The sequence below is a fragment of the Ancylobacter pratisalsi genome (genome assembly GCF_010669125.1).
Taxonomy (GTDB): Bacteria; Pseudomonadota; Alphaproteobacteria; order Rhizobiales; family Xanthobacteraceae; genus Ancylobacter; species Ancylobacter pratisalsi.
Window position 1 is genome coordinate 2,923,215 of sequence record NZ_CP048630.1, and the last position, 113,745, is coordinate 3,036,959.

At 63.7% G+C, this 113,745-nt stretch carries 106 protein-coding genes and 6 pseudogenes (2 of these 112 running past the window's edge); 65 read left to right on the forward strand and 47 right to left on the reverse strand.

Annotated features, from left to right (window positions below; all coding sequences use genetic code 11):
- From G3A50_RS13635 to G3A50_RS13660, 6 genes are all read left to right on the forward strand, one after another.
- Positions 1-913 carry the 3' portion of a sensor histidine kinase gene (locus G3A50_RS13635; protein WP_210255139.1) on the forward strand. 68 nt of this gene lie to the left of the window's left edge, so 913 of the gene's 981 nt are visible here — the last part of the coding sequence; its start codon lies off the left edge, out of view; the stop codon is at positions 911-913.
- A 750-nt stretch (positions 914-1,663) separates the two neighbouring features.
- A complete protein-coding gene (locus G3A50_RS13640; protein ID WP_163075781.1) occupies positions 1,664-2,437 on the forward strand; it encodes a COX aromatic rich motif-containing protein in 774 nt (257 codons plus the stop codon).
- Positions 2,434-4,563: a cbb3-type cytochrome c oxidase subunit I gene (locus G3A50_RS13645; RefSeq protein WP_163075782.1), complete on the forward strand. Its 2,130-nt coding sequence runs from the start codon at positions 2,434-2,436 to the stop codon at positions 4,561-4,563. The genes G3A50_RS13640 and G3A50_RS13645 overlap by 4 nt, the downstream gene beginning before the upstream one ends.
- Positions 4,560-5,192 carry a cytochrome c oxidase subunit 3 gene (locus G3A50_RS13650; protein WP_163075783.1) on the forward strand — a complete coding sequence of 211 codons (633 nt, stop codon included), beginning with the start codon at positions 4,560-4,562 and terminating at the stop codon, positions 5,190-5,192. Before G3A50_RS13645 ends, G3A50_RS13650 begins: the two co-directional genes overlap by 4 nt.
- Positions 5,189-5,533 (forward strand): cytochrome o ubiquinol oxidase subunit IV, encoded by a 345-nt coding sequence (gene cyoD, locus G3A50_RS13655; protein ID WP_163075784.1) that lies wholly within the window; start codon positions 5,189-5,191, stop codon positions 5,531-5,533. Before G3A50_RS13650 ends, cyoD begins: the two co-directional genes overlap by 4 nt.
- Before the next feature lie 342 nt (positions 5,534-5,875).
- The gene (locus G3A50_RS13660; RefSeq protein ID WP_163075785.1) at positions 5,876-6,586 is read left to right on the forward strand and encodes a L,D-transpeptidase; all 711 of its coding nucleotides are present in this window, start codon (positions 5,876-5,878) and stop codon (positions 6,584-6,586) included.
- A 43-nt stretch (positions 6,587-6,629) separates the two neighbouring features.
- On the opposite strand, the gene G3A50_RS13665 is transcribed toward G3A50_RS13660, so the two are convergent.
- The 5 genes from G3A50_RS13665 to solA form a co-directional block, all read right to left on the reverse strand.
- Positions 6,630-7,397: an amino acid ABC transporter ATP-binding protein gene (locus tag G3A50_RS13665; RefSeq protein ID WP_163075786.1), complete on the reverse strand. Its 768-nt coding sequence runs from the start codon at positions 7,395-7,397 to the stop codon at positions 6,630-6,632.
- A gap of 14 nt (positions 7,398-7,411) precedes the next feature.
- Positions 7,412-8,269 (reverse strand): amino acid ABC transporter permease, encoded by an 858-nt coding sequence (locus tag G3A50_RS13670; protein ID WP_163075787.1) that lies wholly within the window; start codon positions 8,267-8,269, stop codon positions 7,412-7,414.
- On the reverse strand, positions 8,266-9,012 hold the full coding sequence (locus tag G3A50_RS13675) for an amino acid ABC transporter permease (protein ID WP_163075788.1): 747 nt from the start codon (positions 9,010-9,012) through the stop codon (positions 8,266-8,268). The genes G3A50_RS13670 and G3A50_RS13675 overlap by 4 nt, the downstream gene beginning before the upstream one ends.
- A 94-nt stretch (positions 9,013-9,106) precedes the next feature.
- The gene (locus G3A50_RS13680; RefSeq protein ID WP_163075789.1) at positions 9,107-9,919 is read right to left on the reverse strand and encodes a transporter substrate-binding domain-containing protein; all 813 of its coding nucleotides are present in this window, start codon (positions 9,917-9,919) and stop codon (positions 9,107-9,109) included.
- Positions 9,920-10,012: 93 nt separating this feature from the next.
- On the reverse strand, positions 10,013-11,188 hold the full coding sequence (solA, locus tag G3A50_RS13685; RefSeq protein WP_163077647.1) for an N-methyl-L-tryptophan oxidase: 1,176 nt from the start codon (positions 11,186-11,188) through the stop codon (positions 10,013-10,015).
- 131 nt (positions 11,189-11,319) lie between these two features.
- Between solA and G3A50_RS13690 the strand changes: the two genes are divergently transcribed.
- Entirely contained in the window at positions 11,320-12,285 is a 966-nt protein-coding gene (locus G3A50_RS13690) for a LysR family transcriptional regulator (protein WP_163075790.1), read from the forward strand.
- A gap of 456 nt (positions 12,286-12,741) precedes the next feature.
- On the opposite strand, the gene G3A50_RS13695 is transcribed toward G3A50_RS13690, so the two are convergent.
- Complete coding sequence (locus G3A50_RS13695) at positions 12,742-13,647, reverse strand: LysR family transcriptional regulator (RefSeq protein ID WP_163075791.1); 906 nt, start codon at positions 13,645-13,647, stop codon at positions 12,742-12,744.
- 93 nt (positions 13,648-13,740) lie between these two features.
- Here G3A50_RS13695 and G3A50_RS13700 point away from each other — a divergent pair, with 93 nt between their 5' ends.
- Positions 13,741-14,607 carry an aldo/keto reductase family oxidoreductase gene (locus G3A50_RS13700; protein WP_163075792.1) on the forward strand — a complete coding sequence of 289 codons (867 nt, stop codon included), beginning with the start codon at positions 13,741-13,743 and terminating at the stop codon, positions 14,605-14,607.
- A gap of 424 nt (positions 14,608-15,031) precedes the next feature.
- On the opposite strand, the gene G3A50_RS13705 is transcribed toward G3A50_RS13700, so the two are convergent.
- Positions 15,032-15,748 (reverse strand): SDR family oxidoreductase, encoded by a 717-nt coding sequence (locus G3A50_RS13705; RefSeq protein ID WP_163075793.1) that lies wholly within the window; start codon positions 15,746-15,748, stop codon positions 15,032-15,034.
- A 132-nt stretch (positions 15,749-15,880) separates the two neighbouring features.
- Here G3A50_RS13705 and G3A50_RS13710 point away from each other — a divergent pair, with 132 nt between their 5' ends.
- From G3A50_RS13710 to G3A50_RS22990, 3 genes are all read left to right on the forward strand, one after another.
- On the forward strand, positions 15,881-16,786 hold the full coding sequence (locus tag G3A50_RS13710; RefSeq protein WP_163075794.1) for a LysR family transcriptional regulator: 906 nt from the start codon (positions 15,881-15,883) through the stop codon (positions 16,784-16,786).
- 272 nt (positions 16,787-17,058) lie between these two features.
- Entirely contained in the window at positions 17,059-17,454 is a 396-nt protein-coding gene (locus tag G3A50_RS13715) for a tyrosine-type recombinase/integrase (protein ID WP_246251682.1), read from the forward strand.
- 354 nt (positions 17,455-17,808) lie between these two features.
- Entirely contained in the window at positions 17,809-18,096 is a 288-nt protein-coding gene (locus G3A50_RS22990) for a helix-turn-helix domain-containing protein (RefSeq protein ID WP_163075796.1), read from the forward strand.
- A gap of 25 nt (positions 18,097-18,121) precedes the next feature.
- Here G3A50_RS22990 and G3A50_RS13725 read toward each other — a convergent pair whose 3' ends face one another.
- Positions 18,122-19,063, reverse strand: a complete 942-nt coding sequence (locus G3A50_RS13725) for a LysR substrate-binding domain-containing protein (protein WP_163075797.1) — start codon at positions 19,061-19,063, stop codon at positions 18,122-18,124.
- Between the two features lie 91 nt (positions 19,064-19,154).
- Here G3A50_RS13725 and G3A50_RS13730 point away from each other — a divergent pair, with 91 nt between their 5' ends.
- Entirely contained in the window at positions 19,155-20,342 is a 1,188-nt protein-coding gene (locus G3A50_RS13730; RefSeq protein ID WP_210255314.1) for an MFS transporter, read from the forward strand.
- A gap of 51 nt (positions 20,343-20,393) precedes the next feature.
- Positions 20,394-20,819: a GFA family protein gene (locus G3A50_RS13735; protein WP_163075798.1), complete on the forward strand. Its 426-nt coding sequence runs from the start codon at positions 20,394-20,396 to the stop codon at positions 20,817-20,819.
- A 95-nt stretch (positions 20,820-20,914) separates the two neighbouring features.
- Here the strand turns inward: G3A50_RS13735 and G3A50_RS13740 are convergent, their stop codons facing one another.
- Entirely contained in the window at positions 20,915-21,811 is an 897-nt protein-coding gene (locus G3A50_RS13740; protein WP_163075799.1) for a LysR family transcriptional regulator, read from the reverse strand.
- Between the two features lie 166 nt (positions 21,812-21,977).
- On the opposite strand from G3A50_RS13740, the gene G3A50_RS13745 reads away from it, so the two are divergent.
- Positions 21,978-22,733, forward strand: a complete 756-nt coding sequence (locus G3A50_RS13745; protein ID WP_163075800.1) for a YoaK family protein — start codon at positions 21,978-21,980, stop codon at positions 22,731-22,733.
- 265 nt (positions 22,734-22,998) lie between these two features.
- On the opposite strand, the gene G3A50_RS13750 is transcribed toward G3A50_RS13745, so the two are convergent.
- The 3 genes from G3A50_RS13750 to G3A50_RS13760 all read right to left on the reverse strand — a co-directional run bounded on the left by G3A50_RS13750 (position 22,999) and on the right by G3A50_RS13760 (position 28,998).
- On the reverse strand, positions 22,999-24,540 hold the full coding sequence (locus tag G3A50_RS13750; RefSeq protein WP_163075801.1) for an efflux transporter outer membrane subunit: 1,542 nt from the start codon (positions 24,538-24,540) through the stop codon (positions 22,999-23,001).
- A 70-nt stretch (positions 24,541-24,610) separates the two neighbouring features.
- On the reverse strand, positions 24,611-27,766 hold the full coding sequence (locus G3A50_RS13755; RefSeq protein WP_163075802.1) for an efflux RND transporter permease subunit: 3,156 nt from the start codon (positions 27,764-27,766) through the stop codon (positions 24,611-24,613).
- A gap of 8 nt (positions 27,767-27,774) precedes the next feature.
- Positions 27,775-28,998, reverse strand: coding sequence for an efflux RND transporter periplasmic adaptor subunit (locus G3A50_RS13760; RefSeq protein ID WP_425483408.1), 1,224 nt, complete (start codon positions 28,996-28,998; stop codon positions 27,775-27,777).
- A 146-nt stretch (positions 28,999-29,144) separates the two neighbouring features.
- On the opposite strand from G3A50_RS13760, the gene G3A50_RS13765 reads away from it, so the two are divergent.
- A complete protein-coding gene (locus G3A50_RS13765; protein ID WP_246251684.1) occupies positions 29,145-29,798 on the forward strand; it encodes a TetR/AcrR family transcriptional regulator in 654 nt (217 codons plus the stop codon).
- Between the two features lie 177 nt (positions 29,799-29,975).
- Here the strand turns inward: G3A50_RS13765 and G3A50_RS13770 are convergent, their stop codons facing one another.
- Entirely contained in the window at positions 29,976-31,352 is a 1,377-nt protein-coding gene (locus tag G3A50_RS13770; protein WP_163075804.1) for a hypothetical protein, read from the reverse strand.
- Positions 31,353-31,371: 19 nt separating this feature from the next.
- The gene (locus tag G3A50_RS13775; protein ID WP_163075805.1) at positions 31,372-32,862 is read right to left on the reverse strand and encodes an ankyrin repeat domain-containing protein; all 1,491 of its coding nucleotides are present in this window, start codon (positions 32,860-32,862) and stop codon (positions 31,372-31,374) included.
- A 184-nt stretch (positions 32,863-33,046) separates the two neighbouring features.
- Between G3A50_RS13775 and G3A50_RS13780 the strand changes: the two genes are divergently transcribed.
- From G3A50_RS13780 to G3A50_RS23000, 3 genes and pseudogenes are all read left to right on the forward strand, one after another.
- Positions 33,047-33,196 carry a hypothetical protein gene (locus tag G3A50_RS13780; protein WP_163075806.1) on the forward strand — a complete coding sequence of 50 codons (150 nt, stop codon included), beginning with the start codon at positions 33,047-33,049 and terminating at the stop codon, positions 33,194-33,196.
- Between the two features lie 266 nt (positions 33,197-33,462).
- Complete coding sequence (locus G3A50_RS22995) at positions 33,463-33,600, forward strand: transposase (RefSeq protein ID WP_425483409.1); 138 nt, start codon at positions 33,463-33,465, stop codon at positions 33,598-33,600.
- A 214-nt stretch (positions 33,601-33,814) separates the two neighbouring features.
- A pseudogene (locus tag G3A50_RS23000) lies at positions 33,815-34,030 on the forward strand (IS3 family transposase); the annotation flags it as partial.
- Positions 34,031-34,063: 33 nt separating this feature from the next.
- On the opposite strand, the gene G3A50_RS13790 reads toward G3A50_RS23000, so the two are convergent.
- Complete coding sequence (locus tag G3A50_RS13790) at positions 34,064-34,813, reverse strand: TrmB family transcriptional regulator (RefSeq protein ID WP_246251687.1); 750 nt, start codon at positions 34,811-34,813, stop codon at positions 34,064-34,066.
- Positions 34,814-35,080: 267 nt separating this feature from the next.
- Between G3A50_RS13790 and G3A50_RS13795 the strand changes: the two genes are divergently transcribed.
- The 5 genes from G3A50_RS13795 to G3A50_RS13815 all read left to right on the forward strand — a co-directional run bounded on the left by G3A50_RS13795 (position 35,081) and on the right by G3A50_RS13815 (position 39,686).
- Positions 35,081-35,914 carry an ABC transporter permease gene (locus G3A50_RS13795; RefSeq protein ID WP_163075808.1) on the forward strand — a complete coding sequence of 278 codons (834 nt, stop codon included), beginning with the start codon at positions 35,081-35,083 and terminating at the stop codon, positions 35,912-35,914.
- Between the two features lie 10 nt (positions 35,915-35,924).
- Complete coding sequence (locus tag G3A50_RS13800; protein ID WP_163075809.1) at positions 35,925-36,773, forward strand: ABC transporter ATP-binding protein; 849 nt, start codon at positions 35,925-35,927, stop codon at positions 36,771-36,773.
- Between the two features lie 2 nt (positions 36,774-36,775).
- Positions 36,776-37,828: an ABC transporter substrate-binding protein gene (locus tag G3A50_RS13805; protein WP_163075810.1), complete on the forward strand. Its 1,053-nt coding sequence runs from the start codon at positions 36,776-36,778 to the stop codon at positions 37,826-37,828.
- A gap of 242 nt (positions 37,829-38,070) precedes the next feature.
- Positions 38,071-38,703: a flavin reductase family protein gene (locus G3A50_RS13810; RefSeq protein ID WP_246252464.1), complete on the forward strand. Its 633-nt coding sequence runs from the start codon at positions 38,071-38,073 to the stop codon at positions 38,701-38,703.
- 5 nt (positions 38,704-38,708) lie between these two features.
- Positions 38,709-39,686 (forward strand): carbon-nitrogen hydrolase family protein, encoded by a 978-nt coding sequence (locus G3A50_RS13815; RefSeq protein WP_163075811.1) that lies wholly within the window; start codon positions 38,709-38,711, stop codon positions 39,684-39,686.
- A gap of 1,005 nt (positions 39,687-40,691) precedes the next feature.
- Here the strand turns inward: G3A50_RS13815 and G3A50_RS13820 are convergent.
- Complete coding sequence (locus G3A50_RS13820) at positions 40,692-41,090, reverse strand: VOC family protein (RefSeq protein WP_163075812.1); 399 nt, start codon at positions 41,088-41,090, stop codon at positions 40,692-40,694.
- An 86-nt stretch (positions 41,091-41,176) separates the two neighbouring features.
- Here G3A50_RS13820 and G3A50_RS13825 point away from each other — a divergent pair, with 86 nt between their 5' ends.
- Positions 41,177-41,875: a helix-turn-helix transcriptional regulator gene (locus tag G3A50_RS13825; protein ID WP_163075813.1), complete on the forward strand. Its 699-nt coding sequence runs from the start codon at positions 41,177-41,179 to the stop codon at positions 41,873-41,875.
- Between the two features lie 330 nt (positions 41,876-42,205).
- On the opposite strand, the gene G3A50_RS13830 is transcribed toward G3A50_RS13825, so the two are convergent.
- The 3 genes from G3A50_RS13830 to G3A50_RS13840 form a co-directional block, all read right to left on the reverse strand.
- The gene (locus G3A50_RS13830) at positions 42,206-42,694 is read right to left on the reverse strand and encodes a flavin reductase family protein (protein WP_246251690.1); all 489 of its coding nucleotides are present in this window, start codon (positions 42,692-42,694) and stop codon (positions 42,206-42,208) included.
- A gap of 38 nt (positions 42,695-42,732) precedes the next feature.
- On the reverse strand, positions 42,733-44,097 hold the full coding sequence (locus G3A50_RS13835) for an LLM class flavin-dependent oxidoreductase (RefSeq protein WP_163075815.1): 1,365 nt from the start codon (positions 44,095-44,097) through the stop codon (positions 42,733-42,735).
- 149 nt (positions 44,098-44,246) lie between these two features.
- The gene (locus G3A50_RS13840) at positions 44,247-45,167 is read right to left on the reverse strand and encodes a LysR substrate-binding domain-containing protein (RefSeq protein ID WP_163075816.1); all 921 of its coding nucleotides are present in this window, start codon (positions 45,165-45,167) and stop codon (positions 44,247-44,249) included.
- 4 nt (positions 45,168-45,171) lie between these two features.
- Here G3A50_RS13840 and G3A50_RS13845 point away from each other — a divergent pair.
- The 5 genes and pseudogenes from G3A50_RS13845 to G3A50_RS22840 form a co-directional block, all read left to right on the forward strand.
- A pseudogene (locus G3A50_RS13845) lies at positions 45,172-45,510 on the forward strand (ATP-binding cassette domain-containing protein); the annotation flags it as partial.
- 275 nt (positions 45,511-45,785) lie between these two features.
- Positions 45,786-46,745, forward strand: a pseudogene (locus tag G3A50_RS13850) (efflux RND transporter permease subunit); the annotation flags it as partial.
- Positions 46,746-47,474: 729 nt separating this feature from the next.
- Positions 47,475-49,859 (forward strand): outer membrane protein assembly factor BamA, encoded by a 2,385-nt coding sequence (bamA, locus tag G3A50_RS13855; protein WP_163075817.1) that lies wholly within the window; start codon positions 47,475-47,477, stop codon positions 49,857-49,859.
- Between the two features lie 116 nt (positions 49,860-49,975).
- On the forward strand, positions 49,976-51,058 hold the full coding sequence (locus G3A50_RS13860) for an MFS transporter (protein ID WP_163075818.1): 1,083 nt from the start codon (positions 49,976-49,978) through the stop codon (positions 51,056-51,058).
- A gap of 74 nt (positions 51,059-51,132) precedes the next feature.
- Positions 51,133-51,255, forward strand: coding sequence for a hypothetical protein (locus G3A50_RS22840; RefSeq protein ID WP_281355812.1), 123 nt, complete (start codon positions 51,133-51,135; stop codon positions 51,253-51,255).
- Between the two features lie 475 nt (positions 51,256-51,730).
- Here the strand turns inward: G3A50_RS22840 and G3A50_RS13865 are convergent, their stop codons facing one another.
- The gene (locus G3A50_RS13865) at positions 51,731-52,630 is read right to left on the reverse strand and encodes a GntR family transcriptional regulator (RefSeq protein ID WP_163075819.1); all 900 of its coding nucleotides are present in this window, start codon (positions 52,628-52,630) and stop codon (positions 51,731-51,733) included.
- Between G3A50_RS13865 and G3A50_RS13870 the strand changes: the two genes are divergently transcribed.
- The 10 genes from G3A50_RS13870 (at position 52,574) to G3A50_RS13915 (ending at position 63,073) form a co-directional block, all read left to right on the forward strand.
- A complete protein-coding gene (locus tag G3A50_RS13870) occupies positions 52,574-53,875 on the forward strand; it encodes an isocitrate/isopropylmalate dehydrogenase family protein (RefSeq protein WP_246251693.1) in 1,302 nt (433 codons plus the stop codon). The two genes, G3A50_RS13865 and G3A50_RS13870, sit on opposite strands and share 57 nt — an antisense overlap.
- 29 nt (positions 53,876-53,904) lie before the next feature.
- Positions 53,905-55,281, forward strand: a complete 1,377-nt coding sequence (locus tag G3A50_RS13875) for an NAD-dependent succinate-semialdehyde dehydrogenase (RefSeq protein WP_163075820.1) — start codon at positions 53,905-53,907, stop codon at positions 55,279-55,281.
- A 1-nt stretch (position 55,282) separates the two neighbouring features.
- On the forward strand, positions 55,283-55,699 hold the full coding sequence (locus G3A50_RS13880; RefSeq protein ID WP_163075821.1) for a cupin domain-containing protein: 417 nt from the start codon (positions 55,283-55,285) through the stop codon (positions 55,697-55,699).
- A gap of 89 nt (positions 55,700-55,788) precedes the next feature.
- On the forward strand, positions 55,789-56,766 hold the full coding sequence (locus tag G3A50_RS13885) for a Bug family tripartite tricarboxylate transporter substrate binding protein (protein WP_163075822.1): 978 nt from the start codon (positions 55,789-55,791) through the stop codon (positions 56,764-56,766).
- A gap of 19 nt (positions 56,767-56,785) precedes the next feature.
- Positions 56,786-57,277 (forward strand): tripartite tricarboxylate transporter TctB family protein, encoded by a 492-nt coding sequence (locus G3A50_RS13890; protein ID WP_163075823.1) that lies wholly within the window; start codon positions 56,786-56,788, stop codon positions 57,275-57,277.
- Between the two features lie 6 nt (positions 57,278-57,283).
- On the forward strand, positions 57,284-58,804 hold the full coding sequence (locus tag G3A50_RS13895) for a tripartite tricarboxylate transporter permease (protein ID WP_163075824.1): 1,521 nt from the start codon (positions 57,284-57,286) through the stop codon (positions 58,802-58,804).
- Positions 58,801-59,856: an Ldh family oxidoreductase gene (locus tag G3A50_RS13900; RefSeq protein ID WP_163075825.1), complete on the forward strand. Its 1,056-nt coding sequence runs from the start codon at positions 58,801-58,803 to the stop codon at positions 59,854-59,856. The genes G3A50_RS13895 and G3A50_RS13900 overlap by 4 nt, the downstream gene beginning before the upstream one ends.
- 46 nt (positions 59,857-59,902) lie before the next feature.
- Positions 59,903-60,646 (forward strand): hydroxypyruvate isomerase family protein, encoded by a 744-nt coding sequence (locus G3A50_RS13905; RefSeq protein ID WP_163075826.1) that lies wholly within the window; start codon positions 59,903-59,905, stop codon positions 60,644-60,646.
- A 73-nt stretch (positions 60,647-60,719) separates the two neighbouring features.
- Positions 60,720-61,820, forward strand: coding sequence for a hypothetical protein (locus G3A50_RS13910; RefSeq protein ID WP_163075827.1), 1,101 nt, complete (start codon positions 60,720-60,722; stop codon positions 61,818-61,820).
- Positions 61,821-61,909: 89 nt separating this feature from the next.
- Positions 61,910-63,073: a lactonase family protein gene (locus G3A50_RS13915; RefSeq protein WP_246251695.1), complete on the forward strand. Its 1,164-nt coding sequence runs from the start codon at positions 61,910-61,912 to the stop codon at positions 63,071-63,073.
- Positions 63,074-63,435: 362 nt separating this feature from the next.
- Here the strand turns inward: G3A50_RS13915 and G3A50_RS22940 are convergent, their stop codons facing one another.
- Entirely contained in the window at positions 63,436-63,846 is a 411-nt protein-coding gene (locus G3A50_RS22940) for an FCD domain-containing protein (RefSeq protein ID WP_343037813.1), read from the reverse strand.
- On the opposite strand from G3A50_RS22940, the gene G3A50_RS23005 reads away from it, so the two are divergent.
- Both G3A50_RS23005 and G3A50_RS23010 read left to right on the forward strand, forming a co-directional pair.
- Complete coding sequence (locus tag G3A50_RS23005) at positions 63,763-64,323, forward strand: DUF3363 domain-containing protein (protein WP_425483410.1); 561 nt, start codon at positions 63,763-63,765, stop codon at positions 64,321-64,323. The genes G3A50_RS22940 and G3A50_RS23005 overlap by 84 nt on opposite strands.
- Before the next feature lie 218 nt (positions 64,324-64,541).
- Complete coding sequence (locus G3A50_RS23010) at positions 64,542-64,703, forward strand: DUF3363 domain-containing protein (RefSeq protein WP_425483475.1); 162 nt, start codon at positions 64,542-64,544, stop codon at positions 64,701-64,703.
- Here G3A50_RS23010 and G3A50_RS13925 read toward each other — a convergent pair.
- From G3A50_RS13925 to G3A50_RS13955, 7 genes are all read right to left on the reverse strand, one after another.
- Entirely contained in the window at positions 64,700-65,950 is a 1,251-nt protein-coding gene (locus tag G3A50_RS13925) for a hypothetical protein (RefSeq protein WP_246251699.1), read from the reverse strand. The two genes, G3A50_RS23010 and G3A50_RS13925, sit on opposite strands and share 4 nt — an antisense overlap.
- 216 nt (positions 65,951-66,166) lie before the next feature.
- Entirely contained in the window at positions 66,167-66,898 is a 732-nt protein-coding gene (locus G3A50_RS13930) for a sulfite exporter TauE/SafE family protein (protein WP_163075828.1), read from the reverse strand.
- Positions 66,899-66,940: 42 nt separating this feature from the next.
- Positions 66,941-67,495 (reverse strand): carboxymuconolactone decarboxylase family protein, encoded by a 555-nt coding sequence (locus G3A50_RS13935; RefSeq protein ID WP_163075829.1) that lies wholly within the window; start codon positions 67,493-67,495, stop codon positions 66,941-66,943.
- Positions 67,496-67,520: 25 nt separating this feature from the next.
- Complete coding sequence (locus G3A50_RS13940) at positions 67,521-68,516, reverse strand: VOC family protein (protein WP_163075830.1); 996 nt, start codon at positions 68,514-68,516, stop codon at positions 67,521-67,523.
- A gap of 52 nt (positions 68,517-68,568) precedes the next feature.
- Positions 68,569-69,348, reverse strand: a complete 780-nt coding sequence (locus G3A50_RS13945) for an ABC transporter ATP-binding protein (protein WP_163075831.1) — start codon at positions 69,346-69,348, stop codon at positions 68,569-68,571.
- 5 nt (positions 69,349-69,353) lie between these two features.
- Positions 69,354-70,205 carry an ABC transporter permease gene (locus G3A50_RS13950; RefSeq protein WP_163075832.1) on the reverse strand — a complete coding sequence of 284 codons (852 nt, stop codon included), beginning with the start codon at positions 70,203-70,205 and terminating at the stop codon, positions 69,354-69,356.
- 26 nt (positions 70,206-70,231) lie between these two features.
- On the reverse strand, positions 70,232-71,218 hold the full coding sequence (locus G3A50_RS13955; RefSeq protein WP_163075833.1) for an ABC transporter substrate-binding protein: 987 nt from the start codon (positions 71,216-71,218) through the stop codon (positions 70,232-70,234).
- 223 nt (positions 71,219-71,441) lie between these two features.
- On the opposite strand from G3A50_RS13955, the gene G3A50_RS13960 reads away from it, so the two are divergent.
- The 4 genes from G3A50_RS13960 to G3A50_RS13975 are packed head-to-tail and all read left to right on the forward strand — an operon-like array spanning position 71,442 to position 74,341.
- Complete coding sequence (locus tag G3A50_RS13960) at positions 71,442-72,326, forward strand: fumarylacetoacetate hydrolase family protein (RefSeq protein ID WP_163075834.1); 885 nt, start codon at positions 71,442-71,444, stop codon at positions 72,324-72,326.
- Positions 72,323-73,030 carry a GntR family transcriptional regulator gene (locus G3A50_RS13965; protein ID WP_163075835.1) on the forward strand — a complete coding sequence of 236 codons (708 nt, stop codon included), beginning with the start codon at positions 72,323-72,325 and terminating at the stop codon, positions 73,028-73,030. Before G3A50_RS13960 ends, G3A50_RS13965 begins: the two co-directional genes overlap by 4 nt.
- A gap of 34 nt (positions 73,031-73,064) precedes the next feature.
- Complete coding sequence (locus G3A50_RS13970) at positions 73,065-73,742, forward strand: polysaccharide deacetylase family protein (RefSeq protein ID WP_163075836.1); 678 nt, start codon at positions 73,065-73,067, stop codon at positions 73,740-73,742.
- Positions 73,739-74,341, forward strand: a complete 603-nt coding sequence (locus G3A50_RS13975) for an NADPH-dependent FMN reductase (protein ID WP_163075837.1) — start codon at positions 73,739-73,741, stop codon at positions 74,339-74,341. The genes G3A50_RS13970 and G3A50_RS13975 overlap by 4 nt, the downstream gene beginning before the upstream one ends.
- A gap of 640 nt (positions 74,342-74,981) precedes the next feature.
- Here the strand turns inward: G3A50_RS13975 and G3A50_RS22660 are convergent.
- Positions 74,982-75,356: pseudogene (locus G3A50_RS22660) on the reverse strand (siderophore-interacting protein); the annotation flags it as partial.
- 3 nt (positions 75,357-75,359) lie between these two features.
- The gene (locus G3A50_RS13985; protein ID WP_163075838.1) at positions 75,360-76,250 is read right to left on the reverse strand and encodes an SDR family oxidoreductase; all 891 of its coding nucleotides are present in this window, start codon (positions 76,248-76,250) and stop codon (positions 75,360-75,362) included.
- A gap of 97 nt (positions 76,251-76,347) precedes the next feature.
- Between G3A50_RS13985 and G3A50_RS22845 the strand changes: the two are divergent.
- The 7 genes and pseudogenes from G3A50_RS22845 (at position 76,348) to G3A50_RS14020 (ending at position 82,150) form a co-directional block, all read left to right on the forward strand.
- A pseudogene (locus G3A50_RS22845) lies at positions 76,348-77,101 on the forward strand (helix-turn-helix transcriptional regulator).
- Between the two features lie 739 nt (positions 77,102-77,840).
- On the forward strand, positions 77,841-78,857 hold the full coding sequence (locus G3A50_RS13995) for an alpha/beta hydrolase (protein ID WP_163075839.1): 1,017 nt from the start codon (positions 77,841-77,843) through the stop codon (positions 78,855-78,857).
- Between the two features lie 59 nt (positions 78,858-78,916).
- Positions 78,917-79,996: an alpha/beta hydrolase gene (locus G3A50_RS14000; protein WP_163075840.1), complete on the forward strand. Its 1,080-nt coding sequence runs from the start codon at positions 78,917-78,919 to the stop codon at positions 79,994-79,996.
- Positions 79,997-80,001: 5 nt separating this feature from the next.
- Positions 80,002-80,424 carry a carboxymuconolactone decarboxylase family protein gene (locus G3A50_RS14005; RefSeq protein WP_210255142.1) on the forward strand — a complete coding sequence of 141 codons (423 nt, stop codon included), beginning with the start codon at positions 80,002-80,004 and terminating at the stop codon, positions 80,422-80,424.
- Entirely contained in the window at positions 80,421-80,921 is a 501-nt protein-coding gene (locus G3A50_RS14010; RefSeq protein ID WP_163075842.1) for a (R)-mandelonitrile lyase, read from the forward strand. The genes G3A50_RS14005 and G3A50_RS14010 overlap by 4 nt, the downstream gene beginning before the upstream one ends.
- 12 nt (positions 80,922-80,933) lie before the next feature.
- Entirely contained in the window at positions 80,934-81,416 is a 483-nt protein-coding gene (locus G3A50_RS14015; RefSeq protein WP_163075843.1) for a cytochrome P460 family protein, read from the forward strand.
- Between the two features lie 17 nt (positions 81,417-81,433).
- Positions 81,434-82,150 (forward strand): DUF4405 domain-containing protein, encoded by a 717-nt coding sequence (locus tag G3A50_RS14020; protein ID WP_163075844.1) that lies wholly within the window; start codon positions 81,434-81,436, stop codon positions 82,148-82,150.
- A gap of 7 nt (positions 82,151-82,157) precedes the next feature.
- Here G3A50_RS14020 and G3A50_RS14025 read toward each other — a convergent pair whose 3' ends face one another.
- Complete coding sequence (locus G3A50_RS14025) at positions 82,158-83,051, reverse strand: LysR family transcriptional regulator (RefSeq protein WP_163075845.1); 894 nt, start codon at positions 83,049-83,051, stop codon at positions 82,158-82,160.
- A 123-nt stretch (positions 83,052-83,174) separates the two neighbouring features.
- Between G3A50_RS14025 and G3A50_RS14030 the strand changes: the two genes are divergently transcribed.
- Positions 83,175-83,771, forward strand: a complete 597-nt coding sequence (locus G3A50_RS14030) for a flavodoxin (protein ID WP_163075846.1) — start codon at positions 83,175-83,177, stop codon at positions 83,769-83,771.
- A 14-nt stretch (positions 83,772-83,785) separates the two neighbouring features.
- The gene (locus G3A50_RS14035; RefSeq protein ID WP_163075847.1) at positions 83,786-84,784 is read left to right on the forward strand and encodes an aldo/keto reductase; all 999 of its coding nucleotides are present in this window, start codon (positions 83,786-83,788) and stop codon (positions 84,782-84,784) included.
- A gap of 344 nt (positions 84,785-85,128) precedes the next feature.
- On the opposite strand, the gene G3A50_RS14040 is transcribed toward G3A50_RS14035, so the two are convergent.
- The 8 genes from G3A50_RS14040 to G3A50_RS14075 all read right to left on the reverse strand — a co-directional run bounded on the left by G3A50_RS14040 (position 85,129) and on the right by G3A50_RS14075 (position 93,957).
- Positions 85,129-85,965, reverse strand: coding sequence for an ABC transporter ATP-binding protein (locus G3A50_RS14040; protein ID WP_246251711.1), 837 nt, complete (start codon positions 85,963-85,965; stop codon positions 85,129-85,131).
- Between the two features lie 13 nt (positions 85,966-85,978).
- Complete coding sequence (locus tag G3A50_RS14045; protein ID WP_163075849.1) at positions 85,979-86,932, reverse strand: FecCD family ABC transporter permease; 954 nt, start codon at positions 86,930-86,932, stop codon at positions 85,979-85,981.
- Positions 86,929-87,951 carry a FecCD family ABC transporter permease gene (locus tag G3A50_RS14050; RefSeq protein ID WP_163075850.1) on the reverse strand — a complete coding sequence of 341 codons (1,023 nt, stop codon included), beginning with the start codon at positions 87,949-87,951 and terminating at the stop codon, positions 86,929-86,931. The genes G3A50_RS14045 and G3A50_RS14050 overlap by 4 nt, the downstream gene beginning before the upstream one ends.
- Positions 87,938-88,870 carry an iron-siderophore ABC transporter substrate-binding protein gene (locus tag G3A50_RS14055; RefSeq protein ID WP_163075851.1) on the reverse strand — a complete coding sequence of 311 codons (933 nt, stop codon included), beginning with the start codon at positions 88,868-88,870 and terminating at the stop codon, positions 87,938-87,940. The genes G3A50_RS14050 and G3A50_RS14055 overlap by 14 nt, the downstream gene beginning before the upstream one ends.
- Positions 88,870-89,808, reverse strand: coding sequence for a (2Fe-2S)-binding protein (locus G3A50_RS14060; protein ID WP_163075852.1), 939 nt, complete (start codon positions 89,806-89,808; stop codon positions 88,870-88,872). Before G3A50_RS14060 ends, G3A50_RS14055 begins: the two co-directional genes overlap by 1 nt.
- Before the next feature lie 26 nt (positions 89,809-89,834).
- Complete coding sequence (locus tag G3A50_RS14065) at positions 89,835-92,312, reverse strand: TonB-dependent receptor (protein WP_246251713.1); 2,478 nt, start codon at positions 92,310-92,312, stop codon at positions 89,835-89,837.
- A gap of 104 nt (positions 92,313-92,416) precedes the next feature.
- Positions 92,417-93,463 carry a FecR family protein gene (locus G3A50_RS14070; protein WP_246251715.1) on the reverse strand — a complete coding sequence of 349 codons (1,047 nt, stop codon included), beginning with the start codon at positions 93,461-93,463 and terminating at the stop codon, positions 92,417-92,419.
- Positions 93,460-93,957, reverse strand: a complete 498-nt coding sequence (locus G3A50_RS14075) for an RNA polymerase sigma factor (protein WP_163075853.1) — start codon at positions 93,955-93,957, stop codon at positions 93,460-93,462. The genes G3A50_RS14070 and G3A50_RS14075 overlap by 4 nt, the downstream gene beginning before the upstream one ends.
- Before the next feature lie 521 nt (positions 93,958-94,478).
- Here G3A50_RS14075 and G3A50_RS14080 point away from each other — a divergent pair.
- Positions 94,479-95,132: pseudogene (locus G3A50_RS14080) on the forward strand (IS3 family transposase); the annotation flags it as partial.
- Positions 95,133-95,166: 34 nt separating this feature from the next.
- On the opposite strand, the gene G3A50_RS14085 reads toward G3A50_RS14080, so the two are convergent.
- The 3 genes from G3A50_RS14085 to G3A50_RS14095 all read right to left on the reverse strand — a co-directional run bounded on the left by G3A50_RS14085 (position 95,167) and on the right by G3A50_RS14095 (position 98,230).
- Positions 95,167-95,574 carry a cyclophilin-like fold protein gene (locus G3A50_RS14085; RefSeq protein WP_246251717.1) on the reverse strand — a complete coding sequence of 136 codons (408 nt, stop codon included), beginning with the start codon at positions 95,572-95,574 and terminating at the stop codon, positions 95,167-95,169.
- Between the two features lie 480 nt (positions 95,575-96,054).
- On the reverse strand, positions 96,055-97,173 hold the full coding sequence (locus G3A50_RS14090) for an alpha/beta hydrolase (RefSeq protein ID WP_170308641.1): 1,119 nt from the start codon (positions 97,171-97,173) through the stop codon (positions 96,055-96,057).
- Positions 97,174-97,336: 163 nt separating this feature from the next.
- Complete coding sequence (locus tag G3A50_RS14095) at positions 97,337-98,230, reverse strand: LysR family transcriptional regulator (RefSeq protein ID WP_163075855.1); 894 nt, start codon at positions 98,228-98,230, stop codon at positions 97,337-97,339.
- Positions 98,231-98,655: 425 nt separating this feature from the next.
- Here G3A50_RS14095 and G3A50_RS22675 point away from each other — a divergent pair, with 425 nt between their 5' ends.
- The 4 genes from G3A50_RS22675 (at position 98,656) to G3A50_RS14115 (ending at position 102,337) form a co-directional block, all read left to right on the forward strand.
- Positions 98,656-98,877 carry a cyclophilin-like fold protein gene (locus G3A50_RS22675; RefSeq protein WP_246252466.1) on the forward strand — a complete coding sequence of 74 codons (222 nt, stop codon included), beginning with the start codon at positions 98,656-98,658 and terminating at the stop codon, positions 98,875-98,877.
- 228 nt (positions 98,878-99,105) lie between these two features.
- Complete coding sequence (locus G3A50_RS14105; protein WP_163075856.1) at positions 99,106-99,438, forward strand: hypothetical protein; 333 nt, start codon at positions 99,106-99,108, stop codon at positions 99,436-99,438.
- A 191-nt stretch (positions 99,439-99,629) separates the two neighbouring features.
- A complete protein-coding gene (locus G3A50_RS14110; protein ID WP_281355813.1) occupies positions 99,630-100,076 on the forward strand; it encodes a (2Fe-2S)-binding protein in 447 nt (148 codons plus the stop codon).
- A gap of 11 nt (positions 100,077-100,087) precedes the next feature.
- Complete coding sequence (locus G3A50_RS14115) at positions 100,088-102,337, forward strand: xanthine dehydrogenase family protein molybdopterin-binding subunit (protein ID WP_163075858.1); 2,250 nt, start codon at positions 100,088-100,090, stop codon at positions 102,335-102,337.
- A 204-nt stretch (positions 102,338-102,541) separates the two neighbouring features.
- Here G3A50_RS14115 and G3A50_RS14120 read toward each other — a convergent pair whose 3' ends face one another.
- The gene (locus G3A50_RS14120; RefSeq protein ID WP_163075859.1) at positions 102,542-103,738 is read right to left on the reverse strand and encodes an MFS transporter; all 1,197 of its coding nucleotides are present in this window, start codon (positions 103,736-103,738) and stop codon (positions 102,542-102,544) included.
- Between the two features lie 426 nt (positions 103,739-104,164).
- On the opposite strand from G3A50_RS14120, the gene G3A50_RS14125 reads away from it, so the two are divergent.
- The 5 genes from G3A50_RS14125 (at position 104,165) to G3A50_RS14145 (ending at position 109,181) form a co-directional block, all read left to right on the forward strand.
- Positions 104,165-105,232 (forward strand): NAD(P)-dependent alcohol dehydrogenase, encoded by a 1,068-nt coding sequence (locus tag G3A50_RS14125; RefSeq protein ID WP_163075860.1) that lies wholly within the window; start codon positions 104,165-104,167, stop codon positions 105,230-105,232.
- Between the two features lie 57 nt (positions 105,233-105,289).
- Positions 105,290-105,985 carry a dihydrofolate reductase family protein gene (locus G3A50_RS14130; RefSeq protein ID WP_163075861.1) on the forward strand — a complete coding sequence of 232 codons (696 nt, stop codon included), beginning with the start codon at positions 105,290-105,292 and terminating at the stop codon, positions 105,983-105,985.
- Between the two features lie 21 nt (positions 105,986-106,006).
- Positions 106,007-107,251, forward strand: coding sequence for a flavin monoamine oxidase family protein (locus tag G3A50_RS14135; protein ID WP_163075864.1), 1,245 nt, complete (start codon positions 106,007-106,009; stop codon positions 107,249-107,251).
- A gap of 230 nt (positions 107,252-107,481) precedes the next feature.
- Positions 107,482-107,865, forward strand: coding sequence for a c-type cytochrome (locus G3A50_RS14140; protein WP_163075865.1), 384 nt, complete (start codon positions 107,482-107,484; stop codon positions 107,863-107,865).
- 107 nt (positions 107,866-107,972) lie between these two features.
- Positions 107,973-109,181, forward strand: a complete 1,209-nt coding sequence (locus G3A50_RS14145) for a (R)-mandelonitrile lyase (protein ID WP_163075866.1) — start codon at positions 107,973-107,975, stop codon at positions 109,179-109,181.
- A gap of 198 nt (positions 109,182-109,379) precedes the next feature.
- On the opposite strand, the gene G3A50_RS14150 is transcribed toward G3A50_RS14145, so the two are convergent.
- The 3 genes from G3A50_RS14150 to G3A50_RS14160 all read right to left on the reverse strand — a co-directional run bounded on the left by G3A50_RS14150 (position 109,380) and on the right by G3A50_RS14160 (position 111,951).
- Positions 109,380-109,865 carry a hypothetical protein gene (locus G3A50_RS14150; RefSeq protein WP_246251719.1) on the reverse strand — a complete coding sequence of 162 codons (486 nt, stop codon included), beginning with the start codon at positions 109,863-109,865 and terminating at the stop codon, positions 109,380-109,382.
- 155 nt (positions 109,866-110,020) lie between these two features.
- A complete protein-coding gene (locus G3A50_RS14155; protein ID WP_246251721.1) occupies positions 110,021-110,569 on the reverse strand; it encodes a hypothetical protein in 549 nt (182 codons plus the stop codon).
- 530 nt (positions 110,570-111,099) lie between these two features.
- A complete protein-coding gene (locus tag G3A50_RS14160) occupies positions 111,100-111,951 on the reverse strand; it encodes a LysR family transcriptional regulator (protein ID WP_163075867.1) in 852 nt (283 codons plus the stop codon).
- Between the two features lie 87 nt (positions 111,952-112,038).
- Between G3A50_RS14160 and G3A50_RS14165 the strand changes: the two genes are divergently transcribed.
- Entirely contained in the window at positions 112,039-113,025 is a 987-nt protein-coding gene (locus G3A50_RS14165; protein ID WP_425483411.1) for an aldo/keto reductase, read from the forward strand.
- A gap of 66 nt (positions 113,026-113,091) precedes the next feature.
- Here the strand turns inward: G3A50_RS14165 and G3A50_RS14170 are convergent, their stop codons facing one another.
- A protein-coding gene (locus G3A50_RS14170) for a hypothetical protein (protein WP_246251722.1) crosses the window boundary here: on the reverse strand, positions 113,092-113,745 show its 3' portion. It continues 45 nt past the right edge of the window; only the last 654 of its 699 coding nucleotides appear in the window; the start codon falls outside the window, past its right edge; the stop codon is at positions 113,092-113,094.

Genomic DNA, 113,745 nt, shown 5'->3' on the forward strand with positions numbered 1-113,745 from the left:
AGATCTTATTACCATCTACAATGACGCTTTCATTCCGATCCTCGGCCAAAAGCACAACTGTCTGGGCCGCCCGTTCAACGACATCTGGGCCGAGGCGTGGGACGAAATTGCTCCAATGCAACAACTGGCCTACGCAGGGCAATCGACGTTCATCGAAGATTTTCCGTTGATCGTTGATCGCAACGGGCATCCGGTGCAGGCCTATTTTACGTTTTCCTACAGCCCGATCAGAGATGGGACGGGACAGGTCATCGGTATGATGGACACTGTCATTGAAACAACTTCCAGAGTTGTAGCCGAACGCGACATCAAACTGATCAATGCCGAGCTGCAGCACCGAATAAAGAACACGTTCGCCATGGTGTTGGGCATTGCGCGCCAGACATTTCAGGCCGCTGACTCTGTCAGCGGTGCAGAAGAGGCGCTTACCAGGCGGCTGCTTGCCCTCAGCGCGGCCCATGCCTCTCTTGGTCATTTGAGCGGGACGCAGGCGGTCATCGGGCGGGTGATCGAGGATGCACTTGCGCCCTACGCCGTCGAGGCGGGACGCATCAAGCTGGAGGGACCGCCCATCGCGTTGTCGGCCCGGCAGTGCCTTTCGCTGGCGCTTGTGACCAATGAATTGGCCTCCAACGCCTTGAAATATGGGGCCTTGTCGGCAGGTGAGGGGTGTATTTCCGTCCGCTGGACGGCGGGGCGGCCGGGAACGGACGACGCGTTTCAAATTGTCTGGGATGAAACGGGTGGTCCTGATGTCCAGCCATCCGGGCGGGTAGGGTTTGGAACACGCCTCATCCGCGCGCTCGGGCGGGAATTCGGCGGGTCGAGCGACCTGAAGATGCGCCCTGAGGGCATTGTGTTCGAGGTCGCAACGACGATGAAGCATATCGACATCACGGATCAAGGTGAATGACGATGGCTCGGGTCTTCCGAGAATGTAGAAGCGAAGAGTGTGATCGAAACGGACGGAAGAGCCGGTAACGAGCCGCCTCTTCGTGCTTTGACGGCAAGGTTAGGGTCGGCAGAGGCGCGTTGCGACTGTCGCGAGGAGCGCGGTCTCGCACAGCCCGCATTTAACCCTCTTGTGTCCGTCGTCAGATAGATAATTCGAGACAGTTTCCCCATGCGAGGCCCGGATCCAAGGCCAAAAAGGGGCGGCGTCGAGCGGTGGGCGGCCGGCACGGCCGATCGCGGGCCCAAATGGGGCGGCACCGTGATGGCGGTCCTTCTCCGAGGAGCAAGAGGGAAGGGCGTGTGAAGGATTATGCACCCTTACAACACGTGAAATACCAGAGGTTTGGACTGTCTCCGGATGAGGAGGGAGGACGACGGATGTGAAACCCAGCGGACGATATGGTATCTAACGTCGCCCTAGGACGGCCATTCCTCCGCCGTTAAGTTTCCGCAATCCTATTCGGATCACAATGAAATCGGTTCATATTCGTGTTGTTCTACGGGAGGGTGTCGGGCTGATGCCATCATATGGGATGTGCCATGCGGTTCGGCGTGGATCCGTCGTAAGGGGGACAGCGTGAAGTCGAGGGGAATTGTCGGGTTGCTCGCCGCAGCTGTCCCGGGAGCCGCTTCCGCCGGGAGTTTCCTTGAGCCTGCCGGGCCTATCGCATCGGCGCAGCTCTCGCATTTTGGCGTTATCAGCTCTTTGATGCTCATCGTCATCGTGCCGATGTTCGTTGCGTTGCCGATCGTGCTGTTCCGCTACCGCCGGGGCGGCAAAGGTACCTATCGGCCGAACTGGGAGTTCAGCTGGGGTCTTGAGATGCTCATCTGGGGCATCCCGGTGGCTCTCATGGTCATCCTCGGCACGGCGCTTTGGAAGCACACGCTGAAATTCGACCCGTATCGGGCTCTCGGTCCCGAGCCGCTGGTGGTCGAGGTCGTCGCCCTGGATTGGAAATTCCTGTTCCTCTACCCCGAACAGGGGGTGGCAACGCTTGATCTGCTCGCTCTGCCCGAAGGGCGGCCGGTGACGCTGAAATTGACCAGCGGCACGGTGATGCAGTCCTTCATGATTCCCCGCCTTGCCGGTCAGATCTACGCGATGGGAGGGATGCAGACGCAGCTCAACCTTCTGGCCGACGCGAGTGGCGACTTCACCGGGCGCAACACCCAGTACAACGGTCTCGGCTTCGCGACCCAATCCTTCACCACCCGCGTGATGAGCCAGGACGCTTTCAATGGCTGGGTCGAGGCGACGAAGACGCAGGGCGCGGCGCTCGATGCCGCAGGATACGCGAAACTGCTCGAGCCCTCCGTGGTGGACAAGCCGGTACTCTATGGCCAGTTCACTCCGGGCCTTTTTGGCCAGGTGATCGCGAGCTTCGCGCCGGGCATGCCCAAAGGGCCTGCCCATGCGGGAATGGCTATGCCGACAGGCCCCCAACAGAAACATGATCGCATGCCGGAGGCCGGACAATGAGCTGGGAGCTGATATTCGGCCAGCTGAAGTGGAGCTCCCTCGTTTTCACCGGGGCGATCGAAAATCCTTCGCTGAGCGAGTTCATCGCCTCGGGGGCGGGAACCGTCGCCGTGCTGGGCGCTGTCGCCAGCGTCATACTGCTCACGGTCAAGGGGTGGTGGGTCCCGCTGTGGCGGGACTGGCTGACCAGCGTCGACCACAAGAAGGTCGGTATCATGTACATCGTGATCGCGCTGGTGATGTTCGCCCGCGCGGTCATCGAGGCGGCGCTGATGCGCGCCCAGCAGTTGTCCGCCTATGACAGCACCGGCTTCCTGTCCGCGGACCATTTCGGGCAGCTCTTCAGCACCCACGGCACGATCATGATCTTCTTCGTGGCGATGCCCTTCATCACCGGCTTGATGAACTACGTCATGCCGCTGCAGATCGGCGCGCGCGATGTGTCATTTCCTCTGCTCAACGCGATCTCGCTGATGCTGACCCTTGCCGGCGCGATACTGATGATGGTTTCGCTGGTCGTCGGCCAGTTCTCCACCGGCGGCTGGACCGCCTATCCGCCCTTCACCGGCATCCAGTTCAATCCGGGCGAGGGGGTCGACTACTGGATATGGGCGGTGTCGCTGGGCTCGATCGGCTCGACCCTGACGGGCCTCAACTTCGCCGTGACCATCTACAAGAAGCGCTGCCCCGGCATGACGCTGTTCCGCATGCCGCTGTTTACGTGGACGACGCTGTGCACCTCGATCCTGATGATCTTCGCCATGGCGCCGCTTACCGCCGCGACAGCCATGCTTGCCCTCGACCGTTATGCCGGCTTCCACTTCTTCACGAACGGGCAGGGAGGCAACATGATGAACTACGCCAACCTGTTCTGGCTGTTCGGTCATCCTGAGGTCTATATCCTGATCCTGCCGGCCTTCGGCGTCTGGTCCGAGGTGGTCGCCACGTTCTCCAGCAAGCGCATCTATGGCTACACATCGCTGGTCTACGCCACCATGTGCATCGCCGTGCTCTCCTTCGCGGTGTGGCTGCACCACTTCTTCACGATGGGCCAGAGCGCGAATGTGAACGCCTTCTTCGGCATCGCCACGATGGTGATCGGCGTACCAACGGGCGTGAAGGTCTATGATTGGCTGCTGACCATGGTCGGCGGGCGCATCCGCTTCAGCACGCCGATGCTGTTCCACATCAACTTCCTGCTCACCTTCATTCTCGGCGGCATGACGGGCGTGCTGCTCGCCAATCCCAGTGTCGATTTCCAGGTCCACAACACGCTGTTCCTGGTGGCGCACTTCCACAACATGATCATTCCGGGCGTGCTGTTCGGCATGTTCGCGGCAGTGCAGTTCTGGTTTCCAAAAGTATTCGGGTTCCGGCTGCACGAAGGCCTGGGCAGGGCGTCGTTCTGGTGCTTCGCGCCGGGCTTCCTGCTGGCCTTCTTCCCGCTCTACTGGCTGGGCATGATGGGAGCAACACGGCGCACCTATATGTGGGCCGATCCCGACTACCTGCCCTGGTTCGCCCTGGCCATGGCGGGCGCCGCGCTGATCTTGGCGGGCTTCACCCTGATGGTCGTGCAGATCGTCGTATCGGTTCGCCGGCGCGCGCAACTGGCCGCGCCGCTGGGCGATCCCTGGGACGGCCGCACGCTGGAATGGGCAATTCCCTCACCGACGCCGGAATGGAACTTCGCCGTGATCCCGCAGGTGGTATCGCGCGATGCCTTCTACGAGGCGAAGAAAGCCGGCCACGCCTACCGTTCGCCGGTGGCCTATGAGGATATCGAGGTTCCACGCAACACGGCGACGGCGCCACTCATCGGCCTGTTCGCCTGTGCATGGGCATTCGGTCTGGTCTGGCACATCTGGTGGCTGGTTGCGGTCTCGTTCCTGATGATGTGGGCGGTGGTCATCGTCCGTTCCTTCGAGACCGACACCACCGAGACCATACCCGCCGAAGCGGTGAAGGCCGCAAACGAAGCGTTCCTCGCCGCCGCGCGCGCCGCGCCGGGTGTGTCGCGCGAACGGGAAATGACATCCGACAACCGGGGCAAGGCCCTCCCGGAAGGATTGGAAAGCCTCTCCGGCCCCGTCTCTTCCGGCGCTGCCGTGGAGGTCCTGTCATGAGCGTATCCGAGCGCCTGCATCCCGGACTGAATCTCGCTGGCACCGATCCAGAAGCCCATGAAGCGGCCGAAGAGGTCATGTTCGGCTTCTGGATCTTCCTGATGAGCGATCTGGTGCTGTTCGCAGTGCTGTTCGCGACCTATGCGGCGATGAGCGTCCAGGGCATCGCCGATGGTCCCAGGCCCGCGGAGGTCTTCGACCTGACCGCGGCATTCGTGGAAACGCTGCTGTTGCTGCTTTCCAGCTTCGCCTTCGGTTTCGCCATGCTGGCGATGAAGTATCGCGAAAGCGGGCGCGGCGTACTGGCATGGCTCCTCGTCACCGGCGTGCTCGGTGCCGCCTTCGTCGGCATGGAGCTGCACGACTATTACGTCATGGTCACCGCGCATGGCGCGCCTCCGCAGGCGAGCGGCTTCCTGTCGGCCTATTATCTGCTGACCGGCACCCACGCGCTGCACGTGTCGTCCGGGCTGGTGTGGATGGCGGTCATGGCCGTTCAGATCTCGGTGATGGGCCTGAACACGACGGTGAAGCTCCGGCTGATGCGCCTGGCGCTATTCTGGCACATGCTCGACGTGGTCTGGATCGCCATATTCACCTTTGTCTACCTGTTCGGGGTCGTGTCATGAGCAACCAGGTTCCCGCTGACATGCCAGCGAGCGAGTATGAGGATGAGGGGCGAGAGCGGCTCAGCTATATGGTCGGGCTTGGCCTTGCCTTGCTTCTGACGGGCGCGGCGTTCGCTCTGGTGTGGTTCGAACTTCTCAAGGGCGGCGCCGCCCTCGCCGCGCTGGGGCTGCTCGCCTTCATTCAGGCGCTGGTGCACCTGCGCTACTTCCTGCACATAGACCTTGCCAGATCGCATCGCGACGATCTGAAGCTGATCCTGTTCACGGTACTGATCCTGCTGCTGATGGTGTCAGGCACCATCTGGATTCTCTACGATCAGCACATCCGCATGATGCCTTGACGAACGGAGCCGTCGTCGCGCACGTGACGACCGAGGCCTGTGCCGACAACCGCCGCGGCTCTTGAACGCGCGCGCCGTCGCGTCCGGTGCGCGCAGTCTGGGCGAGGACGTGTCTGTCATCCCGCACGTCTTAGTCCGTCCTTACAGGAGCTGGAGATCGCGGCGGACCCGGGGTGGTCCCGTTGCAACGCCGTTTCGTACCCCGGCGGCCTTACGCTGAGGCAGATGTTGAAGGCGCTACCCAGGAGCCGACATCAGGGGTAATGAGTTTGTCAGTGGGACCATAGGCCAGCAAACTCGTGTCAGCAGGTTCGCCTGCGGGCAGCAAGGAAATCCATAATCATGTTCATGGACGGTGCAGATGCCGATGCCGCCAGGGTGAACGATATCGCTCTGTCCGGGCGACGGACGGGGCTGCTCAATCGGCGGTCGTTTCTGGTCGGTTCGGCCGTCGGTCTCGGCGCGCTGGGACTGACCGGTTGCGCGACGCTCGACGGCATGAGCCTCGCGGACGCGAAGAAACTGTACGGGCCAATGCCCGATGAAAAATTCCCGATCCCGGCTGTCGATGTCGCCAAGGTCGACCGGAAATATTATCGCCGCACCGTCCGGTACGACACCACGGAAGAGCCCGGCACGATAATCGTCGATCCCAGTAACTACTACGTCTACCGCGTCGAGGACGACGGAGCCGCCACTCGCTATGGCGCCAATGTCGGCCGCGAGGGGTTCCTGTGGAGCGGAGACGCCTATGTCGGGCGCAAAAGCGAGTGGGCGACCTGGACACCGCCCAAGGAGATGATCAAGCGCCAGCCGGAGGCTGCACAATACGCCGGCGGCATGCCGGGCGGCCTCGACAATCCGCTCGGTGCCCGAACGCTCCATCTCTATCAGAATGGCGTTTACACGCTCTATACGATCTACGCGACCAGCGATCCTGAATCGATCGGCTCAGGCGTTACCAGCGGTTGTGTTGGCCTGCTCAGCCAGGACATGATCGACCTTTATGATCGCACCCCGGTCAAGACCAAGGTGATAGTCCTGCCAGCATAGCCGCGGTCCGCCGCCGACCCGGCGACGCTGCGCCCGTCAGTCATCACAACACCTGGGACAGGAATTCTCGGGTGCGCGGATCGCTTGGTGCGCTGAAGAAGGTGTCGGGCGGCCCGTGCTCCACGATGACGCCGCGGTCGGTGAAGTAGATGTGGTCAGCAATGTCGCGGGCGAAATTCATCTCGTGGGTCACGAGCAGGCAGGTCATGCCGTCCTCGGCAAGCTCGCGGATGGCGAGAAGCACCTCCTTCACCGTCTCCGGATCGAGCGCGGCGGTGACCTCATCGAACAGCATCACGTCGGGCAGCATGGCGAGCGAGCGGGCGATGGCGACGCGCTGCTGCTGGCCGCCGGACAGCTCGCCCGGATAGCTGTGCTCCTTGCCGACGAGCCGGACCTTCTTCAGCAGGGCGCGGGCGCGCTCCTCGACCTCGCGCTTGTCCTGATGAAGCACGTGGATCGGGGCCATCATCACATTCTGCAGGGCGGTCTTGTGGGGAAACAGATTGTACTGTTGGAAAACCATGCCGACCTTGCGGCGTAGCGCGAGTTTGTCGAGCTGCGGGTCCGACACTTCGATATTCTCGACGCGGATCGTTCCCGAGGTCAGGGGCACCAGAGCGTTGATGCAGCGGATCAGCGTCGACTTGCCCGAGCCTGACGGGCCGATGATGCAGACCACTTCGCCCTTTTTCACGTCGAAACTGACGCCCTTCAGCACCTCGAACGTGCCGAAGGATTTATGGACGTCGATCAGCTGAATGATGGGCTGGTCGGGGGTCCAGGGGCGGGTATCTGTCGCAACGGCCATACGCGAATGGTCTCTCACCGGATGTGGAATCGACGTTCGAGCCGGGCAGTGAACCGGTCGATCGGGTAGCAGTATAGGAAGAAACAGAGCAGGGCGAAGCCATAGAGCGGCGCGAAAAGTTCCGGCCGGCCGCCCTCGGCGGTGTGGACCTGGGCCGTGAGCGTCAGCATCTCGGAGACGCCGACGATCGAGGCCTGGACGGTCGCCATGGTGACGAGCGAATAGAGGTTCATCCACGGCGGCAGCATGCGCTGCACGCATTGGGGAAGAATGATCCGCCACATGGTCTGGCGCGGCGTGAAGGCGAGCGATTCCGCGGCTTCCCATTGCGTCGAGGGCACGGAGCGTACGGCGCCACGGACGATCTCAGCGACGTTCGCCATCACCGGCAGGGAAAAGCCAACGGTTGCCTTGGCCCAGTCCGGCAAAGGGATCTTGATGCCGAAAACCGTGATCTGGAACGGCACGAGGAACATCACGAAGAACAGCAGGACAAGCCATGGCGCATTGCGGAAGAACTGTGTGAGCGCCCAGGCGCTGCGGGCGATGAGCGGCTTCTCGGACAGCATGCTGAGGCCAACCCCAAGGCCGGCGGCAGTGCCGAGTGCCATCGCAACCATTGAGATCACGATGTTGAACGCGAAACCGGACAGCAGCAGCGGCGCCCATTTGATGATGACCTCAAGCGGAGACAACTGAGCCGCATCCGCCTGAGCCCAGGCCGTCCCCGCAAGCAGGGCGAGGCCCGCACCGAACAGCAGGGCATGGACCGGTGCCAGACGAGGCACGGACAACCGGGTGGGCTCGATCCGGAACGGTAACAGCACTGGCAGCGGCGAGTTTGCGCCCGTTTCCGTTGTCTTCGTGCTCATCGGCCATACCCCGGGATGCGCAGGGCTTTCTCCCAGCGGTGCATGATCCAGACCAGCAGGCCCACGAGGACGCCGTAGGTGACGAACAGCACCAGCATCATCTCGAACACGTTCTGCGACTCCGACCAGATTTGCTTCACGGCGTAGAGTGTCTCCGGCACGGCGATCGCATAGGCGAGGGTCGTGGTTTTGAGCAGGTTGACGAGGTTGTTGTTGAGAGCCGGCAGACACACCCGCAAAGCCAGTGGCAGGATCACATAGACGTAGGCCCTGAGCCGCGTATAGCCGAGCGCTTCCGCAGCCTCCACGGTGGTCTTGGGCACGGCTTCGACGCCGGACCGGAAGATCTCGATATTGAAAGCGCCCGCGAAGAGCGAGAGCGCGATGATGGCCCACTCCACATTGTCGATGAAAGGCTGGCGTAGCCCGAACTGGTCCTGGCCCGCGGGAAGCATGGCCCCCACGCCGAAATAGAAGAAGAAGATCTGGACCAGCGGCGGGGTGTTGCGGAATACGACGACGTAGACGTTGACCACACTGCGGACGATGCGCGAGGGGGCGGTTTGCAGGAGCGCGCCCACCGCGCCGATCAACAGGCTGACCAGGATGGTCGTCACCGCGAGCAGACAGGTCATCCTCAGACCGTCAACATAGCGGTGCCAGTCGTAAGGGTCGTAGAAGACCGTGAAGTTGAGGCCCGTCGTTTCGTAGAGTTCTTGGAACCAGGCGGGTATGACGTCCATCGCGCTATCCGGTTGGCGATCCGTGTAAGGCGCGCCGTCTCAAAACGTCAAAAGAACGCGGCCGATCCGATAAAGGATCGGCCGCGCTATGCGATCAGTTCGTCGAGTTCTTCATCTTCTCATACATGGCCTTCGAGTACTCCGTCGGCTCGATACCGAACTTCTTCTCCTCGGAGACGATGAAGCCGGTCTTCATCCAATCCTTGGTGACGTCCTCGAGGTATTTCATGAGGCTTTCGTTGCCGGTGGCAACGGCCATGATCCACGGGGCATCCAGAATGCCCTTCAGCGGCATCTCGTAGTCGGCGCTCCACGCGTCATCGAGCAGCTTGCCCTGAATGAACGTCTGATCATAGACGTAACCGACGCAGTTGCCCTGCTTGAGTGCGAACAGCGGCTTCTCGGAACCGTCGAACGCGACGATCTCGGTTCCGTAGGTCTGGGCGACCTCCTTGTTGTACCAGGCGCCCGAAGTGGCGCAGAGCGGCTTGCCCTTGAGCTCGGCCCAGGTCTTCACGCCAGCCTTCTTCGGCAGCAGCACGTTGACGAAGTCGGAATAGTAGGGCGGGTCGATCGCCTGCACGACCTTCCGGCGCTCGGGCTTGTCCGACATGGTCGCAATCAGCATGTCGACCTTGCCCTGCTGCAGGAACTCGATGCGGTTCGACGAGACGACCGGCACCAGTTCGAGCTTCACTCCGAGTCGTTTGGCGACATCTGCCGCAAGATCCGGCTCAATGCCGACCACGGCACCCGACGGGTCGCGGAAGCCGAAGGGCTTGTAGTCAGCCTTCACGCCGACAACCAGCGTGCCCCGCTGCTTGATGGCGTCGACGCCATCCGCCGCCTGTGCGGCGAATGGCACAAGCACGCCGGCCAGGAAAAGGGCGATCATCGATTTGCGCATGCGGAGAAACCTTTCATACAGGTCGGGATCGCTGGTCCCGTTTTCAGGTGATCGCAACCGGCGAAAGCGAGCCGCCGGACGCCTATTAGTGGGTCATGTAGAGCTCACTTGGAAGCGGGTAAGCGAAAAGGGGGCCAAGTCGAAGGTGCTGGGTAGGCCCAACACCGCTTCCGCCACGGCCTGGCCGATGCCGGCGGAGTGCTTGAAACCGTGGCCGGAGCAGGCGGAGACCACCATCACACGGTCCTGCTGTGGATGGCGGTCGATGATGAAGCCGTTGTCGGGGGTGACGGTGTAGAGGCACGCTGCCGCCTGGGCGACCTCAGCCGTCACACCGGCGACGCGGCCGGCGACGTGCGCCTGCCACATCTCGGCGGATTCGGCGGGAGATACCTCCCGATCAAGAGTCTCGGCCGTCGTCGTAGCTCGATACTGTTCGCTCGCCACCTTGAACCGGTCGTCGCCGGGCAGCGGGGGGAAGCCGTAGAAGTAATCCTCGTCGCCCGCGCCGTGCATCCAGATGAACACCGGGGCTCCGGTGTGCGGTACAGGATCTTCCAGCCGGAACCAGTGCAGCACCTGCCGGCTCACCGTGAGCAGCCGGTCGAACGGCGGGCCGAGCAGCGGCGCCGTCCAGGCGCCGGCCGCTACCACGACCTGATCCGCGACGATCTCGTCCCCGCCGACGCTGATGTGGACCCCATCACCCTCCTGCCGGATCGATGTGACTTCCGCGCCGAGCCGGAGGCGGGCACCCAGGGCTTGCGCCTGGTCCCGCTGGACCGCGATGCAGCGCTCTGGCCGCACATAGCCGCCACCCGGCTCGTAATAGATCTTGTCGTCGCTCGAAATGCCTTCCAGTTGCGGAAACCGTCGACGCGCTTCGGCCCCGTCGAGGACCTCATGGGCAATGCCGAACGCCCGTGCCATTTCGATCGAGCGTGCCGCGAAATCCGGCTTGCCGTGATGGGAAGACACGCCTGAGCCCGGAGCGATGACAAGCGCGCCGCATTCCTCCAACAGGGTTTCGCCGGACGCCGCCTCAAGTTCCCGCCAGATCGAATGCGAAGCAAGAACGAAAGGCACATAGTCGCGGCCTTCGCCGACCGCCTGACGGGTGATTCGCGTTTCGCCGTGGCTGGAGCCGAGTTCATGCGGCGGCTCGAAGCGATCGATTCCGATCACGTCGATGCCGCGCCGCGCCAGCTGGTAGAGCGTTGCCATGCCCATGGCACCAAGACCGACGACGGCAAGCTGCGTCCGCTCCACGGCTCTAATGCCCTTTATCTGCACAAAACGAGGTCATGTCTCAAAAGCGATCACGCCACGGTGCCGGGGTCAACCAAAATGCGGTATATTCAGCGTATCTGCAAAGAATCATTAGTTATGGTGATAATGTTGTGGGCGAGCTCGATTTGCAGACATTCCGCCTTGTCGCCGCGGTCGCGGAGACGGGCAGTGTGACCGCCGCGGCCGAGCGCGCCGGCGTCACCCAGTCGGCTGTCTCGCAGGCTCTGAGGCGTGCGGAAGCGCTCATCGGAGCGCCATTGTTCGACCGCAGCCGGCGGCCGCTCACGCCAACCCATGTCGGGCGAATGGTTGCCAGTCGAGCGGATGAACTCGCACGCGCGGCCGAGCGACTGCTGGCGGATGCGCGGGCTGCCGCCGAACGGCCGGGGCGCATTGATTTGCGCATCGGCCTTGTCGATTCACTGGCCGGCACCATCGGCGCGCGTATCGTGAGGGAACTCGCCGACGGGGCCCTTGCCCTGACCGTGACCGCGTGGTCGGGCCTCGCCTTTTCCCATACACGGGCCCTGATGCGTCACGACATCGATGCCGCACTGACCTGCGATCCGATGGAGGGGCTGGGCAGTGTCGAGCGGATCGTGATTTTTCGAGAGCCCTATGTGCTCATCATCCCGCGCACCGAGATCGATGCGGTGCGCGGCAACGATCTGCAGGCCGTCCTCGAACGCTATCGGCTGGTGCGCCACAGCGCTCGCTCCTATGCCGGCCAGCATATTGAACGGCATCTCGGCCGGATGGGGCTTCGGCCGCCACGGGCGTTCGAATTCGACACCTCGGACGCTCTTGTCGCCATGGTCGCTACCGGGATGGGCGTCGCCATCACCACGCCGCTCTGCATATTACAGGGGGCGGCGCATGCCGCAGGCGTCGCGGCACTGCCGCTGCCGGGCACCGCCTTCTCGCGCGAACTGCTGCTGACGACGCGACGCGGCGACTTTGACGATCTGGCACCGCGTATCGCGGAAGTCGCGCGCAGCATGGCGCTGCTCCACGCCCTCCCGCCGATGCTCGCAATAGCGCCCTGGCTGACGCCTGAAGCGCTGGCGCTCGGCTGAGGCGTTGGCGGCATCCCGCGAGCAGGCCCCGGTCCCTTCACACCGGAAATCGAACAGGCGGCTGTTATGAGCCTGCGCCCGGCGTGGTGTTCCGCGAACGGCCAGGGCCGAGTAGCCCACGGCGGAATGGGATCGGTACTGCTTGCAGATTGTATCGATAGATCGCGGAAGGAGCGTGGCACCCTCCTCGAAGCCGCGAAGCGCCTGCCGATAGACGGGCGGACCGAGATGTGAATGCCCGCTCAGCCGCCGCCGCCCGCGAGAAATGGCTGCTTGTTCACGGCACGGATCAGAATAGGGGGCGGGGTCGGCGAGACGATCGATGCCATTGTCCGCCCCATCCTTGCAAGGCGCGCGCTGTTTGCTCCGATGCAAGATGCCCGATGGCGGACAGCACTGGCGGCGGACGCTAGGTTCTGGCGCGAAATCATGCACACGCCGTTGCTTCGTTTCGCCTCATGAGGACGGCCGCGCGCGAATGAAGTCGATGAACGCGCGAAGCGGCGGAGGTACCAGCCGCCGCCCTGAATAGTAGAGGAAAGGCCCGGGGAAGCTTGGCCACCAGTCGGGGAGAACCGGCTCCAGCGCGCCGCTTTTCAGGAGCGGCGCGAGCCAGGCTTCGAAGAGATAGATGATGCCCGTACCCGCGATCGCCGCTTCGACCGCAAGGTCGATCGCAGGCCCTAAATTGACGATCAGCGGGCCATCCCCCTCGATCATCACGGTCTCCCGCTCGCGCTCGAACTCCCAGGCGGGGGACGCGCCGCTCGAGAAGCGTCCGCGAAGGCAGGCGTGGTCCAGCAGGTCACGCGGATGGCCGGGGCGCCCTCGGGCGTCCAGATAGGCGGGCGCGGCGGCGCAGGCAAAACGCTGGATACGCGGACCGATCGGGACGGCGATCATGTCCTGTTCGAGCCGCTCGTCATACCGGATGCCGGCATCGGCTCCGGCGGCCAGCACGTCCACGAAGCTGTCCTCCGCCGTGATCTCCAGCCGGATCTGCGGATAGGCCGCCAGGAAAGCCGGCACGAGATCAGGCAAGATGAGACGCGCCGCACTCACCGGCACGTTCAGCCGCAAGGTCCCGGCTGGTTCATCGCCAACGCGCCCGACCCCCGACAGGGCGGCGTCCACCTCGCTGAGGGCCGGCTCCAGTCGGGCCATCAGCCGGGCTCCGGCCTCTGTCAGGCTGATGCTTCGCGTCGTCCGATGCAGGAGGCGCGCGCCAAGTCGCCCTTCAAGCCGTCTCACCGCATCGCTGAGAGCCGACGCGCTTGTGCCCTCGATCCGGGCCGCGTTGCGGAATCCACGCGCCCGCGCAACCGCGATAAAGGCGTTCACGTCCGCCAGATTGTGCGCCATTGTTCGCCATTCCGCACAGGTCGTTCGGATTGTGGACGATTATCGTCCACCGCCGCAAGGATTAGATGTCTCGCGTCCTCAAGGAGAACGATCATGACAACCCCCACCTATTCCTTCGCTGGCCGGACGGTGAATCGTCTGGGCTACGGCGCCATGCAGCTGGCCGGTCCCGGCGTGTTCGGCCCTCCAAGGGATCGTGCCGAAGCCCTCGCCGTCCTGCGCGCCGCGCGCGACGCCGGCGTCAATCACATCGACACCAGTGACTTCTACGGCCCGCACGTCACCAACCAGCTGATCAGGGAGGCGCTTCATCCCTACCCGTCGGACCTGCTCATCGTGACCAAGGTCGGCGCCGTTCGCGGGCCGAACGCCGAGTGGCTGCCGGCCTTCTCACCCCAGGCCCTCGCGACCGCAGTCCACGATAACCTGAAGAACCTGGGCACGGATGTCCTGGATGTGGTCAACCTGCGTGTCATGTTCGACATCCACGAGCCCGCCGAAGGGTCGATCGAAGCACCATTGACGGCACTGGCCGAGCTGCAGCAACAGGGATTGATCAGACATATCGGCCTCAGCAATGTCACGCCCACGCAATATGCGCAGGGAACCGCCATCGTTCCGATCGCCGGCGTGCAGAACCAGTACAACCTGGCCCACAGAAGCGACGACGCCTTCATCGACCAGCTGGCCGCCGAGGGCGTCGCCTATGTGCCCTTCTTCCCCTTGGGTGGCTTCTCGCCGCTCCAGTCCCACGCCCTGACGCAGGTCGCGACCGAACTCGGCGCCAGCCCCATGCAGGTCGCCCTCGCCTGGCTGCTGCGCCGCTCGCCCAACATCCTCCTCATCCCGGGCACCTCATCGAGCGCCCACCTCGCCGAGAACCTCGCGGCGTCCCGCCTCGATATCCCCGCCGCCGCCATGGAGATCCTGGACGCCATCGACGGCCCGGCAATGCGCTGATCGCCGGCGAAGGCGGCGCTGTCCTCCTTAGACTGGCTCCCCTCGAAAGTGGTCCTCCGCGAAGGAGGGGTCGGGTCTTTGGAGGATGGCGCGATGGCGCAGAAGAAGCGGAAGGCGGAGGAGATCGTCGCGGTGCTTCGGCAGCTAGGGTTCGGGTGCCGAAGCCATCCGGGCGACGCCGTTCACGGATTACCGCTGGCGCAGAGAGTTCGGCGGGCGGAAGAGCGACTAGGTCGAGCGGCTGAAGGCACTCGAAAAGACGAGTTCATGCGGGAGTGTCTGGCGAACCGCATCGACCGCAGGCTCAACGCGGCCACGGTCATTGACGGCCTGACGGAACTGATCGTGCTGTCGAGCCGGCACGGCCTTTGCCGCGCCGGCCGCGCTACGGCGCCGTGGAGCGGCGTTCATCGTCCAGCGATGCTCACCATGGCACGGTATGTCCCTTGCGATCGAGATAACGGAGGCCGGGCTTGCCCCGCTGCGAGAGAAGTGTGGCGACGATCTGCGGCACGGTCTCTTCCACGGTGTAGGGCGCATCGGGTCCGCCGAGCCCGGTGCGGATCCAGCCCGGCGCCATCAGGACCAGGGCGCGTGGTTCGCCTGCGTGGCGGGCGGCGTAGCTGCGCATGTACTGGTTCAGCGCCGCCTTGGAGCCTCGATAGACCTCGTGACCGCCCTTGATGTTGTTGGCGACGCTGCCCTGTCCCGAAGACATGATGCCGATCATTCCAGTCGGCAAGACGATAGCCTGCAAGGCTTCCACGACCCGCATCGGGCTCAGCGCATTGGTGACCATCACGCGGGTGAACTCCTCGGTCGAGACCTCTGCGATGGTCTCGGCCTGATCGGCGTTGGCCGTCCCGGCGTTCACGAAGAGGATGTCGATGCCGCGCCCGGAAAGGCGTCGACGCAGAGCGGCAACCTCGTGCGGTTGGGTGATGTCGAGGGGCTCGATTTCAACGCGGCCGGGATGAGCCAGCGCCAGGGCGTGCAGCGGCGTCCGGTCCGTCCCGCGCACCGTGGCGATGACCACCCAACCCCGTGCCGCGAATTCAGCCGCCATGGCATAGCCGAGGCCACGTGACGCGCCAACGAGCAGGAGGGTTCCCGCGGATGTGCTGAGATCAGTTTGGGTCATGACGGCGCCTTTCCTTTTCAACTTCCAAAAGGAAAATGAGCGCGATCCGGTGAGTGCACCAGACGCACAGAATGCAAACTATTGTTGCGTCGGACGCTATGTATTATCCTCCCGGCGGTCTAAAGTCCGGGGATGGATGTTGCTGATCTCAACCTGCTCCCCGCATTGGACGCGCTCCTCTCCGAGGGGAGCGTGACGCGCGCGGCCCGGCGCCTTGGCCTCAGCGCTTCGGCCATGAGCCGGACCCTGGCACGACTGAGGGCCGCGACCGGCGATCCGCTGCTCGTGCGCGCCGGTCGAGGGCTGGTGCCGACACCGCACGCGCTTGCGTTGCGCGACCGGGTGCACGCGCTTACCCAAGAGGTGCAGGGAGTTCTGCGCCCGACGGATGATCGCCTTGACCTCGCCACGCTCGACCGAACCTTCACCATTCGCGCCAATGAAGGGTTCATTCGGCTGTTCTCCGCGGCTCTGGTCAGTGCCGTCCTCGACGCGGCTCCACGCGCGCGGCTGCGCTTTGTGGCCAAGCCGGTGAAGGATGCAGGACCTCTTCGGGAGGGCGCCGTCGACATCGAGATTGGGGTGCTGGGCGACTTCGCGCCTGAAGTGCGCACCTGCCTCCTCTTTCGGGACCATTTCTTGGCCGTCGTGCGAGCAGGGCACCCGCTGGTGACAGCTCCGATGACGCCGGAGCGCTATGCCGCGGCCAGGCATGTGGTGGTCTCGCGCAAGGGCAGCTTTACCGGGCCGGTCGACGAGGGGCTGGCGGCGCTCGGGCTCCGTCGCGAAATCGTCGCTGTCGTGCCAGGCTTTCCGGATGCCGTGCGCATTGCCCGTCACTCCGATCTCGTTGCCCTCATACCTCGCTCATGCCTGGGTGACACCTCGCTCATGGAGGGCTGCGTCAGCTTCGAGTTTCCGGTCGCCACGCCCGACATCGTCGTCTCGGCGATGTGGCATCCCCGCATGGAGGCGGACCCGGCGCACCGATGGCTACGAAACGTCCTTATGTCGGTCTGCCGTCCGCCAACGGTTTGACGGGGACGCGCGTGGGCAATGTCGCCTTGGGTCCGGTAGCGATAGCGACGATGCCGGCCCGAAAGGAATGTCGGCGCCGACCGAGACTCCAGCCATCTTCAAAATACATGATGAAAATTAGATGATTGAGTCAATATAAATGTATTGGCTCATAGCGGATAGGGTATCCGCAGTACTATGTATAGTGTTAGTTCACTTCGTTTCATCAATTCGTTTAGATGTCGGGCTGTTTCTCCGCGCTATGTTGCCGAAGCCCGTCGCTGTTAACTAGAGTGACGATCAATGGTGGCGGGCTTTGTTGCCAGCTTGCAGGCCAGTCAGGTGTATCCGCGCGAGCCTTGGACTTCCTGATCCTGACGGCTGCTCGCTCCGGCGAGGTCCGGGAAGTGCCGTGGGGTGAGTTGGATCTCATTGCAAAGGTATGGACTGTGCCCGCTGTCAAAATGAAAGCTGGCCGGAAACACCGTGTTCCTCTCTCATCGCGAGCTGTGCAGATCGTTGCGGAGATGGTGGAAAATCGATCGGAGGTTGTTGAGGGGAGCTATGTCTTCCCTGGCGCCAAGCATGGCAAACCTCTTTCAGTGATGGCGCTTGATATGCCGTTGCGCCGTTTGAAATCGAGCGACACCGTTCATGGCTTTCGATCATCCTTCCGCGATTGGGGGTAGGAGGCGACCGCATTCTCTCGCGAACTGATCGAGACCGCGTAGTCCCAGTTGTCCCATTGGCTCTGCACCCGGAATTCGAACAATGATCTCCCCTAAACGGACGCACCATATGTCTGAGAAGGGTCAATGGCGCCCGTGCCGCTTCGCGCGGGAAGCGGCCCTTAAGGCCCCTACACAAAGCAGACATTTTCAGAGCTTGGCGAAGCAGGCCACCACTCTGTGTCAAACGGCACGTAATATTGCCCCCGATCGGCGCCCAATATTGACCCCCTGATGAGCTGAGGCGGTCAGGAGGCGGCGCGGCGGAGCTGGTCGGGGTCGCGCAGCCGTGCCGGCTCCGTGTCGTAGGAGCGCGTGGCCAAGGAGTGGATAGAGGCCACCTTGCCCACCGGAACAAGTCTGTCCGAACTGGCCCAAGCCTGCGGTCTCGGCGTGAGCCGTTTCGCACGCGCCTTCCGAACCTCGACTGGCGTTACATCCTATGGTTGGCTCATCGCCCGACGGATCGAAAGGGCCGAAGATCTGCTCGGAGCTTCCCTATCGCTGGCGCACATTGCTCTGGCATGCGGCTTCGCCGACCAAAGTCACATGACGAGGATCTTCAAACGCGCAACCGGCCTGGCCCCCAGGACGATGATCTAGGGCGGCACCGCGCCAGGGGCGGTCGTTAGCGCTCCGCCGAGATGCGGCCATTGTGCGAGGCGGAGGTGCCGTCGAAGCCCTCGATCCACGCGCAGACCCGATCGCGGGCGGCGCGTAGGGGCGAGTCGCGTGGCGTGTAGGCGAAATAGCTGCGCGAGGGCAGCCAGATGTGCGGAAAGGGCGTCACCAGTCTGCCCGCGCGCAGGTCGTCCTCGATCAGTGTGGACGGCGCCATTGCCACGCCGAGCCCGTCCATGGCGGCCTGGATCGAGAGATAGAAGTGGTCCAGCATCAGCGTCGCCGCTGGTTCCAGAGAGCCGTGCCCGGCCTTCGCGAGCCAGTCGCGCCAGAGCCGCGGCATGCTCGCGACCTGCAGAAGTGTGTGTCGCGCGAGGTCCCCCACCTCGTCCAGCGGCTGGCGTTGCAGCAGCGCGGGGCTGCAGGCGGGCAGTCGTCTCTCCGGGAGCAGCAGGCGCGCCTCGAAGCCGTGGAAGGCGTCCGGCCCGCCGCGAATGATCAGGTCGTAGTCGCCGGCCAGCCCGTCAACCGGCTCGCTTCCGGTCGTCAGTTCGATGGTGATGTCGGGATGCGTCTCCCGCAGCCGGCCGAGCTTCGGCACCAGCCAGCGCAGGCTGAAGGTGGCGAGCGCATTGACCCTTACAACCACGGTGCCGCTGGCCTCCCGGCCGTGACGTGCCGCTGCCCCGGCGATGCGCTCGAGCGCCGGCTGGATGTCGGCGAGTAGCGCCCGGCCTTCGGCGGTGAGGACAACTCCGTGGCTCAGGCGGCGGAACAGCGCCGGCGGACCGAGCCACTCCTCCAGAAGCCGGATCTGCCGGCTGACCGCGCCATGCGTGACGCCGAGCTCCGCAGCGGCGTCCTTGAAGCTCGACCGACGCGCGGCCGCCTCGAACGCGCGGACGGCGTTCAGAGGCGGCAGAGGTCGGTGTTTCGAGGGGGCAATCATGTGAGTTTTTCTGACATCAAAAGGGCGAATTAGTCGTTTGCACCCCACATTCTAGCAGGCGCACAGTCGTGAGGTGATAAATTCATCCAGCATTACCTCCACCACCACATCGCCGGCGCAACCCTGTGCGCGCCCGACCCGCCGACGCACGCTGGCCCTTTCCGGACTCGCGCACGCGTTGCACGACGGATACACCGACGCCATCTACGTGCTGCTTCCGGTCTGGCGGGCCGAGTTCGGGCTCGACTATGTCGCGCTCGCGCTGCTGCGCGGTCTCTATGCCGGCGCCATGGCGGCGCTGCAGGTGCCCGCGAGCTGGCTCGCGGACCATGTCGGCGGACGGGCGGTGTTGATCCTCGGAACGGTGCTCGCGGCGGCCGGCTATGCGCTGGCCGGCTTCAGTGGCGGGGCGATGGGCCTGTATGCCGCGCTGCTCGTCTCGGGCGCCGGCTCCAGCGTCCAGCATCCGATCGCTTCCAGCGCGGTGTCGCGCGCCTATGGACCGGCGGCGCGCGGGCCGCTCGGCACCTATAATTTCACGGGCGACCTCGGCAAGGCCATCATTCCGGCCGCGCTGTCCCTCGGCCTGTCCATCGCGCCATGGCGGTCGTCGCTCTGGCTGCTGGCGCTCGCCGGCATCGTCGTCGCTGCGCTGCTCACCTTGTTCATGCCGAGGATCGACCCGGCGCCCCCGCCCTCCGCCTCGCTCCCCCGAACGTCGCGGCGCGGCGGTCGTGGCTTTCCGCTGCTGCTCTCCATCGGTGTGGTCGATACCGGGGTGCGCATGGGCTTCCTCACCTTCCTGCCGTTTCTGCTGCAGCTGAAAGGCGCGTCGCAACCGCTCATCGGGACGGCGCTCGCCCTCGTCTTCCTCGGCGGCGCGGCGGGCAAGCTGGCCTGCGGTTGGCTTGCACAGCGCTGGGGCATCGTCGGGGTCACATTGTGCACCGAGGGGGCCACGGCCCTTATGATCGCCTTCGCGGCGGTCCTTCCGCTGGCACCGCTACTGGTTCTCTTGCCGCTCCTGGGGCTAGCCTTGAACGGCACCTCCTCGGTGCTCTACGGCACCGTGCCGGAATTGGCGCCGGCTGACCGGACGGAGCGCGCCTTCGCTATCTTCTATACGGGCGTGATCGGCTCCGGGGCGTTGTCGCCGCTGTTGTTTGGCGTGGTAGGCGATCAGGCCGGCCCTGTCGTCGCGACGCTGGGCACCGCAGCCGCGGCGCTCATCACTCTGCCGCTCGCCCTTGCCCTCGGGCCACGGCTGACAAGGCGGTGAGCGGCGTGCCTATACATGCTTGCGCCACGTGAGAATTCGACAAGGAACGACATGGCAAGAGATGCGAATGCCCGGACTGGCGGGTGCCATTGTGGGGCCGTGCGCTTCGAGGTGGCGCTAAGCGATGGCTTCAACTCGATCCGACGCTGCACCTGCTCCTATTGCCGCATGCGCGGGGCTGTCGTCGTGATGGCTGAAATGGGCGGGATCCGGATCCTCGAGGGCGAGGAGATGCTGACGACCTACCGCTTCCATAGTGGAGCCGCCCGGCACTTCTTCTGTTCGCGCTGCGGGATTTACACCCACCATCAGCGCCGCTCCGACCAGCAGCTGTACGCGGTCAACGTCGCCTGCCTCAACGGCGTAAGCCCGTTCGATTTCCTCGAAGTTCCCGTCATGGATGGGGTCAATCATACGAGCGACACCGGAAAGCCGACGCGCCGAGCCGGCATCCTGTGTTTCATTCCGGCGAGCTGAGGCCACCGTCGACGTTGCGTGGGTGCCTCGGGGCGGGGAGCGAAGCGGCGCCCTGCGCGAGCCGGCGGCCAGCATGCGCCTTCTCTCCTTCAGGCTTATTCCTTGCCGATGCGGGGCCAGTGCATGGCGACGTGATCGACGAATCTGCTCAATTTTGGTGAGGCCATGCGCGCGTGCTGGAACAGCAACTGTACGGGCGTCGGCTCGCGCTGGAAGGCGCCGAGCAGCGCTTGCAGACGGCCGGCGCGCAGATCGTCCGCGACATACCAGGATGGCGCTCGCGTGATGCCAAGTCCCTCGCGCGCGCTCGCCACCGCCACGTCCAGATCGTTGACCGACAAGCGCCCGTTGAGGCGGACGATCCGGCTGCGTCCATCGACATGGAAACGCCAGTTCACCGGTCCCGGACTTTCGGAAAATGTCAGGCAATCATGCGCCTTTAGATCCTCGGGCCGGGACGGCGCATCCCGCCTGGCGAGGTAATCGGGTGAAGCACAGACAATGAGGTCGATCTCGTCGAGTTTGCGCACCAGCAGCTCGGAATCCGGCAGGTGCCCGATCCGTACTGAAAGGTCGATTTCCTCCTCGATCAGGTTTACCGCGCGATCGAGCAAGACAAGGTCGATCGACATGGAGGGGTATCGGGCGAGAAAATCAGCTACCAGCGGCGCCAGTATCCGGCGCCCGATGAGTGTCGGGGCGCTGACGCGTAGCCGCCCGACAGGCTCGCTTCGGGTGGAGGCGACAGCCAGATCCAGTTCCCGTAGATCGCCCAGGATCGCCTTCGACCGCGCATAGAAGAGCCGCCCCTGTTCGGTAAGAGCGAGGCTGCGCGTCGTTCGCCGGAGCAATTGCACCCCCAGCTCGGTCTCCATCGCGGCGATGCTCCGGCTGACCGCGGTGACGGATTTCGAGGTCTCACGCGCGGCGGCCGACAGGCTGCCGGCCTCCACCGCCCGTACAAGCAGTGCCATGGCTTCCAGGCGGTCCATCTTCGCTTTCCCAAAAATCGCAAAAGTGCTTGCTGTTGGCTCAGGATACTCCCGATCCGCGCAACTTCTACAATCGCCGCCACTCGCCTCAGCCTCGCTCCAAGAGCGACGGCCGGACCGCCATGAGAATGAGGGCAGTGTCGTGCATCGCATGCGAACCGAATTGATGTCGCCGACAGGGCGCAAGGGCGGCGTTAAGAGCGCGTCATCGCGTCTGTCCGCCGCCGTGCGTGAGCGCGACGTGCTGACCGGTGTGTCGATGGCCTTCGTCGGCGGTTTCGTCGATGCCGCCGGCTTCATGGCGCTGGCCGGCCTGTTCACCTCGCACGTCACCGGCAATTTCGTGCTGATCGGCGAGCAGCTTGCCACCGGCACCGGCGGTGTCATCGCCAAATTGGTCGCGCTGCCGATCTTCGTGCTCTCGGTGGGCAGTGCCCGGCTCGTCGCGCTGGCGATGGAGCGACGGAAGATTGCGCCGATGCGGCCGCTTCTGCTCATGGAAGCGTTGCTGCTCTCGGCTTTCCTGCTGGCCGGCATGGTATTGTCGCCGCTGCGCCTGCCGGATTCCATCGAAGCGATCTTCACCGGCATGTTCGCTGTCACGGCCATGGGGGTGCAGAACGCGATCGGCCGCTTGTCGATCGCTCATCTCGCGACCACCACGGTGATGACCGTGAACGTCGCGCAGGCGACGATCGACGCCCTCGACATCTGGCTCGGCACCGCGGCGGATCAAGGCAAGCCGGCCAGGGCGCGGCTGTGGCGTATGGCTCCGGCAATCGGCAGCTTCGCCGTCGGCGCGCTCGCTGGTGCCTTCGGCTTCGCACTCTTCGCCTTCGCCTGCGTCGCGGTGCCGATCGTGGCGCTATTGGCTCTGTTCGCGCTGCTCGGGACGCAGGCTGCCGGCAACATGCCCGGCTGAAAGCGCACCCCGTGAAGCGCGCTTGCCGTTCTCACATCGCAGCGCGGGAAAGTCGAGTTCGGCTCCGCGACGAAGGTAATAGGGGAGGGCCTACCACCCGCTGAGGCACTATTTTCTTCCGAACTGTTGGCGAGGAGCTGCTGCGCAGAAGTTCGAAGCCCGTTGGGGTGAGGTCAGTTGGGCGCCACGTGCGGGCATCGGACCTTTCACGGAAACCCGACCTTGGAGCGGCGCCCGATATCGGGCGCACGCGAAGGCTCGGTTCCTAGTTCTGCTCCGATGCCGCGAACTCCTGCGCCCAGTTCGCTCTCACGAAGCGTGGGCCCATCTGGTCGTGGACTTCCGGCGCTTGCGTGTCGACGGCACCCGACCAGCCGCCTCCCAGCGCCTTGTTCAGGGCTATGTAGTCGCTGGTGATCGCCACGCGGCTCTGGAGTTGCGCGTCTTCGGCCGAATAGAGCGAGCGCTCGGCGTCCAGCACATCGAGGAAACTGCTGCTGCCGCTCTGATACAGCGTGCGGGCAAGCGAGGCGGCCTGCCGGTAGGACTTCGCCGAGGCCGCCAGACTGCGATTGCGGCGCTGCTCCTGCCTGAGCGCGACGCTGGCGTTCTCGACATCCTGCAGCGCCGTCAGAACCGTCGAGCGATAGGCGATGAAATACTCGTCGCGTTCGGCCTGCGCGTACTGGACCGCCGCCTCCAATTGTCCGGCATTGAAGATCGGCACGCTGACACTCGGGCCGAAGCTCCAGCTGATGGACGAATTCTTGCCCAGGTCCCCCACCTTTGTCGCCGAGGTTGAGACCTCGCCGACGAGGCTCACATCGGGATAGCGCGCTGCCTCGGCCTGGCCGATCTTCGCCGTGTATTGTGCCAGCTGGCGTTCGGCGAGGCGGACATCGGGGCGCGACAGCAGAACGTCGGCCGGTACGCCCTGCGGCACGGCCCGGCGGGGCGAGGGGATGGGCGCACTGCGCTTCATGGTCTCGTTGAGCGAAGCCGGCGGGCGACCGAGCAGGATGGCGAGCTGGTGCACCGACTGCTGATAGGCGGATTCGAGCTGGGGGATGTCGGCTTCCGTGCTCTGCGCCTGTCCTTCGGCATTGGCGACGTCGACGGCCGAGGCCGAGCCGGCCTCCAGCTTGTTGCGTGTCAGCGCCGCGGTCTCGTGCTGGGAGGCGGCGGTCCGGCGGGCCAGCGCCGCGCGGGCCTGATAGCCGCGGGCTTCGACATAATTGGTCGTGACGTCGCCGATCAGCACGAGCAGGGTGTTGCGCAGGCTTTCCTCCGCGCCGTCGAGCCCGTAGGTCGCGGCTTCGGCCGCGCGGCGGTTCTCACCGAACAGGTCCAGCTCCCAGCTTGCACTCAGGCCGCCGTCGAATGAATCGAACGGGCCGGAGACGGTGACATCGCCGCTCTGCGCGGAGACGTTGCTGCCATTGTCGGCGCGGGTGTAGCTCGCATCGCCGGTGAGCACCGGCGACAGCGCCGCCAGCGCCTGGCGCCGTAACGCACGCGCCTGCCTCACCCGCGCCTTGGCCGTCGCCACGTCGAGATTGCCGGCCACCGCCGATTCGACGAGGCCGTTCAGCGTCTTGTCGTTCAGCTGCTCCCACCACCGGGCAAGGTCCGGCGGCAGGCTGGCGACATCGCCAGCCTTCGTGCTGATCGTCTTGCTGCTCCCCCACCCCGTGGGCATCTGCATGGCGGGTGCCTTGTAGTCGGGACCGACCGCGCATCCGCCGAGAAGACCGGCCAGCAGGACGAGCAGGACCCGTGGAAGTGCCCGTGGCGTGACGTGGGACATGTGATTTCCGGGAGCGCGAGGATGCCGAGCCGCGCCCGTCGGGCGATCGGCGGGAGATGTGGCGATGAGGTTACGAGGCATGGGCGTCGCCCGCTTCGTTGGCCGCCGGCGACGCTCCGCCGGGTGCGGCCGTTTTGCCGCGGAATACGCGGCGCACGGCGACGAACAGCAGCGGAATGAAGAATATGCCGAGCACGGTGGCGGCGATCATGCCTCCCATCACGCCGATGCCGATCGCATTCTGCGCGCCGGAGCCCGCACCGCTGGCGATCGCCAGCGGTGTCACGCCGAGGATGAAGGCGAAGGAGGTCATGAGGATCGGCCGGAGGCGCTGGCGCGCGGCGTCGAGCGTCGCCTCGACGAGCCCGCTTCCGTGCGCCTGCCGCTCGATCGCGAATTCGACGATCAGGATGGCGTTCTTGGCGGCAAGGCCGATGGTGGTGAGCAGGCCGACCTTGAAATAGACGTCGTTGGTCTGCCCGAACAGATGCGCGGCGGTGACGGCGCCGAAAACGCCGATCGGGACCGAGAGCATCACCGCAAAGGGGATCGACCAGCTTTCATAGAGAGCCGCGAGGCAGAGAAACGCCACCAGCACGGAGATCGCATAGAGCGCCGTGGCCTGATTGGTGGACAGCCGTTCCTGATTGGACAGGCCCGTCCATTCATGGCCGTAGCCCGCCGGCAGGGCCGCCACGATCTCGTCGATCGCCGCCATGGCATCGCCCGAACTGACGCCCGGCGCGGCCTGACCTTGAATCTCCAACGCCGAGACGCCGTTGAAGCGCTCCAGCCGAGGGGAGCCGTAGGTCCAACGCGTCGACGAGAATGACGAGAACGGCACCATCGCGCCGGCACTGTTGCGCACATGCCATTTCGCCAGATCGGCCGGCTGCATGCGGAACTCCGCCGCCGACTGCAGATAGACCTTCTTCACCCGTCCACGGTCGATGAAGTCGTTGACGTAGTCGCTGCCCCAGGCGGTCGAGAGCGTGTCGTTGACGTCGGCAAGCGAGACCCCGAGAGCGCTGGCCTTTTCCTGATCGATGTCGACCACGAATTGCGGCTCGTCCTCCTGCCCGTTCGGGCGGGTGTTGGCGAGCCGGGAATCGGCGCCGGCTTTGGCCAACAGTTGGTTGCGGGTGGCGATCAGCTTCTCGTGGCCGGCGCCGTTGATGTCTTGCAGATAGAAGCTGAACCCGTTGGTGTTGCCCATGCCCTGAATGGCTGGCGGGGCGAGCGCGAACACCATCGCGTCGTGGTAGTGCGAGAACGCACCCATCGCCCGTCCGGCCACGGCACTCGCCGTGAGATCCGCCGACTTTCGCTCGTCGAACGGCTTCATGCGCACGAAGGCGGTGCCGACATTCTGGCCCTGGCCGCCGAAGCCGAAGCCGGAGATGGTCATGACGCCTTCGACGGCCGCTTTCTCATCGTCGAGATAGTGGCGGGTGACCTGATCCAGCACGTTGCGCGTGCGATCCACGGTCGCCCCCACCGGCAGCTGGACGCTGGTGATCAGGATGCCCTGATCCTCCTGCGGCAGGAACGAGGAGGGGAGGCGCAGGAACATCCAGCCCATGCCCACCGCGATGATGACGAAGACGAGCAGTGCCCTCCCCGAACGCGCGATGATGCCGGCCGTGCCACGCCGATACGCGTCCGTTCCCCGCTCGAAGGCCCGATTGAAGGCGCCGAAAATGCCGCGCTGCCTGGCACCGTGCGCGGCCGGCTTGAGGATGGTGGCGCACAGCGCCGGAGTGAGGATCAGCGCGACCAGCACGGAAAGCACCATCGCGGACACGATGGTCACCGAGAACTGGCGATAGATGACGCCGACCGAACCACCGAAGAAGGCCATCGGCACGAACACCGCCGACAGCACCGTGGTGATGCCGATCAGCGCGCCGGTGATTTCGCCCATCGACCTACGGGTCGCCTCGCGCGCCGACAGGCCTTCTTCCTCCATGACGCGCTCGACATTCTCGACCACGACGATGGCGTCGTCGACCAGCAGGCCGATCGCCAGCACCATGGCGAACATGGTGAGCGTGTTGATCGAGTAGCCGAACAGCGCCAGCACGCCGAAGGTACCGAGCAGCACCACGGGCACGGCTATGGTGGGGATGAGGGTGGCGCGGATGTTCTGCAGGAACACGAACATCACCACGAAGACGAGTACGATGGCCTCGGCGAGGGTGCGGACCACCTCTTCGATCGACAGCACGACGAAGGGCGTCGTGTCGTAGGGATAGACAACCTCCATCCCCTCGGGAAAAGTCGCGGAAAGCCGCTGGATGGTCGATTTCACCGCCTCGGCGGTGCTGATCGCATTGGCACCCGTGGCGAGATTGATCGCGAGACCCGCCGCCGGCCTGCCGTTGTACATCGTGGACGAGGTGTAGCTTTCCGCGGCGAGTTCGACCGTGGCGACATCGTTCAGCCGCACCAGCGAGCCGTTCGTCGTGCTCTTCAGGATAATGTTGCGGAACTGCTCGACAGTCTGGAGCCGGCTGCGCGCCGTAACGCTGGCGTTGAGCTGCTGGCCACGCACCTGCGGCAGGCCACCAAGCTGACCCGCTGAGACCTGGGTGTTCTGAGCCTCGAGCGCGCTGGCGATATCGCCCGGCATCAGCTGGTACTTGGCGAGCTTGTCGGGGTCGAGCCAGATGCGCATCGCATAGCCCGAGCCGAACATCTGGGTCGAGCCGACGCCGTCCACGCGCCGCAGCGTGTCGTTCAGCGTCGAGTCGACATAGTCGGCGAGGTCGACCGACGACATCTTGCCGTCGGTCGAGGCGAAGCCGATCACCATGAGAAAGCCGTCGGAGGCCTTGTCGACCTCGATTCCCGACGTCTGCACGATCGTCGGCAATTGCGACGTCACGAGCTGCAGCTTGTTCTGCACCTGCATCTGCGCGACGTCGGGGTCAGCGGAGCTGGTGAAGGTAATCGTAATGCTCGCCTGTCCCGTCGAGGTCGAGGTCGCCGACATGTAGTCGAGATTGTCGATGCCGGTCATGCCCTGCTCGATGATCTTCGTCACCGAGTTCTCGACCGTCTGCGCATCCGCGCCGGGGTAGCTGGCGGTGATGCGCACCGTGGTCGGGGCAATCTGCGGATATTGCGCAATGGGAAGGGTGTAGAGCGCCAGCAGCCCGCCGAGCATGACGAGGATGGCGATCACCCAGGCAAAAACCGGGCGGTCGATGAAGAAGCGTGACATGGCCTGCCTCAGTTCCGCGTGCTGCCGGCACCGGCATTGCCGGCGGCAAGAACGTCACCGCCGCTTGACGGGGACGCCGATTGCTGGCCGCGCTCCCGGACTTCCCCGGTGGTATCGTCGATAATGACCTCGACGGTCGTCACGTCCTGGCCGCTGCGCACGAACTGGCTGCCTTCCACCACGACGCGGTCGCCATCGCCGATTCCGGCGTCGACCAGCCAGCTGTTACCCACGCTGCGGCCGACGGTGAGCACGCGCTGTTCGATCTTGCCCTCGGCATTCACCACCAGCGCCACCGGTTCGCCCTTGGTGTTGCGGGTTACGCCACGCTGGGGGACGAGATAGCTGTTGGGCGCGACGCCCTCCTCGACGATGGCGTGCACATACATGCCGGGCAGCAGCAGGCGCTCCGGATTGGGAAACTGCGCCCGCACCGAATAGGTTCCCGTCGTCTCGTCGACATAGGCTGAGGAGAATTCCAGCGTGCCCGCATGCGGGTAGGTCGTACCGTTGTCGAGCTTCAGCCGGACCGACACGTTCTCGCCGCTGATCTTGACGCGTCCCTCGCGGATCGCCTGGCGGAGGTCGAGCAGATTGGTGCTCGACTGGGTCACGTCGACATTGATGGGGTCGAGCGTGCGGATCGTGGTCAGCGCTGTGTCCTGGCTTGCTGTCACCAGTGCGCCGGGGGTAAGGGCCGATTTGTCGATCCGGCCGCCGATCGGCGCGGTGATCCTGGTGTAGTCGAGATTGATCCGCGCTGTGTCGACGCTTGCTCTCGCTGCCGCAACCTCCGCGCGCGCCTGCGCCAGCGAGGCGATGGCATCGTCATAGTCCTGCTTGCTTACGGCGTTCTGCTTGATCAGTCCGGTGTAGCGCTCGACCTTTGCCTCCGCACTCGGCACCGCCGCCTCGGCCTTCTGGAGGCTGGCGACAGAGCTGTCATAGGAGGCCTGATAGCTCGCCGGCTCGATCTGGTAGAGCGGATCGCCGGCGCTGACCTCGCCGCCCTCCTCGAAAAGCCGTTCCTTGATAAGGCCGCCGACCTGCGGCCGGACTTCGGCGATGAGCGAGGCCGAGGTGCGACCCGGCAATTCCGCCGTGATCGCCACCGATTGCGGGTGCACGGTGACAACGCTGACCTGCGTGCGCCCTTGCGCGCCCGGAACATTCAGGCCCGCATTGTCCTTCCCATCGCACCCCATCAGCGCCAGCGCGAGGAGAGCGGGCATTGAGAACTTGACCAAACGACTCCGGGGACGTGACATCGCAACCGATCTTATTTATGGTACCTATTAGTACCCATATTTCGTGAACGGCTGGATTGTCAATTGTGTTAGGTCAGCCACACTGGTCGTCGGCTGCGGGAAGCGTTGCTGTGTCATCCGAAGAAATGGAAGTTTCCACCGTCCCCCGTACGCGCGGGCGCCCCAAGCTGGCCCCTGACGCGGAGCGTCGGGACGAAATCGTCGCAACGGCGATGCAGATGTTCCGGCAGTCGGGCTATGCGCAGCTGACGACGGACGCAGTGGCGGCGCGATGCCACATCTCGAAGCGCACGCTCTATAAGCTTTTTCCCAGCAAGGCGGCCCTGATCACAGCGATCATCGACCAACATCGGCAGCTCATGCTCCGCCTGCCGGCCAATTATGACGATGTCCCGCTCGACCAGGCGCTGGACCTGATCTTCGGCAACGAGATCGACGACGAAGCTGACCGGGAGCGTTTTGCCTTCCTGCAATTGCTATTCGTCGAAGCGATCCGGCATCCGGAGCTCGAAGAGATCTCCGAGCCGCACGGCAAGGGCGTGGTGCTGCAGTTGCTCGCCGACTGGATCGCCCATGAATGCGCCCGCGGCCGTCTCAACGTGCCCGATCCACAGGACGCGGCGCGCATGCTGATGGATATGGTGGCGGGCTCGATCACGCCCAGCCGCGACGGACGGATTGCTTGGGTGGGTAGCGAAAGGCGCCGGGCCTATGTCCGCGAGTGCATCCGCCTGTTCCTGAGCGGGGCGCAAGTGGCTCGCTGACACCGCGCTCTTGCACGCCCTGTGACAGGTTTTCAGCGGATAATAAAAATATATAAGGCGATTATCTCATTTGTGCAAGTATAATCATTCAACATACTGTTAACAATAGAGATTGTTGTCAACAATTTCCGAAAAAATCATATTTGTTTCAAGGAAATAGTCTCCAAATATTACGTCTCATCTACAATATATATTTCTATGCGGCTGAGGGCATCCCCACGCTTCATCGGGATTCAAGATGTGGGTCCCGCTGGAGTTTTTTGAATAATGGCAGGTGAATTGGATGCGGTAGCCGCACATGTTGTGAAGGCGGTAGTTCGTCGGAGTAGTCCGCACCACTTCTGCGCAAGGGCCTGCGGCAACCCGTGGCCCGGACGGTCCACTACCACCGGGCCGTGCGGTCCCACTCGCGCGGCGACGCGCGTTCTCCGCTCTCCTGCGCTCGGCGGCAGCGGCGTCCTGTTGGCGTTGAAGGCTCGCCGGGCCCTGCTGGACCTGCGTGAGTGCCGCCATTCTCTGCTCGCGCAAGACAGACGCATCGAGCCCCGGCGAGCGGGCCACATCGGTGCCCGTCGTCACGACGCCGCCTTCGGATCCGGGAGCAGCCAGTGCCTCGCCCACATCCATCGACCAGAACGGCTCTGTCAGCGTACCGTTGGCGCGGTCCTCGGCGAGTTCGGTGAGGTATTGTGCGCGGCTACCCTCGACCGCGCTCTCGCCGCCAAAGGGTAGCTGGCCTTCCATCGCGGCGGTGCGCGCCGCCTGCTGGAACGGCTCGTCAATCTGCTGCCGTACCTGCTGGTCGAGGGGATAGGGCTTCTTGCGCGAATAAGGGCCGCTGGCCGGCGTGCTCGCATTGCGCTGCTGGTGCTCCGCCGCCTCGACCGCGGTGAGGCTCGCCTCCAGCATGGCGAGGGTCTGCTGCTGGACGGATTGCAGCACACGGGTGCCTTCGAGAGTGAAGGCATTGGACAGGTGGAGCGCGCCACCATGGGCGAGCACCGGGATGCCGGCGGCCTGCGCACCCGCCATACCGCCTATCATCGCCCCGCGCTGTGCCCGCGCGGCAGGGTCGAAGACCTTGGAGACACCGCCCGGCGTGACGGCCCGTGCGGACGCTCCCCGCATCAAGGCAGCCTGCTCTTCGCGCGCCTGCGCTTCCTGGCGCTGGCGTTCCTGCTCCCGCTGCTCGCGCTCCGCCTCGCGGAGCTGGTGCAGCCGCAGCCGCGCGAGGCAGGCGTCGCGGATCGCTCGCATGCGGTTGTCGAGTTCGCAGCGCTGCTGCTCCAGCGACGCGCAGTCGCGTGACCCGCCCCAGCCGCAGACCGGGACGCGGATCCAGTTCGCACCGCTCGCGGTCCGCAGGCAGCGCTGGATGCTGTTGCTGAGTTCGGCGCGCTGGCTCGAAAAGACGTAGTTGCCGGAATGGATGTTGCAGTCGGCGGCGGTGCGCGGGTCGTTATAGTCCGCGAGGGTCGGCGCGGTGGGGAGCGTCAGCAGCAGGACCGGGAGGACGAACCCTAGGCCGCCGGTCTTCACCTGTCTTTTCAGCATGAGGCGGTGCTCCCTCTGGCTAGGGTACGGCGGAAGGTTGGATCGGCTGGTTCTTCTGCGTAATTCGCAGCTTCTGGAATTCCTTGGATGGCGGCCCGGACGGCGTGCCATTCTCGGTGATGGACAGCGTTGTGCTGTCCCGCTCGCGGGTGACCGTGAGCGTGCGATCGAGAAACGGCACACGGAGCATCCGCCGGACGCGCGTGACATCGATCGTCTGGAGCAGCGCGGCCTCGAGATAATCGTCGCCGGGAAAGCGATAGGCGTAATAGAAAGCACCGGCGAAGCTATCCAGTGCCTTGTTGCGCATGTAACCGGCGGGCAGGGGGCCGTTGACCTCGCCGATCGCCAGCAGCGTCTCGGCATAGCCCGGCCCGGCATTCTCCTCGCTGGTCTGGCCGGTGCCCCGACGCGCGGCCTGTTCGCCCCGGTCGGCGAGCAGTTTCTCCAGCGGCGCGACATAGGCCAGCAGGGCGGCCAGCGTCTCCTCACCCGGTGCCCCGTCGATGGCGCCGCGATACAGGCCTGCGTCCCGCAGCACCTTCTGCGCCTTCATCCAGCCCTCGCGATCGGAGGCGATGCTGAAGGGCAGGTCATATTCCAGCGCCGGCAGGGAAGGCGGGGGATCCGCGCCGGGAAAATGAGCATCGATGAAGCGCGGGTCATAGCCGATGTTCCGGGCGATTTGCCGGTAGCGCTGGCGCTCATCATCGGTCAGTTCGCGCTGGAGCACGGACGCCTGCAGTGCCTTCAGTGTCGCCGCGACGCGCCCGGTGTCGCCGCCGCCCTCGCCAACCAGCGCGGCCTTGATTGCGTCCATCTTTCCGGCATCCGTGACGGCCGTGCGCGCCTTCTGCGACGGATCGGCGATGTCGCGCGCCAGGCGTTCGACGACGGCAGCATGTCCGCCCAAGGCGGCGAGCATGACGGCCGACCAGCCATTGGCCGCGCGCGCGTCGGTCGCCCCGCCCTGCGCGATTGCTCTGTCTACCGCCTCGATGTCGCCGAACTCGCTGGCGAGCAGCAGCAGGCGGTTGGCGGCGACCGGCGGCATGGGCGCCGCTGCCAGGGCAGGACCTTCGCCAAATCCTGAAAGGCCTGCCATCTTGGCAAGGGCCGCGGGTGACAGGCCATCCTCGGCCACGACATCAAGGCGCGCCCCGAGATCCTTCAGTGCGAGCGCGTTGTCGATGCGCCGCTCCTCCAGCGCGCGCATGATCGGCGTGTAACCTTGCGCGTCCTCGCGATCGATCTCACCGCCCATGTGATGCAGAAGCCGGAGCGTTTCGGGCGTCCCCATGCGTGCGGCGAGGGCTACCAGCTCTGGTCCCGAGGGACCGAGATCGGTCACGCGCAGCCCCCGCCGCGCAAAGGTGGCAAGTGCGGTCTCGTCATGGCCGCGAATGGCGAGCTGGATCGCGATCAGCTCCGGTCTGGGCGTATCGTCGGCGCGCGCGCACGTGCCCGGCATTGCCGACAGCATCGCCAGCGCGAAGAGTGTACGTCTCATTGGCGTTTCCCGTCATCGCGCCACCAATGTAATCGCACGAGCACAGCTGTCAGCCCCCGACATCGCGTTACGGCAACAGGGGTGGCGTGCGGGGCGTGTGATACGAGCGCGTCAGCCGATGCATACGGAAAGTACACGAATGGTCAGCACTATGGAGACGCTGCACAGTGACGGAGAGGAATGAATGACCGTTTCGCTTGCGCGTCTCTTTTGGATCGCGAAAGAACTTTGTGTTGTCGCCTGTCTCTACCTGACGCTCATGATGATTCCGGCGCTTTATCTTGTCGATGCGGTCTGGAATGGCGGCCGGCTCGTAAGCACCGTGTGGCCATGAGGGGCTGCTGAATAGGCGGCCAGTTCACTGTCGCTATACTTCTCCAGGTCCGAATAGATAGCGTCGAAACCAGGCGTGCCGCTGGATACACATCGGTTGTTTGGCATCGGCTTATGCCGTCGCATTCTTGGGGATGGCCAGAAGCTTCTCTTCACGTCAGTCCACCTCTGCGCGCGGATGTTCAGCGGGCCGCTCGCCCGACAACTGAACCGCCCCTAGATTCCTGGACGCCTTACTTCCCTAAATTTTGAGGCAAGGAGGCCCCGATGGGCAAAGCGAACTTCACCGAGGACTTCAAGCACGACGCGGTCCCTCAGATCATCGAGCGGAGCTATCCGGTTGCGGAGGTGGCGGCCCGGCTGGGTATCAGCAAGTACTCGCTCTATGAGTGGAGGAAACGGTAGGGCAAGCCTGCCGCCGTGGCCCGCGATGACGATCAGGCCGCCGTGGCCCGCCGGCTGAAGCGCGAGCTGCAGCGCGTGATGGAGGAGCGCGACGTCCTTAAAAAGCGGCCGCGTACTTCGCCAAGGATGCCAGGTGAAGTACACCTTCATCGCCGAGCATCGCCTGCTGTTCTCGATCCGCGCCATGTGTCGGTGCCTGCGTGTCCTGCCCAGCGGCAACTGCCATGACAACGCTGTGACCGAGAGCTTCTTCAACCTGCTCAAACGCGAACGCATCGGCCGAAAGCTCTACCGCACACGCGACGAGGCACGCGGGGACGTGTTCGATTACATCGAGATGTTCTACAGCCCCACCCGCAAGCACGCACGGAACGGAATGCTGTCGCCCATCGCGTTCGAACGGCGGCACAAAGCCAAAGCCGAGGGCGTCCAGAAAACGCGGGGGCGGCGCAGCTTGTCCAGCTCACAGCGCTTGTGGGGATGGGGTGCTAAGGCTCCACATTGCATCGAACATTGAAGCTTGGAAGGCGGCGAATTCGGCGCTGTCGATGATGAGGCCGTAACTCTCGCGGGCCGATGAGATTAAGCAAACTTTGTTGCCATAGATGATACAGGTCATCGCCAGCGTGTGCTCGTTCGGCGCGTAGCGCAACTCGCGCAGATGCTCTTGGCTCGACGGCCAGATGGGCACCACATCACGTTCAGCCGAGCGTATCACCTTGAGCCAGATGCCGCGACGCGCGCGCTCGGTCAGATAGCGCTCCATCTCCTCAAGGCCGGGCTCCGCCATCAGCTCCTTCATCGAGAGCGTGGCGCGCAGTACTTTCTCGTCGCCCGAGAGCGTGTCCCAAAGGGTGGTCCGGATCCCCTCGGCGCCGGGATGAAACTGGACATTGGGCTGCCCGCTTTCGTGGTGGTACATGGAGCGAAGTACCGGCATCACGTCTTCCAGCATCTGTCGCCGAGACTCCAGGCGCTCCAGCAGGATGCCGGGATCGCGCGCGACGACGAAGCGGCGCTTTCCCTGATCGACGAACTTGACCAGACCTTCCGCCTCCAGCTTCAGGAGTGCGTCATGGGCGGTGGTGCGCGCGAGTCCGGCGCGGGCCGCCACCTCTGTCACCGAGCCCCCACCGAGGCTGATTGCGGTCAGATAGAGCTTGTAGAGCGTGCCCGTAATGCCGATCCGAGCAAGCTTCTCCTCAAGATTCACGGGTGCCTCATTATCTGCTGCCAGCGGCGACAATGTCAGATTCGCGCCCTGTCGGCTATTATCGGAAAATGCCGACATATAAAATTATGTCAGACGAGAAATCTCTCAAAAAACAGGCCATTTGCCTATATATTATACACAAATGCATGATTTATGGCCATATTTTGCGTCTGAATCGATTGACGGAAAAGGCCGACAAATACACACTGCTCAGCATCGACGGTCACCTGCTGATTGCATTTCTGGCTGGGCAGATGAGGGAAAATCATGGACGTGAAAGCCAGCGCGGAGGCGCTTCCCGTCTCGACGAGCGGAAGCGGGCGGGTTGTGTTCGCAAAGCTGTTCCAGAGCCGCTCGGTTCGCGGTGGGCTGGGTCTGTTGGCCTTCTTTGCCATCTGGCAGGCGCTGACGGGGCTCGGCGTTGTTGACGGTTTCCTGCTGCCGTCTCCGATCGCGGTCGGAGAGGCGCTGTGGCACATGGCATTGGACGGCACGCTCTGGATCCACCTCGGCGCCAGCCTGCGCCGCGTGGCCGTGGGCTTCCTGCTTGCCTGCATCGTCGGGATCTTGCTTGGCCTGATCTGCGGCTGGTGGCGGCCGGTCGCCGACTTCATGCGCCCGGTGATCGAGGCGCTGCGCCCGATTCCGCCGCTGGCATGGATTCCGATCACTATCCTCTGGTTTGGGCTCGGTGATGCCTCGTCCTATTTCCTTGTCTTCCTTGGCGCGGTGTTTCCGGCGTTCGTGGCTACCTATACCGCCGTGCGCAGCCTCGACCGGAATCAGATGAACGCCGCTTTGTGCCTCGGGGCGACGCCATGGCAGTTGATGTGGGATGTCCTGATCCCGGCCTCGCTGCCGATCATCCTCCCGGGCCTGCGCATCGCGCTTGGCATCGGCTGGATGTGCGTGGTGACCGCCGAACTCATCGCCGCCCAGACCGGGCTCGGCTACCTGATCCAGCAGTCCCGCATGCTGTTCCAGATCAACAATGTCGTTGCCGGCATGGTGACGATCGGACTCGTCGGCTTCGCGATGTCCGCACTTCTCGAACGGGTCGAACGCCGGGTGAATGCCTGGGCTCCGTCCGAACGCAACTGAGGTGAATGCAATGATCTCTAGTCTTGCGATAACCCTCCCGGTCATCCCGGAACAGGCCGCCTCTGTCCCCGTGACGGCGACCTCCGATATCCAGATGGACATTCGCGATGTCCGCAAAGTCTATGGAGGGGATGCCGACAATTCGGTGGTCGCCCTTGACGGGGTGACGCTGCGGATCCGGCGCGGCGAGTTTATCTCGCTGCTGGGCCCCTCCGGGTGCGGCAAGTCCACCCTGCTCAACATCCTCGCCGGCTTCCAGCCCGTGTCGAGCGGCCAGATCCTGCAGAACGGCCGGACCATCACCAAGCCCGATCCCTCCCGGACCGTGGTGTTCCAGGACTATGCGCTGTTCGGTTGGATGACAGTCCAGCAAAATGTCGAGTTCGGCCTCAAGGCGAAGGGTATGCCCAGGAAGCAGCGCGCCGAGCTGGCGCGGTCGCTGATCAACATGGTCCGGCTTAACGGCTTCGAGGAAAAATACCCCCACCAGATTTCCGGCGGCATGAAGCAGCGCGCCGCTATTGCCCGCGCGCTGGCGCCCGATCCCGACATCCTGCTGATGGACGAGCCCTTCGGCGCGCTCGACGCGCAGACCCGCGTGCTGATGCAGGAGGAAATCGCCCGCATCTCGTCGGCGGCCGGCAAGACGGTGGTCTTCGTGACCCATGGCATCGACGAGGCTGTGTTCCTTGCCGATCGGGTCGTGGTGATGAGCCCGCGACCGGGCCGGGTGCGTCAAGAAGTGCATGTCCCGCTTCCTCGTCCCCGTACGGCGGAGATGCGGTCCGATCCATGGTTCGTCTCAACGGTCAACGACCTTTGGGAAACGCTGAAGCCCGAGTGGCAGAAAGGGGAATAATCGTGACCTCAAGGATTTCACGCCGCCGTTTCGGCCAACTGGCCGCAGGGCTCGCAGCATCGATACCGCTGGCGACGCCGTCGATCCTGAGCGCGCAGGGCGCCGATACCGTCCGCATGGGCTGGTTCAACACGACGACGGTCTCGGCGCAGATCGCCCATGTGTTGATGCGGACCGACATCGCCGCCCGCAACGGCTTGAGCATGGAGATGATCCAGCTTGCGGCCTCGCCCGCGATCACCGAGGCGCTGGTGTCCAACGCCTGCGATGTTGGCACCCTGTCCGATTTCGCTGCCGTGACGACGATGGCGATTGGCGCGCCGGTCATGACCGTGGCGTCGCAGGCCCGCTTCCGCTCGGCCATTCTCACCACCAAGAAATCCGGCATTACCGATCTCGCCGGGCTCAAGGGCAAGCAAGTTTACGGGACGTTCGGCATCACCGCTTTCCAGAACGCACAGGAAGCCGTGATCAAGGCGGGTCTCGTGCCCGGCAAGGACATCACCTTCGTGAATGTCGGGCCGGCGGAGATCGCCGACGCGGTCGGAGCGCAGCGCATCGACGCCTTCTTCACCTACGACCCGTTCGTCAGCTTCTTCGAGAATGCCGGCCTCGCGCAGGTGATCTCGGAAAATCCCACGCCGGTCATCGTGCTGTCGGTGAACAATAAATTCTTTCAGAACAAGCCGGACGTGCTCAAGCGCTTCCTGCTTGCGAATTCCCAGGCGCTGTTCTTCGCCAGCCAGAACCAGGATCTGGTCAATGGCTGGTTCCGCTCTCTGGAGCCCGCCAAGAACATCCCGCTTGAGGTTCTGCAAAAGGCGTCGAGCTACGACCCGGCCTGGAATGCCAAGAAATTCACCGATGTCCGCGTCGCTCTCTCTCCGGAGCAGATCGCGAAAATCGAACTGCTGGGTAAGTGGGGCGCTGAAGTGGAGCTGCTGCCGCGTGTGCCCGACGTGCCCAAATTCATCAACACCAGCATCGCCAGTGCTGTTGACGCCGAGGCCGCCGCGCAGGGCTTCGACCCGGCCACGGTGAAGATCCTCGGCTGATCGAGGCGGTCCTCCTCTCGGAAGAAATCGTCGGAAACAGAGCTCCGCCTCCGCAGGAGGGCAGGGGCGAGGAAAACCGCGCCCGGCGTCACAGAGATGCCGGGCGCGACAGGGGCACCATGGGCGCAACGGCAGACGATCTCCCCGACACGATGGCACGCACGGACGCCCCAAACACCGCCCGCGACGCCTTGTCGGAGCCAGCGGCGGGCCGGGCGACGGTGCATTTCGACTTCGCGGCGATGTCGGGCCCGGAGCGCTATCGCCTGCTGGCCTCGGCCGTGGTGCCTCGTCCCATCGCCTGGGTCGTGACCTGCACGCCGGACGGCACGGTGAACGCCGCACCCTATTCGTTCTTCAACATTTTCGGCGCGGACCGCCCCGTGCTCGCGCTCGGCATTCTCGCCCGTCCGGACATACCAAAGGACACCGCCACCAATATCCAGGCCACCGGCGAATTCGTGGTCAACCTCGTTCCCTTCGATCTGGCCGAAGCGATGAACATCACCTGCATCGATGCGCCGCCCGATGTGGACGAGGTCGAACTCGCCGGGCTGGTGACCGTGCCCAGCCATGCGGTTCGCCCGCCACGCATCGCGGCCTCGCCGGTCGGATTTGAATGCCGGGTGATGCATGTTCTGGAGACGGGCCCCGGCCAGCTTTTGGTGGTTGGGGAAATCCTCCACGCGCATTTCGCGCAGGATGTGTTGACCGGCCCCGCTGAGCACCCGCGCATCGATGTCCGCGCGCTCGATCTCATCGCGCGAATGCACGGGCCGTCCGCCTATCTGCGCAGCCGGGACATGTTCGACCTGCCTCGCCCCATCTGGGGGGAGACGCGGGCCCGGCACAGCCCCACAGAACAAAAGGAATGACCCGCATGCCCAAGATCAAGGTCGCCGCCGTGCAGGCGGCAACGGTTCCCTTCGATGCGGCCGCCGCCACGGCGCGCACCATCAAGCTGATCGCCGACGTCGCCGCGACGGGCGCGGCAGTGGCGGTGTTTCCTGAGGCGTTCATCGGCGGGTACCCCAAGGGGCTCGATTTCGGCTGCAGCATCGGCCGGCGGACGCCCGAGGGGCGGGTCGATTTCGCACGTTATGTCCGCGGCGCCATCACAGTTCCCGGCCCAGAAGTGGAGCAACTCGCAGCGGCCTGCGCGCAGCACAACATCTACGCCGTGATCGGCGTGATCGAGCGCGACGGTGGAACGCTCTACTGCACGGCACTCTATTTCGGACCCGAGGGACTGCTCGGCCTGCATCGGAAGGTCATGCCCACCGGCTCGGAGCGGCTGGTCTGGGGGTTTGGCGACGGTTCGAGTCTGACGGTCGTCGACACGCCGTTCGGCAAGCTCGGCGGCGCGATCTGTTGGGAGCACTACATGCCGTTGATGCGCGCGGCCTATTACGCCAAGGGCGTGCAGATCTGGGCGGCGCCGACCGCCGATGACCGCGAGAGCTGGGTCGCCACGATGCGCCATGTCGCGATGGAAGGGCGCTGCTTTGTCATCGGGGCCTGCCAGGTGATGCGGCGCTCGGATTTCCCGGAGGACTATGCCAGCCGCATCGAGGCCGGTCCGGACGAATGGATGATGCACGGCCGTTCGGTTATCGTTGGGCCGCTCGGTGAGGTGCTGGCGGGTCCGCTGGTAGACGAGGAGGGAATCCTTACCGCCGACATCGACATTGATGATCTGGTCGGCGCCAAACTGGACTTCGATCCGGTAGGCCATTACGCGCGACCCGACCTATTTCGCCTGACCGTCGATGAAAGCCCACGCCTGCCGGTGTCCACGCTGAGGGATCCTGTCGTCGTAGCCGCCCCGGTGCGCGACAGCTCCGGCATCGGGGGGTGAAAGGGACCTTGAGTTCCCCCACTTGCCTGTAGGCCGAGCAAGAGGGGCCATTGCGGCAGCGATCCTGATGGTGCCCGTTTCAACGCCGTCGGACAGGGTCGCAACGCCAAGCATGCATGAGGTCCGAACTGGCCCCTTCAATGGGCGCAGGTCACGCCATCTATGGCAGCGAGGGCGTTCTCGAGAGTGGCGACGGTCGGGCCTTCAGTCCATGTGGTTCCGCCATCGCCCCCGACCATGATGGCGATGAACGCCTCGCCGTCAGTGTTCGAGGGGCATGTTTCGCCACAACGAATGTGAAGCCCCACTCTTCTGTTTCGAGGGAGCGGAGCCCGAGGGCAAAGGGATCGAAGGCAGTGGGATTGTTCTGGGACCGGAGGTGCGCGCCGGCAGGGCCCGGTGGAATTCTACACTCTCGAGCACCGTAAATGGCGAGAGCTGTAGCCTCTTGACCTGCTGATGCATCTCGCGGGCCCGTCATCGACGGGAACGGAGTATGGGGCTTTCCTGCGGGTTCTGTTGGCACGCATCTTCCTCCCTGCATCCATTGGGTTCGCTGACACTCGACCGGTCACTGCAGCCGTGTAGGCGAATGGCTGGCATCAGACATGAGACCAGAATGGGCTTATGGCTAACGGCGGCCATTTCGGAGGTTTGGCAGGGTATTTTCGTTTCACCCGCAGATTACCGACATGCCGTCGCTCTTTGGATCGGCCGGTTCGTCGAACCTGCGCGACCGCTTAATCAAACGGCAATAACTGGGACTTTGCTGCCGTTCGGGAGGATGATAGCGAACGGTCGATTTCGGATGAAGCGGCCGTTCGCGCAGCGAGGAGTTGTACCCGAGGAACGAGCAGGTCCGGGCCGGCTGCCGACAGTCTGCGTTTTGCGTCCGAACTGGGTTTAGGCGGACGTTCCGCCTGCCACTCATACACGGACGCCCGCCGCCGCAATCCGCGTCGCCGATAGCCGCCGTCCGTTCAGCGCTACTGCCCGCATTTGCCTCTATCGAGATCCAAACCGAGCCTTAGTCGCATCCGTAAAAGGCATGAAGATGCTGACGGCCGAGCCTTCGGGATCGCGGACCTGGAAGGTGCGGTTTCCCCACGGCATCAGCTTGCGGTCGTGCACCAGCTCGGCCTTGCCGCTCAGGCGTTCGAAGGCGGCATCGAGATCCTCGACCATGAACTCTAGGATAGCGGTGCGATTGGCGCCCGGTTCGGCGCTCCCTTCAGCAAAAGCCGCGACCGTCTCCGCGCTGCCGACGGCAAGCGTCGCGCCCGGCGTGACGATCTCGGCAAACTGCGGCGCCAGCCAGTCGGCGGTTTGACCCGTTACCAACTCGTAGAAGGCGACCAGCGCCTTGATGTCGGAGGCGATGAGGCGGACAGAGGCGAACTTCATACTTATTTCCCGGTTGGTGGCTTGTATGCGCCGGCCCTGTACCGCACTCCTGCTGACAGCGTGGTGTCAGCAGGAGTCATCAGCCGGTGCGTCGTGCCGAACGCCTCTTTCAGATCATCCAGCTTCTTCGGCGATCGACGCGGCCCCTGACCGGCGCCGCCCTGGCCGCCGAACTGGAGGTTTCACTCCGCACCGTGTACCGCGACATCGCGGCCCTTATGGCGCAGCGGGTACCCATCACGGGTGAAGCAGGCTTCGGCTATCTGCTGGCAGCCGACTACGACATGCCGCCATTGATGCTTACCGAGGCGGAGCTGGAGGCCATCGTGCTCGGCGCACAGTGGGTTAGCGGAAGCGGTGACCCGCTTCTCTCCTCTGCCGCGTGCGATGTTCTGGCGAAGATTGCCACGGTCATCCCCGCGCATCTGCGGCCATATGTCATGGCGCCGAGTACGGGTGTTCCACCGCGTCTCAACCCAATGGAGGAAGCCGTCGACGCGGCAACGCTGCGCGATGCGATCCGTTCGCGATCGAAGCTGCTTCTCCACTATTGCGCGGAGGACGGTACTCGGACCGAGAGGACAGTATGGCCGGTCATCTTGGGTTACTCGGATACCAACCGCATCCTGATCGCATGGTGTGAGCTGCGACAGGGGTTTCGCCACTTCCGTACTGATCGGATGGTCGCTGTCGAAACCCTCGATCAACCCATTCCAGAGCCGAAATCGAACCTACATCGCCGTTGGGAGGCTTGGCGGGCTGCCGAACTCGGCAAAAGCCAGTAGTGGATTTTCGTACTGTCGTTTTTCAAGGGCAGCTATCCCGGCCTGCCACCCCAAAACGGCCCTTCTGCTCACCACCCCGTTTCTCGGACCTAGACGGAGATCGCCAGCGCCGCATAGCTGCCGGTCCGCTTTTGCCCCATAGCGGTGGTTCGGGGCGTCCGCTTACCGGTGGCTAGCGCCTCATCTCACCACTCCCCGCCGATATAGGTTTGGATCGAGTCATGAGGAAATACTTAGGGTGTTAATTGTTTATAGATACATTAAATAGTTCAATTTTTGATCAAATATAAGCAGATACATTCGTATATATTAAAAGTACTTTACTGTGTTCTAAATGGAATCCGTCAGGCGGCGATAACTGCCCTGCCAATACACAAGAGGATCCTGTGCGTCGTAGGCCTTCACGGCTCGTACGAGGCCGATGAGAATGGCGTGCGAGCGATGGGCGATGACCTCCTCCAGCGCGCAGTCGAAGGCCACCATGGCATCCTCCGGCAGCCAGACACCGCTTGGCTGGTGCGACCAGCGCGCACCGTCATAGCGCGCGCCGCCCTTGCGCCCATCGAAGCCGGAGAATGCCTCTGCGACATGCCGATGGCCTCCGGCCAGGATGTTCACCCCGAAACAGGGGGAGGCCTCGATGGCGGACCAGGAGGACGATGATTTGTTCAGGGAGACCAGCAGGGTCGGACCGTCGGCGGACAGCGCGGTGACCGAGGTTGCCGTGAAGCCGGTACTGTCCGCGCCATCGCCCACCGTTATGACGCAGACATGGCCGGCCAGCAGGCGCATGGCCTGCCGGAACCGACGTGAATCCACAGACCCCGGCGCCGCGTCAGCAAGGCTGTTCATCGCGATCAGGCGGAATGCGGGTTCAAACGACGCCTCGCGGTGTAGCGGTTCTCGGGCATGGAAATGCCGAGGTTCTCTCGCAGCGTGGCACCCTCATAGTCCTCACGGAACAGGCCACGGCGGCGCAATTCCGGCAAGACCAGCTTCACGAAGTCGTCGAGGCTCGCCGGCAGTGTGGGGAACATCAGGATGAACCCGTCCGCGGCGCGGGTCTCGAACCATTCCTCCATGAAATCGGCGATCTCGGTGGGCGTGCCGGTGATGCCGTTGCCGGTGTGCTTCTCGGCATAGTGCCGCACCAGTTCACCGACGGTCCGGCCTTGCTTCACGAAATCGACCAGCTCTTCGAACATCGCCTTGGAGCCCTTCGGCGATTCCGGCAGGCGCTCCATCGGGAAGGGCTTGTCGAGCGGCACGCCCGAGAGGTCGGCTTCAAGGAATTCGCCGAGCATTAAGAGGCCGACATCGGGGTGCAACTGGTCGATCAGGAAATCGACCTTGGCCTGCGCCTCCGCACGGGTTTCGCCAACATTGATGACGACACCGGGCATGATCTTCAGATCGTCCGGGTTGCGGCCGAAGGCGGGCATCCGCCCTTTGACGTTTTGGTAGAAGGCGCGATTGCGGTCGATATTGGAGGCGAGCGAGAAGACGATCTCGGCGGTACGGGCGGCAAGCTGCATGCCCGCTTCCGAGGCGCCGGCCTGCGCGATGACGGGCCGGCCCTGCGCGGACGGGGCGATATTGAGCGGGCCGCGCACCTGGAAATGGCTGCCCTTGTGGTTCAGCGTGTGAACCTTGTCCTTGTCGTAATAGACCCCGCTTGCCCGATCGAGCACCAGCGCGTCGCGCTCGAAGGAATCCCACAGGCCAAAAACCACGTCGACGAACTCGGCGCCGCGCGCGTAGCGAATTGCATGCGGGTCGAGGCCCTCGCGGTTGAAATTGTAGCCGGTCTCGTCGTGATCCGACGTGACGACGTTCCAGCAGGCCCGCCCCTTGCTGAGCTGGTCGATGGAGGCGAAGATACGCGCGACGTTGAACGGCTCATAATAGCTGGTCGAGACGGTCGCCACGAGGCCGAGGCGCTCTGTCGCGACCGCAAGTGCGGAAATCAGCGAGAGCGGCTCGAAGCGGTTGGCCTTGGTCGGGCTCCGCGCCAGCGCGTCGGGGTCGCCCACGCCAGCGGCCGGCGAATCGGCCAGGAACATGAAATCGAATTTCGCCGCTTCCGATTTCTTGGCGATGTCGCGAAAATGTTCGAATTCATTGGCCGCATGGACGTCGCTGGCCGGATGTCGCCAAGCAGCGGGATGAAAACCATAGGTATAACAGAACGTTCCGAGCTTGATCTTGTCGGCTCTGGCCATCGATAGTCCCTCTGCGTGCTTACCGCGCACTTCTTGCCGGGACCGACGATATGGCTAGGCGTAGGGACCGACAATCCAATGAAAGCTGGGGTTTGGTTTAGTAAATCTAAAATAGGATCTCCGTCTCGGACGTCCGGCGGTCGGCGCCTTCAGCCTTTTCCTGCGCCATAGGCCTCGTCCTGCGCCTTGCCGAGCGCGGTGAGCCAGCGGTGAAAGGTGCGACTGTGCGGTTTCTCGAACGCCGACGCCGACCAGGCCAAATAGTAGGGCTCGGGCATGCGCATGCGAATGTCGAAGGGCACGATCAACCGTCCCGCCGCGATATCGTCAGATACCATGGAGAATTGCCCCAGTGCGCATCCCTTGCCATACAGCGTGGCATCGAGAGCCGCATTGGAGAAGGAGAAGGTCATGTGCGGCACGACCTCCCCCATCTCCAGCCCGACATGCTGGCTCCATTGGGTCCAGTTCGGCGATTGGCCCGCGGGATTGGGCCATTCAATGCCGATCAGCGGCAGGAGGTGAAGCAACTCGGCAGGGGTACGCGGGGCGCCGTCGCGCAACAGTTGAGGCGCACACACCGGAACGACGTAATCGGTGAAAAGCACGGCGGTCTGGGCATGCCGGGTGGCATTCGGGCCATAAGTGACCCGGTAGTCGATGTCCTCGCGATCGAGGTCCGGCTCGGCGGCGTCGCCGATCAATCGGACCTTCGCCTTCTTGTTCTGTCCCTGCCAGTCGAAAACCTTGGGTCCAAGCCATTTGGTGGCGAGCGACCGCAGGCTGCTTACGGTTAGGACCGCATTCGACTTGGCCGCGCGAATGATGTCCTGCGCTCCCCGCAATGCACCGAAACCCGTAGAAAGCTGCGCGTGATAGCTATGCCCGAGCAGGGTGAGGCGCACCGAATTGCCATGGCGATGCACCAGCTTCACGCCCAAAACACCTTCGAGATTGCGGATATGCTGGCTGATCGCGCCCGTCGTAACCCCAAGCGCGGCCGCCGCGTCGGTCATGCTGCCGGTGCGCCCGAACAGTTCGAATGCCAGCATGGCGCGAAGGTGGGGCAAATCCTATCCGGCGAACCTGTCCGGCGGTCAGCAGCAGCGTGTCGCCATCGCCCGCGCGCTGGCGATGGAGCCGCATCTCATGCTGTTCGACGAGCCGACCTCCGCGCTCGATCCCGAACTGGTCGGCGAAGTTCTCCAGGTCATGCGAACCCTCGCCAATGAGGGCATGACGATGGTGGTTGTTACCCATGAGATGGGGTTCGCGGCGGGCGCTGCCGACAAGATCGCCTTTCTCGACAAAGGCCGCATCGTCCAGTGCGGCCCGCCCGACATCCTGCGCAAAAGCGACGAGCCGAGGCTGCGGCAATTCCTGCAGACCTATCACGAGCGCAACGACTTCTAGAGTGGCCTAATCTCATGCCCTACCCACACGTGCAGATAAGCGACGTCATCCTTCGCGATGGGTTGCAACTCGTACGCTCGGTCCTTCCGACGGAGGACAAAAAGCGCATCGTCGATGGCCTCTACGGGGCCGGGCTGCGTCATCTCGATATCACCAGTTTCGTGCCGCCGGCGCGCTTCCCGCAATTCGCCGATGCGTCCGATATCGTCGCCCATGCCCGCCGCTACGCCGACCTCGACCTGTCGGCCTTCGCGCCAAACCCTAAAGGCGCCGAGCGCGCCGCTGCGCTCGGCGTGACATCCGAGGCAATTTCCGAGGCGGTCAGGGTGGCAACGAACGGCGATTATTCAGCGTCGATGGCAAAGCTGAACCTGACGCAGCGGAAGGTGGCGATCCGGGTGCGGCTTGACCCCGAAAATAGTGCGACACTGGACGATATCGCAAATCGACGGGTGGCTGGCACCAATGGCAGCGTCGATCTCGGCTCGATCGCGGACATCCGGATCGGCAGCAGCCCGTCCGAGATCAACCGCATCGACCGGTCGCGCAACATCACTTTGTCGATCGAACTCAACGGTCGAGCGCTCGGTGACGTCAACGGCGAAGCGCAGGCGCTGCCTGCCCTCAAAGAACTGCCGCAGGAAGGTCCGGCGGATCGAGCAGGGAGAATTGCAGCGAAGCTCGGAGCTGTTCGAGAGCTTCGGCATCGTCATGGCTATCGGTGTACTCTGCATCTACGCTGTGCCGGTACGGCTATTCCACGATCTCCTGCAGCCCGTGACGATCCTGATGGCGCTGCCGCTGTCTCTCGGGGGCGCCCTGCTGCCGCTCGTCCTCACCGGCGCCAGCTTCTCGATACCCGCGGTCATCGGGCTGCTCATGCTGATGGGCGTGGTGACGAAGAACTCCGTTCTGCTGGTTGAGTACGCGATCATGGCGCGCCGAGGTGGCATGCCCCGGTTTGAAGCACTTGTAGACGCGTGTCACAAACGAGCGCGGCCGATCGCCATGACCACCATCGCGATGGGCGGTGGCTGCTGCCAGTGGCATTGAGTCTGAGCGGTGGCGTGTCCAGCTTCCGCCAGCCTTTGGCCATCGTCGTGATCGGCGGGCTGCTGGCCTCGGCATTCCTCGGTCTCCTCGTCAATCCCGTCATATTCACATTTGTCGTCGACTCCCCTTCTCTCCTCAAACGACCGTTTCGCACGAAAAACCAAGCGAAAACAATTCGCTAACAATCAAAAACGAGCGTCAATCCTATTTACTATAAGAAACAAGAAGAAACACAACGCATTTAATTGTAACTACCAAGTTGTCGATTCCAATTTATATTTAGTTTGTCTGATGAAGGCGCAACCTCGTCAGGCTTGGCTGGAGCGCCGAGACAAGACTTCACCGGTCAACAGGCGCTCCAGCCGCTCGTGCCTATCTGACGCAATCACGAAGTGAGGACTCATGCCGGCAGGTGCCGGAGAGTCGTTGATGGGTGGGCTTTGCGGCCTATCGCCGATCTCGCCGAGCACGTGACCTTCGTTGCCTCCCTCGTCTCATCGAAGCTCATGATCCAGGTGCCCTGCCGCTCTACTCAATACTGCCGTTGAATAAACCGATGAAACCCGTGTCGGCCGGCTTGCCGGTCCGGGCATGCACGCGCCTCGCACGTCTGGCGAGCCCGCCGGTCGAGGCCCCGAGACGTGAATTCCGAGGCTGAATCGGCCTGCACGCCACACGTGAAAAGCCACCCCATCCCATCGCGTACGCAAAACGTTGCATTACAGAAATTTTAGGAAACAGAAAGGCGACAAGATAGACAAATTTCGACCGCAATATATCGATTATAATATTAATAGAATGAATACATATAATTCATATGTATTACGTTCGATGACAAGTGGCATAAGATGAGCGTGATGGGTCGTTTCGCAGAATGCTATACTACCACAAGGATAATAATTGCATTCGCGATGCTGCTGTTTGGAGGCTTATCCGATATTTATGCGTCATCATTGAACGCTAAAGGCCTTGCGTCTCAGACAAGTTATCCCATTGTGGTCGAAGGCAATCGTCGCGTGGACGCGGATACGATCCGCTCCTATTTCGCGACTCAGCCCGGTCAGTCGCTGACCCCGGCGAAGATCGACGAAGCCCTCAAGTCGCTCTATGCGACTGGGCTGTTTTCCGATGTCACGATCACGCATCGTGGCGGTCGTCTCGTTGTCTCCGTGCAGGAGAACGAGGTGATCAATCGCGTTGCCTTCGAAGGCAACCGCAAGATCAAGGACGACCAGCTCGCCAGCGAAGTTCAGTCGAAGGCGCGCTCTCCCTTCTCGAAGACCACGGTTCAGGCCGACACCCAGCGCATCATCGAGCTGTATCGCCGCTCGGGCCGCTATGACGTGCGCGTGGTTCCCAAGACCATCGATCGCGGCCAGGGTCGCGTGGACCTCGTCTTCGAGATCACCGAGGGCGACAAGCTTGGCGTCGCGGCGATCCGTTTCGTCGGCAACAAGGCGTATTCCGCCTACAAGCTGGAAGACGAGATTACCACGACCGAGAGCAACTGGCTGTCGTGGATCAAGAACACCGACGTCTATGACGTCGACCGCATCAACAACGACCAGGAGCTGCTGCGCCGGTTCTATCTGCGCAACGGTTATGCCGATTTCCGCATCGTGTCGGTGACCGCCGACCTCGATCGCGCCAAGGACGGCTTCATCCTGACCTACGTTCTCGACGAGGGCCCGCAGTACCGCGTGGGCACGGTCGATGTCGTCTCCGGCATCAAGGATGTCGACGCGAACCGTATTCGCTCGGCCCTGCGCGTCAGTCCCGGTCAGGTCTACAATGCCGAGCTGGTCGAGAAGTCGGTCGAGAACGCGACCATCGAGGTGTCGAAGAGCGGCTACGCCTTCGCCCAGGTTCGTCCCCGCGGCGACCGCGATGTTCAGGCCCGCAAGGTCAATCTTGTCTTCGCGGTCGAAGAGGGGCCGCGCGTCTACATCGAGCGCATCGAGATCCGCGGCAACACCCGCACCCGCGACTGGGTTATCCGGCGCGAGTTCGACCTTGCCGAGGGCGATGCCTATAACCGTGTGCTGATCGATCGCGCCGAGCGTCGGCTGCGCAACCTTGGCTACTTCAAGGACGTGAAGATCACCAACGAGCCGGGCACCGCGCCCGACCGCGTGATCCTGGTCGTGCAGGTTGAGGATCAGCCGACCGGCGAGTTCTCGGTCTCGGGTGGTTACTCGACCTCGGACGGCTTTATCGCCGAGGTGGCGGTCTCGGAGAAGAACTTCCTCGGCCGCGGCCAGTATGTGCGCCTCGCCGGTTCACTCGGGGACGACACGCAGGGTGCCGATTTCAGCTTCACGGAGCCCTATTTCCTCGACTACCGCGTGGCTGCGGGCTTCGACCTCTACTGGAAGGAGACAGAAGCGACCAGTTCCAGCCCTTACGACACATCGACCGCCGGCGGCACGCTGCGCACCGCGCTTCCGCTGACCGACGAACTGACGCTCGGCCTGCGCTACAGCCTATTTCAGAAAGAGATTACGATCGACGACGAGACGATCGAGGACTACGGCACCCCGTCTTGGGCGTTGCTCGAGGTGAATAACGATCCCGCGATCACCTCGCTGGTCGGCTATACGCTCACCTACAATATGCTCGACAACAATGCGCAGCCATCGAGCGGCTACCTGCTTGAGCTGAAGCAGGACTTTGCCGGCGTCGGCGGCGACGTGAACTACATCAAGTCGACCTTCGACTCGCGCTGGTACCTGCCGGTCCACGGCGACTTCGTGCTGATGCTGCGCGGCCAGGCCGGCAACATCACCTCCTGGGGCGGAGAGGACCTACGCATCCTCGATAACTTCTTCAAGGGTCCCGATATCGTGCGCGGCTTCGAGTCGAACGGCATCGGCCCGCGCGACCTAGCCTCTGGCGGCGACGACTCGGATCCGGATGCGCTGGGCGGCACGCTGTATTGGGGCACGACGGCGGAACTGCAGTTCCCGCTCAGCTTCCTGCCGAAAGAATTGAGCATGACGGCGGCGGTGTTCGCGGATGCCGGTTCACTGTGGGGCTATGAGGGCGGGACGACCTTCACAAATATATCCGGCTGGGAAGACAGCCTGACGAACTGCTCGGCGATCGCGGGCTCGAAGACGCAGGGCTATAACAATGTCTGCGTCGCGGACAGTGACTCGGTGCGCTCATCCGTCGGCGTCAGCCTGATCTGGAAATCCCCCTTCGGTCCGCTACGCTTCGACTATGCCTGGGCGCTGACCAAGGAAGACTACGACCAGACCCAGGCTTTCCGCTTCAGCGGCGGATCTAAGTTCTAACCGATCATCGCGGCTCAAGGCCCTCGAATGGCCGTTGTTGTACGGGCGCGCGTCAATAGCGAAACTTGTACATTCCGCCGGCAACGGTAAATTAGTGTAGTGGCTCTTCCTATGACGTGATTGCCGAGCTGCCCGTTTGTGCAAAAGGAAGCACTCCGCTGAGGGAAATGGACGTCTCTGAGCTCAAAAACGGCTTGCCGCTGATAATCGGTGGGTTGCTTGGCTCGGCATTGGGTTTGCCTGCCCTTCCGTTCTATACGATTGGTGTCCTCGCACCCATCTTCGCGGAGGAATTTGGCTGGTCATTCAGGACCATCTTCGGCGGGTTGTCCTTGCTCGCGGGGTCCGTTCTCGTTGTCGGCCCGTTGTTCGCGACGTTCATCGACAGTTTTGGCGCGCGGCTGGTGGCTGCAGTCTCGCTGATAGGGTTGGGCCTGAGTTACATGACGCTCGCGGCGTCCAACGGCTCGATCGAGCGATACTATTTTTCGTGGACGGCTATCGCGATTTTCGGTCTGGGGGCCACGCCGGTTGTCTTCACACGGGTCATCAATGGTGCTTTCCGAGAGCGGCGGGGTCTCGCGCTCGGCATCGTCCTGTCGGGCGCTGGCCTCTTTGCATTCCTCGTGAAACCCCTGGCTTTCCTGCTGATCGGAGCTGTGGGATGGCGCGTCACCGTTCTGGTCGTCGGCGCCCTGCCCATCGTCTTTGCGTGTCCAGCCACCCTCTGGGGTTTTGCCAGGCTAAGAGGCAAGGATGACGGTGCAGAGCCAGTTTCACCTGATCCCTCGGATGGCATGACCGTCCGAGAGGCGTTTGGCTCACGATATTTCTGGCTGCTCGCCATCGTCTTTGTACCGATGTCTCTCGCCGTGGCTGCGCCACTGCCCAATATCGAGAATATCCTGCGTTCGCTGCGCATGACCCCTGGCGACGTCGTCCAGCTTGCCTCGTTGGTAGGGATAGCGGCCGTGGCCGGGCGATTGATCGGTGGGGTATTGGTAGACCGCTTCTGGGCGCCAGCTGTCGGAACCGTCATTTTGACAATGGGCGCCGCCGCCTGCCTGATCTTTTCGCTTGAGGATGTGAGTTTTCCATTGGCCTTCGTGGCCATTATTTTGCTTGGCCTTACCTCCGGCATCGAGTTCGAGACGATGATCGCCACCTGCTCGGGAGTGTCCAGGCGTCGACGCTTCTAATCGTCGGCGCCGTCGGCCAAGAGGTTCCGACCGACGTTGGCCTTTTCATCCGCCAGAAAATAAGGAAGGCGCGCTTGATTGAACTGCCGGGCGTCGACCATTTTTCCTTTGCCACGCGCCCCGACCTCATCAACGCGATCATCGACGACTTCCGGCTCGAACTTTCGACACCACGAGGCGGCCTTGCCAGGAGGTAAGTCTTTCTGAACTCGGGACGCGAAATGCGCGCGAGGAAGCGAGCGCCCGGAGCGGGCGTGATCGGTTGCTCGGGAATGTTCCAGCAGGGGGTCGGGAGAAAGCCGTGTTTGGGCTCGCAGTGGCAATCACGATCGTAAACGTGCCGGTAAAGCGCGGGATTCGCGATAGCCGGAGTGTTGGCGTCCGGTCTCGTCTATGGATCAGCTGAGCAGTTCGGAACGCCCGTCCTCGTATTCGCACTCTATGCCGCGGCACGTTCAGTTCCACTGGCGCTCGCGGTGATCATCGTTAGCGTCGTCGAGTATGGCCGGTATTTCTGGCACCTGGCGCGGTGGCGGCCTTTGTCCAGATCTGCGATGCGGGCATCGGGATGATCGGAGGAGATCTGGTAAAGATTGCCGGTCCGGCGGCAACGGCTTTTCTACAGCTCTGGGCTTGTCTGTTTCTGAGCGCGACCGTGCGCGCAAAGGCCTCCTAAGCTACACGATGAGATTTCGCACGAGCTCGCGTCTTGAGCGTGCTGAGTTCATCCAAGTGCTTCTTCATGAACTCCGCTGCCGCGTGACGCCTGTCTGCGAGCAGCAGATCGAGAAGCTCGATATGCTCCATGCAGCGCCGGCGGGCGCTGTCCCTGTCGAGCATCTGGCGATAATCGATTAGGCGACGGAGCCGGTCGATACGTTTCAGCGCGTCGATGAAGAAGCTGTTCCGGCTGCACTCGATGATGGCCTCGTGGAGACCGCTGTTCAGTTCAAACAGCCGAGCGTCGGATACCGCGTATATGCCGCCATCGATGAGCCACTTCTGCTGCTCTCGACACCTCTCCAGAGCGGGCCGGTTGAGCATGAAGCTCGGTTCCATGATGGCGGCAGGCTCGATCAGCAGACGGAACCGGTAGCTGTCCTCATAGGCCTGAAGCGATGTGAGCACCGGCAGGAAGGCCCATCCATTGCCCGGCAGCCGCTCGATCCATCCCTCGTTCGTCATCCTGCGCAGGATATGGGTCAGCCGGCCGCGTGTGAGTTTGTAGCGACGCAGAAGCTCGTTCTCGGTGATCCGCTCGGGTAGCCGCCCCGAAACGCGATCATCGGCGATGTCTAGATAGATCTGTTCATCTTCATAGCTCGACGCGGACTCTAACGCCTGAATCTTCTCCCCATCTGTCTTGGCGATGATGAAGCCGCCGCGGTCCCCCTGCCGGACGATGCCCGATGCCTCCAGCACCTTGAGTGCATTGCGCACCGGCGACCGGGACACCCGAAACATCTCGGCCAGCCGCCGTTCAGCGAGCCGCTCGCCCTCGCTCAGGCGCTCGGCGTGAATGTGCTCAACGATCTGGGCGACCAGCTGATTGATAAGTGGGGTCGTCTGCATGCTCGGAATCCAAGGGGCACCCCCCTTTTGCCACACGGACATCCGTATACCAAATCACGTTGGTCTTTTGCCATTGCAAAGTACCAAACATGCTCCTATAAGGCATTTCACAACGATAAAAGACCACGCGGCAACGTCCGCGATCTGGGAGCGGCTCAAGTGCGAATCCTTGTTCTTCCAGGCGATGGAATTGGCCCGGAAATCACCGAGGCCACGCTGCGAGCGCTCGACGCGCTCAGCGCTCGCCTCGATCTCAAGTTCGATTTCGAGGAGGGGGCCATTGGCCTCAAGGCGCTGGCCGAGCGCGGCACAACCCTGCCGCTCGAAGTCATCGAGCGAGTGCCGGGGGTAGATGGCGTGATCCTCGGCCCCGTGTCGCACTACGAGTACCCGTCGCGACGGGAAGGCGGCATCAACCCTTCCGGCGAACTGCGCACCAACTTCGAGCTGTTCGCGAATATCCGCCCCTGCCGCTCGCTCAGCGATCTCAGCATCCTACGCCAGCCGATGGACCTCAACATCGTGCGGGAGAACACCGAGGGCTTCTACTCCGACCGCAATATGGTCGCCGGCACCGGGGAGTTCATGCCGGACGAGAGCATGGCGCTCTCGGTGCGCAAGATCACCGCCAGAGCTTCCGAGCAGGTGGCGCGCGCCGCATTCGACCTCGCCCGCGGGCGGCGAAAGAAGGTGACAGCGGTTCACAATGCGAATGTGCTGAAGCTCTCCGATGGCCTGTTTCTGAGAGAGGTGCGCAAGGTCGCTGCCGACTATCCGGACGTTGTGTTGGAAGAGTTGATCGTCGATGCGACCGCCGCCCACCTGATCCGCACGCCGGACCGCTTCGACGTCATCGTCACCACTAATATGTTCGGCGACATCCTCTCGGGTGAGGCGTCCGAGCTTTGCGGCAGCCTTGGTCTTGGCGGCTCCATCAGTGTCGGCGACGGCATCTGCGTGGCCCAAGCGCAGTATGGCTCCGCCCCCGATATCGCCGGGCGCAACGTCGCGAATCCGACGTCACTGATGTTCTCCGCGGCCATGCCGCTGGACTGGCGTGGGCGCCGCGACGGCAACAAGGCGCTGATCGAGGCCGCTGCCGTGCTTGAAAAGGCGATAGGCAAAGTTCTGGGCAACCCGGCGACGCGCACCGCTGATCTTGGCGGCTCACTCTCCACAGATGCCCTCACCGACGCTGCGTGTGCTGCCGTTACCCACTCGTCCGCCGCTGGACAGGCGGCCTGAGTTCCAACGCTCAACCGAACGGTTCCGAGATGCTCGTATCCATCAACCCCGCCGATGGCGCCGAACTGGCGCGTTATCCGCTCCACAGCGCGCAGGATGTGGAAGACGCGCTAGCCGATGCCGTGACCGCACAGGCGGCATGGCGGCAGGTCCCCATTCTCGAACGCGTCGGCTTGCTGCGCCGCATGGCGAGCGTGCTGCGCGCGAACAAGTCCGCCTACGCCCGCATGATCACGCAGGAGATGGGCAAGCCGCTGGTCGAGGCAGAGGGCGAGATCGAGAAGTGCGCGTGGAATTGCGACTTCTATGCAGACGAGGCGCCGGTTTTCCTCGCTGATGAGATCATCGCCTCGTCCGCATCCCATAGCGCCGTCGTGTTCGACCCGCTCGGCGTCGTGCTCGCCATCATGCCGTGGAACTACCCGTTCTGGCAGTTCTTCCGTTTTGCCGCGCCTGCCTTTGCTGCGGGAAATGGGGCGATCCTCAAGCACGCCAACAATGTGCCGCGCTGCGCACTGGCGATTGAGGACGTCATGCGCGAAGCAGGGTGCCCCGAGGGGTTGTTCCGCACGCTGCTCATCGAGCCGAGTTCCGTCGCCGGGCTGATCGCCGACGACCGGATCGCGGCTGTCACGCTGACCGGCTCGACCGAGGTTGGCGCGATCGTCGCGGCGCAGGCCGGCAAGGCGCTCAAGAAGCAGGTGCTGGAGCTCGGCGGCTCCGATCCCTTCATCGTGCTGGCCGATGCGGACGTGGAGGCCGCCGCCGCCACGGCGGTGAAGGCACGCTATGTGAACGTCGGGCAGAGCTGCGTGAACGCCAAGCGTTTCATCGTCGACAATGCGGTGGCGGACAGCTTCGTCGAGGCCTTCTGCCGCCATGCCGCTGCCCTCAGGATGGGGGACCCGCTCCAGCAGGGCGTGTCCATCGGGCCCATGGCGCGCGCCAATCTACGCGCCACGCTCCACGATCAGGTGGAACGCAGCATCGCGGCCGGCGCGATCCTGAAGATGGGAGGCCAGATCATCGATGGGGCCGGTTTCTTCTATCCCGCAACCGTGCTCGACAATGTCACGCCGGAGATGGCGGCTTTCCGTGAGGAGACCTTTGGGCCGGTCGCCGCCATCATCCGCGTCGACGGTGCTGATGAGGCGATCCGCTTCGCCAACGACACCGAGTTCGGCCTCGGCGCGGCGCTTTGGACCGGGGATGTCGAGCAGGCGCAGCATCTCGCACGACGTATCGATGCAGGCGCGGTTTTCATCAACGGCATGGTCGCGTCCGATCCCCGTCTGCCCTTCGGCGGTATCAAGCGGTCCGGCTATGGCCGGGAACTCGGCTCCTACGGCATCCGCGAATTCGTGAACCTCAAGACCCTCTGGGTCGGCCCCTTAAAGGCAGCCTGAAATGCCCAATATCCATCCGGCCGGCGCGGTGCTGCGCCCCTCCGAAATCAAGCCGCGCGAGCGTGGCGGCGGCGCGCGCACCGTGCCGCTCGTCACCCGCCGCATCGGTTCGACCAGCCTGATCAACGGCATCACCGCCTTTGAGGGCGGCGCGTCGATCCCGATCCACACCCATAATTGCGAGGAAAGCGTGATGGTGCTGGAGGGGCATGCCATCGCGACCCTCGACGGTGTCGAGCACCACCTCGGTCCACAGGAGACCACGTGGATCGCGGCGAACGTGCCGCACAACTTCCGCAACGCGTCGGCGACCGAGCCGATGAAGATCTTCTGGACCTACGCGTCCGTCGACGCCACCCGCACCATCGTCGCCACGGGCGACACCCGCACCATTGATGCAGAACACGACGCCAAATAGGCGCGAGTGACCGGAGGTCCGCCTGACGGAGCTCCCAAGAGAAGAAAAGACGCCAATTCAAATAATCACATACCCCCAGGGAGGGAATAATGATCACTATGGATCGCCGCCAGTTCTCCTTTCTCACGACCGCAGCCGTCGCATCGCTGACGGTAGGCGCTTCGCCGCTGCTGGCGGAGGAGGTGAAGGGGCTTGAACTCCTCGCCCCCAGTGCTCCGGGCAGCGGTTATGACCAGCTCGCGCGCAGCATACAGATCGTGCTTCAGGAAAAGAAACTTGCCTCAGGCGTTCAGGTCCAGAACGTCGCCGGCGGCGGCGGCACGGTAGGTCTGTCGCAGTTCATCACCAGTCGCAAGCGGGCACCGAGCATTCTGGTGTTCGGTTTTGCGCTCGTCGGCGGCATCATCACCACCAAATCGGCGGTGACGCTGAACGAGGTCGTACCGCTCGCCCGGCTGATGGGCGAGGCGAACGTCATCGTCGTTCCCGCGAGTTCAGACATCAAGACGATGGCCGATCTTGTGGCCAAGCTGAAGGCCAATCCGCAGGCGGTGTCGTGGGCGGGCGGTTCTATCGGTGGCATTGACCATGTGATGGTCGGCCTGATCGCCAAAGCCGTGGGCGTCGATCCGACCAAGGTCAACTATGTCGTGCATGCCGGCGGCGGCGAAGTGCTCGCCTCCACGCTTGGCGGCCATGCCACGGTCGGCATCAGCGGCTTCGAGGAATTCCGCAGCCAGATCGAGGCCGGCAAGCTCCGCGCGCTGGCGATCTCGTCGAGCGAGCGCATGCCAGGCGTGAAAGTGCCCACGCTGAAAGAGGGCGACGTCGATCTCGCCATCATGAACTGGCGCGGCCTTGCCGTTCATGCCTGGACTTCGGAGGAGGAGAAGAAGGCGCTCGCCGAGATGATCGCGGCAATGGTCAAGACCGAGGAATGGAAGGCGGTGCTGCAGAAGCGCGGCTGGGTCGACACCTATCTCCCCCCTGCCGAGTTCACGAGCTTCCTGAAGCAGGAACAGGTTCGCGTGGCGACGGCGCTCAAAGACGTCGGCCTGACCCAGTAGTCGATCTGGAGAACCGGCGATGACGACAGAAAAGGGCCTGCGACTTGGAGAGGTCGCCTTCGGCGTGGCGGTACTGGCGCTTGGCGTCTTCATCGCCTTCGAAACCTGGACAATGCCTGTGGTGGGGGCGGCGACAACCGTTGGCCCCCGCCTGTTCCCCGGCCTCGTTGCCGCAGGACTGATCCTTGTCGGCTTGTGGCTGCAGCTTGAGGCCGTCACCACCGGTCCGGTCGAGGCCGATGGAATCGAGATCGACTGGCCGGCCTTTTCGCTGGTGGCGAGCGGCCTGCTGCTCCAGATCGTTTTGCTGGAAACGCTCGGCTGGATACTTGCCGGCACGTTGCTGTTTGTCATGACAGCGCGCGCCTTCGGCAGCCGCAGCTATCTCACGAACGCCCTGATTGGTCTCGCGCTCACGACGCTGACCCTCGTGGTGTTCGACCTGGGTCTGGATCTCGAGCTTCCCGTCGGTTCGCTCTTCGAGCCGCTGCTCGACGCCCTTCAGAAGTAGATCATTATGGAAACGCTCAGCGCCCTCTTCCACGGCTTCTCCGTGGCGCTCACGCCTTACAATCTGATGTGGTCCGGCATCGGCGTCACGCTCGGTACCGCGATCGGCGTCCTGCCCGGCATCGGCCCGGCGCTCACCGTCGCGCTGCTGCTGCCGGTGACCTACAATCTGGAGCCGACCAGCGCCTTCATCATGTTCGCCGGCATCTTCTACGGCGCCATGTATGGCGGCTCGACCACGTCGATCCTGCTCAACACGCCCGGCGAGAGCGCCTCCATCGTCACCGCGCTCGATGGCCACGCTATGGCGCGCAAGGGACGCGGCGCTCAGGCACTGGCGACAGCGGCGATCGGCTCCTTCGTCGCCGGCACAATCGCGACGGTCGCGCTGACCTTCGTCGCGCCGCTGATGGTGCGCATCGCACTCGCCTTCGGACCGGCGGAATATTTCGCCCTCATGGTGCTGGCGCTGACCACGGTCACGGCGGTGCTGGGCGACTCCCTGCCGCGCGGACTCGCCAGTCTGTTCTTCGGCCTCGCGCTCGGCCTCGTCGGCATCGACCTGCAGACCGGGCAAGCACGTTTCGCGCTCGGCGTACCGGAACTGCTCGACGGCATTGACGTCGTCGTAGTGGCTGTAGGTCTCTTTGCGGTCGGCGAGACGCTCTACAACGCCGCGCGTCATCGCTTCGAGCCGGAGGAGATGTACGATATCAAGGGCTCGAAATGGATGAGCCGCGAGGACTGGAGCCGCTCCTGGAAGCCTTGGCTGCGCGGCACCCTCATCGGCTTCCCCATCGGCGCGCTACCGGCAGGCGGCAGCGAAATTCCGACCTTCCTGTCCTATCTGATCGAGAAGCGGCTCTCCAAGCACCCTGAAGAGTTCGGTCACGGCGCCATCGAGGCCGTCGCCGGTCCGGAAGCCGCCAATAATGCTTCGGCGGCCGGCGTGCTGGCGCCTCTGCTGTCGCTCGGTCTGCCGACCTCGGCCACCGCAGCCATCATGCTCGCCGCCTTCCAGCAATATGGCCTGCAACCAGGCCCGCTGCTGTTCGAGAACAACGCGTCGCTGGTCTGGGGCCTGATCGCCAGCCTCTATATTGGCAACGTGCTGCTGCTGGTGCTCAACCTGCCGATGGCCGGCATCTGGGTGAAGCTGCTCGCGATCCCCCGTCCATGGCTCTATGCGGGGATCCTCATCTTCGCGACGATGGGTGCCTACACGCTCAACAACAATCTGGTCGACCTCGTGATCCTCTGGGTCATCGGACTGATCGGCTTCGGCATGCGCGTGCTCGACATTCCGGTCGCTCCCTGCATCGTCGGCCTGATTCTCGGGCCGATGGCGGAGCAGCAGTTCCGTCGGGCGCTCGCCATCAGCCAGGGCGATCTCACTGTCTTCGTCACCCATCCGATTTCGCTGGGGCTGCTGCTGATCGGCGTCCTGCTGGTGGTGGTACCGGTGCTGCTGCGCCGCCGCCGCGCGGCGAGCCAGCCCGCAACAGATCTCGCACGAGAGGCCCAATGAAGCCGTCCCATCTCATCAAGGCCGACGATCTGCTGCACTTCTCGACGGCAATCTACGTCGCCGCCGGGCTTGCGGAAACCGATGCGCGGCTGTGCGCCGACACGTTGGTGCAGGCAGATCTATGGGGGCACCAGTCCCACGGCGTCATGCGCCTGCCCTGGTATGTCGCGCGACTCAGATCGGGCGCCGTCAAGGCGGACGCCGTTCCCGAATGCCTTGTCGATGCCGGCGCGATCGCCGTCATCGATGGCCACGACGCCATGGGGCAGGTCCTGGCAGAGCGCGGCATGCGCCAGGCGATCCGCCGCGCAAAGGCGCATGGGGTCGGCGTGGTGGCGCTGCGCAACTCCAATCATTTCGGCACGGCGATGTATTTCACGCTGCTGGCCGCAAACCAGGGATGCGTCGCCTTCCTTTCGACCAACGCCAGCCCGGCCATGGCGCCGTGGGGCGGTCGGGCCAAGACGGTGGGGACGAATCCCTGGTCGTGGGCGGCTCCCGCAGGCCGGCACGCGCCGATGGTCCTCGACATTGCCAATACGAGTGTGGCCCGCGGCAAGATCTATCTCGCCCAGCAGAAGAGGCTCGCCATTCCCGAAGGCTGGGCCATCAATGCCGAGGGAGATCCGACGACCGATCCTGCCGATGCGCTCAAGGGCGTCACGCTGCCGATGGCGCAGCACAAGGGCTACGCCATCGCCGTGATGATGGACATGCTGTCTGGCGTGCTCACAGGCAGCGCCTTCGGCACCGGTGTGAGCGGCCCCTACCAGGCGGAGCGTCGAGGCGGAACGGGTCATTTCATGATTGCCCTCGACATTGCCGCCTTTCAACCGCCAGCCGAGTTCGGCGAGCGCATGGACCGGCTCATCGACGAACTGAAATCCGTGCCCCTGGCAAGGGGTTTCGACGAGATCGTCTATCCGGGCGAGCTCGAGGCGCGCAACGACGCGATGCACCGGGCGCGCGGCATCCTTCTCCCGGCGGACACGGTGAAGGACCTCGGGCGTCTCGCTGACGAGACCGGATGCAGATCTCCATTCGCCAATTGAGGACGGTTCGGTGCCAGCACGCAGATACAGCGCTCATCTCGGTTACATGTTCACCGAGCGTCCGCTCGAGGAGCGCTTCGCGGCAGCTGCAGCAGCCGGCTTCCGAGAGGTCGAGCATCCGGGTCCCTATGGGCTCGCGGCGGCGCGCGTGCGCGAGCTCTGCGACCAACATGACCTCTCATTCGTCCAGATGGCGCTGCCGGCCGGCGATGTCGCACGCGGAGAAAAAGGCATCGCTTGCCTTCTCGGCAGGGAGCAGGAATTCCAGCAAAGCGTCGAGACGGGGCTCGACTACGCGCAAGCGATCGACAGCCGCTTCGTGCACGTCATGGCCGGCGTCGTTTCCGAGCCTGAGGTCTTCGATGCCACCCGGGAGTGCTACATCACCAATCTCCGCTTCGCATGCGACGCCGCCGCCGCTCGCGGCATGACGCTGCTCGTCGAGCCGATTGGGGGCGCCACGATCTCCGGCTATCTCGTCGACCATCCGGCGAAGGCGCTTCGCGCGATCGCCGACGTCGGCGCCCCGAACCTGCGGATGCTGTTCGACGCCTTCCACGCAACAGATGCCGGAGTCGACGCCAGCACCTTCGTGCAGCAGCATCCCGAGACGATCGCGCACATCCATATTGCGGATCATCCCGGGCGACACGAGCCTGGAACAGGGATGTTCGACTTCATCCGCTTCTTCGAAGCTCTCGATCGTGTCGGCTACCTGGGTTCGGTCGGGCTGGAATACATCCCGGCCGGCGACACACGGGAGGGCCTGAGTTGGCGCTCCCGGTTCTGAGCCTTCAGACCAATAAACACGAGGGAGTGGGAGGATGATGAGGATCGTTCGTTGGGCGATGGTGGGCGCATGCATGGCCATCGCCACAAGCGCCGGAGCGCAGACGAAACTCTATAATGGCGAAGTGTCGGTCACCGCCGCAGGCTTCCCCGCCGTGGCCTATTTTAGGAAGGGTGATCCGGCCAAGCCGCTCGTGGTCTTCTCGCCTGGCGCGCACCACATGGCGCGTATTGCCTATGGCGGACATTCAGGAGCGCGCCGCGAGGATTTCCTCGATCATTGGCTGGCGCAGAAAGGATACAGCTTCCTCGCTGTCTCCTACCCCATCGATACGCCCGCCTTCGCCGAGAAGCGCCCGGAATTCACGGCACGCGACTGGGGCAAGCAACTGATCGAGATAGCCCGGACGAAGATCCAGCAGAACGGCCTCTCCAACAAAATCGTGGTCGCGTTGTGGAGCATGGGCGGCAAGGCGGTCCAGCCGAGCTACGCCGCAGCGCGGGACGCGGGCGTTGAGGTCGAGACGACGATCTCGTTTGCCGCCACTCCGGGAATTCCCGGCCTGATCTCCTATACGACCCGTATCGACATGGCGCCCTCCGGATATGCATCGCGCACGCCTCTTTATGCGGGCTGGCTGAAGCAATTGGCCGACAATGCGAAGAACAATGGCGGCCGAGCGATCATTCCAGAGGAGATTTTCCGTACCGAGTATGTAGGGGACATGTCGGTCAATCTCCAAGGCTATGGCGAGGTCTATCGCGAGGGCAAATTCGAGCTCGATCACATGGCCCAGGCGACGGATTACGGCGCCTTCAACTTCGACGCCTACCCCCTCGTGACCGTCTTCGAGAATGAGGAAGTTGCCGATGCGCGGCACGTTCTCGCCGATCGGGCCAACTGGACGATCTACAACGTCAACACGGTCGTCAATCGCTACATCGCCGGCAACAAGATCAAGCTCGGCGAGCTCGGGGACGAGCGTTGGAAGAAGCTTGTCGCGTTGACACGAGACCTCGACGACCGGCTTTCGATCGAGGTCGGTGGAAACCACTTCTTCTTCGTCGGTGAACGCGGGGCGAAACGTACGGCTGCGGCGATTGACGAAGCCGTCGCTCGAACCAGAGCCGTCAGGGCCGAGTTTGAGGAGATTTTGAAGATACCTCTGGAGTAGTGGCCCGTCGCCACAGAGCCGGGGTCTCGAGTTCAGGTCAAGAATACGAATAATGACTTAAATATAGGGAGGAATAGGTGTCTGGGAATATGGACCTCAATCGTCGTCACCTGATCATGGCCGCCGGAAGCCTTGCAGCCGCGGCTACTGCCGGAAGGGTCTCGCAGCCCGACGAGGCGCAGGCGGCAGCTAGACGGGGCTATGCCTATGTGGGCTGTCGAACCACCAAGGAGCGCAACGCGCGTGGGGAAGGCATTGGCGTTTATGAGATTGACGCCAGCTCCGGCGAATGGAGGCAGGTACAGCTGCTTCGGGATCTCGTGAATCCATCGTTCCTGGCAATAGATCGACGAAAGCAGTTTCTTTACACTGTTCACGGCGACTTCAGTGAAGTCAGCGCCTTTAAGATCGATGCGGGCACCGGCCAACTGAGCTTCATTAATCGGCAATCCACACAGGGGAAGAACCCGGTTCATCTCACGATGGACAATACCAATCGATTTCTCACGGTAGCGAACTACGCGACGGGTACGTTGGCGGTTCTGCCCGTCGGAGCTGACGGCGCGCTGGGACCTCTTGCCAGTCTGACAGGGCTTACGGGATCTACGGGCCCCCACAAGGTGGAACAATCGGCGTCGCACCCACACCAGGTCCTATTCGATCCCGGCCGACGCTTCATCGTCGTGCCGGACAAAGGCCTGGACCATATCTTCATTTATCGTTTGAACCCCGACACTGGAACGCTTCTGCCAAACAACCCACCTTCGATCAAAACTCGCGAGGGGGCAGGACCGCGACATATTGTTTTTCATCCGACCAAGCCCTTCGCATATGTCGTTAACGAGCTTGACTCCACTGTGGCGACTTATCGATGGGACGGCGAGCGCGGTGCGCTCGAGCCTTTACAGATTCTGCCCTCGACGCCATCGTCGTATGTCGGAAACAACCGAGCGGCAGCTATCCAGATCGCGCCTTCAGGTCGCACTCTCTGGGCCTCCAACCGAGGTCACGACAGTATTGCCATCTATGCAGTGGATCAGGGCACGGGACTGCTGTCACCTGCAGGATGGGAACCCACTGGCGGACGCGGGCCGCGATTCATGACATTAGAACCATCTGGAGCCCGGCTTTACGCCGCGAATGAGCTCACAGACAATATCGTTGAGTTTCGCGTAGACGAGTCCTCTGGACAACTCACCAAGACAGGGCAGATAATAAACACGGGAAGTCCCGTCTGCATCCTATTTTCTTAGAAAAGTAGAATTTCTGGTGCGTAAAAATAGACGGGAATGTCGGAAGTTCAAGTTAAGCGTCACATGAGTATTATACCTTCAATGTGAGGGGATGGGCAATAAATTACATGACCGGAATGATCTTCGTTTTCTTGATCGAGGCAGAACATGTGCGCACAAGTCGTGCGCGTATTGCAAATGCCCGACCGTTCCGACAGCCTTTACAGCGCCATGATATCTGCTTGCCGTTTAGCTGAGTTCTGGCCGATGCATGGTTCGTGAAAAAGAGCAGGTTTGGTCACAAGAGGCTGGACGTACTTTCGCAATATTTACGGCACTGATTGGGGGAATGCTCCTGTAACATGGGTTCAACTCTGATGCGCTTACGTGCGATCTACAGCCATTTTCGGTTCTGGAAACATCGAGTTGTGGGCCTTGCGGAGCTTGGCAGCATCGAGATGAAGGCGAAGCCGTAAGGCCGCTTGCTCTTGGTCTCCGACCTCAAGAAGCCCGAGGATGGTCAGATGCTCTTCGCACTGGCCGCGCACTTGATCTCGGTTAAGTACCTGACGATATTCAACAAGTCGCCGCAGTTGGTTTTGACGGGCAATAATGTCCCACAAGAAGCGGTTCCCGGCCTCGCTGAGGAGCGCGGCGCCGAGCAATACGTCACCCATGGCAGCCGTATCCCGCATGCCCTTGTCGACCGCATGCTCGACAAGGGATGGGCGGGCGATGAGATGGGCGAGCGGTACTATCTGGTCATCGACGGCGTGGATGGTCGCACCCATCATGTCGAGACCATCGACGCCGCCCGGCTGGAGGATATCAAGCGTGGCCACATCGTCGCGCTGGACCCGCTGCCGACAAGGTCTGACCCACGCCCGGCGGACCTCAACATCGCCACCATGGCCGGAAGCGGTGGCATCTACCAGCCGAGCGAGCATCTGGAACTCACACGCCCGGCGATCGAGCAGCAGCGCGGCGATCCAGACGCCTTTATCCGCGCCCATGTGCGGCGCCTGGAAGCCCTGCGCCGTGCCGGCCATGTCGAGCGCATCGACGCGGATCACTGGAAGATCCCGGATGATCTGCCCGAGCGCGGCATCGCCCATGACGCACGCACACAAAGGAAGGACTTCGCGGCCCGCACGCTCTCACCTTCGATCTCGACCAGCAGGTCGCCAGTGATGGCGCCACCTGGCTGGATCGGGAGCTGGCCTCCCGCCGCCGCACCGAGCTTTCCGACGCCGGCTTTGGCGGCGAGGTGAGCGCGGCGCTGGAGCGCCGCCGTCAGAGCCTTGTCGATCAGGGCCATGCTGTCCGACTGGAAAACGGCACCGTCCGTGCTCTGCGCGACATCCTCGCTCGCCTTGAGGCCGCCGAAGTTAACCGTGTCGGCCGTGCCATGGCGGCAGAGCGGGGCGTTGCCTAAACCCCGAGCCAACCGGGCGAGTATGCGTCCGGCCGGCTCGCTGGCTCAGTCAATCTGGTCAGCGGGCGTTTCGCCATGATCGACAATGGTCTCGGCTTCCAGTTCGTGCCCTGGCAGCCCGTGTTGGAGAAGCAGATCGGCCGGCACATTTCCGGTATCTCCCACGATGGCGGCGTCGAGTGGAGCCTTGGCCGCAATCGTGGGCTGGGGCTTTAGGCCTCGCTGCCCGGCGGTGGTGGCGTCTCCAGATCTGGGTCGGCCGGCAGAGGCGCGAACTTATCGACTTCCGGGAACAGCGTGCGCTCGCGCAGCCAATCCCCGAACGAGGCGGGATTTTGCGCCCGCTCCAGTTCGCCGAGACGCTGGCGCGCCCAGCTCAGCATGCGCTGCGTCTCGGCATCCTCGATATCCGCCGCCCACGCGATCCAGAAGCGCAACTGGTCGGCCTTGCGACCCATCTCGACGATCTCGTCGAGCAGATCGTCGCGCTCCTTCTCACGCTTGGTGTGCGCCTCTGTCCGCTTCCGGTTCTCTTCCGCGCGACGGCGGAGGCGTGCGTTGCGCTCGTCTTTGAGACGGTCATCGCGCCGGTAGTCGATCCAGCTTTGGAGTTCCTCGATGATGGAGTCGAGTTGGGCCTCCAGGGTCGCACGAGTGTTGTCCCGCCAGTTGCGGCGGCGCTGGTCCATGCTCCAGGCTTCAATGGAGATCGTCAGCGCACCGCTCGGGATGTAATCGAACTCGGGATATTGGCGTTCGTAGGTGAACGCCCAGTCACGGTAGCGAGCCGAGCGGCGATAGCGCTCCTCCGCCTTCAACTCGTCGACCGTAGGCTCGTGCTTCCGCCTTTTGATGGTCTCCGCCAGGATGAAGGGGACCTTGTCGACGCCCCGGCGGACTTCGACGTGCTTGCCCACCAAGGTGCAGGAAATCTCCCGCGCCTCCAGCCCGCGCGCGATGCTGTCGAGAATGAAGATCGCCCTCTCGATCGAACCGGCTCCCAGCCGCATCGACAGTAAACCTTCCCCGCTAATCGCGATGATGTCGTCATGACGCGGCTTGGCGTGGCGTAGTGTGTGGGCGGTCAGCAACACGGCACGATGGGGTTTGTCGATCCGGCTCCACTCGATCGTTCGCGGGTTCGGCTCTCGCGGCTTCAAAAGCCGACGCGGCGCGATCGCTGCCTTGCGCGCCCGTTCGAGGCGCTCCTCGATGGCGGGGTCTGAGGGGCTCGTCGGATCGAGGCTGATGAGCTCGACAGCAGGATCGGCCGAGGACGCAAAGATCGTCTGCCTCGGGTTCTTGCCGGCCGCTCGGTCACGCCAATAGGCCGCGGTCGGCAGTGGCACGCGATGCTGGACGCAGAGATCTTTTTGGCCGCCAATGCGAAATGCCGAGCTTGGCAGCAACGGCGTCGAGCGGCTCGGCCCAAACGAGGTTGTACATCTCGCGGCGGGTGACATGGGCGATCATGCGGAAATGCGAGCGACGTCCACGGGAAGCCCGCAATCTATCCCGATCGATGACACCTCCGCCGGCCGACCAACGCCATTCACAGAAAAGGACGCCCGCGAAGAACCAACATGACCCGGTAGTCGTCCCGGAGAGCAACGAGGTCGCGACAGTTCAACCGCGCGGCCGGGCGTTATTGGTTGCGGAGGCGAGTGCCGATCAACGGCTCACTCCAAGAAGGCTCGTGTGATCACCGCAGCAGCGCTAGCCGCTACGCAGGTGATGGCGATCACTTTGTAAGATCTGGCATTGAGCCGCCGGAAGAGGTGCGTCCCGGCATATTGGCCGACTATCAGACCGGGAAGCAGGATAAGGGCATCAAGGAGGCTGTCCGCCGAAATGATCCCGCGCCACATCCCGATGACGAGACTGGCGCTGCCCAGAAGCAAGAAGACGAAGGACAGCGTGGCACGCGAGCGGGCATGCGGCCAGTTGGAGCTCAATGCCAGCAGGATCAGCGGCGGACCGGCCATTGCCGCCGCCCCCTGCATGATGCCGCTGAGTGCGCCGGCACCAATGAGCTCGGCGGTGCGCGGGCTTCGGTCGAGCTTGAAGCCCACCATAAGAACAAATGTGGAGAGGAGTACAATGGCGCCGATCATCAGGCGCATGTCGTGCGGCGGCACCAGCGACAGCAGGTAGAGCCCGGGAAGGATGGTCGGCAGACCGGCGATCCAGACGACCAGTGCGAAACGCAGGTCGATGTCTCGCCAGTCGCCGTAGATTGTGTGCACGCCCGAGGGAATCTGCAGCAGCGTGACGATCGGCACGGCTAGGATCGGCGGCATGACGAGCGACAGCAGCGGCATCGCCACGATGGCGAAGCCGAAGCCGGTCAGACCGCGCAGCAAGGATGCCGCGGTGACGAAGAGCGCGGCGGCGAGCATCAGCCAATCCATCTGTGACACCAGCTCCGGGCGAGGCGCGAGTCTGCCGGTGTCCTAGTCAAGGCAGGTCCGCGAGCCGTCCGGAAGAGGAACACCGCTGAGTCCGAGCACGATGGCACCGGAAAAATAGTGCGCGACCAGCGCGCCGAGCTCGACCACGCCGCGCTCCCCCAGCATATCGATGGCGGCTGTCCGCAGGGGCGGCGTCACCTTGCCGCCCCGCAGCACCGAATGCACGAAATCGTAGACGAGCTGATCGGCTGCGTCGTCAAGGCTGGGTGTCCGCGCGGTGCGGATGGCCTCGATGATGTCGGGCGCGATGCCCTGCTTCAGCGCGACGCGGGAGTGATTGAACCAGATATAGTCGCAGCCATAGTGGCGGGCTGTGACGAGGATAGCGAGTTCACACAGCCGTTGCGGCAGGGTGGTTCCCAGCCGGAAGAATTCGCCCAGCTTCTGGGCGCGATCCGCGAGTTCCGGGCTGTGCAGCCACAGCCGCACCGGTCCGCGCACCTCGCCGCGTGGGCCGGCCGCTACGGCTTCCGCCACGCGCTGCTGCTCGGGCGTCAGTGCCGACAGGTCGGGAAGTGAGAGGAAGAGTTCCGACATTGCGGGCATCCATGCGGGGACCGGCTCAACGCCGGGCGAGGTAGTCTTCGAGCGAGAACAGGTTCGGCTCTAGCGCTGGAGCGGTGAGAGGCGCTCCCGCGAAGGACGTCGCTTCGTGCAGCCATCTGCGCGGCGGCGGCAGGTCCCAAGTGAAGCGATTGTTGCTGTGCCAGCGCACCGGCCCGTCTTCGAAATCGAGGATCTGGATCGGCGGCGGCAGAATCTCGACGCGGTGACCGTCAGGATCGCGGAAATAGACGTAGAAGGCGTGACCCTGCCCGTGGCGGCCGGGCCCGCGTTCGAGGTTGCGCGAAAAGCCGATGCCGCCGGCCGTATCGAGCGCGCGGAACAGGCTCTGCACGTCGGCGACGACGAAGGCGAAATGGTGCAGCTGCGGGCCGGGACGCATCAGGAAGACGATGTCGTGCGGGTTGTTCTTGCGGTAGAGGAACAGGCCCTGCGGTTCCTCGTCAGTTTCCTTGTCGACGAAGTAGTCGGAGATGCGGAAGCCGATATCGGTGTAGAAGCGGCCGGTCGCGGCGACGTCGGGCACCAGGCACTGGACGTGATCGTAGCGCAGCGCCGCCGCGCCGCGGTGCAGATGCGGCTTGTCGTGCAGGCGCGGCTGGGTCGGCATGCCGAAGCAGAACTCCAGCGGAATGCCTGAGGGATCGTTCACCTCCAGCGTGCGCAGCTGGTAGGGACGCTCGGCCCAGCGCGCCGCGATGCCCCGCCGATCGAAATAGTCCTTCGCCCGATCGAGGTCCTCGTCCTGGAACACGCGGAAGCCGATGCGTTCGCAAGCGGGTGGGTCCCCGGTATTGCGCAGCACAAGGCTGTGGTGGCCGCTTTCTTCGAGACCGCGCAGATGGATCTCGAACGGAGTTTCGTCGGTGACGACGAGGCCGATCACCTCCGTGTAGAAGTCGCGGCTGTGCGGCAGGTCGCGGGTGGTCAGCACGACATGACTGGCGCGGGTGGTGTTGAAGGCGGGTGAGAAGTTCGTCTGCGGTATGGCCATGGCTGCATCCCTGCGGAGGGCGAGCCGCACCTGCGATGTGCGGCGGCGGGAATTATTCGGCCGCCATCATCGGCTTGTGACCGATGGCGGCCTCGAGCTGGGATTCGAAGGTCTGGAACAGCGGATCAAAGCGGCTGCGCGGGCGCGGCAGGTTCACTTCCAGCTCGAAGGTCACCGAGGCCGGCCGCCCCGCCAGCACCATCACGCGGTCCGAGAGATAGATCGCCTCGCGGATGTCGTGCGTGATGAACAGGATGGTGTTGCGGGTCTTGGCCCAGATGTCGCTGAGCGCGTTCTGCATCGCCTCGCGGGTCTGCGCGTCGAGCGCGCCGAAAGGCTCGTCCATCAGCAGCGCCGCGGGCTCGATGGCCAGCGCACGGGCCAGCGCCACGCGCTGGCGCATGCCGCCCGAGAGTCGGTTGGGATGGTAGTGCTCGAAGCCGGAGAGGCCGACCAGCTTGACGTAGCGCGCGGCGATCTCCTCGCGCTGCCTGCGCGGCAAGCCCTTCGAGCGCAGCCCGAAGGCGACGTTGCCGAGCACGGTGAGCCAGGGGAACAGCGCGAATTCCTGGAAGACGATGCCGCGGTCGAGGCCGGGGCCGCTGATCGCCCTGCCGTCGACGAGGATGCGCCCGCCGGAGGGCTGGGCGAGACCGCCGGCGATGCTCAGCAGCGTCGACTTCCCGCAGCCCGAGGTGCCGATGACGCTGACGAACTCGCCGTCGCGCACCGTGAAGGAGATGTCACGGAAGACGGAAAGCTCCTTGGTACGGTTCCAGCCGTCCTTGACGGAATAGGTCTTCTGGAGATTCTCGATACAAAGCTCGCCCATCGTTCCTACTCCCGCACCGTGCCCCAGCGCTCGATCGTCGCCACCTCGAGGCTCCTGAGCAGGACCCGTTCGATGAGCAGGCCGATGATGCCAACTACCAGAAGGCCGCCATAGACGACGTCCGAATTGAAGTACTCGCGGCCCCAGTAGATGCGGTAGCCGAGACCAGCCCCGACCGAGACCAGCATTTCAGCGACAATCAGGATACGCCAGCAGCGCGAGAAGGCCTGCCGGTAGCCTGTAATGATGGAGGGGAGCGCTGCGGGGATCAGCACCCGCCAGAACAGCGCCGGCCCGCAGGCGCCGAAGGCGCGTCCGGCGCGGATCAGCGAATTGTCCACCGCCTTCACCCCCGCCCAGGTGTTGAGCGTGACGGTGAGCGCAACCTCGTAGATCAGGATGCTGATGATCGCCATTTCGGTGAGACCGAACCAGATCATCGACAGCGGGAACATCGCTGTGCCGGGGATCGCCAGCAGGAAGTTCAGAGGCCCCGACAGGGCCTTTTCCCAGATCGGGAAGTAGCCCATCAGCACGCCGATGATGGTGCCGGCCACCGAGCCGATCGCCACGCTGACGAACAGTCGAGCGAGCGAGGCGAGGATGTCATGCAAGAGCAGGCCCTGCGCCGTGAGCCGCACCAGCGCCGCAAAGATGGCGCTGATCGGGGGCAGCAGGGCCGCCGGCATGCCGCTCAGCCGCGCCACCAGTTCCCAGAGCAGCAGGATGATGACGATGGGAATGGCGAGATAGGCGAGGCTGATAAGGCTGGCGCGGAAGCCTCCGCCGATCTTGATCGCCTCGGCGCCAGGCCCCGGCCCGGACACCAGATCTCTGTCCGGATCGATAGCGGTCATGTGTGAGTCTCCTCGGGCCGGCAAAATCACTTGAACGCCGCGTCCGCGGCAGCGGCATAGGACGGGTCGGTGATCGACTTGAGGTCCGGCACCTTGGAGAGCACGCCGTTCTTGGTCAGGAACTCGGCGCTACCGGAGAGCTCGGACCAGTCGCTGTCGATGAAGCGCACCCCGCCGAACTTATCGACCTCGAACATCATGGTACGCACGATCTCCTTGTCCATCGGCGCGCCCATGCGCGTGATGGCATCGAGATAGATGTCCAGCGCCCCGTCCGGGTTCTGCCGGATCCACTGATGGGCGCGCGAATAGGCGTTGACGAAATGCTGGACCGTCTGTGGATCGTCCTGGATGTAGTCGCGCTTAGCGACCAGGAGGAGCGGATAGGTGATGCCGGCCATCTTCTGGATCTCGGCGGCGCTGATCACCTCCTTGCCGTAGCCTGCCTGGACGATGCGCTGCATCATCGGGTCCCAGCCGAGCACCGCGTCGAACGTCCCGGAAGACGCCATGGCGGTCGGCATATCCGTTACCCGGACATTGGAGATTCTGAAGTCGCTCTCCTTCATCCCTTCTTTGCTGATGAGACGCAGGAAGACGTTGTGCACGCCGGTGCCGACCTGGATGCCAATGCGCTTGCCCTTGAGGTCGGTCAGCGATTTGACGCCGCCGAGGCTCGGGGAAGCGACGATCTTGCCGGTGAAGCCGCGCGAGGCGGCACCTAGGGCGACCAGCGGAATCCCCTTGTCAACGGCCGCAAGGAACGTTGCGTCGGCGACCTCGGCGAACTGCATCGAGCCGGCGACGAGGGCCTCGACCGCGAGATTCCCCCGCTCGACCGGCTTAACCACGACGTCGAGGCCCTCGTCCTTGAAGAACCCCTTCTCCGAGGCGACGAGCGCCGTGACCTGATTGACGCCGCTCGCCATGCCGACGGTGATCGTATCCGCGGCCTGCGCGGCGCCGATGGCGGTCAGGACCGAGAAAAGCCCGGCGAATGCTGTCCTGAGCATAATCCTCCCTTCCTCTTCATTGGCACCGCGTCCCCCTTTCATGTTGGCGTCGGGGGATCGGATGCGTGCGCTCGACGGCGCGATTGGCAGAAGCTTAGCGCCGCTTCGGAAAGCCCGTCAACAAATATCGATATTTTATCGAACGGTTGATTTTTTTAGGATGCAGCGATATCGATTGTTCTTATCGAGTTTATGTCCTCCTGTTCACGCTTCGGAAAATCCCATGCGCTATGTCAGCTACGAGAATAATGGCGGACCCCGCCTCGGCGTCGTGATCGGGTCGGAGGTGGTCGATGTCGCCGCGAACGTGCCGGGCGCGCCGGCGACGATGCTGGAGCTGATCCGGGCGGGCGCCGACGTCAGCAGCAAGGTGGAGGCGGCCTGCGCCCAGGCCGCGGAGCGCGTCCCGCTGGCGCGGTGCCGGTTGCTGTCGCCGCTCTCCAATCCCGGCAAGTTCGTGTGCCTCGGGCTGAACTATGCCGAGCACGCCAAGGAGGGCGGGCACGACCTGCCGGACTATCCGTCCATGTTCCTGCGGGCGACCACCTCGCTGATCGGGCCGGGCGATCCGATGATCGTGCCGTCCTGCTCCAGCCATCTCGACTACGAGGCCGAGCTGACCATCGTGATCGGCGAGCGCTGCCGCCACGTCCCGGAAAGCGAGGCGAAGTCGGTCATCTTCGGCTACACGGTGTTCAACGACGGCAGCGTCCGCGACTATCAGCGGCGGACCAACCAGTGGACCGCCGGCAAGAATTTCGACGGTACCGGCGCGCTCGGCCCGTGGATCGTGACCGCCGACGAGGTGCCGGACAATGCCAAGGGCCTCGGCATCCGCACCCGGCTCAACGGCCAGGTGATGCAGGACTCAAACACCGACTACATGATCTTCAGCGTCTACCGCACCATCGCCATCCTCTCCGAGATCATGACGCTGGAACCCGGCGACCTGATCGCCACCGGCACGCCGAACGGCGTCGGCCATGCCCGCAAGCCGCCGGTGTGGATGCGGCCAGGCGACGTCGTCGAGGTGGAGGTTGATGGCATCGGCACGCTCAGCAACCCGATCGCGGCGGAAGTCGAGGCCCGGGAGCGGGCGATCGCATGATCACCACCGACCTCCATCCCGCGGACGAGGAAGGCGGCCAGGAATTCCGCTCGCGCACGAGCGAGACCTATGCGCGCATCCATGGCGACGTCGTCAGCGGCAAGCTGAAGCCCGGCGTCAAGCTGAAGATCGAGCAGCTGCGGGAAGAATATGACGTCGGCGCCACGCCGGTGCGCGAGGCGCTGAGCTTCCTCGCCGCAGATGGATTGGTGGTGCGCGAGGACCAGAAGGGATTCCGCGTCGCCGAGGTCAGCGCCGACGAGTTCGAGGACCTGCTCGCGGTCCGCTGTATGATCGAAGAGCGCGCCCTGCGGCTCGCCATCAGTCGCGGCGGGCGCAAATGGGAGGAGGGCGTCGTCCTTGCCCGCTTCCGCCTGTCGGGCGTCGGCCGCATCGAAGGCAACGAGGTTGAGTGGGAGCGGCACCACAGGGCCTTCCACATGAGCCTGCTGGCCGCCTGCGGCTCCAGCCTGCTGCTGCGCCTCTCCAAGCAGTTCTACGATGAGAACAATCGCTACCGGCACCTCTCGCGGCTCAACCACGCAACCACACGCGACGTGCGCAATGAGCACGAGGAGATCGCCGAGGCGGTGCTGGCACGCGACGCCGACCGTGCGGTGGGCCTGCTTGTCGAGCACTACACCAAGACTGGCAATCTGCTGCGGATCGCTTTGAAAGATCTGGCGACGGACGGCCATGGCTGAACCGCCGCTCCTCTCTGCCCGAGGATGCCTGACCATGAAACGGCTCACATTTACCTTCGACAATGGCCCCTGGCCCGGCGCGACCGAACTGCTTCTCGACTTCCTTGCCGAGCGCTCGATCAAGGCGACCTTCTTCGTCGTCGGCCAGCGCCTGCAAGAGCCTGGCGGCATCGAACTCGCTCGCCGCGCTCATGCGGAAGGCCACTGGATTGGCAACCATACGCTGACCCATACCAAGCCGCTCGGCGAGGATGGTGGGCTCGCGCGCGTGGAGCGCGAGATCGGCGAGACCCAACGCCTCATCGGCGAGCTGTCGCATCCAAGCCGCTTCTTCCGCCCCAACGGCGGTGGAGCGGTCGGCCGGCATCTGCTGAGCACCGACGCGCTCAGCTATCTCGAGAGCAACCGCTACAGCGTGGTGACTTGGACCAGTGCCCCCGGCGACTGGATCGCCCCGCACCGTCCCTGGCTCGCCAAGGGGATCGGGGAACTGGACGATACCGACTGGACGCTCCTCGTCCTGCATGATCGCTTCATCGCGCCGATGCTGGACACGCTCGACGCATTCCTCCACGAACTCGCCAGGCGCGGGATCGAGATCGTGCAGGAACTGCCGCCAGCCTGTATCGTCATACGCGACGGCGTCCTGACGGGCGACAAGACGACATTCTCCCTCGCGGACGAGCCGGGTCGGCAGGCGGCGACCCCATGACGGCGGCGCACTGCGCGATGCGGGTGATGGCACTTTCCGGCAGTGCCCGGAAGGGGTCTTACAATACGGCGCTGTTGCGCGCCTGCCGGGAATTGGCGCCGGTGGGAATGGCAATCGACATCTATGACTACTCAGACATTCCACCCTATAATGAGGATGTGCGACTGCACGGCTATCCCGAGCCGGCGGTGCAGTTTCGCGAGACCATTCGTGCCGCCGACGCGCTGCTGATCGCTTCTCCGGAGTACAACCGCTCGGTGCCGGGTATGCTAAAGAACGCCATTGACTGGGCGTCGCGCCGTCCCGAACAGCCCTTCCTTCACAAGCCGATCGCCATTATGGGGGCGAGCAACGGCGCGCTCGGCGCGGCACTGGCTAATTATCACCTGCGGCAGATCTTCGTGTACATGGACGCGCGCCTGCTGAACGGAGCCGAGGTGATGATTGGTCAGGCAGGGAGCAAGTTCGACGAAGAAGGCCGCCTCATCGACGGGCCGACACGCGCGTTTGTGGCCGACCATCTCTGCCGGCTGGCGGATTTGGTCGAAGAAGCTGGAGCCAGGCTCAATCGGCAAGATGCTCCGTCCAAGCATGCCTAGAAACCTGGAATGCCGTTATAGTCTAGGCTTCCTCGCGTAGATCATTCCGGTATGATCTGACCTATCACAAGTTTTAACTTGAACCTAGATGCCCACTTTACAAGTTGATTGCCTTACCTCGAAGAACTATTCCCGAAATCCGCTCGGTTCAAGGGCAGGTCTTTGTCGTGCATGATACAGGCCGGCTACTTCCGAGGCTGAGGTGATCAAGTAGCAATACGCCAGAACTGCGCGCTGGCCGCAATCGAGGCCATCCGAAGTAAAGTCGACATGCTCGACAGCGGAGAATGGTCGGCTAGGCTAACTGAGCTGCCACCGCTCATTCGTTCTGCAAACATCGAAAGCCGCAGCGTGCATAACGGCCATTCCGTAAGCCCAGTGAGCCATCCGGACTGACGAGATGCCGAAAGCTCCCACACCGTAAACCCTGCGCTCGCGCCACTGCCGGCACATTGCCGGTGGACCTTTACGCCTACGCGAGAGAGAAGGCACGGACTTCTAATAATCCGCACCCCATCGAATCCGCGCGTGCTGGAATCCACGTAACCGATGACGGACCCGAGGTGCTGCCGATAACGGAAGCCGAACTGCGTGTCATCGAAGCCCACTTCGCAGAGGTGCTCGACGAGCTGTTCGGCCCTGACGGTGCTTCCTCCACCCAGCGTCCAATCGCCGGCAACGCGTCTCGTCGCCCACCAGCCAGTACCAGTCGAAGTCGGCCGGGATGATCGCAGAACCGCGCGGTCCACCAATCTCCAGCCGATCACCGGGACGGGCGGCAAGCGCCCACGTCGAAGCGGCGTGGCGTGTAGTCGCGCATCTGGTCCGCGCCGCCATCTTCGGCCGGGAAGAACAGCTTGATGTGGTCGTCGAACGACAGACTGGTGAAGCCGGCGAGATCATCCGACGTAAAGCCGATCCGCACCATGTGCGGGGTCAGCCTCACGACGGTATCGACCCTCAGCATGCGGCGTCGCGTGTCGTGACGGACGCGCTCGATCCGGCGCTCGGCCATGACTCAGGCCTCGATCTTCGTGGCGCGAATGTCGGCGAGCAGCGTCGGCCCTGCGGGGTTCCAGCCCAGCCGCTCGCACGTCAGCGTGTCGGACGCCGACATGTCCTTGGACGCGAATGCCGCGAGCCAACCGAAATGCGCGCCGGCTTCGTCCGCGCTCACCGACTTTACAGGCAGGCCAAAGGTCTCCCCGATCGTCTCGGCGATCTCGCGGAAGCTGATCGCCCCCTCAGCCGTGCCGTGATAGCGCGCGCCGGCCTCGTTCCGCTCCAGCGCCAGCCGGTACAGGTGGGCAGTGTCGGAGACGTGCGCGGCCGACCAATTGTTGGCGCCCTCGCCGACATAGGCTGAGACACCCTTCTTACGGGCAAGCTCGATCACGTCGCTGACCAGACCCTGTTTGCGCGTGTCGTGGATTTGCGAGTTGCGCAGTGCGATGACATGGATGCCGCGCTCGGCGAGTGCCTGACCCGCCAGCTCGGACGCGACACCCGGATTGGGGCTCTGTGCGGCGAAAACGTCCTCCGACGCTTGCTCACCCGGCTTGGCCGATCCCATGGCGGTGCTGGACGTGATGATGAGCGGCTCGGTGGTGCCTTCTAGCCCGGTGCCCAGCGCCTCGATCGCGCGGGCGTCCTTCTGGCAGTTCGCGACGAAGTTCGCGAAGTTATGGTCGAAAGCCGTATGGATCACGCCGTCGGAAGATGCCGCGCCCCGCATCAGGCTCTCGAAATCGTCGATGTCGCCGCGATGCGGCTCAGCCCCAGCCTTAGCCAGTGCCTCAGCGCCGGCATCTGAACGGGTCAAGCTCAGCACCTGGTGGCCGGCCGCGAGCAGCTCGGGAATGATGTGGGAGCCGATGAATCCGGTCGCACCGGTCAGGAACACGCGCATCTAAACACTCTCCATTGCAGATGCACGTCATGTTGATGCGTAAATTATCCCGTAAAAGTAGTGATCTGTTCCTATTATAATGACTAACAGGCTGACGATGGCGACTACCCCAGACAATCCTCTTGGCCTGTACCTCAGTGATCGCCGCACACGGCTCGATCCCGGCGCATTCGGATTCCCGGTTAAGCGGCGCCGCACCCCTGGTCTTCGCCGTGAGGAGGTCGCTCAGCGCGCCAACATCAGCCCAACCTGGTACACCTGGCTTGAACAGGGGCAGGGCGGAGCGCCGTCGCCCGACGTACTGAATCGCATCGCCGGCGGCCTGATGTTGACCGAGGCCAAGCGCGAGCATTTGTTCATGCTCGCGCTCGGCCGTCCGCCGGAGGTCCGCTACAGGGCGACGGACAGAGGCACGCCCGTCTGCAACGCCTGCTCGACCGGATGCTCGCCAGCCCAGCCATCGTCAAAACGGCGACCTGGGAAGTGGTGGCGTGGAACGGGGCGGCGGCGCTCGTGCTGACGGATTACGGGGGCGTTGCCGCTGAAGGAGCGCAACATCCTGCGGCTCGTCTTTCGCAATGACCACGAAGCGGGCCGGTGCCGTCTCCGAAGTCGGCCAGCTTGTCGCCGAGATGTGCGCGATAAGTCCCGAGTTCGCGGCGCTTTGGGCCGACAACGACGTGTGCTTCCACGGCGAAGGCACCAAGCGGCTGCGCCACCCCGTGCTGGGCGCGATCGAGCTGGAATATTCCGGCTTCGCGGTCGATGGCCGCCCCGACCTCGGCATGATCGTCTACGATCCGGTCGATCCCGACGTAGCCGAACACATCCGATCGCTGCTCGCGGGGTAGTCAGTAAGCATTTACCGATTGGGAAGCCCCGGCGGGCCAACGCCGTTACGAGATACGCCGCGCGTCCCGGCCAGGTCACGCTTTCCCAAAACCTGTTCCCGATTTGAGTTTCTTAAATTGCCGATTGGACATGGGGAAACAGGAATGCGGCGAACGGTGTGAACGGCCGGTTTCGGCGTGTCGCGCGGATCGATTGAACGACTGACAGGGCGATTCCCGCCCTTACGTGCAGACCTGCGTGTTATTCCAATTCCGGTTGGTCGTCCGTGCGGCAATCGGCGGTGTTTGGCGGGCCGCGAGCGACCAAGAACAGAACTATGTGTTCGCTATAGCCCTATGATGCATGCTGCCCCATACCTGCCCCTCGCCGCCTCTCGGCGACGTCCGTTTTGCGCCCCGTTCTCGGCCATTGATCTGGTAACGGCCACGGCCCAAAAGGGACATTAGCGAGGTGGGGCACGTCGGCACCATTGCGCCAGAAGCCGAACTATGCCGCGCGGCCGAAAGAGAACTTTCCCACCCATCCCTGCTGCTTAGAGAGCAAGGTGGGTCAGAACGATTGGATTGATAAGTCAGTCTACTAGGTCCTATCGGTCCTAGCTGGCTAATCTCATAATGGCAGCCGGTTTAGAGTCTTCCGTAACGATAGGATCGTACGGGGTTCACGACTTTGAATTTACAAAAGTATTTGAACGCGCCGCTCATCGCCACAGCTGCCATTCTATGGGCGGCGGGCGCGATGGCACAGGACGCCCAGAAGCAGCCCCCGCTCGTCATCCAGGAGCAAGGCAGCTTCACCGTCGGCGGAACCGTCCTCACCGCGCCGGGTTCGTTCGATCCCAAGAAGCCACTCACGCCGGACGGGCAGACCTTCCACGGCGACCACCTCTATGCGTTCTATCAGATCCCGCCGACGCCCCATCGCTATCCCATCGTAATGTGGCACGGGGCCGGCCAGTTCTCGAAGACGTGGGAAACCACGCCGGATGGGCGTGAAGGTTTTCAGAACATCTTCCTGCGGCGCGGCTTCTCCACCTATGTCGTTGACCAACCCCGTCGCGGTAACGCCGGGCGCAGCACCGTTGAAGCGACGCTGAAGCCGACGCCGGACGAGCAGTTCTGGTTCGGGCAGTTCCGGGTTGGCGTGTGGCCCAAATATTTCGACGGGGTGCAGTTCGATCGCGGCGCGGAGACGTTGAACCAGTATTTCCGGCAGATGACGCCCAACACCGGGCCGTTCGACATCAATGTCGTTTCGGATGGCGTCTCGGCGCTGTTCGACAAGATCGGGCCCGGCATCCTGTTTACCCACTCTCAGGCGGGCGGTCCCGGCTGGCTGGCCGCCATCAAGAACCCTGACGTAAAGGGGATCGTGGCCTTCGAGCCCGGCAGCAGCTTCGTGTTTCCCGAAGCCGAGGTGCCCAGCCCGATCGTGACGAGCTTCGACACCATAGCGGGCGCTCCCGTGCCAATGACTGACTTCATGGCACTGACCCGGATTCCAATCATCATCTTCTACGGCGACAGCATCCCGGCAAAACCTTCCGATATTCCCACGCAGGACGCGTGGCGCGGCCGGCTCGAAATGGCCCGGCTCTGGCGGGACACCGTCAACAAGCATGGCGGCGACGTGACCCTGGTGCATCTGCCGGAGATCGGCATCCACGGCAACACCCATTTCCCGTTCTCGGACCTGAACAACATCGAGATCGCCGATCAGGTCTCGAAGTTCCTGGACGACAACAAGCTCGACTGACGGCGCTGGGTGTAATGCAGACCAGCACTCTCAAGCCTTCGATCTGAAAGAAGATTACGATGAAACACGCTGCGATGAAGGCCACGATTGTGGCCGCGATGACCGGGTTCTCGGCGGGAATGGCCGAGGCCGCCGATTACAAGCAAAACCCCTTCACCCTCGTCTATGACGGTGCGATCACCTCAAACGAGCCGGGCAAGGTCAACATCCACCCCGTCACCTACAAGCTGAACGGCCTGGATATCGCGGCCAATGTTTATACGCCGGCCGGCTACGATCCGAGCCAGCGCTATCCCACCATCGTGGTGGCTCACCCGAATGGCGGCGTGAAGGAGCAGGTTGCGGGCCTCTATGCCCAGCGCCTGGCAGACCAGGGCTACATCACGATCACCGCTGATGCCGCCTATCAGGGCGCGAGTGGCGGCCAGCCGCGCAGCGTCGACAAGCCGGCAAATCGCATCGATGACATTCTCGGCATGGCGGATTTCATATCCCGCTATCCCGGTGCTGATGCTGCGCATATGGGCCTGCTCGGCATTTGCGGCGGCGGCGGATATTCGCTGGCGGCAGCGACCACGGACAAGCGCTTCAGGTCGGTGGCCACGATCAGCATGTTCAACTCCGGACGTGTTCGTCGCAACGGCTACGTCGACTCCCAGATCGAGAGCATCCAGGAACGCCTGCAACAGGCTTCAGCCGCCCGCGCTCAGCAAGCGGCGGGTGGAGAGGTGAAATATTCGGGTGACGCAAACCTGACAGACGAGCAGATCGCCAAGCTGCCTTTCGCCCTCTATCGGCAGGGCTACGAATATTATTGGAAGACGCACGCCCATCCGGGCTCAACCTTCAAATATACCACGAGCAGCTTGATCGACCTGATGCGATGGGATGCAACCGATCAGATCGAACTGATCGACAAGCCGTTGCTCATGATCGCCGGCAGCAACGCAGACAGCCTTTACATGACTGAAGATGCGTTCGCGAAGGCGACCGGGACCACGGACAAGGCGCTGTTCAAGATCGACGGCGCAACGCACATCGAAACCTATTGGGTTCCCAAATATGTGGATGCCGCGATGGGTCAGCTCACGCCGTTCTTCAAGCGAACCCTCGCAACGACCTCCGCAGCATCGGAATGATCCCCATGAACCTCATCGCACGACTCGCCGCACTGCCTTTGCTGCTGGGCACGCTCACGGCCCCTTCTCATGCGCAGGAGCAGGCACCCGCCGCTCCGAACCCGGCGGCAACGGCACAGCCCTCCCGGGCGCAGCAGCTCATGGGCGACATCGCGCCGAAGATGGCCGAACTGACCGACGAGGTTCTGTTCGGCGACATCTGGGAGCGTCCGGGCCTGTCCAAGCGGGACCGCAGCCTCATCACGGTCAGTGCGCTGATTGCGATGAACCGCCCCGATCAATTGCGCTCCCATTTGGCGCTGGCGAAGAAGAACGGGGTGACTGAGCCCGAACTCATCGAAGTCATCACGCAACTGGCCTTTTACTCCGGCTGGCCCAATGCGGTCACGGCGGTCGGCGTCGCACGCGAGGTGTTCAAGCAGCCATGACGACAATTCTCAGAACACTGGGGCGCGGGCTGGTTGTTTCGCGCCTGCTGCCCGTGCTCGGCGCGCTCCTCGCGTCGGCTCCTGGCGCCTTGGCTGCAGACGTTGCGGTTACCCAAGCCGGCTCCCAACCTGCAACCACGGGGGCGCCCGCGAATTTCACCGGAACGGTGCATGTCAGCGGTCGCTTTCAGGGCACCCCGCCGGCCCGGGTCGGAGGTGGAACTGTCAGCTTCGCGCCCGGCGCGCGAACCGCCTGGCATACGCACCCGCTCGGTCAGACCCTGATCGTCACCATGGGGGTAGGCCTCGTCCAGCAATGGGACGGACCGGCACAGGAAATACGGCCGGGCGACACGGTCTGGATTCCGCCGAACGTCAAGCATTGGCATGGTGCGTCGCCAACAAACGGGATGACGCATATCGCCATTTCCGAAACGCTCGACGGCAAGACGGTCGAGTGGATGGAGCATGTCTCGGACGAGCAATATCAACGATAGGACGGGCATCCAATGAATGCCTCCAGGCGCCCTATCGCCATCGCGATACTGTCTGTCGCCGCTTTGCTTGCCATCGGCTGGCAGGTCCATGCCGAAGCGACACGGGTGACGTTCCCGGAAATCAGCAAGCTCACCCACTACACGACGGTTCGTCGTGGCAACGTCACCGAGCACATCATGACGACCCCTGCCGCGATCGAAGCGGTTAAGGATGGCCAGCCTATCCCGGCCGGCACGCACTTCGTGTTGGTCGATTATCGCGAGGGGAAAGTCTACCGCTACTTCGTGATGGAAAAGGGCGAGGGCTGGGGCGCGGATTATGACGAACGTCGCCGCACCGCTGACTGGCAGTTCCAGTGGTTCTGGCCGGATCAGACCATCAACACCAACGAGAACACGGCGCGCTGCCAGTCCTGCCACCAGAGCCAGGCATCGAACGACTATCTGTTCACCGGCAATCGCATTCCCTCATTCGACGGCACGCCGGTCGAATAGCGCGAGGGTAGCGTGACATGAGCAATCTGATGCTTTCCCGTCTCTGGCTCGACAGCGTCGCTGCTGGATTGCTACTGCTCTGTCTTGCTTATTGGTGGTTGGGCAACGGCGTTCACGAGGCGGCGGGCACCGTGATGTTCGCGCTGCTCATCGCGCACAATGTCTTCAATCGGCGTTGGTATGCCTCGGTCCCGCGAACAAGGCGCGAACCGCGAAGCCTGTTCAATGTCGGGGTCACGTTGGCGCTTCTGTCCGCAATGCTCGTGCTGCTCGCCACCAGCGTGCTGATCTCCGAAACGCTATCGGAGGTCCTTCCGCCCTGGGGTGGTTTCACGGCGCGACAGGTTCACACACTCGCCGCCTATTGGGCTCTGATCATCGTCGCGATCCATCTCGGCTTGCGTTGGCCGATGCTCATGGGGGTAGCGCGGAATGCTCTCGGCATCCGCATGCCAAACGCCGCGCGAGCGCTTGCGTTACGGACGATCACCGCCGCGATCGCGCTCTATGGCATCCGGAGCTGGTTGGAGCTCGGGCTGGGTGCCAAGCTCTCAATGCAGATGACGCTGGACTGGTGGGATTTCGAGGAAGCTGTAGTCGGCTTCTTCGTGCATTGCGGAGCGATCGCGGGCCTCGTGATATCGGCGACCTATTACGGCGTGAGGCTGGTTCAGTCGTTGGAGGCCAGATGGACCCGTGCCGGTCCCGCGAAAGAACGCCCTGCCGAGCTTTGACGTCTCGTCAGCTGCGATACCGCAAAGTGTCGATCAACAGAGAGAGGGCCGGGGAGGAATGGCGCCGGCTTGGGTAATAAAGGTGATAACCGGGAAAGGGCGCACACCAGTCCTCCAGCACCCGCATAAGCCTGCCGTCGCTGATGTAGGGCAGCGCATGGTCCTCGGGCATGTAGGCAAGCCCCAACCCGTCCAGCGCCGATGCCAGCCGCATGGTCAGGTTGTTGAAGACCAACTGGCCGTCGGAGCGAACCTTGACCTCGCGTCCATCCTTCTCCAGCCCCCACGCGAACAGTCCGCCATGGGTCGGGAAGCGCGTGGCGATGCAATTATGCGACGTTAAATCCTGCGGGGTTTTGGGAACCCCGTATCGCTCGAAATAAGCGGGGGAGCTGACGACAGCCATGCGCATCTCGGGGCCGATCCGCACCGCGATCATGTCCTTGGCGACCTGCTCGCCGAGGCGCACACCGGCGTCATAGCCTTCGGCGACAATGTCGACGAGGCCATAGTCGATGATGATCTCCACCTTGATGTCGGGATGATCCGGCAGGAAGCGGCGTAAGGCTGGCTGCAGGATGGAGATGGCCGGATGCTCTCCGGCCGTGATGCGGACCGTGCCGGCGGGCTTGCCCCGCAAATCTCCCAAAGCCGCAATCTCCGCCTCGATTTCCTCGAAGCGCGGACCAACGGTGGCCAAGAGCCTGATACCGGCTTCCGTCGGCGCAACGCTGCGTGTGGTCCGGGTCAACAGCCGCAGATCAAGCCGTTCTTCGAGAGCCTTGATCGTCTGGCTGAGCGCCGACTGCGAAACCCCGAGCTTGGCGCCGGCCTTGGTGAAACTGCGTTCTCTCGCCACCATGGCGAAAGCGGCAAGGTCGTTGAAGTTCGGCGCGGACATTGATTAGCAAGCCTTATGAGACCATTCGTATTATGGCTTCTAATCATGGACGGCCGCAATCGCTAGATACAGCTTCATGAATATCTCCACGCCCATAGGGGCCGCAGATAATGGAGGCGCATTGTGTCGATCGCGTTCGATCTCTCCCGCAGGATAGTGTTGACGGCGTCGGTCGTGTTGCCCTACGCAGCCGGCGTCGCAGCGTCGGTTGCGGCCACCTCAGCGATCGCCCCGGGTCCACGCTCCGATATCCTGGTGGCTTATTTCTCGCGCACGGGAAACACCCGCGTCATTGCGCGGCAGGTACAGCGGGCGCTCGGCACCGATCTTTTCGAGATTGAGCCGTCAAAGCCATATCCCGAGGACTATGAGGAGACGGTCGAGCAGGCGCAGCGCGAGCGAGATGCCGGCATCGAGCCATCGCTAAAAGCTGCTGTCCCCGATTTCGCCACCTATCGAACGGTGTTCCTGGGCTTTCCGATCTGGGGAACGACGGCGCCGCCGGTGATCCGGTCATTCCTATCGTCGCACGACTGGGCCGGCAAGACGCTGCGGCCATTCATCACCCACGGTGGCTATGGCCTCGGCAGCAGCATTTCGGTTCTGGCAAGCCATGCGCCGCGCTCGGAACTTATTGAACCGCTTGCGATGGAAGCTGACCAGGAACGCCGGACGCTTGCAGAAGTGACCGCCTGGATCGGCGGCATCGAGCGTCCATGACAGGGAGAAACCCGATGAAGATGCGCACACTTGGCAAGGCGGGCCTTGAAGTTTCCGCGTTGGGATATGGCTGCATGGGCCTCTCCGCAGCTTACGGCGAACCGACGCCCCATGCGGATGCTATCCAGCTGCTGCGCGCCGCGTTTGAGCGCGGGGTGACGCTGTTTGATACGGCCGAAGCCTATGGACCTTTCGCCAATGAAGCGCTCCTTGGCGAGGCCGTCGAGCCCTTTCGGGACCAGGTCGTGATCGCTACCAAATTCGGCTTCGACATAGACCTCAAGACGGGCGCGCGCACCGGCGGATTGAACAGCCGGCCAGACCATATCCATGCCGTTGTCGAGGCGATGTTAAAGCGCCTGCGCACCGACCGCATTGATCTGCTCTATCAGCACCGGGTCGATCCGGCGGTGCCGATGGAAGATGTGGCCGGTGCCGTAAAAGAGCTGATCGACGCGGGCAAGGTGAGGCATTTCGGTCTTTCGGAACCGAGCCTCGACTCGCTCCGCCGCGCCCATGCGGTGCAGCCGGTCACTGCGCTTCAGAACGAGTATTCGCTCTGGACGCGAGACGTCGAAACCAGCGGCGCACTGGCTCTGTGTGAGGAGCTCGGCATTGGCTTTGTGCCCTTCAGTCCGCTCGGCGCCGGTTTTCTGACCGGCAAGATTGATGCATCGACAGAACTCGCGCCCACGGATTTCCGGTCCATGTCGCCGCGTTTCGCGGCTGACGCACGCGTGGCGAACATGGCACTGGTCGACCTGCTCAAGCGGATCGCGGTGGACAAACACGCTACCCCGGCCCAGATCGCCATCGCATGGCTCATGGCCCAGCGGCCCTGGATAGTACCGATCCCAGGCACGACCAAACTTCACCGGCTTGAGGAGAATCTGGGCGCAGCCGACGTCGTGCTCTCGTCGGACGAGCTCACCACCATTAACGCTGCGGCCTCGGCCATTGCCATTCAGGGTGCCCGTCTGCCGGAAGCAGTTCTAGCCCAGACGGGGCGCTAATAGCGCGCGTTGCTCATCGCATTTAGCAAAACCGGACATCCCGAGCGCCTGCCTTGTGTCAAGAGCACACGTCCGCTTAGCGCCGCCATCTCGGCCATTGATCTGGCAACGGGCGCGGCCAAAAACGGACATCAGCGAGGTGGGGCACGTCGGCACCTTTACGCCAATTCGAGAACTTGCTTAATTGCCTAGAAGTGGACTGCGATACGAGACCGCGTACCTGACAAATGAGGGGTATCCTTCAGTCAGAGCCGGTACCATTCGGAATCAGGACGAGTTGCTCCTCGCTGCACGACCGTGCTGCATGACCTCCGCGTCTTCGAGGGCTCAGGTCGTCCATACCCTCACCGTTCCGGCGCAGGCACCAAGCTTCGCGTAGCATCATCCGCGGTATCGATGCACGCCAGCGCCGTCCTCGGCAAGAAGAGCGGGCATGGTGCCATCGGATTGGCCAGCACCATTCCGTCGACATGGAACACCGTCCGGATGGTCTCGGCGGTGATGACATCGACGGGGCACCCCAAGCCAGCGATGGAGCCCTCGCTCAGCAGAGCCAGCTTGTCGGCGAATTGCCCGGCCTGGTTGATGTCGTGCAGGACGGCGAGAATCGTCTTGCCCCGCTCGTCGACCAGCCGGCGCAACAGCGCGAGCAGCTCGAGCTGATGGGCCATGTCGAGATAAGTGGTGGGCTCATCGAGCAGCAGGATGTCGGCAGATTGCGCCAGCGTCATCGCCAGCCAGGCACGCTGGCGCTGTCCGCCCGAAAGAGTGGCGAGCGGCTGCTCTGCCCGCGCCACCATGTGCGTTAGTTCCAGCGCCTCGATGCAGGCGGCCCGGTCGGCTGCCGACCACGGGGCGAGCGGCCGGCGATGCGGGTAGCGGCCCTGTTCCACCAGATCGCGTACCGTGATGTCATCCGGCGCACGCGGTATCTGAGGCAGAAAGCTCAGTCGTATTGCCAGCTGCTTGCGCGAGAGTTGCGCGATCGGCTGCCCCTCCAGGCTGATCGTTCCGGATTTGGGGGCAAGCAGTCCTGCAAGGGCGCGCAGCAAGGTGGATTTGCCGCAGCCATTCGGGCCGAGCAGAGCCGTGAACCGGCCGCGCTCGATGCCGATCGACAGCCGGTTCACAATGTCCCGGCCGTGATAGCCGATGGTGACCTCGTGAGCCTGCAGCGGCATCGGAGATGTCGGTTCAGTCATTCCTTCGCCTCCACAGCAGGAGCCCGATGAACGGTGCGCCGATCAACGGCGTCAGAAGCCCTGCGGGCAATTGCACAAGCCGCCCGATCATATCGGCACCGGCCAGCAGGAGTGCTCCGCAGAGCGCAGCGGCCGGCAGCCGGATCGCGTGGCGGGTGGACAGGCCGCGCACCAGCTGGGGTGCAAGCAGGCCGATAAAGCTGATCGGCCCTGCCGCCGCCACCGACGCCCCGGCGAGCACGGTGCACAAGGCGATCAGCATTGCGCGCATCGCTTGCAGCGGCAGGCCGAGCGCGCCGCTCACATCGTCGTCGAAGGCGGACAGATCAAGATCGCGGGCAAGCCACCACGTTGTGGCAAGAGCCGGAAGCGACCACACGGCCAGCCATCGGAGATTCGTCCAGTCGGCGTTGTAGATGCTGCCCGCCATCCAGGCGAGCGCCCGCTGCACATCGCGGATGTCGCCAAAGACGGTGAGGAGCGAGGTCAACGCGCCTGTCGCCGCTCCGATGCCGATGCCGACCAATATCAGTCGGATCGAGGACGTGCCGCCTCGCCAGGCCAACACATAGATTGCGGCGGCAGCGAGTGCGCCCCCGGCAAAGCCGGCGAGCGGCATGAGGTGGCCGATCGCTCCCTCCGTTCCGACCACCAGCAGCGCGACGGCGAGGCTCGCACCGCTGTTGATGCCGAGGAGGCCGGGCTCGGCGAGCGGATTGCGCATCACCGCCTGGGTGATGGCGCCGGCCACGCCGAGGCAGGCGCCCACCAACAGCGCGGTCGCGACGCGCGGCGCACGTACTGTGCCGAGGATGGTGGCGGCGATCGGATCTCCCTGAAGCGCCGCGAGAATGTCTTGCGGCGCAAGCCCGCGATCGCCCCAGCTCAGCGACAGCGCCGCGACGATCGCCACCAGAAGAACGAGGAGTGCCAGCCCGCGGTTCATCGCATCATCCCGCTGCGTCGGCGCGCGAGTGCGATGAAGACCGGGGCGCCGAGCAGCGCCATGGCGATGCCGACCGGCAAGTCGATGCCGACGAGCCAGCGGATGCCGGTATCGGCGACAAGCACCAGCAGCGCGCCGAGTGGGGCGCTGTAGGCCATGATCCATCGGTAGTCAGCGCCAACCAGGAGCCGCGCGGCGTGGGGAACCACGAGGCCGACGAAGCCGACCGGTCCGGCGAGGGCCACGGCGGAACCCGCCAGCGCCACCACCAGCAATCCCGCAATCAACCGCCACCGCACCACGTTCTGGCCGACCGTGCTGGCAAGGTCGCCGCCGAGGCTGAGCGTCATGATCGGGCGCGCGACGGCAAGAGCGGATGCCAGCCCCGCAAGCCCATAGGGCGCAAGCTCCATCACGGTCGACAGTGATCGCCCCGTGAGGCTGCCAGCCGCCCAAAATCTCAGATTGTCCAGCGTGCCGTGGTTCAGCAGCAGCAGGCTGGTGGTCGCCGAGGTCAGGAAAGCGGTCAGCACCGCGCCGGCAAGAGCAAGCTTCAGTGGCGTCGCACCGCCGCGGCCGATCGAACCCAGCGCATAGACGCAGAGCCCTGCGACACTCGCTCCGCCGAATGCGAACCAGACTAGACTGCCGCTGGCGTCGATGCTGGTGAAGGCGAGAGCCAGCACGACAGCGAATGCGGCGCCGGCATTGATGCCAAGCAGGCCCGGGGACGCCAGCGGATTTGCGGTTACCGCCTGCATGATGGCGCCGGCAACCGCGAGCTGTGCGCCAACCAGAAGTCCGGCCAGCATCCGGGGCAGGCGTACGTCCAGCAGCACGATATGCTCGCGCGAGCCGTCCGGCCGCATCAGGGCCTCAAACCACACGCCGGGGGCGATCTGAGAACTGCCTACCGACAGCGCCCACAATGCCGTCGGCGGCACCAAGGCGATGAGCAACACAAGGCCGAGCACGCGCCGGTCGCTGCGGCGCGGCGGGATGGCGTCAAGGTTTGGCAATGATCAGGCGCTCGATGTCATCCAGCACGCGATGCGCGGAGGTAACTCCGCTGAACTCCATCCAGGTGCCGGCATCGACCCGGTGCACACGTCCGGACTTTACCGCCGGAAGCATGCGCCAGAGCGGATTATCAGTCACTTCCTCGTGCCGACCGTTGGTATCAGAGTTGTTTGCGCCGCCAACGATGTAGAGCAGCACGTCCCCCTGGAGGTTGACCAGTTCCTCCCAGTCGGGTCGCTTCAGCGTCGCGTTGCCCTGCGCTTTCTCATAGTCGGTCCGCCGCACGCCGACATCCCGGAGCACTAAGAACGGGCCATAGGTGTTCGGTCCGTCGAGATTTACCTGAAAATCCCAGGAAGTAATCCGCACCACCGAGACGCGCTGGTCGGGAATGCGGGGCTTCAGCGCCGCCACGCGGGCGTCATAGGCCGCGAGCAACTCTGCGGCCTTCTGTTCGCGGCCGGTGGCTTGCGCCAGCCGCGACAGAAAGGTCTTCCAGTCCCCCGCCGAGATCAGCAGCGTCGGTGCCAGTTGCGAGAGCAGTGGATAGGCGCTGTCCGCCATGGAGACGCCGATGATGAGATCCGGCTTGAGCGCGACCAGCCGCTCGATGCTCGGCTCGAAATAGCTGCCGAGATCGGCGACGCCACGGCGCTCGGCTTCATCGCGAAGAATCCGGTCGCTCATCAGCCTGAGCGGCGCCCCGACGATCGGCAGGCCAAGCTCCAGCCCCATACCGAGGCTGAAGGTGGGGTCCATCGCGACGATGCGGGCAGGATCCTTGGGTACGCAGATCGGCGCATGCAGCACGCCGGAGCCGTCGATCAGCCGGCCGTCGCAGCCGCCGTGCGCATGGGAGGGAGTGCCCGAGAGGACGAGCATGGTCAAGCAGGCGAAAAAAATGGCCTTTAGTGTCATCAGGAGAGGTCTTTCGGGTGTGCGGCACCGGTGGGGGCCGTGTCCACGAGGGGGGGCAGGCCGAGTCGGTACCGCATCTGCGCCTCAATGCGTCGACGGCGCTCGTGCGGAGACACCAGCACGCAGGTCGAGCAGTAAGATCCGCCCGGCGCCGTGTAGAATCGGCAGCAGCCGCCGCGCGCGCGGAAGCTGCGACGGGCGATGATGCGGCGCGGGCTCGCCTCGTCCCGTACGACGATCTCGAAGAAGTGCAGTTGCCGGTTGGCGAGCGGCGAGCCGGGACCCTTCAATATGGCGAGCGCTTCGGCCTGCGCGGACTCCTCGCATCCGAACTGTCGCCCGGCTTCGAGGAAACGTGCGGCGACGGAATCCGACACCAGGCGCCACATCGCCTGCCACGGCAATCCGGTGCGCCCGTGCAGACGGTGGATCAGAGGCTCCATATGGGCTTCCAGCCCTTCGCGCAGCTCGCTCCGCAATCCTTCCCGATCGACAGGACGGCAGCTTGAGCTGCGGCGGGAATTGCCTCCCCTGTCGGTAACACAGCGCGGGTCGAGCAACCGGAGCCGGACCTTCGGTCTGCCCTCGGCAGGCAGTTCGAAGGCTAGGGCGCAGTTCTCCGGCACGAATGCCGGAACCAGACAGTGCGACAGATATGGCGAGGCGGCGGCAATGCCGAGCACGCCAGCATATTCGGAGATGAAGTACGCCGCCGCGCCCTTGGCGTCGAGGCCGGGCGTTCCTGCCTGCTGGCGCGCCAGCATGGCGGCAAGGAACCGGTCGTCGGCAAGCAGCGACGGGACGGGCATGAAGCCGGGCGCCATTGGCCCGATCTCCACCTCCGGCAATGGCCAATGCTGCGCCATCACGCCGAAGGCGACGCGGAGCTTTCGCGCCGCCGCGTTTGTATTCTCGCGGTCGTCTGTCCGTCCGTTCATGGCCATAGCTTTGTCGCCGGAGAGGTTCAGAACGTGGCCCGGGCCCGCACCCCGATCACGCGTCCGTCGCCGACGGTTGCTGAGGATGAGTCGCCGTTCACGGAGATCCCGGTCAGATACTCCTCATCGAATATGTTCTTCGCGAACAGCGTCATCGACCAGTTGCTAGCCTCATAGCCGATCGCGGCATTGACGATGGTGAAGGCCGAGACCTGTTCGTCCGCCGTATTGGCGACGTCGGCGGTGGAATAGTAGCTATCGGTATAGGCAAGATCAGCCGATACGAAGACGCCCGAGGCATGGCGGTAGATGCCGCCGATATTGAAGGTCACCGCCGGCGCTTCGGGGAATTCACCTCCAACCTCGATGCCCACCGCCGGCACGGCGCTGTCGAATTCGGTCTTGAGCAGACCCACCGAAGCGAAGGCGGTGAATTCCTGTGTCACCAGCGCGCGAAGCTCGACTTCGCCGCCATAGGCGTGGGCCTTGCCCACATTGGCAGTGATGGTCTGCGGATAGCCGAGAACGGGGTCGTCGACGTCGGTCTGCAGATCGCTGTACTTGTAGTAGAAGCCGTTGGCGTTGATCTCCAGCCGGTCGTCCAGCCACTTGGAGCGATAGGCGACCTCATAGGCCCACAGCGTCTCGGGATCGACATCGTAGACGTTGCCGCTGCCGTCGACGGCCGAGAAGCCGGCGCGGAAGCCCTCGCTCACCGTGAAGGCGATGGACTGCTTCGCGTCAATCTCATAGGCGACACCGATCTTGGGCAGCGCCACGAGATAGCTGACATCGCCGTCATAGCTGGTGGATTCATAGGCCGGGATGCCTGTCATGATCGTCTCGAACAGGTTGAGCGTCATGCCTTCGGCGTCATTCTCCACCTTCTCGTAGCCAAGGCGGCCGCCGAACAGCAGCGACCAGCGCTCGGTCAGCGCGTAACGCAGGTCCGCATAGCCGGCATAGGAGGTGATCAAATTGTCGCCTTCGAGCTGCTGATAGAGGATCGGATCGACGATGCCGTAGCTGGGTTCGGCGATGGAAATCTCCGAGTCCGGCTTGTTGCTGAATCGGCCATAATTGAACCCGATGACGCCGCTCAGCGGGCGCGCACCCTCTTCAAGTTCGAGGCGAAGATCCTCGGTGAAATCCTGTCCGGCGCGCAGCTCGTCGCGTAGATAGAATGCCGAGCCCGGTAGGCTGGAGATGTCGGCATCGGTCTCGGTATAGGCCGTGACCGAGCGCAGCTTGATGCCGTCCGCGAGCCGCTGCGACACGTCGGCGATTATGGTAGTGACGTCGGTGTACCGCAATTCCGCAGCGGAGACGCCGCCATTGTAGTTGCGATCGAAGAAGTTCGGACCTGACGCCACCGGGAAGCCCGGCTTGTCGGAATTGTAGCTGACGGTGATCAGCGCCTCGAAGCCATCGAGCTGCTCCGGCGTGAACAGCACCTTGGCACGCAGGCTGGAGAACTCGTCATCGTCCAGGGGGTCGTTCAGGGGATCGGCGAAGGCGATCCCGCGATCGCCTTCCAGATACTGGCCGGCGACGCGGAAGGCGAGCTGGTTCTCCACCAGCGGGCCGGACAGCATGAACGCGCCGCTGCCCTGATAGCCGGAATTGGACGAGTCCATATAGTCGAACTCGGCCGCACCCTCCCAGTACCAGGTCGGGTCGTTGGTGTTGACGATCACCGCGCCGCCCATGGCGTTGCGGCCCTGCAAGGTTGATTGCGGTCCGCGGAACACCTCGACATTGGCAATGTCCCATGTGCCGCGATTGCCTCGCTGAATACCTTCGGCATTCTGCGAGGCGCCGTCGACGATCAGCGCGATGGTAGGTGACGAATTGGTCGGCGAGGTGAGGCCTTGGGACGACAGGCCACGGATGACGATGCCGCTGCTGCCGCGATTGGAGCCGGAAACACGGGTATTGGCGAGTTTGTTCAGCGCACCGCGCAGATCCTCGATGGCGTAATCGAAGAACTGCTGTCCAGTGACGACGCCCACGCTCGAATACACGTTCGAGAGGTCGCGGGTCAGCTTTTCGCCGGACACGCTGATGGTGTCGAGCTCCACCATGTCCTGCGCGGTCACGGGCGCTGGCGCAACAATGCGCGCCGGCGCGTCGATCGTTACCGAGCGCGGCGAGGTAAAGCGCCAGTTCAACCCGGTGCCGGCGAGTAGGTCTTTCAGTGCTTGCTCGGTCGTACGGGAGCCCGTCACGCCCGGCGATCGCAAGCCGCGGGCTGTGGCGGAATCGTACACGATCTGCACGCCGCTAGTTGCACCGAAGGAGGCAAGCGCCGTGGAAACGGGACCGGCGGGAATGGCGTAGATCGTGGCCTGGGTCGCTGCGGTTGCGCTTTGGGCACTAGCTGGATGGAGCGCCGCCCCGCCAACTAACGCTATGGCGGCACAGCCCGCCAGCAACATGACCCGCTTCGCTTTTGATCGCGTTCCATTGGCAAAACCCAATTCGCCATGGCTGATAGTCCTCATCGAATAATCCCCGTCCCGCCGAGTCCCATTGGTGCGTTGAGAGCACCTCCCTCAGGACAAGACGATGCAGGGCGAGAAACCCGAATCCCTCGACGCAAATATAATCAGGCGAGCAAGGATAAGCCCCCTGGCAGCTCGATAAGACGAAGCTTCAGTGAGTTGGCTAGATTGGTGACAATTTCGTCCGGCCGCGCAAGATGGAATACGCCATCGACGCGTCGCTGCCCGAGGGTCGAGGATGTCAGGACGATGCGCCCATGTCGGTGGCGGTTGATGTCTGCCACGACTTCGGCGAGTGGGCGGTTCTCAAAGATCAGCAGCCCTTGACGCCACGGGGCAGCTGTTGCGATATCCGCGGCTTCCGGAGCGGATAGGCCCGCTGCATCGAAACTCGTGCGCTGGCCGGCCGTCAGCCGTACGCTGCCGTTGCAGGTCACGTCGACCGTGCCACGCATGCATTCCACCAGCGTCGACCCTGCGCTCATGGTCACGACAAATGCCGCGTTACGCGCCGTAATCTCACCCGACCCAATGACAGCTTGGAAGGAACGGGCATCCGGCGCGAGTTCGAAGGCCGCAGCACCGGTTATCAGCCTTACGCCACGGCTGGCGTTGGTAAACTTTGCGTCCAGCGCACTCGCGCCGTCGAGATCCACCGTCGAGCCGTCGGGCAGTTCGATGCGAGCCTGCTCGCCGGTACCTGTCGAATAGTCGGCCATGATCTGGCCGAACCCAGGCAACAGTCCGAGCGACACGCCTGCCCAACCCGCTGCAAGAGCCCCGCCAGCACCAGCACCGGCGAGAAACAGACGTCGTGACATGCGCGGAGCGTGTGGGGCCGTGGTCGCAGCGCCGCCGGTTTTCCGCCATGCCGTGCTGGCGCGCCGAAACGCCCGTTCATGATCCATGCTACGGGCACGCCAGACCTTGAGCCGCTCGGCATCCTCCACGGTCGACTCGCCGGATGTCAGCCGGACTATCCAGTCGATCGCCTCGCGATGCAGCGTATCGAGCTCATCGGGATGAGCTTTGCGTCGATCGGTATTTGCAGTGAAATCCATATCGCCCAATAGCCCGTGCCCGGAGCGGGTCTTGCGGCCGTGTATATGCGCCATTGACGATGCTTGAGACAACATGGCACGCAGAATCAATCGATGATCGCGCGTACGCAGTGATCGAGTGCCTTCTGAATCTCGACCTCGATTGTGCGTGTGCTGACGCCGTAGCGCGCGGCGAGCGTTCGATGTGCTTCACCATCCAAGCGCGCGGCCAGCAATATTTGCCGCCGCCGTTCAGGCAGTTCGGCGAGCGCAGCAAAGACCCGATCCATCGTGTCCTTGGCGATGAGCCTTGCTTCCGGGTCCGCTGCGTTGTCGGGAACCTCAAGGAGATCGTCAACCTCGGCACGCGTGAGCCGCCGGCGGCGGCTGGAGCGGCCCTCATCAATGGCAAGATTGGCCGAAACGCGCCGAAGATAGGCACCCGGATTGGCGAGCGTACCGATATCGGCTGCCGCCAGCCGTAGAAATGCTTCCTGGGCGAGATCCTCGGCAAGCGCATGCGAACCTGTCGTCCGGCCGAAGAAGCGAAGGACAGAGGCGCGCTCAGCGATAAATAACGTTCGAAATCTGTTTTCTCTAGGCATTAGATCAAGAAATCCGGGTCAAATTCGCGCCGCACTGCTAGACCAAGTTATTTAAATGACGAATGCCCTCTACGGCAATACACGCTCGGCAGATTGGATTTGTTACATTGATTCGTGTAGAACGATTCTAGTCTAAGGGTCGGGACTCTAACGCCGCCTGGAGCGTGCCCTCGTTTCGGTCGATCCCTGCTCGACGATGCACCTGGCACAGGATGTTGTCGCCACGCTTGTGACGCAGAGCCTCACCGAGAGAGCATTTCGGCAGATGTGTCGTTGCGTGAACGGGCTTAGGGAAAGCGGACCTTGTCAGGGTCCGCTATGGCCAGTTTCGGCTTGGGACATTCATCGGCGATATGTCCGCTTCTCGCTTGAAGTCCCCAATAGCGGACAGTCTGCCACCGGCCCCGAAGCCGTCTGTCAGCAAAGCCGTCTGTTAGCAAAGCGCCGCCATCTCGGCCATTGATTATGTGACGGTCGCGGCCCAAAAGCGGACACGAGCGAGGTGGGGCACGTCGGCACCTTTGGGCGAGAGCTGCTGCCCAAACCGGGTTGCGCGGCTGACGCGACTTGCCGGCATTCGGGCGCAGATCGGCTACAGGCGCCGCCCCGGCCACTCTGGAGGCAAGCCATTCCTGGCGGTCGACAACACGCTCGATCGCCGGTTTGACGCGGAAGCGCCGGACAAGGCCTGGGTGACCGACGTCACCTACATCCGCACCGTTGAGGGCTTCGCCTATCTGGCGGTTGGGATCGACCTCTTCTCCCGCCTCGTCGTCGGCTGGTCCATGCAAGCACGGCAGACGACCAACGTCGTGCTTCAGGCGTTTCTGGCCGCTATCTGGCGACGCCAGCCGAAGGACCGTGTGCTGGTGCATTCCGATCAGGGGAACCAGTTCACCAACATGGAGTGGGCTTCGTCCCTGAACCATGATCTCCAGCCCTTGATGAGCCGTCGCGGCAACTGCCATGACAACGCCGTGGCCGAGAGCTTCTTCAACCTGCTCAAGCGCGAGCGCATCCGCCGAAAGGTCTGCCGCACGCGCGACGAGGCACGCCGGGACGTGTTCGATTACATCGAGATGTTCTACAACTCTACCCGCAAGCACGCACGCAACGGGATGCTGGCGCCCGTTGAGTTCGAACGGCCGCACAAAGCCAAAGCCAAAGACGTCTAGAAAAAATCGGGGCTATTCACATCGCCCAGTGGCCTCAATCCGCTGCTTCGATTTTGATGGTGAGTGGGCCGGGGCGGTCAAATATTGATACGTCGCCCGTGACTTGGCCGAGCATGATGATGCCGGGTTGCGGAACACGCCCAGCACGATAATAGATCACGAAGTCGGCGGAACTCCAAAGCCCGAGCGTTCCCGCGCTGAATTCGACCTGCCGTTGAACCTCGGGCAGTGGCGCGGGTAAATTGCCGGTCTTCTCCTGACTTAGGTGGTCCCTCATACTGACTGTGATCGGCAGCATCTTGGCGAGCCCACGCGTCGCCGCGTTGTCGACCAGCGTTGCGGTCACCTGCCCCCAATTAGATGAAATTTGGATCCGCTCAGCGGCCATAGCGGATCCGATAAATCCGTATGCCAGGCCCACGATCGCTGCCACGCGTGTCATTCGCCACATTTCCATCCTCCGGATTGGTCACAGGACAGGAGGTCTTTGATCCTGGACCTGAACTCTTGCACCGACATCGCCATAGCTACGCCTGACGCTTATTTTATCTACCCAAAAGCCCTGGTCATCATAATGTATCTGCGGTCACCGGTTACTCACCGGGGTGCGCATGGCGTTTTGATTGCCTCTTATCAAACATTGGGCCGATAGCTGGCGTTGCCCCCATCCCTGCAGTTGTACCCTCTGCCGGTCAGTCGCCAGTAGCCGCGTTCACTGCCCGGTAGATCTCCTTCAGCACCACAGCGACGGCTTGACGGGCTTTGTAGGGTACGGAGAAAGGCCCTCGTGGCCGCGGCTCTTGAGCCCTTTCACGACACTCAGCCAGCCCATGAAGGCATCGGAAATATTGCTCCTCACGTTGCGATTATCCGGCAGGAAGAGGCGGATGAGACGAGCGCCTTGAGGCAGGGGATCCCCCCGTCAGGCGGCCAGATTCTGGTTGAAGAAGCTGGTGAGCTTGGCGAAGGGGATCAGGTCGACGCGATCATAAAGATCGACATGGCCGGCACCCGGTACCCAGACCAGCTCCTTGGGCTCGGCCGCCCGCGTGTAGGCGTCCTGGCTGAATTCACGCGAATGCGCCTGATCACCGCTGATGAACAGCATCGGACGCGGCGAGATCGTCTCGATGTCGTTGAACGGGTAGAAGTTCATGAACTTCACATTGCTCGTCACCGTCGGCTTCGTCGTCCTCTGCGGGGACGCGCCGGCCGGTGTGAACTCACCGCGCGGTGTGCGATAGAAGTCGTAGAATTCGCGCTGGATCGGATGAGTATTGGCGCTGAGCACCAGATCGGTGCCACCGGCGACCGCGACTTCGCCTCCGGCAAATTCGACATAACGCTGCTCGGCGGCGGCGGCGATGATCTCTTTGCGCTGTTCCAGGGTGAGCGAATGGTTGAGCGCGTTGCGGTTGGCCGATCCCATGTCGTACATGGAGACCGTCGCCACGGCGCGCAGGCGAGGATCGATCTTGGCGGCGCTGACGGCGAAGCTGCCGCTGCCGCAGATGCCGAGAACGCCGATGCGGTTGCGATCGACGAAGGGCTGGGTGCCGAGATAATCGGCCGCGGCGCTGAAGGCCTCGGCATAGAGGTCCGGCGACACCATGTTGCGCGGCTGCCCGGCGCTCTCACCCCAGAAGGGCAGATCGATGGCCAGCGTCACGAAGCCCTGTTCCGCCAACTTGGTCGCGTAGAGGTTGGAGCTCTGCTCCTTCACCGCGCCCATGGGATGGCCGACGATGATGGCCGGGTTGCGTGCGTCCCGGTTTAGCCCCTTCGGAGCGAACAGGTTCCCGACGACGTCCATCTGGTACTGACTCTTGAAGGTGACCTTCTCAAGCGCGACCTTGTCGCTGGTGTAGAAATTCGCGGCACCGCGCGACATGTCCTGCGCGCTGGCCGATGACGTGTCGAGAAGGGACATCATGCCGACGGTGGCCATGCCTACGCCGGTCATTTTGAGCACGTCGCGGCGGTCGATCTGCCCGCCAGTGGCTTGCGTCGTAGCGGTCTCGTCTTTTGCGTGTCGATCCATAGGGCCTCCTTTGCGAGCCGTGGGCGGCTCTGCATGCCAAACAATGTGGCGCGAGGCAGACGCGGTAAGTAGGCCTATGAATTGGCTAGAAGCTATGAGCGTGTCTCATCAATCGATTGGTCGGCATCAAAGATGGCCTGCTGAACTTCCGCAAGTGTCGGCGTCAGGTCCGATGGCGCAGGGCGTCCAGCAGAGCGACGAAGGCTGGCGAGGACTGACGTCGGCTGGGGTAATAGAGATAGAAGCCGTCCCAATAGGCGCACCAGTCCTCCAGCACGCGGATGAGCTGCCCCGCACGGATATGGTCGCGGGCGATCTCCTCAGGGACAAAGGCAAGGCCCGCGCCGGCAAGCACCGCATCGAGCACATGGAAGATGTTGTTGAAGGCCAACTGGCCGTCGACCCGTATCTTCAGCTCGCGTCCATCTTTCTCGAAATCCCAGGCCCACAGGCCGCCGGAGGTCTGGAAGCGGTAGTTGATGCAGCGGTGCTGGACCAGATCCTGCGGATGGTCCGGCACCGGATGCTCCGCGAAATAGACGGGGGTGCCGACCACGGCGAAACGGAAATCGGGCCCGATGCGGGCCGAGATCATATCCTTGGCAAGCTGCTCGCCCATGCGTACGCCGGCATCGTAACGCTCGGTAACGATGTCGGTGAGGCCATTGTCGAGCATCAGCTCGACTTTGATATCCGGGTATCTGGGCAGGAATTTCTGCAGCTTGGGCCAGAGGATGCTGCTGATGGCATAGTCCGAGGCACTGATGCGGATCGTCCCCGCCGGTGTGTCGCGCAGATCGTTCAGCGCGTCGACCTGGGCCTCGATCTCGTCGAAGTGCGGACCGATGCCTTGCAGCAAGCGCTCGCCGGCCTCGGTCGGCGAGACGGCGCGCGTGGTACGCGTCAGCAGGCGAACGCCGAGTCGAGCTTCGAGCTGGCGGATCGTGTGACTGAGGGCCGACTGCGACACACCCATGCGCGCTGCCGCCCGCGTGAAACTGCGTTCGCGGGCGACAGCGATGAAGGCCAGAAGGTCATTGATGTTCTCTCGCGCCATCCATGATCACCTCTCATAAGAAAGGATCGATTATATCGTAAAAGCGAAGGGCCGATAGATACCGCCCGGCATCGGGCGCCACTCCTCAGATCACGGCTTCATCAACTCTCCCTCAAGGCCGACGATGAGAACCCGATGGTCACGGTGCGTCAGATTGATGAATCGTCTTCATGTCTCCATGCGGAAGCCGGCCGCTAACGGACGCCCGGCAGTCTCGCTACCCTACCGGCTGATGCGGCAGACAAGTGCCGTATCGTGAGCCCTACGCCCGAAAATAGAACTGTGATCATGGTTGTGACGTGCAGGAGGGTGCTCGGAGCCTGTGTAGCCGGTATGTCCGCGCACGCCATTGGCGCATCGGCGCCCGCGTGGGGCCAGGGAGCGAGAAGCCGTTCATCAAAGCCGAATTTGCCTTCAACGGACAGGTGTTCACGGCGACTCTGCTCAACAACCCGACGACGCGCGATTTCGCGTCGATACTCCCGCCCACGCTCAAGATCGACGATCATTCGACCAACGAGAAGATTGCCTATCTACCACGCAAGCTGACGGGCAGCGGGACTTCGGCAATGAGGCGCCGGCGACCTCGCCTATTTCGCGCCCTGGGGGCAATCTCGTCTTTAACTACCACTGTTGGCCCGACCTGATCCGGCTCGGGCGGCTCGACAGCGGGAACACGCCGCTGCTGACAACGCCGGCAATTCCCGTTGACCGTGACGCTTGCCGGGCACCGCGAGCTTCGCATCGGCCACGGCGTCCCGCCACGAGAACACGTTTTGGCGAGTGCTGCGCCGCGCGTTGGATCAATGCGTAAACAGACCGCGCAAAGCCTTGAATATTGGCTGGGGGCAGCTGAGCAACACAAGAGGAACAGCATGTCCTACGACCCCGGCAACTATGTCGTCGACTCCCGGCGCCTCGGCAGCAGCTATCTCCTCGCGGCCGTGGTGCTGGGGGTACTCTTCGCCCAGTGTTTTCCGGAAACGTCCACCGCGGATCATGCCACGCTGAGCGCCGTCGAACCCGCCATCGTCGTGCTGTCGCCGGCCCGCTTCGACCCCAGCGATGACGAGACGGACGTCGCCGACGCGACCTCCAGCCGGACCCCCTCCCACGTCGCTCCTGCCGGTTTCAGTCCCGCCGGTTTCACTGCCGCCCAGTGTGCCGCCTGGCACGAAGGCCGGACGTCAAGCATTCAGGCGCTCTGACGCTGCCATTTATGAGCGCGGCTCATGGGGGCAAGCGGGGTGTGCACCTAATCTGTCGATGCGGTGGCTGATAGAATTAGACCAAATGGAAACGGCGGAATGGCCAACTACGGCGCTGCCTTCCGCTGCGTCGCGACCGCCTGCATGCGCAGCGATTCCGTTTTCGGCGGCCTTTTACAAGGAGAATGACGGTGGACATCACCATTAACGGGCAGCTGCATCAGCTGGATATCGAGCCCGACACCCCGTTGCTCTGGGTGCTGCGCGATGAACTCGGCATGACCGGCACCAAATATGGCTGTGGCGTTGCCCAGTGCGGCGCCTGCACTGTGCTGGTCGACGGTCAGGCTACGCGTTCCTGCGTGACGCCGGTCGAGGCGGTTGCGGGCAGCCAGATCATGACCATCGAGGCGGTGACGCAGGATCCGGTGGGCCAGAAGGTGGTGGAGGCGTGGGTGTCGCAGCAGGTCGCGCAGTGCGGCTACTGCCAGTCCGGCCAGGTGATGGCGGCGACCGCGCTGCTGAAGCAGACCCCGAAGCCGAGCGACGAGGACATCACGGCGGCCATGATCAATCTGTGCCGCTGCGGCACCTATAACGCGATTGCCGCTGCCGTCCGGCAGGCGGCTCAGGCCTGAGGAGCGGCGCGATGAACGAAATGAGCCCCCTCCACAAAGGAACGGCCCGCAAGCCCGACGCCTTGCCCCTCAACCTCTCGCGCCGCAGCTTTCTCGGTGCCTCGCTCGGCGCTCTGGTGCTGGGAGTTGCCCTTGAGGGCGGCGGCCGTGCCCTCGCGCAAGACGCACCACCCGCAATCGTCCCAGGCACAAGGGTCAATGCCTATATCGAAATCAGGCCGGACAGCACTGTGTTGTTCCGAAGCGCCTTCATCGAGGGCGGCCAGGGCATTTTCACCGCCATGGCCCAAATCGTCGGGGAGGAACTCGACGTCGATCCCTCGCAGTTCGTCGTGGAAGGCGCGCCACCCGGCCCAGACTATGGGCTGATTGGCGGCCTTCGGTTCACCGGCGGCAGCATGTCGGTCCGCAAAAGCTACGATGCCATGCGCAAGCTCGGCGCCGCCGCGCGCCAGATGTTGCTTCAGGCTGCCGCCACCCAACTCGGCGTGCCGGTAGGGGAACTTTCGACGCAGCCCGGCCGGGTGATCCACGCCGCATCGAGCCGCTCAATCCCCTATGGCGAACTCGCAACGGCAGCCGCCGCTCTGCCGATGCCGACGGACGTCCCCTTGCGCTCGCGCGAGGACTTTCGTTGGATCGGCAAGCCGGTCGCCCGCATCGACATTCGCGATAAGTCGACCGGCAAGGCGACCTACGCCATCGACCTGAAGGTGGATGGCATGCTCTACGGCGCCGTCCAGCATGGCGTTCGGCTCGGCCTGGAGCCAGGCGCCCTCGCCAATGAGGATCAGGTCAAGGCGATGCCGGGCGTCCACTCCGTGCACCGCCTGCCCGGCGCCGTTGCCGTGCTGGCCAATAGCTGGTGGCGGGCGCGGCGCGCCGTGGAAGCCCTTCAGATCACCTGGACCGAGGGCGCTCCCGACAGCGTGGTCCGGGTCATGCCGGCGGACTACTCCTCGGAGAAGCACCTCGCCGACCTCAAGGCGCGCACCGGCGACGGCCTCGCCTTCGAGACCCATGGCGCGGTCGGTCCGGCGCTGGCGGACGCCGACCGGATCGTCGAGGCAAGCTTCGATGCCCCGCATCTCGCCCATGCCCAGCTGGAGCCGCCCTCGGCGATCGCCCGCTTCAACGCGGACGGCACGCTGGAGATCTGGGCGCCCAACCAGGCACCAGAGATGTTTCAGGCCGATGCGGCCAAGGTGGCCGGCATCGCGCCTGAGAAGGTCATCATCCACTCGCCGATCCTTGGCGGCTTCTTCGGTCGGCACTTCCTTTACCAGACGTCCAATCCCTACCCGCAGGCGATCCTCCTCGCCAAGGCAACAGGCCGGCCGGTGAAGCTGCTGTGGACCCGCGAGGAAGAATTCCTACGCGACGCACTGCGGCCGATGAGCGTCGCCCGCTTCCGTGCCGGTCTCGATGCCAAGGGAATGCCCATCGCTATGAGTGCGGTCGCCGTCTGCGAGGGGGCCGCGAGCCGTTGGTTCGGCCGTACGGACGACAAGGTCGACAGCACGGCCGTCGAAGGTATCGCTGGCAAGGTCTACGCCATTCCCAACCGTCGCGTCGGCCATATCCACGTCGATGATCCGACCATTATCGGCTTCTGGCGGTCGGTTGGTCACTCGATGAACGACTTCTTCTACGAGACGTTCTTTGATGAAATGGCCGATGCTGGCAAGCAGGACCCCTATGAACTTCGCCGACGCCTTTTGGCAGAGAGTCCGCGTCACCTGGCATTGATCGAGGCGGTCGCCGCGCTTTCCGGTGGCTGGAAGCGCGGTCCTTTCACCGCCGAGGACGGCACAAGGCGCGCCCGTGGCGTCGCCATGGCCTCGCCCTTTGGCAGCGAGGTCGCGACCATTGCCGAAGTCTCGCTGAAGCAGGGCGAGGTCGTCGTCCACAATGTGTGGGTGGCGATCGATCCCGGCAGCATCGTGAATCCTGCGATCATCGAAGCGCAGGTGAACTCAGCCGTGGCGCTTGGGCTGTCCTCGGCGCTGCTGGAGGAAGTCGTTTATGAAGAGGGTGCCCCCCGCGCCCGCAACTATGACGGCTACCCGATCTTGCCGCCCGACCGGATGCCCAAGGTGCATGTGCGCATCGTCGAGAGCGGCGCGCCCATGGGCGGCATTGGCGAGCCCGGCCTTCCCGGCGTGCCGCCCGCCGTGGTGAACGCCGCTTCGGTCCTGACCGGCCAGAGAATCCGCAGCCTGCCGCTCTCGCGCAGCAACCTGACGGACATGGCGGGCTAACGACCCCACGTTTCGGTGCCACAGCCCTGCAGCCCGGCACCGGGAGCAGCCGCCACTCACCGCGACGAGGTGGCGGCTGCAGCGTTTTCGAGGCCGGGCTAGGGGCCGCCCACAACCGCTCTGAACCTGACGAAGAAAAACCCGCCGGATCAGCGATCTGGCGGGTTTTTCGTTCGGCTCATGAGCGGGTCAAAAGGCACGCCGTCAGGTCGCAACGAGAGCGGCCCGCTGGGCCGTCTTCACGGCGAGCCAGACGGCGATCACCAGCAGCACGGCGGCGACCCCGAATGTCGCCTGATAGCCGCTGGCATCGAACAGCACGCCGCCGACCGTCGCGCCGAGGGTGATGGCGAGTTGGACCACCGCGACCATCAGCCCGCCGCCGGCTTCCGCGTCGCGCGGCATGGTGCGCGACAGCCAGGTCCACCAGCCGACCGGCGCCGAGGTCGCAAGCAGGCCCCACACGCCCAGCAGGGCGGCGGTCACCAGTAGGGATGCGCCGAAGCCGATCAGCGCCGCCGCGATCACCGCCATGATGGCAGGGATGACGATAAGGGTGCGGTAAAGGTCGCTCTTCACGAAGCGTTCGATCAGCAGGGTGCCGATGAAGCCGGTCACACCGATCAGCAGCAGGATGAGCGACAGCGCGGACAGATCGACCCGCGTCACCGTCTCAAGGAAGGGGCGCAGATAGGTGAACAGCGCGAACTGGCCCATGAAGAACGCACTGACGGCCGCCATGCCCAGGCACACCACCGGCCGGCGAAGCAGGTAGAACACATGAGCGGAGGTGGCGCGCCCCTCGGTCTTCATTGAGGGCAGGCTGATGAGCTGCCAGACGAAGACCACCACGGCGACCGGGACAACGCAGAAAAAGGCGCCGCGCCAGCCAATGATCCCGCCAAGAAAGCTGCCCAGCGGGGCGGCGACCACGGTAGCCAGGGCATTTCCGCCATTGAGAATGGCGAGCGCCCGAGGCACCTGTTGTTCCGGCACCAGCCGCATCGCGGTCGCTGTCGATAGGGACCAGAAGCCGCCGATGACAATGCCGATCAGCGCACGCCCGATCATGAATACGGTGTAGTTCGGCGCCGTGGCCACGATCGCGCCCGAGGCGATCATCAGGCCGGTTAGCGCGAGCAGCAGGATCTTCCGATCGAAACGGCCAGCGACGGCGGTGATGAACAGGCTGGTGAGCACCGCGAACGCGCCGGACACCGAGATGGCCTGGCCGGCCTGTCCTTCGCTGATGTGCAGCTCGTTGGCAATTGGCGTCAGCAGGCTGACCGGCATGAACTCGGATGCGATGAGCGTGAAGACGCAGAGGGAGAGCGCAAAGACGCCGCCCCACGAGGCAGATGCGTCATCGCGTGGGGCGATGGAGGTGCTTTCAACCAGCATGGTGCTTCTAACCAAAAGCCGTCAGTGCAGGGGCCAGACGGCCGCGCCAGCTCTGAAATCGGGAGGGGATATCGGCCGAACGCCGCTCGGCGCCGAGGAAGACTGGGATCGCCCCCGTTCGCTGGCGTCGGCGGAAAGGCCGTGCGAGTGAAAGAATATCCTAAGGGTTGGAAATGCGGCGCACTATGATCGCAGAGGCCATGTCACGATGAAGCTCATTCATGAATGAGACGTCATTGGCCGTTTAATTGGTACTCATTGAAAAATACGATGTTGGAAATCTACAGTTCTGATTGATGAGATTGCCTCATAAGAGCTTGCACGTTGAAGCTCTACTCCTTGTCAGTCCGCCACCATAAGTCATCTGCGACTCGCACCTAGGCCGCGAGCCATGACGCTTATGTCGGCGTTGTACAGGAGAAGCCCATGAAGACCGTTGGCTATGCGGCGCGCTCGGAGACGACTCCGCTCCGTCCCTATGATTTCGAGCGGCGTGAGTTGCTGCCGAACGATGTCGCCATGGAGGTGCTCTATTGCGGCGTCTGCCATTCGGACCTGCATCAGGCGCGCGATGACTGGGGCTGGAGCCACTACCCACTGGTACCCGGCCACGAGATCATCGGCCGCGTGACTGCCGTCGGCAATGAGGTCAAGCATTACGCGGTCGGCGACCATGTGGCGGTCGGCTGTCTGGTGGATTCGTGCCAGAGCTGCGACCAGTGCCGGAAGGGGCTGGAACAGCTCTGCCGCAAGATGCCGGTGCAGACCTATAGCGACACCGAGCGTTTCTCCTGCGACCCGAGCACGCCCACCCAGGGTGGCTATTCCAAGCACCTCGTGGTGCGTGAGGAGTTCGTGCTGCGCGTGCCGGAAGGGCTGGACCTTTCCAAGGCGGCGCCGCTGCTCTGCGCCGGCATCACCACCTATTCGCCATTGCGCACCTGGAATGTCGGACCGGGCAGCCGCGTCGCCGTGGTCGGTCTCGGCGGGCTCGGCCATATGGCGGTGAAGCTCGCCACCGCCATGGGCGCCGATGTCACTGTGCTCAGCCGCACCCGGGACAAGGAAGTCGACGCGCTGGCGCTGGGCGCTGATCGTCTGCTGGTGTCGAGCGACACGGAAGCGATGGCGGAGGCGGCGAGCAGCTTCGACCTGATCATCGACACCGTACCCGTCAAGCACGATCTCAATCCCTATATCCCGCTGCTGGATGTGGACGCGACGCTGGTGATCGTCGGCCAGATCGGCCCACTGACCGAGCCGAGCACCGTACCGCTGCTGCTCGGTCGGCGCCGCATCGCCGGCTCACCCATTGGCGGCATGGCGGAAACGCAGGAAATGCTGAACTTCTGCGCGAAGGTCGGCGTTCTCCCCGATGTCGAGATGATCCGTATCCAGGACATCAACGCGGCGTTCGAGCGGCTGGAAAAGGCCGATGTGCGCTATCGTTTTGTCATCGACATGGCCTCGCTTCCGCTGCCTGACGCGGCCTGAGATAAGTCCACCGAATGTCGGCGCCCAGCCGGCGGTAACTGCGCGTGAGGTGTGCCCATGAAGCCCTATGTCGTCTGCCTGATGGAAACCTCGCTCGACGGGCGCCTGCACCCGAGCCGCTTCACCGCCAGCCCGCAGGGTGGCCGCGCCGATTGGGGCCGGCTCTATGAGCAGGTCCACGGCACGCTGAAGGCCGATGCCTGGCTGGTCGGCCGCGTCACCATGGCCGAGATGGCCAAGGGCGTGCCGCATCCGCCGGCGGCTGTCGGCACGGTCGCGCGCCCGCTCCATGTTGCGACGCGGGCGGCAAGCTACGCCATCGCGCTCGATCCTTCCGGCAAGGTGCACTTCAAGGGGGCCAGCGTCGGCGGCGACCACGCCATCGCCCTGCTTGGCCGGGATGTGCCGGACCGCCACCTCGCCGAGCTTGCGGCCGATGGCGTCTCCTACATCGTCGCCGAAGGGCCCGAGATCGACCTTGCGGCGACGCTGGAGATTCTGTCGCGTGAGTTCGGCATCCGGCGCCTCGCGGTCGAGGGCGGGGCGCGCGCCAATGGCGCCTTCTTCGCCGCCGGCCTCGTCGATGAGTTCAGCGTGCTTATCGCACCCGCGCTCGATGCGCGGCCGGAAAGCGAGGCCATCATCGACGCGGGCCCGGACGGGCTCGCCGGCAAGGTCACCCTGTCGTTCCTCGCCGCCGAGACGCTCGAACACGGTGTAGTCCATCTACGTTACGCGGTGAAGACTGCCTAGAAACCCCGCCGCCGTCCGCCCATGACCCACGCTTGCGACATCGCCATCATCGGGGCGGGAGCGGCGGGCATCGGCGCCGCCCGGCGGCTGGCCGGTCGCGGCTTATCGATCGTCGTGCTGGAAGCACTGCCGCGCCTTGGCGGCCGCGCCTGGACTGCGACGACGCGCGGCCTGTCCCTGGACCTCGGCTGCGGCTGGCTGCATTCGGCCGACCGCAACCCGTGGGCGCGGATCGCCGAGACCGCCGGCTTCCGACTGGATCGCCGGCGCAGTGCCTGGGATCAACAGTTCGGCGATCTCGGGGCTGCCCCGGCGGATTGGGAAGCGGCCGGCGCGGCGTTCGACACCTGGAGCCGAAGCCTCGTCGATGAACCTCCGGCCAGCGACCGGGCAATTGACGCGGTGGAGCGCGGCGAGCGATGGCTCGCCTATCTCCAAGCCTTGAGCGGCTATATCAGCGGCGACGAACTGGAGCGCATATCGACCGCCGATTATGTCGCTTATGACAGCGCCTCGACCTATCTCAACTGGCGTCTGCCGGCTGGGTACGGCACTCTGATCACCTCCCGCTTCCCTGCCGACGTGGCGCTGCATCTTGCGACGCCGGTGCAGCGGCTCGACATCAACGGGCCCGCCGTCGAACTCGTCACCCATCGCGGCACGCTGCGCTGCCGGGCGGCGATCATCACCGTCTCCACGCATGTGCTTGCCGGCGAAGCGATCAGCTGGCCCTCTGCGCTCGCACCCTGGCGCGAGGCAGCGGCACGTCTGCCGCTCGGCTGGAACGAGAAGCTGTTTCTGGAGATCGTCGGAGCTTCACCCTTTGAGGCGGAGACCCATGTGCATGGCGATCTCCATGACCCGGCCTCCGGCACCTATTACATCCGTCCCTTCGACCAGGCTGTCATCGAGTGCTTCCTTGGCGGCGCCGGCGCCCGCCGCGTGCTGACGGAGGGAACAGACGCCGCCTTCGCCCATGCCACCGACCAGCTCGTGGGCCTCTTCGGCGGGGATGTGCGCCGCGCGCTGCGACCGGCTCTCGCCTCTGCCTGGGGCGCGACGCCCGCGATCGGCGGCGGCTATAGCCATGCCTTGCCCGGCCACCGCACCGCACGCGACCAGATCGCCCGCCCTTTCGAGGAGCGGTTGTTTTTCGCCGGCGAGGCCACGCACTCCACGGATTTTTCGACCGCACATGGCGCGCTGCTTAGTGGGATTCGCGCCGCAGACGAGGCGGCAGGAGCCCTCAGTGGTAAGCGGCAATAGATACCGGCCATCGCAAATGCTCCCGAAGCCGGGGCTTTCCATATGGCTTCGCTGCCCCCGTGCAATAACGATAAGTTGATGGCAAGATTGATGAATTTCCCACATAGCGCCATGCGAGAGAGCCTGGCTAATCCCTCCTCATCCCTCTGCGTAAGCTTCGGCCTCCTAAGGCCTGCATTGGTGCTCGCCACCGTTCGGCCTCGACGATAGCAAACCTTGCCGGAGACAGGATGGCCTCTCGATTCCTCGCCGTACTTACCTGCTCAACTCTCGCCCTTTCGGTGCTCGCGCCGTCGGTCCGCGCGCAGGACGCCGCTGGAGAGCGCCTGTTTCGCACCCGCTGCGCCTCCTGCCATTCCCTCGAGCCGGGACAGAACCGGATCGGCCCCAGCCTGAACGGCGTCATCGGACGCAAGGCGGGAAGTGTCGAGGGCGCACGCTATTCGGCCGGCCTGCGCGACCTCGGCATCACCTGGGATGCGGCGCAGATCGACACCTTCCTCGCCAATCCGCGGGCCATGGCGAAGGGAAGCACCATGACCATCTCCGTGACCAACGCGGCGGATCGCGCGGCGATCACCGCCTATCTGCAGAGCCAGCCGGCAAGCAACTGACCGGGCAATCCAAGCTGATCCGCCGGCGCCCGGCGCCGTGCGCCCATAAGCCACCCCCGCCCCTATTGTTTCCCGCGGGAAACGACGTTGAAACAAGGAGTTCGATTGTGAAGAGTTTTGCTGCCAGCCTCGCCCTGTCCGCGCTTACTACCACCGCGGTCGCTGCCGAAGAGACGCGCCGCACCCGCGTTGCGCCGGAGGCCGTCTATCAGGTCGCGCCGGGTCTGGGGCAATTCACGGATGGTGTCCTGTTTGGCGAGGTTTGGGCGCGCGATGCCCTCAAGCCGCGTGACCGCAGCCTTGTCACGCTGGCTGCGCTGATCGCGACCGGCAAGACCGCCGAGGTCGGGGTTCATACCGCCCGCGCGCTCGATACGGGGGTAACGCCGGTCGAGATCGGCGAGGTCGTCACTCATCTCGCCTTTTACAGCGGCTGGCCGAATGCGCTCTCGGCGGTCACCGAGGTGCAGCGAGTGTATGTTGATCGCGGCATCGGCCCGGTGAGCCCGAGTGATGCCGCCCGGATCGAACTGGACGCAGCCGCCGAGGCCGCCCGCTCCGCCACCGTCACCACCACGGTTGGGCCGACCGCGCCCGAACTGGCCGATCTGACCAACCGGGTTCTGTTCGGTGATCTCTGGCGGCGTTCGGAACTGACCTCCCGCGACCGCAGCCTCATTACCATCACGGCGCTAATTGCCATCGGCCAACCGGAGCAACTGCCCTTCCATGCCAACCGGGCGATGGACAGCGGGCTGACGCGCGACGAGGTTGCGGAAACGGTCGCGCATCTTGGCTTCTATGCCGGCTGGCCACGCGCCTTTTCCGCCGTTCCGGTGTTGCAGCGTGTTTTCGAAAGCCGGACCGAAACGCCGGCTCAAGCGCCTGCGCCCGGTGTGTCAGCCGCACCCTCTGGGGACCTTAAGATCGTGCGCGCCAAGGATGCGCCATCGGTACCTGGGCCGGAGGACTACTTCACCGGCAGTGTCCGCATCTCCGGCAATTTCAAGGGCGGCGCCCCCGCACGTGTCAGCGGAGCAACGGTGAACTTTGCGCCGGGCGCCCGCACGGCCTGGCACACGCATCCGCTGGGCCAGACCCTGTTCATCATTTCCGGACGCGGCTGGGTGCAGAAGGAAGGCGGACCGGTGGAAGAGGTGGTGCCCGGCGATCTGGTCTGGATTCCGCCCAATGTGCGCCACTGGCACGGGGCTAGCGCCGGGCAGGCCATGTCGCATCTGGCCGTGGCGGAGGAGCTCGACGGCAAGGTCGTCACCTGGATGGAGAAGGTGACGGACGCTCAGTATCGGAGATGAGCGAACTCGGTGGACCGTCCATGAGGGCACTTCAGCGATCGCCCTGACAGTTCCCATGAGCGGACCCGCACGCGCCGGTGGTGGCGCCCCAGAGGCGTGGCCGACGAGACCAAGCTTGCCAACAATGCTGAGCTCGTCGGCCTCGTCGGCAAGCCGAGGGTCCTGTGCTCGGATGCTCGTAGCGGCGCCGTCCGAAGATCATGTGTAGGCCAGGAATCGGCCGGCGAGGATCACGCCCGTCCAAGCGGTCATGGAGACTCCGGCCGCGACACGGGCAGCTATCGGGGTCACGGCCGCGTCCGTCCATCGATCGACATGGCGATAGACGCCGTAGTGAAACACCAGCGCGTTGAGGCCGGCGAGGATCAGCAGGGCGAGTTTCCAAGGCGCCGCCCCGGTATCGGCGACCACAGTCGCTTGTGCGCTGAGCAAGGTGATGCCGGTGATCGCTGCGACGATGAGGCCAACATGGGAAACCGGCAGCAGATAACGCGCCGCCGTTGTGATGGACAGGACGCGATGCCCCACTCCCAGCAGTCGAAAGTCGAACGTGAAGGCGGGTCCGACCAGCAGGGCTATCCCTAGAATATGGACGGATTCAAGGATGGGATAAATATACTCGGCATTGCGCACCAAGTCGCCGAGAGCGGAGGCCTGCAAACGCATCAGCAGCGGGTCGAGCAAGCACGTATACTCCGTTCCATTCCGCCGGGCGCGACGGCGCGGGCTCCAGGAGCCAGCCGTACTCTTGGCGATGATCAGACCAACGTCGTCGAAACGCCGCTCCCCGCAGTCCCACGCTGCGATCTCAAGGACCACACTCCGCCCAACAGGAAAGGCTATTTCGGCAGCGGCGCGCGAACCGGAAGGGCGTCTCCGAGCACCTGATTGACCGGGACGTTGTCGTCCCCGTACCAGAATACGACGGGACGAAACAGGCGGTCGTCGGACCGGTTGATATAGCCGACGGCTTGGAAGCGCTCTCCGATTTTCAGCGCACGGCCCAAACCCCACCTGGCCGACCAGGGTGGAGGCGCGATGATGATGTCCAGTTTCTTGTGCGGGCCCTTGTACGAACCGGCAGCCTCGACCCGGACGCTATCCTCGGGATCCTGCAACTGCTCGGGAATTGTCAGGTCGGGCGTTTCGGCGGGAAGGCTTCTATCGAGGGTGACCTCGAACTGCGAGTGCGGGTTGCCCCAGACACCGTCCGAAGAGACCGTTCCCGCGATGTAGATGAGCTGGTCGGTCTTGAAGCCCGGCCACCCGTGATGCGCGACGGCAGGCGACATCGCAAGGAGAACGCTGCCCAGCGAGACCACTGCGGCAAGGCTGGCAACGATGAGCGTCCGACGTCCGCCCATGGTTTGAGCCGCGCGCGAGATCATACTCGTCATCTCGTGCTTTCCTCCATGACGGATCACAAGATGGTCCTCGTGAGTGCCTGCGTCTCACGGCGGCACCCTGTCTCGTGATCATCGAAACACCCACCGATCACGAGCCTATCTAAGCCGGGCTCCGATGATTAGTGGCAAGTCGTGATTGTCGTTATACGGATACTTCATGAATGCGCCCATTGCTCCGTCGCGGGTGCGGTTAAGGCGCGGAGAGGCTGTGAGCCGTAGCCATCGCAAGATGGAGGGTGATCAGCAGGGGCGGCGACAGGCGGAATTCGAGCTGGGGTCTGAGCCAGTCGTGATCCGCCAAGTCGCACCCTAGAGTGCCGTAGCGAATACGTATTTCTCACTTTTATCCACGTCGTCGCACTTGGCGAAAATCGAACCTACTTTCTGTCTCGAACGCCAACGCACGTCTGCTTTCTGATTCCACTCCCGAAAAGTAGACCGTCCGCTAGCGGCCCCGAAACGGCCATTCGCAGTCGTCGCAGCGAACTTTCTGTTTCTGGCGCATTATGCCGTCAGGCGTCCTGCATTGGAGTGAACAGAGCGCGATTTGCAGCGATCAGACGGGCGATGGCGTCGATTGTCTCGCGCACACCGCTCCTGTTCCGGTCCTCACCGTGAACGACCAGCCATTGCTCGTGGGAGATTTCCTCGATCACCGGCCCCGTCCTGATCAGGCTCTCATGGGCAGCGCCGACGAAGCACGGCAGCACCACCTGCCCGGCGCCGGCCAGCGCCAGATCGAGGAGCGAACGCGGGTTCGACACCTCCATCCGGATGCGGTCGCGTAGATGGCTTCGAACCCAGCGTGCGGATGGGGTGTCGACCGTGCAGGCGATCCAATCGTCACGCACCGGTCCGCTGTTCAGAGCATAGGGTGCGAAGGTCACCGTCACTGTGCGTCGCACCGCCAATCCCGGTTCGGAAGGGCGTTGGTTGCGGATGCCGATGAGCGCTTCACGCCGGCCTATATTGTGCCGCTCCTCCGCTGCGCTGAAGACAAGGATGTTCCTGGCCGCCCCCAGCGCGTCGATGTGCCGGGTCAGGAACCAGGTCATCCAGGTTCCAGCAGAGATGCGGATGGGTAGTCCGGCGTCCCGATCGGAGGCATTCCGCACCATATCGAGAATGCGGTCCTCCACCGCCTCGATCTGCGCGAGACGTTTCTTGCCAGCTTCCGTCAGCGCGTAGCCACTTGGCAGACGGCGAAACAGTTCCTCGCCAAGAGCACGCTCCAGATCGACGATATGGCGCCCCAGTGTCGCAGAGCTCTGCCCGCTAGCCTTCGCCGCCGCCGCAAGCCCGCCGGTCCGTGCGACGGCCAGAAAGATCCGAAGGTCCGACCAGTCGAACGTCGTTTCATCCATGAACGGGGCCTTTCATTCCCGGCGCCTGCACGAGCCGGCGGCGGCGGCGCAATTTCCCGAACGACTCGGAAGGGAGCTTGCGGAAATATGACATCAAGATTGCAAACGGCACCACGCATCGGCATGGGCTGCTGGGCCATCGGAGGCCCGTTCTGGTTCGGCGAGATCGCGGCCGGATATTCCGGCGCGGACGATGTTGAATCCGTGCGGGCCGTCCATGCCGCGTGGGACCACGGGATCCGGGTGTTCGACACCTCCGCCGTCTATGGCGCAGGCCATTCCGAGCGGCTTCTAGGCAAGGCCCTGGCGGGACGGGATGATGCAGTAATCGTCTCCAAATTTGGCCATTCGATCGATGCCACGACAAGGCAGCTGAAGGGCCCCCGCTTCGAACCTGAGTATGTTCGCTGGTCGGTCGAGCACAGCCTGAAACGCCTGGGCCGGGATTATATCGACGTCATGCTGCTGCATCTCAACGACCTCCCGGTCGCGGACGCCGAGCCGGCCTTCGAGACGCTGGAAGCCTTCGTCGCGGTCGGGGCGATCGGCAGCTATGGCTGGAGCACGGATTTTCCTGCAAGCGCCGGGGCCATGGCCCGCCGCCTTGGCTTCTCGACGGTTCAGCATTCCATGAACCTGTTCTTCGATGCACCGTCCATGTGCCGGGTGGCGAGGGAGCACGGCCTGACCCAGCTCATCCGCTCGCCGCTCGGCATGGGCGTGCTGACGGGCAAGTTCGATGATGGGCGCTCCATACCCGGAGGCGACGTCCGCGCCGGCCCACCGGACTGGCAGGGTTATTTCGACGGTGGCCGTCCCCGCGAGGATCTGGCACGGCAGATGGCTGCCGTTCGCGAACTGCTCACGGTCGGAGGCCGAACGCTGACTCAGGGGGCTCTGTGCTGGTTGCTGGCGAAAGGTCCAATGATCTTGCCAATTCCAGGCGCCAAGACCACCGCCCAAGCGATCGAGAACGCCGCCGCCGTGGTTTTTGGCCCACTGCCGGAGAGCGTGATGGAGGAAATCGAGACGGTTCTCCAGCGCCCACCCGAGGGCCTGCCACGCGCCCGTTGATCATGAGCAGCGTCAGTCGAAGCGGACGCGCCATCGCCCCGCAACGGGCGTTCGAGCGTCCGCACCTCACTCCTGCGCTGGGTATCGGAAGCACTGCTTCAAGCAGTTAAAGTGGCTGCCCTTTGCGGCTGCAGCTGGCATCAAACGCGTAACATCCCTGCGGATGCGCCGGAGTTCTGGCCACGGGAAATGCCGCCCCTCAGCGCCATCCGCTCCGACGGCGATCAGCACGTCGAGCTTCGCGGAGAGGCCGCGCAGAGACGTGGCGTCCGCTGCAAAGAGCTTCGCGATCAGACGCTCTTCATCGTTGGACGCTGCGGCCTCTTCCTGCCGGGTGACGGAGTAGCCGATGGCGAGATCCGCGTCGTCCCAACGCTGCTGATGTGCGCGCAGCACTGCGGCGACTTCGGCGCGCCGCGTGCAAAGCGACGGCACATCGCCAGCAAGCTCATCGAACTGCCGCAAGGAGTTGATGCGCACCGGTGATGGCAGTTCGGCTGCAGCCAGAACCGCCTGCGGAAAGCCGATCGTCCGCGCGAGTTCGGACTCCAGACGTTGCTGTTTGCGACACAGTGCAAGCGTTCGCCGATGCGCGGCGCGCCACGCATTCCACGCAATGACTGCGGCGTCCGTCGTGCCGCGATCCTGCGGCGCAGCTGCAGCGGAATTGTTGAAGGAGGTGCCGCCGATCGTCATCAGGGCGGCAGAGAGAACGTCCCT

Bases quoted from the DNA above. Each gene is read 5' to 3' on its own strand.
- bamA (WP_163075817.1), top strand. From the start codon at position 47,475: ATGCTGCTGTTTGGAGGCTTATCCGATATTTATGCGTCATCATTGAAC.
- G3A50_RS13945 (WP_163075831.1), bottom strand. From the start codon at position 69,348: ATGGGCGAGCTTTGTATCGAGAATCTCCAGAAGACCTATTCCGTCAAG.
- G3A50_RS13835 (WP_163075815.1), bottom strand. From the start codon at position 44,097: ATGGCCAGAGCCGACAAGATCAAGCTCGGAACGTTCTGTTATACCTAT.
- G3A50_RS13795 (WP_163075808.1), top strand. From the start codon at position 35,081: ATGGACGTGAAAGCCAGCGCGGAGGCGCTTCCCGTCTCGACGAGCGGA.
- G3A50_RS23005 (WP_425483410.1), top strand. From the start codon at position 63,763: ATGCTCGACAAGGGATGGGCGGGCGATGAGATGGGCGAGCGGTACTAT.
- G3A50_RS13735 (WP_163075798.1), top strand. From the start codon at position 20,394: ATGGCAAGAGATGCGAATGCCCGGACTGGCGGGTGCCATTGTGGGGCC.
- G3A50_RS13745 (WP_163075800.1), top strand. From the start codon at position 21,978: ATGTCGCCGACAGGGCGCAAGGGCGGCGTTAAGAGCGCGTCATCGCGT.
- G3A50_RS14025 (WP_163075845.1), bottom strand. From the start codon at position 83,051: ATGTCCGCGCCGAACTTCAACGACCTTGCCGCTTTCGCCATGGTGGCG.
- G3A50_RS14155 (WP_246251721.1), bottom strand. From the start codon at position 110,569: ATGATCTCGCGCGCGGCTCAAACCATGGGCGGACGTCGGACGCTCATC.
- G3A50_RS13810 (WP_246252464.1), top strand. From the start codon at position 38,071: ATGTCGGGCCCGGAGCGCTATCGCCTGCTGGCCTCGGCCGTGGTGCCT.
- G3A50_RS14015 (WP_163075843.1), top strand. From the start codon at position 80,934: ATGAATGCCTCCAGGCGCCCTATCGCCATCGCGATACTGTCTGTCGCC.
- G3A50_RS13775 (WP_163075805.1), bottom strand. From the start codon at position 32,862: ATGAGACGTACACTCTTCGCGCTGGCGATGCTGTCGGCAATGCCGGGC.
- G3A50_RS13820 (WP_163075812.1), bottom strand. From the start codon at position 41,090: ATGAAGTTCGCCTCTGTCCGCCTCATCGCCTCCGACATCAAGGCGCTG.
- G3A50_RS14135 (WP_163075864.1), top strand. From the start codon at position 106,007: ATGACCCACGCTTGCGACATCGCCATCATCGGGGCGGGAGCGGCGGGC.
- G3A50_RS13675 (WP_163075788.1), bottom strand. From the start codon at position 9,012: ATGGACGTCATACCCGCCTGGTTCCAAGAACTCTACGAAACGACGGGC.
- G3A50_RS14035 (WP_163075847.1), top strand. From the start codon at position 83,786: ATGAAGATGCGCACACTTGGCAAGGCGGGCCTTGAAGTTTCCGCGTTG.
- G3A50_RS13910 (WP_163075827.1), top strand. From the start codon at position 60,720: ATGGCCATCGCCACAAGCGCCGGAGCGCAGACGAAACTCTATAATGGC.
- G3A50_RS13780 (WP_163075806.1), top strand. From the start codon at position 33,047: ATGACCGTTTCGCTTGCGCGTCTCTTTTGGATCGCGAAAGAACTTTGT.
- G3A50_RS13770 (WP_163075804.1), bottom strand. From the start codon at position 31,352: ATGCTGAAAAGACAGGTGAAGACCGGCGGCCTAGGGTTCGTCCTCCCG.
- G3A50_RS13740 (WP_163075799.1), bottom strand. From the start codon at position 21,811: ATGGACCGCCTGGAAGCCATGGCACTGCTTGTACGGGCGGTGGAGGCC.
- G3A50_RS13695 (WP_163075791.1), bottom strand. From the start codon at position 13,647: ATGGCGCACAATCTGGCGGACGTGAACGCCTTTATCGCGGTTGCGCGG.
- G3A50_RS14010 (WP_163075842.1), top strand. From the start codon at position 80,421: ATGACGACAATTCTCAGAACACTGGGGCGCGGGCTGGTTGTTTCGCGC.
- G3A50_RS14095 (WP_163075855.1), bottom strand. From the start codon at position 98,230: ATGGCGCGAGAGAACATCAATGACCTTCTGGCCTTCATCGCTGTCGCC.
- G3A50_RS13645 (WP_163075782.1), top strand. From the start codon at position 2,434: ATGAGCTGGGAGCTGATATTCGGCCAGCTGAAGTGGAGCTCCCTCGTT.
- G3A50_RS13975 (WP_163075837.1), top strand. From the start codon at position 73,739: ATGACGGCGGCGCACTGCGCGATGCGGGTGATGGCACTTTCCGGCAGT.
- G3A50_RS13700 (WP_163075792.1), top strand. From the start codon at position 13,741: ATGACAACCCCCACCTATTCCTTCGCTGGCCGGACGGTGAATCGTCTG.
- G3A50_RS13875 (WP_163075820.1), top strand. From the start codon at position 53,905: ATGCTCGTATCCATCAACCCCGCCGATGGCGCCGAACTGGCGCGTTAT.
- G3A50_RS14045 (WP_163075849.1), bottom strand. From the start codon at position 86,932: ATGAACCGCGGGCTGGCACTCCTCGTTCTTCTGGTGGCGATCGTCGCG.
- G3A50_RS13865 (WP_163075819.1), bottom strand. From the start codon at position 52,630: ATGCAGACGACCCCACTTATCAATCAGCTGGTCGCCCAGATCGTTGAG.
- G3A50_RS13760 (WP_425483408.1), bottom strand. From the start codon at position 28,998: ATGCCCGCTCTCCTCGCGCTGGCGCTGATGGGGTGCGATGGGAAGGAC.
- G3A50_RS13650 (WP_163075783.1), top strand. From the start codon at position 4,560: ATGAGCGTATCCGAGCGCCTGCATCCCGGACTGAATCTCGCTGGCACC.
- G3A50_RS14005 (WP_210255142.1), top strand. From the start codon at position 80,002: ATGAACCTCATCGCACGACTCGCCGCACTGCCTTTGCTGCTGGGCACG.
- G3A50_RS14085 (WP_246251717.1), bottom strand. From the start codon at position 95,574: ATGACACGCGTGGCAGCGATCGTGGGCCTGGCATACGGATTTATCGGA.
- G3A50_RS14090 (WP_170308641.1), bottom strand. From the start codon at position 97,173: ATGGATCGACACGCAAAAGACGAGACCGCTACGACGCAAGCCACTGGC.
- G3A50_RS13800 (WP_163075809.1), top strand. From the start codon at position 35,925: ATGATCTCTAGTCTTGCGATAACCCTCCCGGTCATCCCGGAACAGGCC.
- G3A50_RS22995 (WP_425483409.1), top strand. From the start codon at position 33,463: ATGGGCAAAGCGAACTTCACCGAGGACTTCAAGCACGACGCGGTCCCT.
- G3A50_RS14075 (WP_163075853.1), bottom strand. From the start codon at position 93,957: ATGCCTAGAGAAAACAGATTTCGAACGTTATTTATCGCTGAGCGCGCC.
- G3A50_RS13665 (WP_163075786.1), bottom strand. From the start codon at position 7,397: ATGGCCGTTGCGACAGATACCCGCCCCTGGACCCCCGACCAGCCCATC.
- G3A50_RS13670 (WP_163075787.1), bottom strand. From the start codon at position 8,269: ATGAGCACGAAGACAACGGAAACGGGCGCAAACTCGCCGCTGCCAGTG.
- G3A50_RS14120 (WP_163075859.1), bottom strand. From the start codon at position 103,738: ATGCTGGTTGAAAGCACCTCCATCGCCCCACGCGATGACGCATCTGCC.
- G3A50_RS14040 (WP_246251711.1), bottom strand. From the start codon at position 85,965: ATGCCGCTGCAGGCTCACGAGGTCACCATCGGCTATCACGGCCGGGAC.
- G3A50_RS13750 (WP_163075801.1), bottom strand. From the start codon at position 24,540: ATGTCCCACGTCACGCCACGGGCACTTCCACGGGTCCTGCTCGTCCTG.
- G3A50_RS13955 (WP_163075833.1), bottom strand. From the start codon at position 71,218: ATGCTCAGGACAGCATTCGCCGGGCTTTTCTCGGTCCTGACCGCCATC.
- G3A50_RS14105 (WP_163075856.1), top strand. From the start codon at position 99,106: ATGTCCTACGACCCCGGCAACTATGTCGTCGACTCCCGGCGCCTCGGC.
- G3A50_RS13915 (WP_246251695.1), top strand. From the start codon at position 61,910: ATGGACCTCAATCGTCGTCACCTGATCATGGCCGCCGGAAGCCTTGCA.
- G3A50_RS13930 (WP_163075828.1), bottom strand. From the start codon at position 66,898: ATGGATTGGCTGATGCTCGCCGCCGCGCTCTTCGTCACCGCGGCATCC.
- G3A50_RS13950 (WP_163075832.1), bottom strand. From the start codon at position 70,205: ATGACCGCTATCGATCCGGACAGAGATCTGGTGTCCGGGCCGGGGCCT.
- G3A50_RS13995 (WP_163075839.1), top strand. From the start codon at position 77,841: ATGGCACAGGACGCCCAGAAGCAGCCCCCGCTCGTCATCCAGGAGCAA.
- G3A50_RS13660 (WP_163075785.1), top strand. From the start codon at position 5,876: ATGTTCATGGACGGTGCAGATGCCGATGCCGCCAGGGTGAACGATATC.
- G3A50_RS13755 (WP_163075802.1), bottom strand. From the start codon at position 27,766: ATGTCACGCTTCTTCATCGACCGCCCGGTTTTTGCCTGGGTGATCGCC.
- G3A50_RS14115 (WP_163075858.1), top strand. From the start codon at position 100,088: ATGAACGAAATGAGCCCCCTCCACAAAGGAACGGCCCGCAAGCCCGAC.
- G3A50_RS13880 (WP_163075821.1), top strand. From the start codon at position 55,283: ATGCCCAATATCCATCCGGCCGGCGCGGTGCTGCGCCCCTCCGAAATC.
- G3A50_RS13680 (WP_163075789.1), bottom strand. From the start codon at position 9,919: ATGCGCAAATCGATGATCGCCCTTTTCCTGGCCGGCGTGCTTGTGCCA.
- G3A50_RS14060 (WP_163075852.1), bottom strand. From the start codon at position 89,808: ATGAACGGACGGACAGACGACCGCGAGAATACAAACGCGGCGGCGCGA.
- G3A50_RS13960 (WP_163075834.1), top strand. From the start codon at position 71,442: ATGCGCTATGTCAGCTACGAGAATAATGGCGGACCCCGCCTCGGCGTC.
- G3A50_RS13895 (WP_163075824.1), top strand. From the start codon at position 57,284: ATGGAAACGCTCAGCGCCCTCTTCCACGGCTTCTCCGTGGCGCTCACG.
- G3A50_RS14000 (WP_163075840.1), top strand. From the start codon at position 78,917: ATGAAACACGCTGCGATGAAGGCCACGATTGTGGCCGCGATGACCGGG.
- cyoD (WP_163075784.1), top strand. From the start codon at position 5,189: ATGAGCAACCAGGTTCCCGCTGACATGCCAGCGAGCGAGTATGAGGAT.
- G3A50_RS13890 (WP_163075823.1), top strand. From the start codon at position 56,786: ATGACGACAGAAAAGGGCCTGCGACTTGGAGAGGTCGCCTTCGGCGTG.
- G3A50_RS13970 (WP_163075836.1), top strand. From the start codon at position 73,065: ATGAAACGGCTCACATTTACCTTCGACAATGGCCCCTGGCCCGGCGCG.
- G3A50_RS13940 (WP_163075830.1), bottom strand. From the start codon at position 68,516: ATGGCCATACCGCAGACGAACTTCTCACCCGCCTTCAACACCACCCGC.
- G3A50_RS13925 (WP_246251699.1), bottom strand. From the start codon at position 65,950: ATGTCACCCGCCGCGAGATGTACAACCTCGTTTGGGCCGAGCCGCTCG.
- G3A50_RS13900 (WP_163075825.1), top strand. From the start codon at position 58,801: ATGAAGCCGTCCCATCTCATCAAGGCCGACGATCTGCTGCACTTCTCG.
- G3A50_RS13710 (WP_163075794.1), top strand. From the start codon at position 15,881: ATGGATGTTGCTGATCTCAACCTGCTCCCCGCATTGGACGCGCTCCTC.
- G3A50_RS14065 (WP_246251713.1), bottom strand. From the start codon at position 92,312: ATGAGGACTATCAGCCATGGCGAATTGGGTTTTGCCAATGGAACGCGA.
- G3A50_RS13985 (WP_163075838.1), bottom strand. From the start codon at position 76,250: ATGCGCGTGTTCCTGACCGGTGCGACCGGATTCATCGGCTCCCACATC.
- G3A50_RS13965 (WP_163075835.1), top strand. From the start codon at position 72,323: ATGATCACCACCGACCTCCATCCCGCGGACGAGGAAGGCGGCCAGGAA.
- G3A50_RS14130 (WP_163075861.1), top strand. From the start codon at position 105,290: ATGAAGCCCTATGTCGTCTGCCTGATGGAAACCTCGCTCGACGGGCGC.
- G3A50_RS14020 (WP_163075844.1), top strand. From the start codon at position 81,434: ATGAGCAATCTGATGCTTTCCCGTCTCTGGCTCGACAGCGTCGCTGCT.
- G3A50_RS13640 (WP_163075781.1), top strand. From the start codon at position 1,664: ATGCTCATCGTCATCGTGCCGATGTTCGTTGCGTTGCCGATCGTGCTG.
- G3A50_RS14055 (WP_163075851.1), bottom strand. From the start codon at position 88,870: ATGACACTAAAGGCCATTTTTTTCGCCTGCTTGACCATGCTCGTCCTC.
- G3A50_RS14160 (WP_163075867.1), bottom strand. From the start codon at position 111,951: ATGGATGAAACGACGTTCGACTGGTCGGACCTTCGGATCTTTCTGGCC.
- G3A50_RS13705 (WP_163075793.1), bottom strand. From the start codon at position 15,748: ATGACCCAAACTGATCTCAGCACATCCGCGGGAACCCTCCTGCTCGTT.
- G3A50_RS22940 (WP_343037813.1), bottom strand. From the start codon at position 63,846: ATGATGGGTGCGACCATCCACGCCGTCGATGACCAGATAGTACCGCTC.
- G3A50_RS13935 (WP_163075829.1), bottom strand. From the start codon at position 67,495: ATGTCGGAACTCTTCCTCTCACTTCCCGACCTGTCGGCACTGACGCCC.
- G3A50_RS13885 (WP_163075822.1), top strand. From the start codon at position 55,789: ATGATCACTATGGATCGCCGCCAGTTCTCCTTTCTCACGACCGCAGCC.
- G3A50_RS14165 (WP_425483411.1), top strand. From the start codon at position 112,039: ATGACATCAAGATTGCAAACGGCACCACGCATCGGCATGGGCTGCTGG.
- G3A50_RS14140 (WP_163075865.1), top strand. From the start codon at position 107,482: ATGGCCTCTCGATTCCTCGCCGTACTTACCTGCTCAACTCTCGCCCTT.
- G3A50_RS13815 (WP_163075811.1), top strand. From the start codon at position 38,709: ATGCCCAAGATCAAGGTCGCCGCCGTGCAGGCGGCAACGGTTCCCTTC.
- G3A50_RS13905 (WP_163075826.1), top strand. From the start codon at position 59,903: ATGTTCACCGAGCGTCCGCTCGAGGAGCGCTTCGCGGCAGCTGCAGCA.
- G3A50_RS13725 (WP_163075797.1), bottom strand. From the start codon at position 19,063: ATGATTGCCCCCTCGAAACACCGACCTCTGCCGCCTCTGAACGCCGTC.
- G3A50_RS14125 (WP_163075860.1), top strand. From the start codon at position 104,165: ATGAAGACCGTTGGCTATGCGGCGCGCTCGGAGACGACTCCGCTCCGT.